The 82,744-nt window shown below is 67.7% G+C and carries 69 protein-coding genes (1 of these 69 cut by a window edge); 30 read left to right on the top strand and 39 right to left on the bottom strand.

Going from position 1 to position 82,744, the window contains the following annotated elements; translation table 11 throughout:
- Window positions 1–56: 56 nt before the first annotated feature.
- The 4 genes from Q8S30_RS19675 to Q8S30_RS19660 form a co-directional block, all read right to left on the bottom strand.
- Window positions 57–1,262 carry a M24 family metallopeptidase gene (locus tag Q8S30_RS19675; protein ID WP_305667727.1) on the bottom strand — a complete coding sequence of 402 codons (1,206 nt, stop codon included), beginning with the start codon at window positions 1,260–1,262 and terminating at the stop codon, window positions 57–59.
- 188 nt (window positions 1,263–1,450) lie between these two features.
- On the bottom strand, window positions 1,451–3,019 hold the full coding sequence (locus Q8S30_RS19670) for an ABC transporter ATP-binding protein (RefSeq protein WP_305667719.1): 1,569 nt from the start codon (window positions 3,017–3,019) through the stop codon (window positions 1,451–1,453).
- Window positions 3,016–3,831 carry an ABC transporter permease gene (locus Q8S30_RS19665; RefSeq protein ID WP_305667726.1) on the bottom strand — a complete coding sequence of 272 codons (816 nt, stop codon included), beginning with the start codon at window positions 3,829–3,831 and terminating at the stop codon, window positions 3,016–3,018. Before Q8S30_RS19665 ends, Q8S30_RS19670 begins: the two co-directional genes overlap by 4 nt.
- Window positions 3,832–3,833: 2 nt before the next feature.
- Window positions 3,834–4,781, bottom strand: a complete 948-nt coding sequence (locus Q8S30_RS19660; RefSeq protein ID WP_305667718.1) for an ABC transporter permease — start codon at window positions 4,779–4,781, stop codon at window positions 3,834–3,836.
- A 422-nt stretch (window positions 4,782–5,203) separates the two neighbouring features.
- Between Q8S30_RS19660 and Q8S30_RS19655 the strand changes: the two genes are divergently transcribed.
- On the top strand, window positions 5,204–6,196 hold the full coding sequence (locus tag Q8S30_RS19655; protein ID WP_305667717.1) for a P1 family peptidase: 993 nt from the start codon (window positions 5,204–5,206) through the stop codon (window positions 6,194–6,196).
- Between the two features lie 360 nt (window positions 6,197–6,556).
- Complete coding sequence (locus tag Q8S30_RS19650) at window positions 6,557–8,035, top strand: NAD-dependent succinate-semialdehyde dehydrogenase (RefSeq protein ID WP_305667716.1); 1,479 nt, start codon at window positions 6,557–6,559, stop codon at window positions 8,033–8,035.
- A gap of 58 nt (window positions 8,036–8,093) precedes the next feature.
- Here the strand turns inward: Q8S30_RS19650 and Q8S30_RS19645 are convergent, their stop codons facing one another.
- The 5 genes from Q8S30_RS19645 to Q8S30_RS19625 all read right to left on the bottom strand — a co-directional run bounded on the left by Q8S30_RS19645 (window position 8,094) and on the right by Q8S30_RS19625 (window position 13,771).
- On the bottom strand, window positions 8,094–8,570 hold the full coding sequence (locus Q8S30_RS19645; protein WP_305667715.1) for an Hsp20 family protein: 477 nt from the start codon (window positions 8,568–8,570) through the stop codon (window positions 8,094–8,096).
- Between the two features lie 128 nt (window positions 8,571–8,698).
- Window positions 8,699–9,529: a serine protease gene (locus Q8S30_RS19640; RefSeq protein ID WP_305667714.1), complete on the bottom strand. Its 831-nt coding sequence runs from the start codon at window positions 9,527–9,529 to the stop codon at window positions 8,699–8,701.
- A gap of 395 nt (window positions 9,530–9,924) precedes the next feature.
- On the bottom strand, window positions 9,925–11,223 hold the full coding sequence (gene glcF, locus Q8S30_RS19635) for a glycolate oxidase subunit GlcF (protein ID WP_305667713.1): 1,299 nt from the start codon (window positions 11,221–11,223) through the stop codon (window positions 9,925–9,927).
- Between the two features lie 10 nt (window positions 11,224–11,233).
- Complete coding sequence (locus Q8S30_RS19630; protein WP_305667712.1) at window positions 11,234–12,325, bottom strand: FAD-binding protein; 1,092 nt, start codon at window positions 12,323–12,325, stop codon at window positions 11,234–11,236.
- A 12-nt stretch (window positions 12,326–12,337) separates the two neighbouring features.
- On the bottom strand, window positions 12,338–13,771 hold the full coding sequence (locus Q8S30_RS19625) for an FAD-linked oxidase C-terminal domain-containing protein (RefSeq protein ID WP_305667711.1): 1,434 nt from the start codon (window positions 13,769–13,771) through the stop codon (window positions 12,338–12,340).
- A gap of 108 nt (window positions 13,772–13,879) precedes the next feature.
- On the opposite strand from Q8S30_RS19625, the gene Q8S30_RS19620 reads away from it, so the two are divergent.
- Window positions 13,880–14,587 carry a DUF599 domain-containing protein gene (locus tag Q8S30_RS19620; protein ID WP_305667725.1) on the top strand — a complete coding sequence of 236 codons (708 nt, stop codon included), beginning with the start codon at window positions 13,880–13,882 and terminating at the stop codon, window positions 14,585–14,587.
- Here the strand turns inward: Q8S30_RS19620 and Q8S30_RS19615 are convergent.
- From Q8S30_RS19615 to Q8S30_RS19600, 4 genes are read right to left on the bottom strand one after another with little or no spacing between them, the layout of a single operon-like run.
- On the bottom strand, window positions 14,584–16,674 hold the full coding sequence (locus Q8S30_RS19615; protein WP_305667710.1) for a hypothetical protein: 2,091 nt from the start codon (window positions 16,672–16,674) through the stop codon (window positions 14,584–14,586). The two genes, Q8S30_RS19620 and Q8S30_RS19615, sit on opposite strands and share 4 nt — an antisense overlap.
- The gene (locus tag Q8S30_RS19610; protein ID WP_305667709.1) at window positions 16,674–19,451 is read right to left on the bottom strand and encodes a DUF4159 domain-containing protein; all 2,778 of its coding nucleotides are present in this window, start codon (window positions 19,449–19,451) and stop codon (window positions 16,674–16,676) included. Before Q8S30_RS19610 ends, Q8S30_RS19615 begins: the two co-directional genes overlap by 1 nt.
- Window positions 19,451–20,287, bottom strand: a complete 837-nt coding sequence (locus Q8S30_RS19605) for a DUF58 domain-containing protein (RefSeq protein WP_305667724.1) — start codon at window positions 20,285–20,287, stop codon at window positions 19,451–19,453. Before Q8S30_RS19605 ends, Q8S30_RS19610 begins: the two co-directional genes overlap by 1 nt.
- A gap of 53 nt (window positions 20,288–20,340) precedes the next feature.
- Window positions 20,341–21,363, bottom strand: coding sequence for a MoxR family ATPase (locus Q8S30_RS19600; RefSeq protein WP_305667708.1), 1,023 nt, complete (start codon window positions 21,361–21,363; stop codon window positions 20,341–20,343).
- A 60-nt stretch (window positions 21,364–21,423) separates the two neighbouring features.
- Here Q8S30_RS19600 and Q8S30_RS19595 point away from each other — a divergent pair, with 60 nt between their 5' ends.
- A complete protein-coding gene (locus Q8S30_RS19595) occupies window positions 21,424–22,038 on the top strand; it encodes a DUF1285 domain-containing protein (RefSeq protein WP_305667707.1) in 615 nt (204 codons plus the stop codon).
- An 82-nt stretch (window positions 22,039–22,120) separates the two neighbouring features.
- Here Q8S30_RS19595 and Q8S30_RS19590 read toward each other — a convergent pair whose 3' ends face one another.
- The 3 genes from Q8S30_RS19590 to Q8S30_RS19580 form a co-directional block, all read right to left on the bottom strand.
- Window positions 22,121–23,056 carry a cation diffusion facilitator family transporter gene (locus Q8S30_RS19590; protein ID WP_305667706.1) on the bottom strand — a complete coding sequence of 312 codons (936 nt, stop codon included), beginning with the start codon at window positions 23,054–23,056 and terminating at the stop codon, window positions 22,121–22,123.
- Window positions 23,057–23,400: 344 nt separating this feature from the next.
- Window positions 23,401–26,238, bottom strand: coding sequence for a DNA polymerase I (gene polA / locus Q8S30_RS19585; protein WP_305667705.1), 2,838 nt, complete (start codon window positions 26,236–26,238; stop codon window positions 23,401–23,403).
- A 103-nt stretch (window positions 26,239–26,341) separates the two neighbouring features.
- Window positions 26,342–26,527 carry a zinc-finger domain-containing protein gene (locus Q8S30_RS19580; protein ID WP_305667704.1) on the bottom strand — a complete coding sequence of 62 codons (186 nt, stop codon included), beginning with the start codon at window positions 26,525–26,527 and terminating at the stop codon, window positions 26,342–26,344.
- Between the two features lie 436 nt (window positions 26,528–26,963).
- On the opposite strand from Q8S30_RS19580, the gene Q8S30_RS19575 reads away from it, so the two are divergent.
- Complete coding sequence (locus Q8S30_RS19575) at window positions 26,964–27,659, top strand: fumarylacetoacetate hydrolase family protein (protein WP_305667703.1); 696 nt, start codon at window positions 26,964–26,966, stop codon at window positions 27,657–27,659.
- 15 nt (window positions 27,660–27,674) lie between these two features.
- Window positions 27,675–28,379: a ribonuclease activity regulator RraA gene (locus Q8S30_RS19570; protein WP_305667702.1), complete on the top strand. Its 705-nt coding sequence runs from the start codon at window positions 27,675–27,677 to the stop codon at window positions 28,377–28,379.
- Between the two features lie 3 nt (window positions 28,380–28,382).
- On the opposite strand, the gene ligD is transcribed toward Q8S30_RS19570, so the two are convergent.
- The gene (ligD, locus tag Q8S30_RS19565; RefSeq protein WP_305667701.1) at window positions 28,383–30,815 is read right to left on the bottom strand and encodes a DNA ligase D; all 2,433 of its coding nucleotides are present in this window, start codon (window positions 30,813–30,815) and stop codon (window positions 28,383–28,385) included.
- Window positions 30,816–30,820: 5 nt separating this feature from the next.
- Window positions 30,821–31,702, bottom strand: coding sequence for a Ku protein (locus Q8S30_RS19560; RefSeq protein WP_305667700.1), 882 nt, complete (start codon window positions 31,700–31,702; stop codon window positions 30,821–30,823).
- A 245-nt stretch (window positions 31,703–31,947) separates the two neighbouring features.
- Here Q8S30_RS19560 and Q8S30_RS19555 point away from each other — a divergent pair, with 245 nt between their 5' ends.
- From Q8S30_RS19555 to Q8S30_RS19530, 6 genes are all read left to right on the top strand, one after another.
- A complete protein-coding gene (locus Q8S30_RS19555) occupies window positions 31,948–33,114 on the top strand; it encodes an efflux RND transporter periplasmic adaptor subunit (RefSeq protein WP_305667699.1) in 1,167 nt (388 codons plus the stop codon).
- 9 nt (window positions 33,115–33,123) lie between these two features.
- A complete protein-coding gene (locus Q8S30_RS19550) occupies window positions 33,124–36,387 on the top strand; it encodes an efflux RND transporter permease subunit (protein WP_305667698.1) in 3,264 nt (1,087 codons plus the stop codon).
- A 278-nt stretch (window positions 36,388–36,665) separates the two neighbouring features.
- Complete coding sequence (locus Q8S30_RS19545) at window positions 36,666–37,361, top strand: gluconate 2-dehydrogenase subunit 3 family protein (RefSeq protein ID WP_305667697.1); 696 nt, start codon at window positions 36,666–36,668, stop codon at window positions 37,359–37,361.
- 2 nt (window positions 37,362–37,363) lie between these two features.
- Window positions 37,364–39,133, top strand: a complete 1,770-nt coding sequence (locus Q8S30_RS19540) for a GMC family oxidoreductase (protein ID WP_305667696.1) — start codon at window positions 37,364–37,366, stop codon at window positions 39,131–39,133.
- 12 nt (window positions 39,134–39,145) lie between these two features.
- The gene (locus Q8S30_RS19535; protein WP_305667695.1) at window positions 39,146–40,501 is read left to right on the top strand and encodes a cytochrome c; all 1,356 of its coding nucleotides are present in this window, start codon (window positions 39,146–39,148) and stop codon (window positions 40,499–40,501) included.
- Between the two features lie 88 nt (window positions 40,502–40,589).
- A complete protein-coding gene (locus Q8S30_RS19530; RefSeq protein WP_305667694.1) occupies window positions 40,590–41,651 on the top strand; it encodes a YeeE/YedE family protein in 1,062 nt (353 codons plus the stop codon).
- 1 nt (window position 41,652) lies between these two features.
- Here the strand turns inward: Q8S30_RS19530 and Q8S30_RS19525 are convergent, their stop codons facing one another.
- The 13 genes from Q8S30_RS19525 to Q8S30_RS19465 form a co-directional block, all read right to left on the bottom strand.
- A complete protein-coding gene (locus Q8S30_RS19525) occupies window positions 41,653–42,594 on the bottom strand; it encodes an MBL fold metallo-hydrolase (protein WP_305667693.1) in 942 nt (313 codons plus the stop codon).
- Window positions 42,594–43,511, bottom strand: coding sequence for an MBL fold metallo-hydrolase (locus tag Q8S30_RS19520; protein ID WP_305667692.1), 918 nt, complete (start codon window positions 43,509–43,511; stop codon window positions 42,594–42,596). The genes Q8S30_RS19525 and Q8S30_RS19520 overlap by 1 nt, the downstream gene beginning before the upstream one ends.
- A gap of 49 nt (window positions 43,512–43,560) precedes the next feature.
- Window positions 43,561–44,820, bottom strand: coding sequence for an NAD(P)/FAD-dependent oxidoreductase (locus Q8S30_RS19515; RefSeq protein WP_305667691.1), 1,260 nt, complete (start codon window positions 44,818–44,820; stop codon window positions 43,561–43,563).
- Window positions 44,821–44,884: 64 nt separating this feature from the next.
- Entirely contained in the window at window positions 44,885–45,601 is a 717-nt protein-coding gene (locus Q8S30_RS19510; RefSeq protein WP_305667690.1) for a c-type cytochrome, read from the bottom strand.
- Between the two features lies 1 nt (window position 45,602).
- Window positions 45,603–46,709, bottom strand: a complete 1,107-nt coding sequence (locus tag Q8S30_RS19505) for a c-type cytochrome (protein WP_305667689.1) — start codon at window positions 46,707–46,709, stop codon at window positions 45,603–45,605.
- The gene (soxC, locus tag Q8S30_RS19500; protein ID WP_305667688.1) at window positions 46,693–47,982 is read right to left on the bottom strand and encodes a sulfite dehydrogenase; all 1,290 of its coding nucleotides are present in this window, start codon (window positions 47,980–47,982) and stop codon (window positions 46,693–46,695) included. The genes Q8S30_RS19505 and soxC overlap by 17 nt, the downstream gene beginning before the upstream one ends.
- Window positions 47,983–48,073: 91 nt before the next feature.
- Window positions 48,074–49,765 carry a thiosulfohydrolase SoxB gene (gene soxB, locus Q8S30_RS19495; protein WP_305667687.1) on the bottom strand — a complete coding sequence of 564 codons (1,692 nt, stop codon included), beginning with the start codon at window positions 49,763–49,765 and terminating at the stop codon, window positions 48,074–48,076.
- 155 nt (window positions 49,766–49,920) lie between these two features.
- A complete protein-coding gene (gene soxA / locus Q8S30_RS19490; RefSeq protein WP_305667686.1) occupies window positions 49,921–50,784 on the bottom strand; it encodes a sulfur oxidation c-type cytochrome SoxA in 864 nt (287 codons plus the stop codon).
- 106 nt (window positions 50,785–50,890) lie between these two features.
- Window positions 50,891–51,220: a thiosulfate oxidation carrier complex protein SoxZ gene (gene soxZ / locus Q8S30_RS19485; protein ID WP_305667685.1), complete on the bottom strand. Its 330-nt coding sequence runs from the start codon at window positions 51,218–51,220 to the stop codon at window positions 50,891–50,893.
- 22 nt (window positions 51,221–51,242) lie between these two features.
- A complete protein-coding gene (gene soxY, locus Q8S30_RS19480) occupies window positions 51,243–51,659 on the bottom strand; it encodes a thiosulfate oxidation carrier protein SoxY (RefSeq protein ID WP_305667684.1) in 417 nt (138 codons plus the stop codon).
- A 34-nt stretch (window positions 51,660–51,693) separates the two neighbouring features.
- Window positions 51,694–52,191 carry a sulfur oxidation c-type cytochrome SoxX gene (soxX, locus tag Q8S30_RS19475; protein WP_305667683.1) on the bottom strand — a complete coding sequence of 166 codons (498 nt, stop codon included), beginning with the start codon at window positions 52,189–52,191 and terminating at the stop codon, window positions 51,694–51,696.
- A 110-nt stretch (window positions 52,192–52,301) separates the two neighbouring features.
- Window positions 52,302–52,856 carry a thioredoxin family protein gene (locus Q8S30_RS19470; protein WP_305667682.1) on the bottom strand — a complete coding sequence of 185 codons (555 nt, stop codon included), beginning with the start codon at window positions 52,854–52,856 and terminating at the stop codon, window positions 52,302–52,304.
- A gap of 35 nt (window positions 52,857–52,891) precedes the next feature.
- On the bottom strand, window positions 52,892–53,635 hold the full coding sequence (locus Q8S30_RS19465) for a cytochrome c biogenesis CcdA family protein (RefSeq protein ID WP_305667681.1): 744 nt from the start codon (window positions 53,633–53,635) through the stop codon (window positions 52,892–52,894).
- A 97-nt stretch (window positions 53,636–53,732) separates the two neighbouring features.
- On the opposite strand from Q8S30_RS19465, the gene Q8S30_RS19460 reads away from it, so the two are divergent.
- The 16 genes from Q8S30_RS19460 (at window position 53,733) to Q8S30_RS19385 (ending at window position 70,951) form a co-directional block, all read left to right on the top strand.
- Window positions 53,733–54,134 (top strand): thioredoxin family protein, encoded by a 402-nt coding sequence (locus Q8S30_RS19460; protein ID WP_305667680.1) that lies wholly within the window; start codon window positions 53,733–53,735, stop codon window positions 54,132–54,134.
- Between the two features lie 77 nt (window positions 54,135–54,211).
- The gene (locus tag Q8S30_RS19455) at window positions 54,212–54,532 is read left to right on the top strand and encodes a helix-turn-helix transcriptional regulator (protein ID WP_305667723.1); all 321 of its coding nucleotides are present in this window, start codon (window positions 54,212–54,214) and stop codon (window positions 54,530–54,532) included.
- 33 nt (window positions 54,533–54,565) lie between these two features.
- Window positions 54,566–55,612: a YeeE/YedE family protein gene (locus tag Q8S30_RS19450; RefSeq protein ID WP_305667679.1), complete on the top strand. Its 1,047-nt coding sequence runs from the start codon at window positions 54,566–54,568 to the stop codon at window positions 55,610–55,612.
- A gap of 58 nt (window positions 55,613–55,670) precedes the next feature.
- Window positions 55,671–56,330, top strand: a complete 660-nt coding sequence (locus Q8S30_RS19445; protein ID WP_305667678.1) for a sulfite oxidase-like oxidoreductase — start codon at window positions 55,671–55,673, stop codon at window positions 56,328–56,330.
- Window positions 56,331–56,400: 70 nt separating this feature from the next.
- Window positions 56,401–58,194 carry an ATP-binding protein gene (locus tag Q8S30_RS19440; RefSeq protein WP_305667677.1) on the top strand — a complete coding sequence of 598 codons (1,794 nt, stop codon included), beginning with the start codon at window positions 56,401–56,403 and terminating at the stop codon, window positions 58,192–58,194.
- A complete protein-coding gene (locus Q8S30_RS19435; RefSeq protein WP_305667676.1) occupies window positions 58,191–59,516 on the top strand; it encodes a sigma-54 dependent transcriptional regulator in 1,326 nt (441 codons plus the stop codon). The genes Q8S30_RS19440 and Q8S30_RS19435 overlap by 4 nt, the downstream gene beginning before the upstream one ends.
- Before the next feature lie 210 nt (window positions 59,517–59,726).
- Entirely contained in the window at window positions 59,727–60,686 is a 960-nt protein-coding gene (locus Q8S30_RS19430; protein ID WP_305667722.1) for a TAXI family TRAP transporter solute-binding subunit, read from the top strand.
- 121 nt (window positions 60,687–60,807) lie between these two features.
- Entirely contained in the window at window positions 60,808–62,904 is a 2,097-nt protein-coding gene (locus Q8S30_RS19425; protein WP_305667675.1) for a TRAP transporter permease, read from the top strand.
- A complete protein-coding gene (locus tag Q8S30_RS19420; protein ID WP_305667674.1) occupies window positions 62,901–63,278 on the top strand; it encodes a DUF1850 domain-containing protein in 378 nt (125 codons plus the stop codon). The genes Q8S30_RS19425 and Q8S30_RS19420 overlap by 4 nt, the downstream gene beginning before the upstream one ends.
- Window positions 63,279–63,694: 416 nt before the next feature.
- On the top strand, window positions 63,695–64,957 hold the full coding sequence (locus Q8S30_RS19415; protein ID WP_305667673.1) for a PQQ-dependent sugar dehydrogenase: 1,263 nt from the start codon (window positions 63,695–63,697) through the stop codon (window positions 64,955–64,957).
- A gap of 85 nt (window positions 64,958–65,042) precedes the next feature.
- Entirely contained in the window at window positions 65,043–66,299 is a 1,257-nt protein-coding gene (locus tag Q8S30_RS19410; RefSeq protein WP_305667672.1) for a glycerate kinase, read from the top strand.
- A gap of 150 nt (window positions 66,300–66,449) precedes the next feature.
- Window positions 66,450–67,943, top strand: coding sequence for an alkaline phosphatase (locus tag Q8S30_RS19405; RefSeq protein WP_305667671.1), 1,494 nt, complete (start codon window positions 66,450–66,452; stop codon window positions 67,941–67,943).
- Window positions 67,944–68,045: 102 nt separating this feature from the next.
- The gene (locus Q8S30_RS19400; protein WP_305667670.1) at window positions 68,046–68,471 is read left to right on the top strand and encodes a hypothetical protein; all 426 of its coding nucleotides are present in this window, start codon (window positions 68,046–68,048) and stop codon (window positions 68,469–68,471) included.
- Window positions 68,472–68,474: 3 nt separating this feature from the next.
- Window positions 68,475–69,158: an ABC transporter ATP-binding protein gene (locus tag Q8S30_RS19395; RefSeq protein ID WP_305667669.1), complete on the top strand. Its 684-nt coding sequence runs from the start codon at window positions 68,475–68,477 to the stop codon at window positions 69,156–69,158.
- On the top strand, window positions 69,151–70,458 hold the full coding sequence (locus tag Q8S30_RS19390; RefSeq protein WP_305667668.1) for an FtsX-like permease family protein: 1,308 nt from the start codon (window positions 69,151–69,153) through the stop codon (window positions 70,456–70,458). The genes Q8S30_RS19395 and Q8S30_RS19390 overlap by 8 nt, the downstream gene beginning before the upstream one ends.
- A 13-nt stretch (window positions 70,459–70,471) precedes the next feature.
- Window positions 70,472–70,951, top strand: coding sequence for a hypothetical protein (locus Q8S30_RS19385; protein WP_305667667.1), 480 nt, complete (start codon window positions 70,472–70,474; stop codon window positions 70,949–70,951).
- 6 nt (window positions 70,952–70,957) lie between these two features.
- Here the strand turns inward: Q8S30_RS19385 and Q8S30_RS19380 are convergent, their stop codons facing one another.
- The 8 genes from Q8S30_RS19380 to Q8S30_RS19345 form a co-directional block, all read right to left on the bottom strand.
- Window positions 70,958–71,686, bottom strand: a complete 729-nt coding sequence (locus Q8S30_RS19380) for a FadR/GntR family transcriptional regulator (RefSeq protein WP_305667666.1) — start codon at window positions 71,684–71,686, stop codon at window positions 70,958–70,960.
- Window positions 71,687–71,702: 16 nt separating this feature from the next.
- A complete protein-coding gene (yjfF, locus tag Q8S30_RS19375) occupies window positions 71,703–72,659 on the bottom strand; it encodes a galactofuranose ABC transporter, permease protein YjfF (protein WP_305667665.1) in 957 nt (318 codons plus the stop codon).
- Complete coding sequence (locus Q8S30_RS19370) at window positions 72,656–73,678, bottom strand: ABC transporter permease (RefSeq protein ID WP_305667664.1); 1,023 nt, start codon at window positions 73,676–73,678, stop codon at window positions 72,656–72,658. The genes yjfF and Q8S30_RS19370 overlap by 4 nt, the downstream gene beginning before the upstream one ends.
- On the bottom strand, window positions 73,675–75,186 hold the full coding sequence (locus Q8S30_RS19365) for a sugar ABC transporter ATP-binding protein (RefSeq protein WP_305667663.1): 1,512 nt from the start codon (window positions 75,184–75,186) through the stop codon (window positions 73,675–73,677). Before Q8S30_RS19365 ends, Q8S30_RS19370 begins: the two co-directional genes overlap by 4 nt.
- A 94-nt stretch (window positions 75,187–75,280) precedes the next feature.
- Window positions 75,281–76,216, bottom strand: a complete 936-nt coding sequence (gene ytfQ, locus Q8S30_RS19360; protein ID WP_305667662.1) for a galactofuranose ABC transporter, galactofuranose-binding protein YtfQ — start codon at window positions 76,214–76,216, stop codon at window positions 75,281–75,283.
- Between the two features lie 275 nt (window positions 76,217–76,491).
- The gene (locus Q8S30_RS19355) at window positions 76,492–77,418 is read right to left on the bottom strand and encodes a glyoxylate/hydroxypyruvate reductase A (RefSeq protein WP_305667661.1); all 927 of its coding nucleotides are present in this window, start codon (window positions 77,416–77,418) and stop codon (window positions 76,492–76,494) included.
- A 25-nt stretch (window positions 77,419–77,443) separates the two neighbouring features.
- Window positions 77,444–78,751 (bottom strand): FAD-binding oxidoreductase, encoded by a 1,308-nt coding sequence (locus tag Q8S30_RS19350; protein ID WP_305667660.1) that lies wholly within the window; start codon window positions 78,749–78,751, stop codon window positions 77,444–77,446.
- Between the two features lie 22 nt (window positions 78,752–78,773).
- Window positions 78,774–79,397 carry a helix-turn-helix domain-containing protein gene (locus tag Q8S30_RS19345; protein ID WP_305667659.1) on the bottom strand — a complete coding sequence of 208 codons (624 nt, stop codon included), beginning with the start codon at window positions 79,395–79,397 and terminating at the stop codon, window positions 78,774–78,776.
- Window positions 79,398–79,736: 339 nt separating this feature from the next.
- Between Q8S30_RS19345 and Q8S30_RS19340 the strand changes: the two genes are divergently transcribed.
- Both Q8S30_RS19340 and Q8S30_RS19335 read left to right on the top strand, forming a co-directional pair.
- Entirely contained in the window at window positions 79,737–81,335 is a 1,599-nt protein-coding gene (locus Q8S30_RS19340) for an ABC transporter ATP-binding protein (protein WP_371135556.1), read from the top strand.
- Window positions 81,336–81,388: 53 nt separating this feature from the next.
- Window positions 81,389–82,744: the 5' portion of a peptide ABC transporter substrate-binding protein gene (locus Q8S30_RS19335; RefSeq protein WP_305667657.1), read on the top strand. Its footprint extends 312 nt past the window's final position; only the first 1,356 of its 1,668 coding nucleotides appear in the window; the start codon lies at window positions 81,389–81,391; the stop codon falls past the right edge of the window.

The raw sequence follows: 82,744 nt of genomic DNA, 5'->3' as shown, positions 1-82,744 counted from the left end.
GGGGGGGGGGGGGCGCCCCCCCCCCCCCCCCCCCCACCCTGCCAAGCGCCGCGCCCTCAGCCGACCACGTTGAACCCCGGCCCGTAAGGATAGCCAGTGATGTTCTCGTTGCCGTCCTCGGTGATGACCAGGATGTCATGCTCGCGGTAGCCGCCCGCGCCCGGCTGGCCCTCGGGCAGCGTCAGCATCGGCTCCATCGAGATCACCATCCCCGGCTCCAGCACCGTATCGATATCCTCGCGCAGCTCCAGCCCCGCTTCGCGGCCGTAGTAATGCGAGAGGATGCCGAAGGAATGGCCATAGCCGAAGGTGCGGTATTGCAGCAGGTCGCGCTCGGCCAGGAAGCTGTTGATCTTGGCCGTCACCTCGGCGCAGCTGGCGCCCGGTTGCAGCAGGCCCATGCCATATTCATGAGCGGCCACATTCGCCTCCCAGATCTTCAGGCTGGCGGGATCGACCTCGCCCACGAACATCGTGCGCTCCAGCGCGGTGTAATAGCCCGAAATCATCGGGAAGCAGTTCAGGCTGAGGATATCGCCCCGCCGCAGCTTGCGGTTCGTCACCGGGTTATGCGCGCCATCGGTGTTCAGCCCCGACTGGAACCAGACCCAGGTGTCGCGGTATTCGGCCTCCGGGAAGCGGCGGGCAATCTCTGCCTCCATCGCGTCGCGCCCGGCCATCGCAACCTCCAGCTCCGTCGCGCCGACCTTGACCGCGGCGCGGATCGCGTGGCCGCCGTGGTCGGCGACCGCCGTGCCCTGCCGGATCAGCGCGATTTCCGCGTCAGACTTGGTCATCCGCTGTGCCATCGTCGCGGGGGCGATGTCCATCCCGCGCTTCGGCTGCAAGAAGTGGTTCAGCTTCTCGGCCTGCACCATCGTCAGGTGATCGGCCTCGCAGCCCACCGCCTTGCCGGTGCCGGTCACCGAGGCAACGGCGCGCCAGAAGTTGTCGCGCTGCCAGTCGGTATAGGTGATGTTGTCGCCATGGCTGCGCCGCCAGGGCTGGCCCGCGTCGATCCCGGCGCTGATCGTGATGCACTCGGTGGCCGTCACCACACAGGCATAGGGTCGTCCGAACGAGCAGTAGAGAAAGCCCGAATAATAGGCGACATTGTGCATCGAGGTCAGCACGACGGCATCCAGCCCGTGCAGTTCCATGATGTCATGCAGCCCGGCAAGGCGGGCCTCGTATTCCTCGGGCGCGAAGGGCAGCGCAGCCTTCTCGCCATTGTGGAAGCGATAGCTGTCGGGACGGTTCAGCGTCATGGTCAGACCTCTGGGATGGGTCCGAAGCGGTGCCGGACCCCGAAAGATCCCGGCGTTCAGGACGGTGGCGGGTTTGCCGCAAGCAACGGGCTGGCCCGAAGGACCAAGCCCTGCGGCGACGCCATCGCCGCGGCTCGGGGCCATATTGGCGGAATGGCTGGCCCGCGCAAGCCGGAAAAGCGCTATCCCGGCAGGCGCGGCGCCGCCGCCAGCAGGCTGCTTGTATAGGCATGGGCGGGGGCGGACAGCACCTGTTCGGTCGGCCCCGCCTCGACGATCCGCCCCGCCTGCATCACCATCACCCGGTCGGTGATCGCCCGCACCACCGCAAGATCGTGGCTAACGAAAAGGTAGGACAGCCCATGGCTTTCCTGCAGCGCCGCCAGCAGGTCCAGCACCTGCGCGCGCACCCGCACATCGAGCGCGCTTACCGCCTCATCCAGCACGATCAGCGCCGGGCGGGTGATCAGCGCGCGGGCGATGGCGATGCGCTGGAGCTGGCCGCCGGAAAATTCGTGGATATGCCGGCGCGCATCCTCGGGGCGCAGGCCCACCTCCACCAGTGCCGCCGCGACCCGGTCCCGCCAGTCCGCCGGGCGCGCAGGCAGCAGGTGGAAGGGTTCGGCCACCAGCCGCTCCACCCGCCAGCGCGGATCGAAGCTGCCATAGGGGTCCTGGAACACGGCCTGCAAGCCCGCCCGCATCGCGCGGGGCATCGCCGGGGAGACCGCCGCGCCCCCCAGCTTGATGCTGCCGCCCTGCACCGCATCGAGGCCAAGGATCGCCCGCGTCAGCGTGGACTTCCCGCAGCCGGATTCACCCACCAGCCCAAGGCTCTCGCCGCGGGTCAGAGTGAAGCTGACCCCGTCCACCGCCCGCAGCACCGGATGCGGGGCAAGGGGCGAAGGCCGCGGCAGCAGATACTCGCGCCGAACGTCGCGCAGCTCCAGCAGCGGCTCAGTGCTGACCGAGGGCACCCGCTGCGGCACATGCGCCGAGGCGGCGAAGAGGGCGCGGGTGTAGTCCGCCTCGGGCGCGCGGAACAGCTGCCCGGTCGGCCCCGTCTCCACCACCCGCCCCGCCTGCATCACGGCAACCCGGGCGGTGCGGCCCGCCACCACCGCCAGATCATGGGTGATCAGCAGCAGCGCCATCCGCTCGTCTTCCACCAGATCCTGCAGCAGGTCGAGGATCTGGGCCTGCGTCGTCACATCCAGCGCCGTGGTCGGCTCATCGGCGATCAGCAGCGCCGGCCGCAGGGCGATGGCCAGCGCGATGCAGACCCGCTGCCGCTGCCCGCCCGACAGTTCATGCGGGTAAAGCCCCAGCCCGAAGCGCTCCGGCGGCAGGCCGACGCGGTCCAGCCGCTTGCGGGCGATGGCCAGCGCCTCGGACCTTGTAGCGGCGCCATGGGTCGTCAGCGTTTCGGCCACCTGGTCGCCGATGGTCTTCATCGGGTTCAGCGCCGTCATCGGCTCCTGAAAGATCATCCCGATCCGCGCGCCGCGAATGCGGCACAGGTCGCGCTCGCGCAGGGCCAGCAGGTCTTGCCCCTCGAACTCCGCCCGCCCCGTGGCCGTTGCCCCGGCAGGCAACAGCCCCATCAGCGCCAACGCGGTCATGGATTTGCCCGAGCCGCTTTCGCCCACCAGCCCCAGCGTCTCGCCCGGCTCCAGCGCCAGCGACACGTCCGACAGCACCGGCGCCGTGCCGATGCGGACCGAGAGGTTATCGAGCCGCAGCAACGTCATGCCTGCCGCCCCCGGCTGCGCGGGTCCAGCGCATCGCGCAGCCCGTCGCCCAGAAGGTTCAGCCCCAGCACGGTGAAGACGATCGCCAGCCCCGGGAACAGCGCCACATGGGGGGCAAGCGTCACCATCGTCTGCGCCTCGGCCAGCATCCGGCCCCAGCTGGCGGTGGGCGGCTGCGCGCCGAGACCGACATAGGACAGGCCCGCCTCGGCCAGGATGCCAAGGCTGAACTGGATGGTGCCCTGCACGATCAAGAGGTTGGCGATGTTGGGCAGGATATGCTCGGCCGAGATCCGCGCCGTGCCCTTGCCCGCCACCCGCGCCGCGCGGATATAGTCCAGCGTCCAGAGGCCAAGGGCGCCGCCGCGCGCGACGCGGGCAAAGACCGGGATGTTGAAGATGCCGATGGCAAGGATCGCGTTCAGTGCCGAGGGGCCGAAGACCGCGGTGATCAGGATGGCGATCACCAGCGAAGGGAAGGCGAAGATCAGGTCATTGCCGCGCATGATGACCTCATCCAGCCAGCCGCCAGCGCGGGCCGCGGCGATCAGGCCAAGCGGCACCCCGACCACCATGCCGATGCCGACGGCGACCACGGCCACGGCGATGGAGGTGCGCGCCCCTGCCATCAGCATCGAGCCGATGTCGCGCCCGAAATGGTCGGTGCCCAGCCAATGCGCGGCCGAAGGACCCTGAAGCTTGGCCGCGATGTTCAGCGCGCCGATGTCATAGGGCGTCCAGACCAGCGACAGCCCTGCCCCCAGCAGCGCGGCAAGGGTCAGCACGGCGCCGAGGATCAGTTGCGGGCGCAGCCTCATCCGCGGCGCCTCAGGCGGGGATCGACCAGCGCATAGGCGATGTCGGTGGCGAAGGTGACGAGGATCACCGCAAAGACGAGGATCATCACCACCGATTCCACCACGATCAGGTCGCGCTGCGTGATCGCCTGGAAGATCAGCCGGCCAAGCCCTGGAAGGTAAAACACATTTTCGATGATGATCGCGCCGGCCAGCAGGAAGGAGAACTGCATCCCGAGGATGGTCAGCACCGGCACCAGCGCGTTGCGCAGCGCGTGGTGGGTGAGGGCGCGGGAGCGGGTGAGGCCCTTGGCGCGGGCGGTGCGGATATAGTCCTGCTCCAGCGTCTCGATCAGCGCCGAGCGCAGGACGCGGGCGAGGATGGCCGCCTGCGGCAGGGCCAGCGCGATGGACGGGAGCAGCAAGGCCTTGAAAGCAGGAACAATTCCGGCATCCCAGCCGGGGAATCCGCCGGCGGGGAGCCAGCGGAGGTTGACGGCGAAGACCAGCACCAGAAGCATGGCGAACCAGAAGTTCGGGACCGCGATGCCAAGCTGGGTGAGGCCCATCACCGCGGTGTCGCTGGCGCGGCCGCGGCGGGCTGCGGCGTGGAGGCCGACGGGCAGCGCGATGGCGGTGGAGAGGGCCAGTGCCAGCAGCGCCAGCGGCAGGGACACCGCCATCCGGTCGGCGACGAGATCGGCCACGGGCACCTTGTAAGTATATGAAATCCCGAAATCTCCGGTCAGCATCCCGCCGAGCCATGAGAGGTAGCGGGCCGGCAGCGAGCCGGTCAGCCCCAGCGTTTGGCGCAGCGCCTCCACCGTCTCGGGGCTGGCGTTGAGGCCCAGCATGAAGGCGGCGGGATCGCCCGGGATCACCTCGATCACCGCAAAGACCACGAGGCTGGCCACGATCAGACTGAGCACGAGGGCAAGCAGACGGCGAGCGAGGAAGCGCAGCATCGGGACCTTTCGACCGCGTCTGGAAGGCATATGGAAACCGTATGGTTTTCATATGTATGATTTGCGGGAAGGCTAGAGGCTGCCGACGGGAGGGTCCAGTGCCTGTGATGCGGGAACGGTTCATGTTGAGCGGGCGCTCGGCCGGGCAAGGGTGGCATCGGCGTGCGCAGTCAGAGTGCAGCGCCCGTCCGCCGGGTGGGCGAGCAACGGTGGTTCTAGGCGCTTTATGGTGCAACTGCTTCCACCGAACTTCTACGCGGAACGGTTGAGAAGCGCCCGCCCGAAGGGGCGGACGGGCGCTGCCCGGCGGCGCTGCGCGCCTTGTTCCGGGCAAGGAAGGGACGTCGTATGGGAAACACACCCCCGGTGGCGCTTCCCCCCGAACCCGCTAGGATGCCCAAAAGCCAGCGGGAGGGGATGCGATGCGAGCGGGACCACGGAACCTGATTACCGATGTGGCGGGGCTGCGGGTCGGCAATGCGAGTGACGACCGCCTGCGCAGCGGCGCGACGGTGCTGGTCGGCGATATACCCTTCACGGCCGCCGTGCATGTGATGGGCGGCGCACCAGGCACGCGCGAGACCGATCTGCTCGCCCCCGACAAGCTGGTGCAGCAGGTGGATGCGCTGGTGCTGTCGGGCGGGTCAGCCTTTGGCCTCGATGCCGCCTCGGGCGTGGCAGACGGGTTGCGGGCGATGGGCCGCGGCTTTGTGGTTGGCAACCAGCGGGTGCCGATCGTGCCGGGCGCGATCCTGTTCGACCTGCTGAATGGCGGCGACAAGGGCTGGACCGAGAACCCCTACAAGCCGCTGGGGCGGGCTGCCCTGGAGGCGGTGGCGGAAGACTTCGCGCTTGGCACGGCAGGGGCGGGCACGGGGGCGACGTGTCACGGGCTGAAGGGCGGGCTTGGGTCTGCGTCCGTGGTGCTGGAGAGCGGGCTGACCGTGGGCGCGCTGGTGGCGGTGAATGCGCTCGGGTCTGTCACCGTCGGCGACAGCCCGCAGTTCTGGGCGGCGCCGTGGGAGCTGGACGGGGAGTTCGGCGGGCTCGGCCTGCCGGCGCAGTTCCTGGCGGCGGTGGAACCCGCGCTGGAAAAGCGGCCCGGCGCGGCGACGACCATCGCGATCATCGCCACCGATGCGGCGCTGACCCAGGCGCAGGCGCAGCGGCTTGCGGTAGCGGCGCATGACGGGATGGCACGCGCCATCGTGCCCAGCCACACGCCCTTCGATGGCGATCTGGTCTTTGCCGCAGCGACGGGCGCGCGCGAGCTGACGGACCCGATTGCCGACCCGTTCCAGCTGGGCCATGCCGCGGCCTGTTGCCTTGCCCGGGCGATTGCGCGGGCGGTGTATCTGGCGGCGCCGGAGGCGGGGGATACATTGCCGGCATGGGCGGTGCGGCATGGGCGGTAGGCTGGTGCGGGGGAAATCTGCCTCAGCCGCTCTCCTTGGCGAAGGCCATCGCCTTCGCCATGCGGTGCCTTTGCCCTCTGCACCGGAGGGGCCCCCAAAGGGCCCGGCCAGCGCCCGCTCCGCCCATGGCGGGCGCTGGCCTCATTCGGTCTCGCGCGGCCGGCGGCTCTGGGTGATCCGTCACAGTGCGGGCGGGGCGAGGCAGTGCCTCGCCTATTCCCGCCCAAACGAAGGGTTGCGAGGCTTGTAGCGAGAGGCCGGGCAGGTCTTGGCCGCCAAGTCGCACCTCCCCCGCCCCCGCTGGACAGTCGGCAACCGCCATGCTCTTGATCGGGCAACCCTGAACGACTGGAGGCCCCCATGCTCGATTCCGTCACCGATCTGCGCGCCCTGCTCAAGGATCCCTCGCTGCTGGCCACCAAGGCCTATGTCGCCGGCGCATGGATCGACGCCGATGATGGCAGCACCTTCGACGTGACCAACCCGGCCCGCGGCGATGTCATCTGCTCCGTCCCCGACCTCGGCCGCGCCGAGACTGCCCGCGCCATTGCCGCCGCCGAGGTGGCGCAGAAGGAGTGGGCCGCCCGCACCGGCAAGGAGCGCGCGCAGGTAATGCGCAAGTGGTTCGACCTGATGATGGCGAACCAGGACGATCTGGGCCGCATCCTGACCGCCGAGATGGGCAAGCCGCTGGCCGAGGCCAAGGGCGAGATCGCCTATGGCGCGGCCTTCATCGAATGGTTCGGCGAAGAGGCCAAGCGCATCTATGGCGAGACCATTCCCGGCCATATGCGCGACAAGCGGATCACGGTGATCAAGCAGCCCATCGGCGTGGTGGGCTCAATCACGCCGTGGAACTTCCCCAATGCGATGATCACCCGCAAATGCGGCCCGGCGCTGGCGGCGGGCTGCGGTTTCGTCGCGCGGCCCGCGGCGGAAACCCCGCTCTCGGCACTGGCGCTGGCAGTGCTGGGGGAGCGGGCGGGGCTGCCCGCGGGCATCTTCTCGGTCATCACCTCCAAGAAATCCTCCGACATCGGCAAGGAGTTCTGCGAGAACCATGCCGTGCGCAAGCTGACCTTCACCGGCAGCACCGAGGTCGGGCGCATCTTGCTGCGGCAGGCCGCCGATCAGGTGATGAAATGCTCGATGGAGCTGGGGGGCAACGCGCCCTTCATCGTGTTCGACGATGCCGATCTCGATGCCGCGGTGCAGGGCGCGATGGCGTCCAAGTTCCGCAACAACGGCCAGACCTGCGTCTGCGCCAACCGGATCTATGTGCAGGCCGGGGTCTATGACGCCTTCGCCGCCAAACTGTCGGCGGCGGTGGAGAAGCTGACGGTGGGCGACGGGCTGGTCGAGGGCACCGAAGCCGGGCCGCTGATCAACGCGGATGCGGTGGAGAAGGTGGAAGAGCATATCGCCGATGTGCTGAAGGGCGGCGGGCAGGTGGTGACGGGCGGCAAGCGGCACGCGCTGGGGGGCACGTTCTTTGAACCGACGGTGGTGACGGGGGTGACCGATGACATGAAGGTGTCGACCGAGGAAACCTTCGGCCCGCTGGCACCGCTGTTCCGCTTCGAGACCGAGGAAGAGGTAATCGCCAAGGCCAATGCCACGATCTTCGGCCTCGCCAGCTATTTCTACGCCCGCGACATCGGCCGCATCACCCGCGTGCAGGAGGCGCTGGAATACGGGATCGTCGGGGTCAACACCGGCATCATCTCGACCGAGGTTGCCCCCTTCGGCGGGGTCAAGCAATCGGGCCTCGGGCGCGAGGGCAGCCGCCACGGGATCGAGGATTACCTGGAGATGAAGTATATCTGCCTGTCGGTCTGATCCGGCAGCACAGCAAAAGGGGCGCGCCTTGTGGCGCGCCCCTTGTCGTGTCGGCGGATCAGTGCTGCGCGTTTTCCAGCGCTTTGGCTTCAACCGTCGTCTCGGCCGGGCTGGTGCGGGCGATCTCGATCCGGCGGGGCTTCAGCGCCTCGGGGATCTCGCGCACCAGGTCGATATGCAGCATCCCGTCGCCATGCGCGGCGCCGGTGACGCGGACATGATCGGCCAGCGCGAAGCGGCGCTCAAAGGCGCGGGTGGCGATGCCGCGGTGCAGGTAGCTGCGCCCGGTCTCCTCGGCGGCCTTCTTGGCGGCGACGATCAGCGCGCCGTCCTTGACCTCGACAGCCAGTTCATCGGCGGCAAAGCCGGCCACGGCGATCGAGATGCGATAGGCATTCTCGGCGGTCTTCTCGATATTGTAGGGGGGGTAGGTCGGCTGGGCGACATCGGCGGCCAGAACACGGTCCATCAGGTCGGCGATCCGGTCGAAACCCACGGTTGCGCGGTAAAGCGGCGCCATATCAACGTTACGCATAGTCATCCTCCATTGAGCGATGCTGGGCCCCACCACCTATTGCGGCAGGGACGGTTGCAGTGCCGGAACCCGATTGCGGCATCCCGACTTCGCAAAAATGGGATCGTGGGCAGGCGTGTTCAAGAGGCTCAGGGCCGCACGAATTTCGCGCCGCCCGACACCCCAGCCTCGCCCGCGCCGCGGCGGTAGACCTGGCCCGAGACCGGCAGCACCGCCCCCGCCATCACCGCGCGCAGCTGGGTCAGCGGGCCAGCCAGCGCAGTGCCAAGCGCCACGGGGCGGCCCTCGACCTCGGCCTTGGCCGAGACGACCGACACGATCCGCGCCACGCCGTCCTTGATGCTGAAGATCGGCGCGCCCGAGGCGCCGAAGTCGACCTCGCATCCCAGCACCAGCACCTCGCCCTGCCGGTCCAGCACTTCGCAATATTCCTGCAAGGAGGGCGCCTCGGCCCGGTCCATCGCGTAGGAGACGACGCCCACCTCATCCCCGCGGCGGGGTTGCAAGTCGGTGGCGAAGGGCTGGATCGAGGGCAGGCGGATCGGCTGTTCCAGCTCCAAAAGGGCAAGGTCATGGCCGACACGGGTAAGATCGGCGCTGGTCTGGTAGATGTAATCGGGATGGGCGACGGCGCGGCGGACCTTGCGATAGGCGGCGGCGCGGCCCTGCCGCCAGCCGGCGAGGAATTCCATATCCGCAGCCTCGAACCGCTGGCCGTTGGTCTTGTCATAAAGACAATGCGCCGCGGTCAGCACCAGATCGGGGGCGATCAGCGCGCCGGTGCAGAAGCCGCGCCCGCCAAGGTCGATGCGGCCGACCGCCTCCCAGCCGCGGGTATCGTCGCCGGTGGTCAACGCGCGCAGGGCGGAGTCCTTCGCGGCGGCCGGGCCAAGCAGCAGCAAGGCCAGCAGGGCGGCGCAGAGGGCAGGCAGGGACAGGCGGCGGGCGATCTGGGGCATGGGGAATCCGGGCTGGCTCGCCTTCGGGTTACCGGCGGCGTGAGGCAAGATTATGGCCGCGGGATGCGGTGTTTGCGAGCGCTGGTTTTGCCGCCCCGCGCCAGTGCCTTAGCGTTTCAGTCGGGCGCGGGTGTCGCATGTGCGCAGCCGGGCGCGCGGGGTATCAAGGTGCCAAGCACAGCCAGCCAGCCTCCGCCAGCCAGCCAGTGCCTTCTCCCAGAACATCCCTGCGATCCCGCCAGCAACCGACCCACGGGTCCGGCAGCCAGCAAGACCGCCAGGCAGGTCACCGCCGCAGCCAGCCCATCGCCAGCCCGCAGATCGCCACGCCAGCCCCCGCGCCAGCATCGCCAACCTGCCGCGAGCCCCCCAGCCAGCCTACGCAAGCAGCCAGCTTACGCCAGCGCCCGCGGCCGTGGTCCCCCTGTCGCCCAGTCCAGCAGCTCGACCGTATGCACGACCGGGATGCCGGTGGCCGAGCCGATCTGCATCATGCAGCCGATATTCCCCGCCGCGATCACGTTGGGGGCCTTCGCCTCCAGCGTCTGGACCTTGCGCTTTTGCAGTTCCGAGGAAATCTCGGGCTGCAGCAGGTTGTAGGTGCCCGCCGATCCGCAGCAGAGGTGGCTGTCCGCAGGCTCCACCACCTCGAACCCCGCCGCCTTCAGCAGATCCTTGGGCGCGGTCTTCACCTGTTGGCCGTGCTGCAGCGAGCAGGCGGCGTGATAGGCGACGCGCAGGCCCTTCGGCGCGTCCCCCTGAGGTTTCTTGGCCGGCAACCCGATCCGCACCAGCAGTTCCGAGATGTCGCAAGCCAGCTTCGAGACCTCGGCTGCCTGCCCCGCCAGCGGACCCGAGCGGAACATGTGGCCGTAATCCTTGACGGTGGTACCGCAGCCCGAAGTGTTGATGACGATGGCATCCAGCCCGCCCGCCGCCTTCTCGCCCATCCATGCATGGATATTGGCGGCTGCCTGATGGTGGCTGTCATCGACGCGGCCCATGTGATGCGTCAGCGCCCCGCAGCAGCCCATGCCGCGCGCCACCACCACCTCGCACCCCAGCCGCCGCAGCAGGCGGATGGTGGCGTCGTTGATATCGGTGTTCAGCGCCTTTTGCGCGCAGCCGGTCAGCAGCGCGACCCGCATCCGGCGCGGGCCGGTGGCGGGGAAGGTCTGCGGATCATCGTTGCGGCTGACCGGGGGCACCTGTTTCGGCGCCATCGACAGCATCGCCCGCAGCCTTGCATCGGGCAGGAGCCGCGCGAAGGGCCGCGCGATCTTGGCACCCAGCAGTGCAAGGCGGAAACGGCCGGGATAGGGGATGACGGCGGCCAGCACCCGGCGCAACATCCGGTCCATCAGCGGGCGCTTGTAGGTCGCCTCGATATGCGCGCGGGCATGGTCGACAAGGTGCATGTAATGCACGCCCGAGGGGCAGGTGGTCATGCAGGCGAGGCACGACAGGCAGCGGTCGACATGCTTGACGGTCTGCGCATCGGCGGGGCGGCCGGATTCGAGCATGTCCTTGATCAGGTAGATGCGGCCACGGGGGCTGTCGAGCTCATCCCCGAGCACCTGATAGGTGGGGCAGGTGGCGGTGCAGAAGCCACAATGCACACAGGCGCGCAGGATCTCATTGGCGCGGGCGATGCCGGGGTCTTGAAGCTGGTCGGGGGTGAAATTCGTCTGCATGGTCTCTCCCTCAGCCTCTGCCGGCGTTCAGAATGCCGCGCGGGTCGAACTGCGCGCGGAGGGCCGCGGTGAGGGCGGCCACCGGCGCGGGTTCGGGCGGGAAGGCGGGAATGTCGGGCGACGCGCCACGCACCCTGGTCGCATGGCCCGCGATCCCCGCCAGCTGCGCCCGCGCATCCATTCCCGCCGGATACAGCGCCCAGATCAGGCCGCCGCCCCAGTCCATCACTACCTCGCCGCCGAGCCTTGCCGCGACCTCTGGCCCGTCGGAGGGACGGACGGAGATGCGCCAGACATCGCCCTCGCGGCCTTGGAAGGGTGCGCCGTCGCGGACCGACTGCCATAGGGCGGCTGCGGCGGCGGGGTCACGTTCCACCACCGCCTGCCCGAAGGGGGCGAGCGCCACCAGCAGCCGGTCCACCCGGTAGGCGATGGAGGCGGCCAGCCCCTCCAGCCGGATCAGCGTGCCGGTGCCCGGCAGATGCGCGGCGCCGGTCACGTCGAAGGGAGAGCCAAGGGCGGCCGACATCGCCGCCACGGCGCGAGCCGGTGTCAGGTCCGGCAGGATCAGCGTCGCGGTGGCGGGAGGAATCGGTTGCAGCTTGAAGGCCACCTCTGTCAGCACGCCAAGGGTGCCGTGACTGCCGGCCAGCAGCTTGACGAGGTCATAGCCGGTGACGTTCTTCATCACCCGCCCGCCATTCTTCACCACCGTGCCGCGGCCATCGACGAAGCGCACGCCGATCAGGCTGTCGCGGCAGGCCCCCGCCTGCACCCGGCGCGGGCCGGAGGCGTTGGTGGCGACCACCCCGCCGATGGTGGAGGCGCCGGGGCGGGCCAGAAGGCCGCCCATCTCGCCCGGCTCGAACGGCAGGCGCTGGCCCTCGGCGGCCAATGCCGCCTGCACCTCGGCCAGCGGGGTTCCGGCGCGGACCACCAGTGTCAGCGCGGCGGGTTCGTAGAGCACGATGCCGGACAGGCCGCCGGTTTCCAGCAGATCGCCCTCGGCCAAGGGCCCGCGCGTGCCGCCGCCCTGCACGCGCAGCGGGCCGGGTGCGCTGCGCACAAGGGCAGCCAGATCGTCTTCGCTGGTGGGGCGCACGCCGGTCTCCTGTCAGTTTCCGCGCCGGCCGGCACTGGCGGCCAGCGGGAACACCTTGGCCGGATTGAGCAACCAGGCCGGGTCGAACACATCCTTGACGCGCATCTGCGCCTCCAGATCCGCGGGGGTGAACTGCACCGTCATCAGGTCGCGCTTCTCGATCCCCACGCCATGCTCGCCGGTCAGGCAGCCGCCGACCTCGACGCAGAGCGTCAGGATCTCGGCGCCCAGCTTCTCGCACAGCTCCAGCTGGCCCGGCGTGTTGGCATGGTAGAGGATCAGCGGATGCATGTTGCCATCGCCAGCATGGAAGACGTTGGCCACCTCCAGCCCGTATTCCGCCGACAGCTCGCCGATCCGGCGCAGCACCTGTGGCAGGGCTGACACGGGGATGGTGCCGTCAAGGCACATGTAATCGTTGATCTGCCCCATCGCGCCGAAGGCCGATTTGCGGCCCAGCCAGATGCGCTTGGACTCCTCCTCGGACCGGCTTTCGCGGAACTCGACCGGGGAGTGCCGCTCGGCAATCGTGCGGATCAGGCCCAGCTGCTCGTCGATCTCGGCCGGGGAGCCCTCAACCTCGATGATCAGCAGCGCCTCGCAATCGGGATAGCCGGCATGGGCGAAATCCTCGGTGGCGCGGATGCAGGGGCGGTCCATGAACTCGATGGCGACGGGCAGCACCCCGGCGCGGATGATGTCGGCGACGCAGGCGCCCGCCACTTCCGAGGAGTCGAACCCGATCAGCACCGGCCGGGCCCCTTCCGGCTTGGCAAGGATGCGCAGCGTGGCTTCGGTCACCACGCCCAGCTGGCCTTCCGATCCGCAGATCACCCCCAGCAGGTCCAGCCCCGGCGCATCCAGATGCGCGCCGCCGATCTCCAGCACCTCGCCCGCCATCGTCACCAGCGTGACGCCCAGAAGGTTGTTGGTCGTAACCCCGTATTTCAGGCAATGCGCCCCGCCGGAGTTCATGGCGATATTGCCGGCGATGGCGCAGGCCAGCTGGCTGGAGGGGTCGGGGGCGTAGAAGAAGCCGTCCGATTCAATGGCGCCGGTCACCGACAGGTTGGTGCGCCCCGCCTCGACCCGGATGATGCGGTCGGCATAATCCACTTCCAGCACCCGGGTCATCCGCGCGATGCCAAGGATCACGCTGTCCTCTGACGGCATGGCGCCCCCCGCAAGGCTGGTCCCTGCCCCGCGCGGCACCACCTTGACACCCTCGGCGTGGCAGACCTTCAGCGCGGCGGCGACCTCTGCGGTGCTGCGCGGCAGGATCGCGGCCAGCGGCGGGCAGCGATAGGCGGCCAGCGCGTCGCATTCATAGGCGCGCAGCTCTACCGGGTCGTCGATCACCGCATCGGCGGGCAGAACCTCGCGCAGCCGCGCGACGATGGCGGGCTTGCGGCCAAGGGTGCGGGCATCGGGGGCGGGCATCTGCACGGGGGCGACCTCCGGGTGGCTGGCATAGGGCGGGTTGGCGTATGCGGTAAGGTAATATGACCAATTTTGGCATTTGGCAAGCGATCCGTGGCCCGCTACGCTGCGCGGATGATCCTGAACCACCTTTTCCATTTCGGCCCCCTCGATGCCGTCGCCCTGCTCTGGCTCTTTGCGGGCTGGTGGGTGGTCGGGCGGGTGATCGAGCGTCCACCGGCGGGCAAACCGTCAGTGTCGGTGCTGATGCGCGACTTCCGCAAGGCGTGGATGGTGGAGTTCGTGACCCGCAGCCCCCGCATCTTCGATGGCAATATCATCGGCAGCCTGCGGCAGGGCACCACCTTCTTCGTGTCGGCGACGATGCTGTCGATCGGCGGCGGCATCGCCCTGATCGGCAATGCCGAGCAGCTGTCGGGGCTGGCCCGCGATCTGGCGCAGGCGGAGGCGCCGGCGGGGGTGTGGGAGATCAAGATCCTGGTGATCCTGCTGTTCGTGGTCGATGCCTTCCTGAAATTCGTCTGGGCGCATCGGCTGTTCGGCTATTGCGCGATCCTGATGGCGGCGGTGCCGAATGATCCCGCCCACCCCGCCGCCCAGTTCCGCGCCGAACAGGCGGCCGAGGTGAACATTCAGGCCGCCAAGAACTTCAACGCCGGGCTGCGGTCGGTTTATTTCTCGCTTGGCGCGCTGCCCTGGCTGCTGGGGTCTGTGCCACTGCTGATCTCTGCCACCGCCACGATCTATGTGCTGTGGCGGCGCGAGTTCGCCTCGCAGTCGCGGATGGTGATGATGCGGCACCTGCCGGGCACCAAAGCCTAGCGCCGCCCCTCGCGCAGCCAGGCGCCGAGGATCAGGCCGGAGGCAAGCAGCAGGAACACCCAAGCGGGCAGCAATGGCGCGACGCTGAGACCCACGGTCGCATGCGCCTCGCGCGGGGTTATGCCGATCCAGCCGCGGCCTGCAGCGGGGCGGCCCTCGCGCACGGTGCGGATGTCCGGCATCCCCTCCTCCAGCCGCACGGCGCCGCCATTGACCGGGGCCATCGCCGGGGTCAGGGGTTCGGCCGACGCGATGGTGGATTCGAACTCGCGCGGGGCAGAGGGGCCGACGGCGAAGACCCGTTCCTGATCGCCCTCCTGCATCCGGTAGAGGCCGATCTCGGGCGCGGCGAACTCTGCAATGTGGCGGCCGGGGGACAGCTCGCGCATTGGCAGCACCGTCTCGGTCCCGTCCGGGTGGATGATCGTCACCTCGCGCGGGCCGGTGCCGAGGGTGCGGCGGGTGATCGTCATGTCCTGCCCTTCGGCGGTGACGGTCAGCGCCTCTTCCTCCAGCTCGGGCTCCTTCATCATCCAATGCGCGAGCCGCCGCAGCAGCTCCAGTTGCGGCCCGCCGCCCTCATACCCTCGCGACCAGAGCCAGGCCTGGTCCGAGGCCAGCAGCGCGATCCGCCCCTCGCCGGCCCGGTCCAGCACCAGCAGCGGGCGGCCATCCGCGCCCTCCATCACCGTCTCGCCGGTCGTGTCCTCAAGATCCACCATGCGCATCCAGCGGCCCCAGGCGGGTTCGCCCTCGGCGCGCTCGGGCGCATCCGCGCCCTCGGGCGTGAAATCGTCCAGCCCCTCGGTCACCGGATGGCGCTGGCCAAGCTCCGACACGGTCGGCAGGAAGCCCCGCTCCAGCACCCGCGCCGTGGGGCGGGCCGGGAGGATTTCGGCCAGCGAGGAGTGATAGACGCTTTCGACGCTGGCAAATTCCGGGCCTGCGCTGACCAGCACCGCGCCGCCCTTGGTGACATAATCGCGGATGTTGTCGAAATAGGTCGGCGGCAGGATCCCGCGCTGGCTGTAGCGGTCGAAGATGATCAGGTCGAATTCGTCGATCTTCTCGACGAACAACTCCTGCGTCGGGAAGGCGATCAGCGACAGCTCACTGACCGGCACCCCGTCCTGCTTTTCCGGCGGGCGCAGGATGGTGAAGTGCACGAGGTCGACCGAGGCATCGGATTTCAGCAGGTTGCGCCAGGTGCGCTCGCCGGCATGGGGCTCGCCGGAGACGAGCAGCACCCGCAGCCGGTCACGCACGCCGTTGATCTGCACCACGGCGGCGTTGTTGCGGGTGGTCAGCTCGCCCTCGGACGCGGCCAGATCGAATTGCACGACGTTCTGCCCGCCATGTTCCAGCGTCAGCGCCAGTTCCAGATCGGTGTTGACGGGCACCTGGTAAGCCTCGGGCTCGCCGCCGTCGATGGCAAGGGTCACATCGACCGGGCGGCCCACTTCGCCCGCGGGCATCGCGCCCATTTCCTCGATGCGCACGACGACCGACAGCGGCTCGCCGATGATGCCGAAGGCCGGGGCAGTGCGGACGACCAGGCGGCGGTCCCAGTCCGCGGCGCGGCCGGTCAGCAGCAGGTTCAGCGGGGCGGGCATGTCCGGGGCGGCGGCAAGGTCATGCGCCTGTCCGTCGGAGATGAGGATGGCGCCAGCGACCCGGGCGCGTGGCTCCTCGGCCAGTGCAGCGGACAGCGCGGTCATCAGCAGGGTGCCGGCATCCTCTGCCCCGTCGCCGACGTCGATGCGGCGCAGCTCGGTGTTGGGCAGCGCGGCGATCTCCGCCTCGACCCGCGCGACGGCGGCGGCGGTCTGCCCGGCGCGGCCGGGCAGGGACTGGCTGGCGCTGCCATCCACCACCATCAGCACGATGTCGGACAGCGGCTGGCGATCCTCCGTCTCCAGCGCCGGACCTGCAAGCGCGGCCAGCAGCGCCACAGCGGCAAGCCCGCGCAGCCACCAGCCGGGCAGCCCGCGCCACAGCGCCAGCGCCACCATCAGCGCGGCCAGCACCGCCGCCGCCCAGATCAGCGGCCAGGGCAAAAGCGCGTCGAAAACGATCCGCTGCACCATTATTGCCCCAGCCTTTCCAGCAGCGCCGGCACATGCACCTGATCGGATTTGTAATTGCCGGTCAGCACATGCATCACCAGATTGACGCCGAAGCGATAGGCGATCTCGCGCTGCCGCTCACCGGCAAAGCCGCGCCCCACGGGGAACATCGGCAGCCCGCGGTCATCCACCGCCCAGGCCGCGGCCCAGTCATTGCCGCCGATCACCACCGGCGTGACGCCATCGTTGAGGTTGCGGAACGGCATCCCCTCGGCCTGTTCGGCGCCTGCGGCCGAGGCCTCGACCCAGATGCCGCGGCCCTGGTAGCGGCCGGGGAAATCCTGCAGCAGGTAGAAGGTGCGGGTCAGCACGTGATCCTCGGGGATCGGCTCCAGCGGGGGAATGTCCAGCGGCGCGGCCAGCGCCTGCAGCTTGCGGCCCGCGGGGCTGGCGGCGCCGAAGCCGGCGACATCGGCGTCGCGGGTGTCGAACAGGATCATGCCGCCGGTGCGCAGGAAGCGGTTGAGCTTGAGGTAGGTTTCGGGCGAGGGCGCGGGCTGGTCGGCGGTGACGGGCCAGTAGAGGAAAGAGAACACCGCCAGATCGTCGGCCTCCAGATTCACAGCCATCGGCGCGCCGGGCTCGACCGAGGTGCGCCGGTAGAGCACCTCGCCAAGGCCCTTCAGCCCCGCCGCGGCCACCCGGTCGATCTGCGCATCGCCGGTCATCACATGGCCAAGCACCACTTCGGAGGAGGCGCGGAGGGCCAGCGTATCCGCCGTCTCCTGCGCGCGCAGGCCTTGCGGCGCGATCAGCAGCAGCGCGAGGGCGACGACGGCCGTGCTTGCCCCGCGCCGCATCCGCGACAGGCGGCCTGCCAGCGCCAGCGAGGCGATCAGGTCGACCAGCAGCAGCGCCAGTGCCAGCGCCAGCAGCGGGCCTTGCAGCGGCAGTTCGGCCCGCGCGGCGCCGCCCTCGACAGCTATGCCCGAGGGCCAGGAGGCGGCCATGAGCTCACGGTCAGCCGCCAGTGCATTCACCGCCAGCCGCCGGTCGCCCGAGGCGTAAATGCCGGGCGGCAGATCCACAGCAGGCACCGGTTCGGCCATCCGAGCGCCCGGGATGCCGGCCAGATCGCCCGCCTCCTGCAGCCCGCCGAAAGCGTCCAGCGTGCGCTCGGCCACCCAGGTCGTACCCTCCAGCTCTGCCGCTTCGGGCGCGGCGGGGCGGGTGGCCAGCGCCAGACGCTCCATCATCTGCACGAAGAGGCCCGACAGCGGCAGGGACGACCACTCGGCATTCGCGGTGACGTGGAACAGGATCACCTGCCCCTGCCCGGATTGCCGCGCGGTGACCAGCGGCGTGCCATCCTCCAGCGCGGCGATGGTGTTCTCGGTCAGCTGCGGGTCGGGTTCGGCCATTACCTGCGCGCGCACGGTCACGTCGCCGGGCAGTTCCAGCCCGTGGAAGGGCGAGGCTTCGGGGAAGGGTTGCAGCGCCTTCGGCTCCCCCCAGCTCATCGCGCCGCCGACGCTGCGGCCCCCGGCACGCAGCCGCACCGGCAGCAGCGGGTCCATGATGTTGCGGCCCTCTTCGCTGGCGGCCAGCCGCGGCCCGGCAAAGCGGATCAGCAGGCCACCTTCGCTGATCCAGTCCAGCAGCGCATCGGATTCCGTTTCGGTCACCCGCGCCACATCGGCCATGATGATCGCATCGGGATCGGCTAGCAGGATATCGGCCAGCGTGCCGCCGATGAGGTCGGCCGAGGGTTCCAGCGCCTGTTGCAGGTAGTGGGTCGGGGCGAGCAGCTCCAGCCCCTCGCGCGCCGCGCCGCCGCCGTCGATCAGCGCAATCTCGCGCCGGCGCAGCGAGTCGCCGGCCAGCGAGACGGCGCCGGCGGTGGACTCGCCCACGATCTCGAAGCGGGTGATGCGGTTGCGCAGTTCCGGCGGCAGGTCGAAGACTGCCTCGGCCCGGGCTTCGCCGGCGGGCAGGGTCACGACCTCACGCGCCAGTTCACGCGGGATGCCAAGCGGGTCCAGCCCCATCGCGGCAACATCGGCCTGCGCCTCGGTGGCCGTTGCGACGCGCAGCACCGGCACCAGCAGCGCGCCATCGGCATAGGTGGCAGGGGCCAGCGCGCGGATGACCCGCGGGCTTTGCTGCACCGTCACGCTGCCGCGGTCTTGTAGGGCGTCCAGCAGAGCCTCGCGCCCCTCTCGGTCCAGCCCGTCCGACAGCCAGAGCGTGTCGAACGCGCCCTCGGGCAGTGCTGCGGCGAGGGCGGACATAGCTTCAGCCGAGGGCTCCCACGCGCGGGGGGAGAGGCTGGCGACCTGCGGGGCGGCATCGCCGGCGGATTGGAAGACCGGCACGCCGGCCTCGGGCATCGACAGATTGACGAGCGCGACGGGCCTGCCATCCGACGCGGCGGCATCCAGCGCGGCCTCGATCCGTGCCTCGGCGCGGGACCAGTCGCGGGCAGAGGCCCAGCTGGCATCGGCCACGATCAGCAACGGCCCGGTGCCGCCCGTGGGCGCGGCGGGGTTCAGCACCGGCCCGGCGAAGCCGAGGATCGCCGCCGCCACCGCCAGCATCCGCAGCAGCAGCAACCACCAGGGCGTGCGGTCGGTGACCTGCTCGGCATCGGTCAGCCCCAGCAGCAGCGCCACGCCCGGAAAGCGCCGGCGGATCGGCGCGGGCGGCACGGCGCGCAGCAAGATCCACAGCAGCGGCAGCGCAACCAGCCCCAGCAAAAGCCAGGGTGCAGCGAATCCGATGGGGCCAAGGATCAGCATCAGGCCAGCCGCTCCATCGCGTGAAACAGCCACAGCAGCGCGCCGGGGGCCGGATCGCCGGTGTGGTGGCACGAATACTGCCAGCCGGTGCGCGAGGCGAGGGTCGCCAGCCGGTCCTTGCGTTCGGCCAGACGCTCCAGATAGCGGTCGCGCAGGTCGCCAGCCTTGCGGGTTTCATGGGCCAGCATTCCGCCCATGCTCTCGAAGATCGTGCGGCCCTGATAGGGGAAGGCTTCCTCCACCGGGTCCAGCACCTGCAGCAGCGCTCCGGTAACGCCGCGGTCGGCGGCCTCGGTCAGCGCGGTTTCCACGGCAACCGGATCGCCCATGAAGTCGGAGATGAACACGGCCCGCGCATGGGGCTGCATCGCCCGCCCCTCTGGCGCGCCATAATCCGCCTCGCCCGCCGGGGCGGTCAGCCGCGCGGCGAGCCGCATCAGCTGCACCTCACCCGCGCGGGGCGGGGTCGCGGGATCGGCGAGGCCGACGCGTTCGCCCGAGCGGATCAGCAGCACCGCCAGCGCCAGCGCCAGCAGGCGGGCGCGGTCGGCCTTGACCGGGCGGCTGTCATCGCCGGTGAACTCCATAGACCGGGCGTCATCGACCCACAGATGCACCGATTGCGCCGCCTGCCATTCGCGTTCGCGCACGAAATGCGCATCGGCGCGGGCAGAGCGGCGCCAGTCGATGGCGCGGGCCTCATCGCCCTGATGCGCGGCGCGGTATTGCCAGAACTCATCGCCAAGCCCCGCCCGGCGGCGGCCATGCGCGCCAAGCTGCACCGTCGCCGCAAGCTGCCGCGCCGCGGCCAGCAGCGGCGGCAGGATATGCGACATCTCCTCGGCGCGGCGGCGGAGGCCGGCCGAGGCGTGCAGGGGCGCGGCTGGGATCACGCCGCCGCCTCGATCCGCGTCACGGTCTCGGTCACGCCGTCGATCAGCTTGCCCAGATCCTCGCCGCGGGCACGGGCGGCAAAGGACAGCGCCATGCGGTGGCTCATGACAGGGCGGGCGAGAGCCGCCACATCCTCGACGCCGGGCGCGAGCCGGCCGTTCAGCAGCGCGCGCGCCCGAACACCCAGCATCAGCGCCTGCGCCGCGCGCGGACCGGGGCCCCAGGCGACGGCAGCCTTGACCCGCTCGCCCGCCTCGGCCTCGCCCGGACGGCAGGCCCGCACCAGATCCAGGATCATCTCGACCACGCTTTCGCCCACGGGCATCCGCCGCACCGTCTGCTGCGCGGCGATCAGGCTGTCGGCGCTGAACACCTGATGGACCTCGGCAGTCTCGGTGCCGGTGGTTGCCAAAAGGATATCGCGCTCGGTGGCGCGGTCGGGGTAATCCACGTCGATCTGCACCAGGAAGCGGTCCAGCTGCGCCTCGGGCAGCGGATAGGTGCCCTCCTGCTCGATGGGGTTCTGGGTGGCGAGCACGTGGAAGGGGCGGCCAAGCGGGCGGTGGATGCCGGCCACGGTGACCTCTTTCTCCTGCATCGCCTGCAGCAGCGCCGACTGGGTCCGCGGGCTGGCGCGGTTGATCTCATCGGCCATCAGCAGCTGGCAGAACACCGGGCCTTCGATGAAGCGGAAGGCGCGGGTGCCATCGGCGGCGGTGTCGAGCACCTCGGAGCCAAGGATATCAGCCGGCATCAGGTCGGGAGTGAACTGGATGCGGCTGGAGTTGAGGCCCATCACCGTCGACAGCGTATCGACCAGCATGGTCTTGCCAAGGCCCGGCAGGCCCACCAGCAGCCCGTGGCCACCGCACAGCAGCGCGGTCAGCACCAGCTCCACCACCTTGTCTTGGCCGATGAAGCGGCGGTCCACCGAAGTGCGCGCCTCGGCCAGACGGTCCGCCAGCTGTTCGATCTCGGCGATCAGTGCAGCGCCCTCGGCATCGGAAAGCCCGGTCATGACATCGCCTCCTTGATGGGTCATAGTCCCACCTTAGCGTAAATGTCCCGACAGGCACCAATGGCAAAAAGAACTGACACAGAAGTGAACGCAGGTGCAGCATCTGGCCCCACCGCCGAGGGGCTGGCAGCCGCGGCACAAAGCGCGGGCAAGAAGGGCCCACCGCCGGTTCACCTGTGGAATCCGCCCTTCTGCGGCGATCTCGACATGGAAATCCGCCGCGACGGGACATGGTTCTACCTTGGCACGCCCATTGGTCGGCCGGCGCTGGTGAAGCTGTTCTCCTCGATCCTGCGGCGCGACGGGGATGCCTATTTTCTGGTCACCCCGGTGGAGAAGGTCGGGATAAGGGTCGAGGATGCGCCCTTCGTCGCCGTGGATGCTGAGGTTTCGGGCGAGGGCCGCGCGCAGGACCTGACCTTCACCACTCATGTCGGCGACACCGTCACCGCCGGGCCGGACCATCCGATCCGGGTAGAGAGGGATGCGGAAACCGGGGAACCCTCGCCCTATGTTCTGGTGCGCGCCAACCTCGACGCGCTGATCGACCGCAAGACCTTCTACCGGCTGGTCGAGCGCGGGGTGCATGAGGACCAGGGCGGCACAAGCTGGTTCGGCCTGTGGTCGGGCGGCGTGTTCTTCAAGGTCATCTCCTCGGCAGAGCTGGAGGGCTGATGTCCCGCTTTGCCGCGAACCTGACGTTCCTGTTTACCGAACTGCCGTTCATGGAGCGGTTCGGGGCCGCCGCCGCACGCGGTTAGGCCTGCTCAGCTGTGCAGCCACCCGCGCAGCCAGAGAGGCGGGTTTCAGCCTCCAGCGTCGCATGGGCCAGCCCGAAATCGGCCCGCAGCATGGCCTTCACGCGGCCCACCACCTCGGCAAAGTCGCGGCCCTCGGCGACCACCAGATGCGCTTCGACGGATGTGCGGCGTTCGTCGATCTGCCACAGATGCAGGTGATGCACCTCCTCCACCCCCTCCTCGGCGGCGATTGCGGCAGCAATCTCGGCCTGCAGCAGGCCGGGCGGCGCGCCCAGCATTAGGATCCGCATCACCGGGGCGATATCCGACAGCACATGCCACAGGATATAGGCCGAGATCCCCAGCGTTATGATCGGATCGACCAGCCACCAGTCATAAAGCAGGATCAGCGTGCCGCCGATCATCACGGCAACCGACGACCCGGCATCGGCAAGGTTGTGCAGGAAGGCGGCACGAATATTGACGCTGTCCTTCGACAGCCGCCAGGTCAGCGCCGCGGTGGCGATGTCGATCACCAGCGCCACGCCCGCAAGGATGACCACGATCCAGCCCAGAACCGGCTGCGGATCGAGCATCCGCATCACCGCCTCATAGGCCAGCCACAGCGAGATCATGATCAGTGTCGTATAGTTGATCAGCGCCGCCACCACCTCGATACGGGCATAGCCGAAGGTCATCGCATCGTCGGCGGGACGCCGGGCCACGCGGCGGGCGGCGAAGGCGATAATCAGCGACACGGCATCGGACAGGTTGTGGACCGCATCGGCAATTAGCGCGACCGAGCCCGAGACGACGCCCCCCGCGATCTGCGCCACCGTCAGCAGCAGGTTGACCGCGACGGCGGCAGCGACCCTGCGGTCGCCAGCGTCGGGTGACAGATGGCTATGGCCGTGGTCGTGGGAATGGCCGTGATGGGAATGGTCATGCGGCATGGGAGCGCTCCGGTCCTGCGGGGGCAGCCTCTGCCGGGCGCGCGGGAAGGTCAAGCGGTGCAAGGTCGCGGGGGGCCAATGCTCCTGCGCTTTACAGGCGTGCCCCCCGGCGCGATCAGGCGACTTGCCAGTGGCAAGTCACCCGCGACGGTTGCCCGGAGGCGCAAGCCGCAGGGCAAGGGGGGTGCGGCTTGGTCCCACGGTTCCAATTTTGATTGACCGCCCCGGTGGGCACGAATGTGCCCGCCCGTGGGGGGCGGGCACATCAGAATTTCGTCGACGGACGAAATTCTGGGCAGCGCGTCATTCAGACCTGCCGCGACTTCAAGACACTCTCGTGCCTCTCAATGCGCCTCGGCCCAGTTCATCCCGTGCCCGGCATCCACCACCAGCGGCACGTCGAGCCAGACGGCGGGATCGGCCGCCCCTTCCATCACCGCGCGGGCGCGGGTGATGAGCGTGTCCACCGCATCCTCGGCCACCTCGAACAGCAATTCGTCATGCACCTGCAGCAGCATCTTGGCCGGCAGGCCCTCGATGGCGGCGGGCATCCGGATCATCGCGCGGCGGATGATGTCGGCGGCAGCCCCCTGGATCGGGGCGTTGATCGCGGCACGGCGGGCAAAGCCGGCGGTCGGGCCGCGCGAGTTGATCTCGGGCGTGTGGATCTTGCGGCCGAAGAGGGTCTGCACGAACCCATGCTCCTTGGCATAGGCGACCGTCGCATCCATGTATTCGCGGATGCCGGGGAAGCGCGCGAAATAGGTGTCGATGAAGGCCTGCGCCTCGGCCCGCGGGATGCGCAGGTTGCGGGCCAGGCCAAAGCCGGAAATGCCGTAGATCACCCCGAAGTTGATCGCCTTGGCCTGCCGGCGCACCGATGGGTCCATCCCCTCCAGCGGCACGTTGAACATCTGGCTGGCGGTCATCGCGTGGATGTCGATCCCCTCGCGGAACGCCTCTTTCAGCGCCGGGATATCCGCCACATGCGCGAGGATGCGCAGCTCGATCTGGCTGTAATCGAGGCTGACCAGCCGGTTGCCGGGCGCGGCCACAAAGGCCTCGCGGATGCGGCGGCCTTCCTCGGTGCGCACCGGGATATTCTGCAGGTTCGGATCGGTCGAGGCGATGCGCCCGGTGTTGGCCCCGGTGATGGAATAGGAGGTGTGAACGCGGCCCGTCTCCGGGTGGATATGGGTCTGCAGCGCATCGGTATAGGTGGATTTCAGCTTGGACAGCTGCCGCCAGTCCAGCACCCGCGCGGGCAGCACGGCGCCCTCGGCCGCCAGATCCTCCAGCACATCGGCCCCCGTGGCATAGGCGCCGGTCTTGCCCTTGACCCCGCCGGGCAGTTCCAGCCGGTCGAACAGGATCTCGCCGAGCTGCTTGGGGCTGCCCACGTTGAAGGACCCGCCCGCAAGCTCGTGAATCTCCGCCTCCAGCCCCGCCATCTTCTGCGCGAAGGCGTTGGACATGCGGCTGAGCGTGTCACGGTCCACCAGCACGCCGGCCATTTCCATGCGCGCCAGCACAGCCACCAGCGGCCGTTCCAGCGTTTCATAGACGGTCGTCACCTGCACCTGATGCAGCTTGGGCTTGAACAGCTGCCACAGGCGCAGCGTCACATCCGCATCCTCGGCGGCATATTTCACCGCCTCGTCGATCGGCACCCGGTCGAAGGTGGTGGCGCCCTTGCCCGACCCCAGCAGCGACTTGATCGGGATCGGGGTGTGGCCAAGGTAGCGGTCCGCCAGCTCATCCATGCCGTGATTGTGCAGGCCCGAATGCATGGCATAGGACATCAGCATCGTGTCATCATAGGGAGCGACGGTGATGCCTTGGGCATAGCCCTCGCCGCGCTGGCGGGCGAAGATCTTGGCATCGTATTTCATGTTATGCCCGATCTTGAGGATCGAAGGATCCTCCAGCACCGGCTTCAGCATCATCAGCGCCTGATCGGCAGTCATCTGCCCGTCAGACAGCTTCTCGGACGCAAACAGATCGCCCCCGCCCTCGCGATGGCAGATCGGCAGATAGGCGGCCTTGCCCGGCTCCACGCACAGCGAAATGCCGACCAGATCGGCGCGCATCTCATCGAGCGCGGTCGTCTCGGTATCCACGGCGACATAGCCGCGGGCATAGATCGCGTCGATCCAGCGGGCGAGCGTCGCCGCATCGCGGATGCACTCATACCCGGCATGGTCGAAGGGCAGCCGCTCCGGCTCGGGCGGGGTGGTGGGCGCATCGTCGGGGTGCGGGGGCGTCGCCACAGGCTCCACCGGCACCGGCGGTGCGACGCCAAGGCTGTCGGCCACCCGCTTGGTCAGGGTGCGGAACTCCATCAGGTTGAGGAAGGTCATCAGCTTTTCGGGGTCCGAGGGTTGGATCTCCAGCTCTTCCAGCGTCTCGGTCAGCGGGGTGTCGCAATCCAGCTCCACGAGGCGCTTCGAGATGCGGATCTGCTCGGAATGGTCCAGCAGCACCTGCCGGCGCTTGGGCTGCGGGATCTCGCTGGCCCGGGCCAGCAGGGTTTCCAGATCGCCAAATTCGCTGATCAGCAGCGCCGCGGTCTTGATGCCGATGCCGGGCGCGCCCGGCACGTTGTCGACGCTGTCGCCGGCCAGCGCCTGCACATCCACCACGCGCTCGGGATAGACGCCGAACTTCTCGAACACCTCCTCGCGGCCGATGCGCTTGTTCTTCATCGGGTCGAGCATCTCGACCCCGTCGCCGACCAGCTGCATCAGGTCCTTGTCCGAGGAGATGATGGTGACCCGCCCCCCAGCCTCGCGCGCCCTGCAGGCATAGGAGGCGATGATGTCATCAGCCTCGTAGCCGTCCGTCTCGATGCAGGCGATGTTGAAGGCCCGCGTCGCCTCGCGCGTCAGCGGGAACTGCGGCTTGAGGTCTTCGGGCAGCTCGGGCCGGTTGGCCTTGTACTTGTCGTAGATCTCGTTGCGGAAGGTCTTCGACGAATAGTCGAAGATCACCGCCACATGCGTTGCTGCATCGGGGCCGGTATTGCTGGCGACATAGCGGAACAGCATGTTGCAGAAGCCCGCCACGGCGCCGACGGGGATGCCGTCGGACTTGCGGGTGAGCGGCGGCAGTGCATGATAGGCTCGGAAGATGAAGGCCGACCCGTCGATCAGGTGCAGGTGGCACCCTTTGCTGAACGTCATCGCGGTGCCTCCATTTGGTCTTCGAACCCGCGGCCGGGCAGGTGTCATCGCACGGGACCGGCCCGGCGTTCAACCGCTTGCAGCGAGCTAGTGGTCGTCGTGCCTAGTGGTCGTCATGGGCGTGGTCGCGGTCCACCACGAACTTCTTGTCGCAATAGCCGCATTCGACATAGCCGGTTTCGAAGGGAATCGTCAGCCAGACGCGCGGATGCCCAAGCGCGCCCTCGCCGCCGTCGCAGGCGACCTTCCAGGTGGTGACGATCTGTGTTTCCGGGGCGTCGATGGTCATCTGCCGGTCCGTTCCTTGGCTGGGCGCGTCGCGCGCGCGTAACTTGTGCTGCAGAATAGCGATTGGCGGGGCGCGGGCAAGACGGGAAGGGTGGAGACTGGCGCTTGACGTCCCTTCAGCGGAAGCGGCGGTTGTGTGCCCTCCCACGGACATCTCAGTGGCGAAGGCCATCGCCTTCGCGACGGCGTGACATCTCAGTTTGCACGGACGGGCCCCCAAAGGGCCCGGACAGCGCCCGCCCCGCCCCCGGCGGGCGCTGCCCTCATTCGGTCTCATGCGGCCGATGGCTCCGGGCGTCAGGTCTCGCACGGGCGGGGCGAGGCAGTGCCTCGCCTGTTCCCGCCCGCCCCAGCCGGTCCGTTTCCCATCCGGTTGACTTGCCCCCACCGATCCCGCCATCTGGCCCCCGACCGATTTGCCCCGGAGGAAACCCGACATGGCCGACACCCCCCGCTACCTCTTCGCCCCCGCGGCCCCAACAGCCCTGCCGGTCGCCGGCACTGACCTCCTCTTCCCCGTCCGTCGCGTCTACTGCGTCGGCCGCAACTACGCCGAGCACGCCCGCGAGATGGGCGGTGACCCGGATGCCGAGCCGCCGTTCTTCTTCCAGAAGAACCAGGACAACCTGTTGACCGACGGGCGCTTCCCCTACCCCACCCTCACAACCGACCTGCATTTCGAGGTGGAACTGGCCGTCGCCCTCCACACCGGTGGCGATGACATCCCCGCCGAATCCGCCCTCGACTGCGTCTTCGGCTATGCCGCCGCGCTCGACATGACCCGCCGCGACCTGCAGGCGCAGGCCAAGAAGGCCGGTCGGCCATGGGAGGCTGCGAAGGCCGCCGAGCACTCCGCCCCCATCGGCCCGCTAAGCCCCGTCGCCGCTGTCGGCCATCTGGACGGCGCCGCGATCACACTCGACGTGAACGGCACCCGGCGCCAGCAGGCGCCGCTGGCCGACATGATCTGGCCGGTCGCGGGCATCATCGCGCATCTCTCGCAGCTCTTCACCCTCGCGCCCGGCGACGTGATCCTGACCGGCACCCCCGCCGGCGTTGGTGCCGTGCAGCGCGGCGACGTGATGGAGGCGCGGGTGGATGGGCTCGCGCCCCTTCGCGTCGAAGTCGTATAAACCAAGGAGCCCCCGATGGCACTCGACCCCAAGACCGTGGAGATCCTCAAGGGCGTCTCCACCGCCACCCTCACCACCGTGCTGCTGAAGAAGGGCCTGCGCAACGTCTGGATGCGCGGCACCAAGCCGATCCGGCCGGGCCAGCCGCGGATGGTGGGCGAGGCCTTCACCCTGCGCTTCGTGCCGGCGCGCGAAGACCTCGCCACCCCCGCCAGCTGGGCCTCCCCTATCTCCACCCGCGCCGCCATCGAGGCGATGCCCGAGGGCTGCATCGCGGTGGCCGATGCGATGGGCGTGCTGGATGCCGGGATCTTCGGCGACATCCTCTGCGCGCGGATGGCCAAGCGGGGCGTGGCCGCGCTGGTGACGGACGGGGTGATGCGCGACGCGGTGGGCGTGCTGGGAACCGGCCTGCCGGTCTGGTGCGACGGCATCGCCGCGCCGCCCTCGGTCGCGGGCCTCACCTTCGTCGGCTGGCAGGAGCCCATCGCCTGCGGCGGCGTTGCGGTGTTCCCCGGGGACACGGTAGTGGTGGATGAGGATGGCGCGGTGCTGATTCCCGCAGCCTATCTGGATGCCGTTCTGGCCGAGGCGCCGGAACAGGAGCAGATGGAGGCCTGGATCATGACGGAAGTGGACCGCGGCATCCCCCTGCCCGGGCTCTACCCGATGAACGAGGACACCAAGGCCCGCTATCAGGCCTGGAAAGACGCACAGTAAGCCTCAGCCCTGCTTGCCCCGCAGCGCCTCGAGCCGGGCCAGTACCGGCTCCCCCAGCGTGGCATCGGCGGGCAGGGTCAGGTCGGACCAGCTGCGCTCCTGCGCCGCCTTCATGCCGAAGCCATCGGCGCGGCGCAGTTTTGCCAGTTCGTCCCAGCTGACCGGCACCGCCACAGGCGCGCCGGGGCGGGCGCGGACCGAGAAGGGCGCAATCGCCGTCGCCCCGCGTTCGTTGCGCAGCCAGTCGATGAAGATCCGCCCCTTGCGTGCTGCCTTCGCCATCGTCGCGGTGTAGCGGTCGGGCTGGGCGCTCGCCAGCAGCGTGGCAAACAGCTGCGCGAAAAGCTTGACCGTGTCCCAGCCCGCCGTGCGGCGCAGCGGCACGATCACATGCACGCCCTTGCCGCCCGACACCATCGGCCACGACCCAAGCCCCAGATCCTCCAGCTTGTCGCGCAGGTCGAACGCCCCGCGACGCACAGCGGCAAAGCCAAGCCCCTCATCGGGGTCGAGGTCGAAGACCAGCCGCTCCGGCCGGTCCAGCCGGTCCCGCCGCGCGCCCCAGGGGTGGAACTCCACCGTCCCCATCTGCGCTGCGCCGACCAGCCCCTCGGCATCGGACAGGTAGATATACTCCTCGGTCCCGCCATCCTTCTCCTCGATGGGCAGGCTGCGGATCGCGCTTGGAAAGCCCTTTCCGGCGTGTTTCTGGAAGAACCGCTCGCCCTCCAGCCCACTTGGCAGACGCAGCAGAGAGGCGGGGCGGTCAGCCAGCGTCGGCAATATCCGGTCCGCCATCGCGTCGTAGTAGCGGGCGAGGTCGAGCTTGGTGGTCTTGGGTTTGGGAAAGATCACGCGGTCCGGGCTGCTGATGCCGATACCGCGGACCAGCGGGCGATCTCCTGACGCGGTTTCGGTTTCCATCTGCACCTCCATCGCCGGCTTGTCCTCGCGCAGCGCCACAAAGCGCGCGTGGCGCAGGCGGCCCTCGGGGGTGACCTCGGCATAGACGACCTCTGCCACCAGCTTGGGGTCGACCCATTTGGCCCCCCGCGTCTCCGCCGGAGCCTTTTCCAGCGGCGATTTCGGCCGGGCCAGCGCTGTCAACTGTTCCGCAATGTCCTGCTGCGCGGCATCGTCGAAGCCAGTGCCGACCTTGCCGCGATAGACCAGCTGTCCGCCCTCACGCGTGGCCAGCAGCAGCGAGGCGAAGGGCCGCCCGCGCTTGTCGCTGGGCTGGTAGCCGCAGATCACGAACTCCGCCCGGCGGCTGCATTTCACTTTCAGCCAGGCGGTCGACCGCCCCCCGCGCCAGGGCGCATCGGCGAGCTTGGAGATGATCCCCTCTCCCCCCGCCGCGCAGATCGCCTCCAGCACTGGCGCGGCATCGCCCTCGATGGCGGGGGAGAGCTGCACGAGGCCCCGGGCCGGCACCTCCTCCAGCAACGTCTCCAGCGCCACGCGGCGCTCGATCTGCGGCAGGGGCGCAAGGTCGGTGCCGTTGAGGTACAGAAGGTCGAAGGCATAGAACACGAACGGCCCGCCCTCCTTGATCGCCGCCTGCAAGGCCGCAAAGCCCTGCAACCCCGCGCCCGCCACGATCTCGCCGTCGATCAGCGCGGTATCGGCGGTAAGCTCGGCGAGCGTGGGCAGCAGCGGCGCGAATTTGTCGGACCAGTCGAGCCCGCTGCGGGTGTAGATCTGCACGCCGCCGCGCCCGAGGGCGATTTGCGCGCGGTAGCCGTCATGCTTGACCTCATGCAGCCAGGCCTCGCCCTCGGGCAGGTCCTTCACCGCGGTGGCAAGCTGCGGCGCGCGGAAGCGCGGCGTCGCGCTCTTGCGCTTGGGGCCAAACGGGACAGAGGGGCCGCCCGCAGTGATCCCGGGCAGGTCGCGCCCGGTGGCAACGCTGGTCATGTGCCGGTCCACCCGCTGGCTCTCGATGGCCGCGGCATCCCGGTCCTTCACCATAAGCCAGTTCTCGCGGTCCTTGTCGCCCGCCCGCTTCCCCTTCATCCGCACCAGGGACCAGTTGCCGGTGTTCCGCCGGCCATGCAGCGCGAAATGCAGGTGGCCCTCGGCCAGACCGTCAGCCACATCGTGGAAGGGCTGCCAATGGCCGATGTCCCAGAGCATGACGGTGCCGGCGCCGTAATTGCCCTTGGGGATCACGCCCTCGAAGGTCAGATAGCTGAGCGGGTGGTCCTCGGTCCTGACCGCCAGCCGCTTGTCGGCAGGGTCGGCCGAGGGGCCGCGGGTCACCGCCCAACTCAGCAGCACGCCTTGCCATTCCAGCCGCAGATCCCAGTGCAGCCGCGTCGCGTCATGCTTCTGCATCGAATAGCGCAGGGCGGTGGCGCTGGATTGGCCGGGATCGGCAGGCTCGGGCGTCTGCCCGAAATCGCGCTTGCCGTGATAGCTGTCCAGCAGGCCCATCGCCGTCAGGCCGATTTGGGTTTGCGGGCGGGCTTGGCGGCAGGTTTCGCGGCGGGCTTGCGCGTGGCCTTCGGCTTCACGTCTGCCTCCTTGCCGCCGCTGGCCTTCAGGCTCTGCCGCAGCGCCTCCATCAGGTCGACCACATTCTCACCCTTCGGCCGCGCTGCATCCTCGCCAGCTGCCGAACGCGGGGTCTTCTTGTTCTTGCGCTTGGCCTCGATCAACTCGCGCAGGGCAATGTCATAGTGGTCCTTGAACGCCTTGGCGTCAAAAGGGGCGGTCTTGCGGTCGATCAGCTGGGTCGCGACGGCCAGCAGATCCGCATCCGCCGGCTCGTCCTCGATCTGCGAGAAGAGCGGCGCGGCGGAGCGGATTTCATCGGCATAATACAGCGTCTCCATCAGCAGCCCGTCGCCGCAGGGACGGATGGCGCAGAGAGCCTCTTTCCCGCGCATGGTCAGCTGGCCAAGGCCGACCTTGCCCGCCTTGCGCAAGGCATCGCGGACCACGCGGTAGGCATCCTCGGCCAGCTCATCGGTCGGCACGACGTAATAGGGCTTGTCGTAGTACAGCGGCGGGATCTCGTCCACGCCGACGAACTGCACCAGCTCGAAGGTCTTCTTCGTCTCCAGCTTGATCGCGTCGATCTCTTCGGGCTGCAGCAGCAGGTACTCATCCCCCGGCAGCTCATAGCCCTTCAGGATATCGGCGGTATCAATCGGCCCCATGCCCGGCACGGTCTTCTCATACTTCACCGCCTTGCCTGATGGCCCGTGGATCTGGCGGAAGCTGACCCGCGCGCCCGGCTGGGTCGCGCTGTGAATCTCGACCGCGATAGACACCAGCGACAGCCGCAACTGGCCCTTCCACACTGCGCGCGATGCCATGTCATCCTCCGGTTGCAAGATCGGCCCCAACGCTTCTGCCCGGCCCTTGGGTCCGGCGCGGACGCGATATTCCCGAACCTGACGCCAAGCTGACGCTACGTCGCCCCCCGCCTACAGCGCCAACCAGCACAAGAAAGCTTGCGCCACGCAACGCGGTGACAATCATTCCGGCTGACTATCGGCCCGCCTCCCCTATATTCCGTCTGTTGCTGTCGTTGCCCGCCCTCCGTTGCCCAGGACCCCCCATGCCGCGACTGTCCCTGCTTGTCCTTGCCCTTGTCCCGTTCGGGCTCGCGCTGCCGCATACGCTGATGGCGCAGCAGGCCGCGCCCGAGATTGCCCTGCCGGCGATCACCGTCACCACGGTGGGCAAGGCCGTGCTGCGTGACCGGGTCATCGCCTCGGGTCTCGTCACCCCGGTGGAGGTGGTTCAGGTGCAACCGCTGATCGAGGGCCAGCCGATCGAGGCGCTGCTGGTCGATGTGGGCGATACCGTGGAAAAGGGCCAGCCGCTGGCCCGGCTTTCGGATACTGCGCTGACCCTGAACAAGGGCCAGCTGGAGGCCAGCCGCGCCGCCGCGCTCGCGTCCATCGCGCAGGCCGAGGCACAGCGGGTTGAGGCGCAAAGCTCTGCCGATGAGGCGGTGCGCGTCCGCGACCGTGCCCAGCAACTGCGCACGCAGGGCTCTGGCACGCAGGCGCTGGCAGATCAGGCCGACGCGCAGGCGGCTTCTGCACTGGCGCGGGTGACGGCGGCTGAGCAGGGCGCAAGGGCGGCAGAGGCGCAGCGCGATCAGGTCACCGCCCAGATAGCCGATATCGACCTGCAGCTGCAGCGCACGCTGGTGATCGCGCCGGTTGCCGGCCTCGTCACCGCCCGCAACGCGCAGGTCGGCGCCATCGCCAGCGCTGCCGGGCAGCCGATGTTCACGCTGATCCGGGATGGCCTGCTGGAGCTGCATGCCGATGTCGCCGAACGCGACGTGCTGCGGCTGGCACCCGGGCAACCCGCCAGCCTGCGCGCCGCCGGGCTGGCTGAACCGCTGACCGGCAAGGTGCGGATGGTCGAACCCACCGTCGACACCGCCTCCCGCCTTGGCCGGGTGCGCATCGCCATCGATGCGCCAGAGCGTCTGCGCGCGGGCATGTTCGCCGAGGCAGAGGTTCTGGTGGCCGAGCGCGAGGCTCTGGCGGTCCCGGTCGCCGCCATGGGCGCCGCCGAGGTGCTGCGCGTCACCGCAGGCGGCACGGTAGAGCAGGCGCCCGTCACCACCGGCATCCGCGATGGCGGGCTGATCGAGATCACCTCGGGCCTGTTCGCGGGCGAGGTCATCGTGGCCCGCGCAGGGGCCTTCGTGCGGCCGGGCGACCGGATCAACCCGGTGCCTGTGGGCACCGATGCCACGCAATAGGGGCAAGCGATGAACTTCTCCGCCTGGTCCATCCGCAACCCCATCGCGCCGCTGCTGGCCTTCGTGCTGCTGATGGTCCTGGGCTGGCAATCCTTCAACGCGCTGCCCATCACCCGCTTCCCCAATATCGACGTACCGCTGGTCGCCGTCACCGTCACGCAGGCGGGGGCCGCCCCGGCGGAACTGGAAACCCAGATCACCAAGGAAATCGAGGATGCGGTAGCGGGCATCACCGGGGTGAAGAACATCCTGTCGACCGTGTCGGATGGCGTCTCCACCACTTCGGTCGAGTTCCGCATGGAAGTGCCGACCGACAAGGCCGTGCAGGACACCAAGGACGCCATCGACCAGATCCTTGGCGACCTGCCGGGTGACGTCGATGCCCCCATCGTCACAAGGATCGACGTGGAGGGGCAGGCGATCATGACCTTCGCCGTCGCCTCGCCGGGGATGACCATCGAGGAGCTGTCCTGGTTCGTCGATGACCGGGTGAAGCGCAGCCTGCAGGGGCAGGTCGGGGTGGGCCGCATCGACCGCTATGGCGGTGCCGACCGCGAGATAAGGCTGGAGCTGGACCCCGCGCGCCTGAACAGCCTCGGCATCACCGCGGCGACCGTCAGCCAGCAGCTGCGCGCCACCAATGCCGATCTGGGCGCCGGGCGCAGCGAGCTTGGCGGCGGCGAGCAGGCCATCCGCCTTCTGGGCGACGCGCAGGCCGCGGCGGCACTGGCTGAGACGACCATTGCCCTGCCCTCGGGCCGGTTCGTGAAGGTGTCAGACCTTGGCGAGGTGGTGGATACCTACGAGGAACTCCGCTCGTTCAGCCGGTACAATGGCGAGCAGGTGGTGACATTCGCCGTGTTCCGCGCCAAGGGCGCGTCAGAGGTCAGCGTGGCCGAGATCGTGGAGGAAAACCTCGCGAGCTTGCGCGCCGAGAACCCCGACATCCAGATCACCCCCGTCGATGACACCGTGCACTACACCTATGGCAACTACGAATCTGCCCTGCACACCCTGATCGAGGGCGCGATTCTGGCGGTGCTGGTGGTGCTGGCCTTCCTGCGCAACTGGCGCGCGACGCTGATCGCCGCGGTGGCGCTGCCGCTGTCGGCGGTGCCGACCTTCTGGGTGATGGACCTTCTGGGCTTCTCGCTGAACCTCGTCAGCTTCCTTGCCATCACGCTCGCCACCGGCATCCTCGTCGATGATGCCATCGTCGAGATCGAGAACATCGCCCGCCATATCCAGATGGGCAAGACGCCCTACCGCGCGTCGATTGACGCTGCAGATGAGATTGGCCTCGCGGTGATCGCGACCACGCTGACCATTGTCGCAGTCTTCGTGCCGGTGTCGTTCATGCCCGGCATTCCGGGGCAGTATTTCAGCCAGTTCGGGATGACGGTCGCCATTTCGGTGCTGTTCTCTCTGCTCGTGGCGCGGCTGATCACTCCGATGATGGCCGCCTATCTGATGCGCCCGTCCGATGCCCATCATGGCGATGACCGGGAAGGGCCGATCATGCGCGGCTACACCGCCGTCGTGAAGGGTACGATGCGGATGCGTTACCTGACGCTGGTCGCCGCGCTTGGCGTTCTGGCCGTGTCGGTGTTCTTCATGCAGCGGATTCCCGGCAGCTTCATGCCGCCCGAGGATGTCAGCCGGATTTCCATCAGCGTCGAGCTGCCGCCCGGATCCTCGCTGGAGGATACCGACCGCAGCACCGAGGCGATGCGCGCGGTGATTGCCGAGGTCGAAGGCGTGCGCGACGTGTTCGTGCTGGGGGGCTCGTCGCCCACGGGCGAGATGGACATCCGCCGTGCCGCCGTCAGCGTTCTGCTGGACCGGCTCGATCATTCGTTGCTGAACCGTCTGGCAGAGATCGGCCATGGCATTCCCGGCCTTGGCCGGATGATCCCGCCGGTGCAGTCGGACGGCCGCACCCGCGCGCAGGCCGAGATCGAGACCGAGATCTTCGCCAAGCTGGCCGCGATCCCCGACCTGCGCACCTATAAGCTGAATGACCGCGGCGAGCGCGACCTGACCTTCTCTGTTCTGGCCCAGAATGAGGCGGACCTGAACATCGCCGTGGCCCGGCTGGAAACCGCGCTGCGCGGCGATCCCTTGCTGGCCAATGTCGCCGCCACCGGCGCGCTGCCGCGGCCCGAGGTGCAGATCCGCCCCCGCAGCGACGAGGCGGCACGGCTTGGCATCTCGACCAGCGCCATGGCCGAAACGGTGCGGGTGGCGACGATTGGCGACTATGATGCGGCGCTGGCGAAGGTGGCGGTCGATGATCGGCTGATCCCGGTGCGGGTGCAGCTGACGGACCGCGTGAAGGACGATCTGGCCAGCATCGGCGCGCTGCGGGTGGCCACCGCCGCGGGCGGCAGCGTGCCGCTGAACGCGGTGGCCGACATCACCGTCTCGCAGGGGCCAAGCGCGATCAACCGCCTGAATCGCGAGCGGCGCGCGACAATCGGCGCCAACCTCCCAGAGGGCGTGGCGCTGGACACCGCCAGCGCCCGCTTCCGCGAGATCGCCGCGGGGGTGGAGCTTCCGGCCGGGGCGCGGATCGCAGAATCCGGCGATGCCGAGGTGCAGCAGGAGCTGGTTGCAAGCTTCGGCAACGCTATGATCCTGGGGTTGATGCTGGTGTTGACGGTGCTGATCTTGCTGTTCAAAAGCGTGATCCAGCCCTTCACTATCCTGTTCTCGCTGCCGCTGGCCATCGGCGGCGTCGCGGCGGCGCTGATCGTCACCGGCAGCCCGGTGTCGATGCCGGTGCTGATCGGCATCCTGATGCTGATGGGGATCGTCACCAAGAACGCCATCTTGCTGGTGGATTTCGCCATCGAGATGCGCGCGCAGGGCATGAACCGCTTCGACGCGATGGTCGAGGCCGGCCGTAAGCGGGCGCAACCCATCGTGATGACCTCGATCGCCATGTCGGCCGGGATGCTGCCCTCGGCACTTGGCGTGGGAGAGGGCGGCTCGTTCCGCGCGCCGATGGCGACGGCGGTGATCGGCGGCATCATCGTCTCCACCGTCCTCAGCCTTGTGATCGTGCCCTCGTTCTTCCTGATCATGGATGACCTCTCATGGCTTCTCGGCCGGATCTTCGGCGGCCTGGTCGGCAAGAAGGAAGAGGAACCAGAGGCCCCCGATCCGGCCCGCATGGATGCGGATCTGAAGGCGCAGGCGGCGCGGCTGGACAAGCTGGAAACCGGCGGCGCGCCCGGCAAGGGCGACGATCTGCGCCACGCCGCTGAATAGGCGGGACAAAGTTCCTCACGCTTCCGTCACTTTTCCCGGAACGATCCTGCCCCTGCCCGGTTGACCCCCTGAACAAGGCGGGAGTCCGCAGGATGCGACACGCGACAGCACGGCCCGCAACCATGGCTTGCGGTGCGCCGCAATCCCGGCGCCCGTGTTGCCTGCCCCTCCCCTTCCCCGCCCTGCCCTTCCTCGATCCGGGATAAGCCGCGCCGCCGCAGCAGCGCCCGGGAACACCCGTTCCCCAGACAGCCACGGACAAGATCGAGGACAGACCCATGCCATTGCCAGACTGGAAGACAACCCGCCGCGGATTCCTGGGAGGGGGCGCCGGTGCCGCCGCGCTGACGGCGATGGCCGTGCCGCTCAACGCGCAATCGCCCGAGCCGGAGCCGCTGGAGAATTACGCGCCCGAATACTTCACCGCCGAGGAATGGCAATTCGTGATGGCCGCCACCGCGCTGCTGATCCCCTCGGGCCCGACGCCCGGCGCCATCGAGACGCGGGTGCCGGTGTTCATCGACCTGCAACTCGCCAGCGAATTTGGCACCGCCGATGACTGGTACATGGCAGGCCCGCACGACGCGGGTGCCGACCCCCTGCTGGGCTGGCAATCGCCCCTGACCCCGGCCGAGATCTACCGCGAGGGCATCGCCGCGCTGAACGCCTGGTGCGAGCAGACGCACGAGGCCCCCTTCGCCGAACTGCTGCCGCAAACTCAGCAAGAGGTGCTGATCGCGCTGGACGAGGATGAAGTGCCCTTGCCGCCCGAGCTGCGCGGCCTGTTCGAGCTGCTGCTGCAGAACACCAAGGAAGGCTTCTTCGCCGACCCGAAATACGGCGGCAACCACCGCATGGCGGGCTGGACCCATATCGGCTTCCCGGGCGCGCGGGCCAGCTATCTGGAATGGGTGGACAAGCACAACGTGCCCTACCCGCTGGGGCCGGTGGCAATTTCGGGCGAGAGGGGCTGATCATGGCAAGAACCGAAGCGAAGAAAGATGTCGTCATCGTCGGCCTCGGCTGGACCGGCGCCATCATGGGCATCGAGCTGGCGCAGGAAGGGCTGGAGGTTCTGGCACTGGAACGCGGCCCCGACCGCTACACCGTGCCCGATTTCCGTTATCCCGACGTGATTGATGAGCTGAAATACGGCGTGCGCATGGGCTTCATGCAAAAGCCCCGCAACTCCACCGTCACCATTCGCCGCACCTTGCAGGAAACCGCGCTGCCCTATCGCAAGCTCGGCTCTTTCCTGCCCGGTGACGGGGTCGGCGGCGCCGGCATCCACTGGAACGGCCAGAATTGGCGCGCGATGGAGAATGAGTTCACCCTGCGCAGCTATGTCGAGGACAATTTCGGCGCCGAGATCATCCCCGAGGATATGACGATCCAGGACTGGGGCGTGACCTATGCCGAGCTGGAGCCCTATTTCGACCGTTTCGAATATGTCCTCGGCATCTCGGGCCAGGCCGGCAATGTGAACGGCCAGATCATCGAGGGCGGCAACCCGTTCGAGGCGCCGCGCAGCCGCGACTTCCCGCTGCCGCCGCTGCCCAATACCTATGACTCCGTGCTTTTTGCCGATGCGGCCCGCGCGATGGGCTATCACCCGTTTCCACGCCCCGCCGCCAATGCCTCGGCGGCCTATACCAACGAATACGGAATGCAGCTTGGCCCCTGCAACTTCTGCGGCTTTTGCGAGCGCTACGGCTGCCTGAACTACTCCAAGGCCTCACCGCAGACCTGCATTCTGGATGCGCTGCGCCGGATGCCGAACTTCAGCTACCGCACCAATTCCGAGGTGCTGCGCGTCGATCTGGCCGAAGACGGACAGACGGCGACCGGCGTCACCTATTGGGACGAGGACGCGCAGGAAGAGGTGTTCCAGCCCGCCGATATCGTGCTGCTTTGTGCCTATCAGCTGCACAACGTGCATCTGATGCTGCTGTCGGGCATCGGCGAGCCGTACAACCCCGTCACGGGCGAAGGCGTCACCGGCAAGAACTATGCCTATCAGATGAACGGCGGCACCACGCTGTTCTTCAAGGACAAGACCTTCAATCCTTTCATCGGCTCTGGCGCCAACGGCCTGTCGATGGACGATTTCGCCATCAACCAGATCGACTTCGCGGCCGAAGGGTTCATCGGCGGCAGCTACATCACCGCCGGTGTCGCCAACGGCCAGCCGATCCGCGGCATCGGCCTGCCGAAGGGCACCCCAAGCTGGGGCGAAGAGTGGAAGACGGCGATTGGCGAGTGGTACGGGCATTCGATGTCCATCGGCTCGCACGGGTCGAACATGGCCTATCGCGATTGCTACCTCGACCTCGATCCCACCTATACCGACCGGCATGGCCGACCGCTGATGCGGATGACCTTCAACTGGAAGCCGAACGACATCCGCATGACCCAGTTCATGCGCAGCAAGATCGAGCCCATTGCCGAGTCGATGAACCCCGACACCTGGCAATCCTCGTACAAGGCCGAGGGCGCGCAATATGACGTGCGGCCCTACCAGACCACGCACAATGTGGGCGGGGCGATCATGGGCGACGATCCGAACACCTCGGCCGTGAACCGCTATCTGCAGGCCTGGGGCCAGCACAACGTGTTCTCGATCGGCGCCAGCGCCTTTCCGCAGAACATTCAATACAACCCGACCGGGGTGGTAGGGGCGCTGGCCTATTGGGTGGCCGACGCGATCCGCAAGGATTACCTGCCCAACCCCCGGCCCCTGGTCTGAGGAGGCACAATCATGATCACCTTCCTGCGCATCCTCACCGGCCTCGTGCTTCTGGGCCTCATCGTTCTGGCTGCCATCATCTTCATGCCCGTCCGCAGTACGCCTGCGCTGGCCGCCCTGCCGGACGACTACACCCCGCCCGAAGGGTCGGGCGAATATGTGATGCGGCTGGCCGATTGCTCGGCCTGCCATACCGCCGAGGGCGGCGTGCCCTTCGCCGGGGGCCGCAAGATCGAAAGCCCGCTTGGCACGATCTACTCCACCAACATCACCCCTGACGAGGAGACCGGCATCGGCAGCTACAGCCTCGATGAGTTCCGCGCCGCGCTTTATGACGGGGTCCGCCAGGACGGCGCGCATCTCTATCCGGCGATGCCCTATGCGAATTATCGCAAGCTGTCGGAAGAAGACGTCCGCGCGCTCTATGCCTTTTTCATGGAGGAGGTGGAGCCGGTCAGCAATGCCGGGCCGGAGACCGCCCTGCCCTTCCCCTTCAACCAACGCTGGGGCATCCGCACCTGGAAATGGGCGGCACTTGGCAAGGCGGGCGAGGTTTCGACCACCGGCGATGCCCTCTATGACCGAGGCGCCTATCTGGTCGAGGCGCCGGGCCATTGCAGCGCCTGCCACACCCCGCGAAATCTGGTGATGGGTGAGGCTGGCTATACCGCGATGGACGGCGATTTCCTCATGGGCGGCGAGATCGACGGCTGGACCGCCCCCGCCCTGCGCGGCCCCGACAGCGCGATCCGAAACTGGTCAGCCGAGGATCTGAAGCTCTACTTCGCCTCGGGCCGCAACAACCATGCGGGTGTGAACGGAGAGATGCAGCTGGTGGTGCGCGACTCGCTGCAGTTCTACAGCGATGAGGATCTGGACGCCGTGGTCGCCTACCTGCGCGCCCTGGGTGACCCGACGGATGGCGACAACGCCCCGCCGGTCGATCCGCCGCGCACCATAGACCGGCTGGACACTGCAGCAGGCGGAACCGAGGCCGTTCTGACGGCTGCCGAACCGGGCATGGCGCTTGGCCCGCGGCTCTATCTCGACAACTGCAACGCCTGCCACTTCGTCGATGGCCGCGGCGCCGATCAGGTGTTCCCGGAACTGGACGGCAACCCCCTCGTCACCGCCGCGTCTGCCACCGGGCTGATCGACACGATCCTGAACGGCGCCGAGGTTCCCTCGACCACCGTGCGCCCCTACTCGCTGCGGATGCCAGGCTTCGACCACCGCCTGTCGGATGAGGAAGTAGCGGAACTGGCAACCTTCCTGCGCAGCGCCTGGTCCAACAGTGCCCCGGCCGTCACCATCGCCGACGTCACCGCGCGGCGCGAGGTGGCGGAAGAGCGGGCGGCGGCTGAATAAGGCGGGCTGCCGCACTCGGCCGCTCACCTGACCCAGATCAAGGAGAATTGCGCCTCCCTGCGGTATCTTTGCCCGCAGGGAGGCGCGCATGGACATCATACCCCTTATCGACCGGCTCGGCGAAGGTCCGACCGCGGCCCTGTTCGGGCTGCTGACCGGCGCCGTCTTCGGCATTGCCGCGCAACGATCCTCCTTCTGCCTGCGCGCCGCGGCGGTGGAGTTCGCCCGCGGCAGCCTTGGCCCCAAGGTCACCGTCTGGTTCCTCACCTTCTCGACCGCGATGGCATGGGTGCAGGGCGCCCAGCTTCTGGGCCTGTTCCGGGCGGAAGATGCCCGGATGATGGCCGTCGCCGGCTCCTGGTCCGGCGCCATCATTGGGGGCCTCATGTTCGGCGTGGGCATGGTGATGGCCCGCGGCTGTTCCGGCCGCCTGCTGGTGCTGGCCGCCACCGGCAACCTGCGCTCCGTCGTCTCGGGCCTGATCTTCGCCGTGGTCGCACAGATGAGCCTGCATGGCTGGCTGGCCCCCCTGCGCGAATACCTGGCGGGGCTGGCCGTCACGCCGGGCGGGCGCAATGTCGATCTGCTGGCCGTCCTCGGGCTTCCGGGCGGGGCGGGCTTCGCGCTTGGCCTGCTGCTCTCGGTTTTCGCGCTAGCGCTGTCCTGGCGCAACAAGGTCGGTGTCCGCCAGATGATCTTCGCCTCGGGCGTCGGCTTTGCAGTGGCGCTTGGCTGGGTGCTGACCTGGACGCTGGCGCAATCAAGCTTCGAGCCGATGGCGGTCACCTCGGTCACCTTCACCGGCCCCTCGGCCAACACGCTGATGTTCTTCCTGATCCCCGCCCCGGTGCTGGAATTCGATGTCGGCCTTGTCCCCGGCGTCTTCCTCGGCGCCTTCCTCTCGGCGGCACTGAAGGGCGAGCTGCGCCTTCAGGGCTTCGACGATGCCGCCACCATGCGCCGGTCAATGGCCGGCGCGGTGCTGATGGGCTTTGGGGGGATGCTGGCCGGCGGCTGCACCATCGGCGCGGGCGTCACCGGCGGGTCGATCTTCGTCGCCACCGCCTGGCTGGCGCTGCTGTGCATGTGGATCGGCGGGATGGCGGCCGACCTTGTGCTGAACCAGCGCGGCGCCGAACTTCCCGCTTGATCTACTCGAACTCCATCTCGGCAAAGACCACGCCGGCATTCTTGGTCGCCAGTTCTTCGAACGTGTCCAGATAGGCCCATTGCGACTGGTCGACGTAATAGGCCCCGGCCAGATCGCCCCCCGCCTCCAGATGCGCGCCGATCTTCGCGCGCAGGTCCGCAAGATAGTCGCGCGTCTCATGCGTGACCGTCGCAAGGTCGGTCGGATGCCCATGCCCCGGGATCACCAGCGCCGGGGCCAGCGGCATGAAGGCCGTCTCCCATGTCTCGATCCAGCAGGACGTGCAGGTGCCCTCGAAGATCGGCGGCATCCGTTCGTGAAAGGCGATGTCACCGGCGATCATCAGCCCCTGATCGGGCAGCCAGACCTGCGTATCGCCGGGGCTGTGCGCGGGGCCAAGGTGCAGCACCTCGATGCTGAGCTCCCCCATCACGATCTCGCGCCGATCCTCGAAGACCTCGGTCGGCGCTGTCGGCACCGTGCCTTCCGCATTCTCGCGCGCGTAGGATTTCAGCGAGGCCAGATCCTGCCCGTTGCCATCGGCGAACTCTTCGGCGGCGTCGACATGGGCCAGCACCGGCACGCCCTGCGCGGCCCAATAGCCATTGCCCAGCATCGCATGGCCCTGCCCGTTCTCCACGATGACCAGCCGCACCGGCTGATCGGTCACGGCGCGGATCTCCTCGTGCAGCGCCTTGGCCAGCAGGAAGGACGCGCCAGAATTGATGACCACCACCCCGTCCCCGGTCACGATGAAGCTGAGGTTGTTGTTATGCCCGGCATTCTCATAGGTCGGCGGCGCGGTGGCACCGATGGCCGAGAAGACCCCCGGCGCCACCTCCACCGGCTTGGCGTAGAGCACCGAGCCGGGATATTGGTCGGGGATATCCTCGGAACCGAAGGCGGGGCCGGCCATCAGGGCGATCAGGGCAAGACGGCGCATCATGCTTCCTCCACGAAGCGGAACCCATCGCCCTGCCGTTCGGCATGGCCGATGCCGCCGCCGGGCAGGTGAAAGCCGATCAGCCGCATCTGCGCCGCCGCGATCTGGTCCAGCAGCTGGCCGCGCGTGGCGGCGGCCGTCTCTGCGTCCTGATCGGAGCCAGATGGCCAGCCCGGCTGCTCGAAGGCAACGTGGTGGTTGCCAAGCGCGTCGCCCACCACCATTACCGAGTCACTTCCGCCGCGCAGCTCGAAGGCCATATGCCCCGGGGTATGGCCGGGGGTCAGCCGGGCGGCGATGCCGGGCAGGATCTCCTCGCCATCCTTGAACAGCGTGATGCTGTCCGCCATCACCTCCAGCCGCCGCGCCGCGCCCACGGCAAAGGCCGTGCGCGCTGTGCCGATGCTGTCCACGGTGGCGGGGTCGGTCCAATAATCGAACTCCGCCTGCCCCATCAGATAGGTGGCATTGGCAAAGACCGGCTCGTCGAACTCATCGAGCAGGCCCCAAAGGTGATCGGGATGGCCGTGGGTGAAGGCGACATGTGTCACCTCATCGGCAGTCAGGCCAAGCGCCTCCATCGCCTCGGCCAGCTTGCCGGCGGTGGGCATGAAATCGGGGCCGGCGCCGACGTCGAACAGCACGGTATGGGTGCCGTCGCGCAGCAACGTCACGTTGCAGGGCGGCTCCAGCCGGTCGGTCGGCAGGGCATAGCGGGTCAGGATGTCCTGCATCTCGGCCTGCGGCATCCCGCCAAGGATGAAGTCGCCGGGCAGCACCAGATGCCCATCCGACAGGGTGTCGATCTGCATCTGGCCAAGGGTAAGTGTCGCGCTGGCCCAGGTGCGGCGGGGCAGCATCGGCAGCAGGCCGGCGGCGGTGGCCGAGGTCAGCAGGGTGCGGCGGGTGATGGTCATGTCTTCCTCCGTCAGGGAAAGGCCGGGGCGCAGGGCCCCGGCCACGCAGTCAGCCGAAGATGTCGGCGGTGATGCCTTCGTACCAGCCGAGGCTCTCCTCATAGGTCGCCTTGCGCAGCGCCGCATCCTCGCCGGTCTGGCTGATGAAGCTTTCGACGCTGGCGATCTTCTCGGGCGTCGGCTCGTAGGAGGCGCCGACCTTCACCCCATCCTCGGGCGCGATCAGCGACCAGCAGGTGTTGGAGTATTTGGCCGGGAACAGCTTCGATCCGGTCAGCTCTGCCCGGATCGCCATCGCTGCGACCTTGGCCTGGCTGTTGGCCGAGAAAGCCGATTTGGGCATGTCGCCCTGCGCGCTGGCATCGCCCAGAACATAGATATTGGCATCGGCCCGCGCCTGCATCGTCGCGGGATCGACCGGGGCCCAGCCGGTGGCATCGGTGACACCCGCCGCGGCGGCAATGGCCCCCGCCATCTGGCCGGGGATGACGTTGCAGACATCGACCTTCTGCACCTCGCCGTCGATCAGCACCTCCATGCTGCCGGGGCGGACCTCGACCACATTGCCGCCCATGTCGGGGCCGATCCATTCGACCATGCCGGAATAGTGCTTCTGCCAGCCTTCCTCGAAGAGGGCCTGCTTGGAGTATTTTTCCTTGGGGTCCAGCACGAGGATCTTGGCCGTCGGGTTCATCTGCGTCAGCATATGCGCGACCATCGACACCCGCTCATACGGCCCGGGCGGGCAACGATAGGGGTTCGGCGGCGCGACCATGCAGAAGAGGCCGCCTTCCGGCATCGCCTCGATCTGCGCCTTCAGCAGTTGCGTCTGCGGGCCGGCCTTGTAGGCATGGGGCATGACCTCCGCATCGGCCAGGGTCCAGCCCGGAACGCTGCCCTCGACAAAGTCGATCCCGGGCGAGATGACCAGCCGGTCATAGGGCAGCACCCCGCCGCCCGCGAGTGTCACGGTGCGGGCCGCGGGATCGACGCCCGCCGCCATATCCTGCACCAAGGTGACGCCTGCGGCGGCGATGGCGTCATAGCCATGGGCGAGGCTTTCGAACTCCCGGAACCCGCCGAGATAGAGGTTCGAGAAGAAGCAGGTATAATAGGTGGCGTTCGGCTCGATCAGCGTCACGTCCAGCGCGCCCGCCGCATCCTTGGCAAGGTAGCGGGCAACCGTCGCGCCCCCTGCGCCGCCGCCGATCACCACCACGCGCGGTTTGGTCTGGCCCAGAACCCGGGGCGCCGACAGGGCCGCGGTGGCGGCGACGGCAGAGTGGATGAAGATCCGTCTGTTAAGCATTGTCTTTCCTCCCTTTTTTGTCGTTCTGCGGCGCGTCTTGCGGCACCGCTTCGGCCTTGCCCCGCTACTCCTCCAGCGTGGCGAAATACGCGGCGAGCGCCGCGATCTCTTCGTTCGACAGGCGGCCGGCCATCATCTGCATCACAGGATGCGGCCTGAGCTTCTCCTTGTAAGCATGCATGGCGATTACGAAATCCTCGGCCGGCCACTCTGTGATCGACGGGATCCCCCGGTCGGTGCCGTCGCGCTGGTGGCAGGTGGAGCATTCGCTGGAGAGGTAGGCGCCATATTCGGCATCGCCCTCGATCGCCAGGATCTCGGGCGCGAGGTCGGGCAGGGTCTTGCGCGCGGTCGGCTCTGCCTCGGGGATGTCGCGGGGGCGGTCGGAATAGTCGCGCAGGAAGGCCAGAAGGTCGGCGCGCGGGCCGTCATCCTTGAGGCCCTTGTAGGCCATGCGGGTGCCCGACACGAGCGCCTTGGGGTTTTCGACATAGGCGTCGAGGGTTTCCAGCGTCCAGGTCAGCCCGTCGCTGCCCATCCGCGCCATGCTCTTGGAATAGGGGAACTCCGGCACCGCCCCGGCACGGCGCCCGTATAGGCCGTTCAACTGCGGGCCGACGCGGTTGACGGCATCGGGCCCGATCCGGTGGCAGGCAGAGCATTGGCGCTGGAACAGCGTGGCGCCGCGATCCGCGTCACCGATCAGGTTCGCCGCCGCGGGGGTGCAGACCGCGGCGGCGAGAAGGGCGAAGGGCGCAAGGAGCCGTCCTGCGCCGCCCATGTCATTGACCGAAGGTCGAGAGGTACGCGATCACCGCCTGAAGGTCGCTGTCCTTCTTGAGGCCCGCGAAGGACATCTTGTTCTTCGGCATATAGCCCTTGGGATCGGCGAGATAGGCGCTCAGCTCGTCATGGGTCCAGACAAGACCCCCGGCCCCAGCATCCAGCATCGGCTTGGAATACTTGAAGCCCTCGACCGTTCCGGCCGCGCGGCCGACGATGCCGTTCAGCACCGGACCCACGGCGTTCTTGGCGCCGTCACCGACCTTGTGGCAGGCGGCGCATTTCTTGAACACCTTCTCGCCCGCCGCGACCAGTTCGGGATCGGCTGCGGCGGTGTCGGCGGGTGTCTCGGCCGCCGGCTCGGCAGCAGCTTCCGGCGCGGGCTCGGCCACGGCAGCTTCCGGCACGGGCTCTTCGGCCGTCGCAACGACAACCTCGGCCACGGGGCCGTCATCGGTGGTGTCGTTCGGCGTCACGTCCAGCACAGTGGCATGGGCGGTGATCTCCACGCTGTCCTTGCACTCCGTCATGCAGGGCTCGCGGATGAAGGCCGGCAGTTCGGTGGTGTCGCGGTCGTCGAGGATGAAGCCGCCGGCATTGGGCATCTCGACCTCGGTAAAGGTCTCTTTCGACAATACGAAGTCATCGTCCACAAGATCGTTGGAGTAGAGGATATAGGCGACGATGGCATAGACGTCGTCATTGCTCAGCGACTGCGCATTGCCGAAGGGCATCGAGCGATGGACGTAATCCCAGGTGGTCGACAGATAGGGCCAGTAGGAGCCCACGGTCTTCAAGGGATCGTCGCGGTCCAGCGTGCCCATGCCGCCAGCCAGCTTGGGCCAGTTGTCCACGCCTTCGGCAAACTCGCCATGGCAGACGGCACAGGATTCCGAGAACAGCTCCTCCCCGGTCAGCACGTCGCCCGACCCTTCGGGCAGGCCGAGCCCGTCAGGGCGCACGTCATGGTCCCAGGCAGCGACCTCTTCGGGAAGGGCCGCGCGGCCGAGGCCGATCTTTTGGGCCAGCGCTGGGGTCGCCAACAGGCCGGAGGCGAGGCTCGAAGCGAGGAGGGTGCCGATCACCCGTTTACGAAACTTCGACATTCTCCGCCTCCCCGTTCGCCTTCACCCACCAGGTCTGGATGCAGTTGTTGTGATAGATCGAGTTCAGGCCGCGGAAGTCCCGCAGCTCTGTCTTGGTCGGCTGCACATAGCCGGTGGAATCGATGGCCCGCGATTGCACCAGCATTTCCGATCCGTCCCAGACATGGTCGAGGTAGAAGCGGCTGACCGCCATGTCCTGCCCCGGCGCAGCAAGGCGGGCGGGCATCCAGGTCTTGCCGCCATCGACGGTGACATCGACGCGGGTGATCGCGCCGCGGCCCGACCAGGCGAGGCCGGTGATGACCAGCGGGCCGGGGCCGTGCTTGATCGGCATCTGCGGGCTGGGGCTGGTGACGATGGATTTGGCATCCATGACCCAAGTGAACTTGCGCGAGGTGCCATCGGCCAGCGTGTCGGTGTATTTCGAGGTTTCCTCGCGCTGCTCCCACGGCTGGTCGCCAACTTCGATGCGGCGCAGCCATTTGATCCACATGTTGCCCTCCCAGCCCGGCACGCAGAGCCGGACGGGATAGCCATGTTCCTTGCGCAGCGCCTCGCCATTGGCCTTGAAGGCGACGAGGCAATCGTCCATCGCCTTTTCCAGCGGGATTGAGCGGCCGTTCGAGGAGGCATCGGCGCCCTCGACCAGCACCCACTTGCCCTCGGGCTTGACCCCGGCCTCTTCCAGCAGCAGCCGCAGCGGCACGCCGGTATAATCCATGTTGTGGATCATGCCATGGGTGAACTGCGCGCCGTTCAGCTGGCTGCCGGCCCATTCCATCCCGGTATTGGCGGCGCATTCCAGGAAGTAGGTGCGCGTCTCGCGCGGGAAACGCTCCAGATCCGCATAGGTGAAGATCAGCGGGGTATCGACCAGCCCGTTGATCATCAGGCGGTAATCCTCCTTCGCCAGCTCAATGGCGCCGGAATGGTGCCGCTCGAAGGCGCAGCCCTGCGGGGTGATGGTGCCGTCAAGCGCGTGGATCGGGGTGAAGTTGATCGAAGAAATGGTGTCGGCGGTCAGCCATTCGACATTGCGGCGCACCACGTCGCCCTCAAAGCGGATCGGCAGGCCGTAGGGGCTGGCATCGACGCCGTCGCCAAGGCCCTGCGCCCAAGGTTGCACCTCGGTGATCAGCGGGTCTGGCCCCGCGGCGCGGGCAGCGCCGGCCCCAAGCAGGGCCCCACCGGCCGCGACGCCGGCGCCGAGGAAGCCCCGGCGCGTGGTGGCGATCTGCGGCGCGGCCTTTGTGGTTTCGGGTTCGTCAGTCATGACAAACTCTCCTTACTGTCTCCGGTCCTTGGTGCGGGCCGGGTTGCGGAACACGCCGGCCGCCCTTGGGCAGCAGCGCAAAGCTGATGCCTCAGGTGCCGGTGACGACGACCGAGGTGTTGGGGGTCAGTTTCACGGTGCCGATCTTGCGCAGATGCGCCTCGACCACGTCCCAGATCTGCGGGCCTTCGGTGCCTTCGTTGACGCTGGCCCAGCCGGCGACGGTGTAGGATTTCGACGCCTCGACCGCCTCGCCGGTATCCACCAGCGTCATGTTCGAGATGCGGCTGCCGATGGGTTTGGAGATGTCGATATGGTAGCCAAGCCCGCCGACGCGGACCATGTCGCCGCCCTGCTGGTAATAGGGATCGGTATTGAAGATGTTGTCGGCCACATCCTCGAGGATGGTCAGGATCGTCTCGCCGGTCATCTCGGTCCGGTAGCATTCGCCATAGGTCATCGAGGTGGCGTTGTGGATATCCTCGCGGGTGATCGGATCGCCCGGCAGCAGCGAGGGGCCCCAGCGGACGCCCGGCGACATGGCGATCTGGCTGTCGCGTTCCGAGCGGATCGCGTCGCAGATCAGGTCATCCCAGGTGCCGTTGAAATTGCCGCGGCGGTAGAGGAGGCTTTCGGTCTGGCCGACCACCTCTTCCAGCTGGTCCTTGAAGGGCGCGCGGCCGGTGTCGATCAGCGCGGCCATGTCGGGATCGGGGGTGATCACGTCCGAGAAGATTGGGATCAGCTTGTGGCGGAAACCCATCATGCGGCCGTCGCGCACGTCGAGATCGACGCGGCTGACAAACTTGCCGTTGGAGCCCGAGGCGATGAGGATCGTCTCGCCTACCAGCACGGGTTCGGGGATGGCGTCATGGGTGTGGCCGGTCAGGATCACGTCGATGCCCTTGACCCGGCCGGCCATCTTGCGGTCGACGTCGAAGCCGTTATGCGAGAGGCAGACGACCAGATCGACGCCCATGCCGCGGACCTCGTCCACCACCTCTTGCATCCGCTCCTCGCGGATGCCGAAGGAGTAGTCGGGGAACATCCATTTGGGGTTGGCGATGGGCATGTAGGGGAAGGCCTGGCCGATGACGGCGATCTGCAGGCCTGCCTTTTCGAAGATGTGGTAGGGCTCGAAGGCGGGCTCGTCCCATTCCGCGTCGAAGATGTTGGCGCCGAGGAAGGGGAAGGGCAGCGTTTCGACGATTTCCTTCACCCGGTCCTGGCCAAGGGTCCATTCCCAATGCGAGGTCATCGCCTCGGTGCCGAGCGCGTTCATCACATCGACCATGTCCTGGCCCTTGGTGGCCAGCGAGGTCATCGAGCCGTGCCAGGTATCGCCGCCGTCGAGCAGGATCGAGTCGGGGCGGGCGGCGCGGATCGCCTTTACCACGGTTGCCACCCGGTCCATGCCGCCCATCCGGCCATAGCTGCGGGCCAGCGCGGTGAAATCGTCATGGGTCAGCGCATAGGCATCGGGCGAGCCGGGGGGCAGGCCGAACATCTTGAGGAAGTCCTTGCCGGTCACATGCGGCGGCTTGCCCGTCGCCTCGCCCACGCCGATGTTGATCTCGGGCTCGCGGAACCAGATCGGCTTCAGCTGGGCGTGGATGTCGGTGATGTGGATCAGCGTCAGGTTGCCGAAATCGTCGAACTGCAGCAGCTGATCCTGGGTCAGCACCTGCTGCGCCGCCAGTTTCGACCAGTTGCCAAAGCCTGACGCGCCCCAGAGGGCCGAGGCGGCCATGCTGGCCTGAAGGAACTCGCGGCGGGAAATCATCTCAATGTCGCTCCATCATCATCGGCAAGCCGGGGCCGGCCGCGCAAAGAGCGCGCCGGGCGGGTCGCCCAAGGTCTTAGGCTGGCTTGGCGGCGCTGCTGCGCGCCGCCGATTGTCAGAAGGGCCCGGCGCCTTTGCGCCGGGCACCGTGGGGATTACGGACGGACCGAGACGCCCTCGATCGAAAGCCCTTCGCCGCGCGAAGCGACGTAAAGCTCCAGCGCGCGGAACTCTTCCGAGCCGGCGGCGAAGGTTTCGGCGCGGGTATCGCGCACGCAGCCGACGAAGCGCTGGTGGATCGATACGACGCCCGCGTCTTTCAGGCGGTAGGTCGGGAAGCCGTTGATCTGGCCCTGGCTGAGATGGTCAGCCCGGATCATGTTGCCGGCATTGACCTCGTGGCAGTTGGCGCAGGCGAGTTCGAGCTGGCCGTAGCGGGTGTAGTAGATTTCCTTCCCCCGCTCCCACCAATCCGCCGCGGCACCTTCGACGGACACTTTCATCGGCTCTCCGCGCGATTGCAGCGAGATGGCCGAGGTCATGTTCTTCATGTCGTTGCTGTTCCACTTCCAGGCTTCGGCACCCATCCGGTTGGTGCGGCAATCGTTGATGAAGTTCTCCATCGACCAAAGATCCGTCGCGGCGCCGTTCATCTTCGGCATCGAGGTGCGAACACCCTTCATGCTTTCGATGCCCTCGTGGCAGGAGGCGCAGCTCTTGCCCTCGGTCCCGTCGACCGTATCCCACATGTCGAGGCCCTGATCGGCAAAGACCATCGCGGGGTTGTCGAAGTCGTCCATCTGCATCGCGCGGGTCTCGGTCTCGCGGTAGAGCCAACCCGAATAGACCTCGGTCAGCACACCCTCCACGGCAGGACCGGGCGCGACGCGCGTCACCAGTTCAATGTCTTCGTTCACGACCAGTTCCGCATCCGGGCTCGGGTCGGCCAGCACGGCACCGGCGGCCAGAACGGCCAGCACGGAGGCGGCGGCAAGTTTGCTGCGGTAAGGCAGTCGCATCTTTCTCATCCTCCCTGGGTGGGACCGCCCGCGCGCCTGGCGCGGATGGTCTGTCCTTGGTCGCGCGCTCCCATTCGCGCCCGCCGTCTTGATCCCGCCGCCCTGATCAGGCGATCTCAATCGGCTTCGCATCCTCGTAGACAGAGCCGTCATCGTCATACCAGGTGAACTTGAACTCGCCGGCCGCATCGACCTTCGCGTCAAATTCGAAGTAGGGGTTGGTCGAAACCGCCGGGTCGATAGCGATGTCAATCACGTTCACACCGTTGAAATCACAGGTGAAGCGGTTGATGATCGACCGCGGGATCAGCGTGCCATCGGCGTTCTTGCGCTGGCCGGATTCCATCGGGTGGCTGATCAGGGTCTTGAGCGTCACCACCTCGCCGGCGGCCGCCGATTTCGGCACCTTGACGCGGGGTTTTACATCGTTTGCCATTGTTTCTCTCCAATAACCGGGATCAGCCGCCGCAGCCGCCGATGGTGACCTTCACGGTGGATTGCGCCTGCACGAAGCTGCCATCGGGCATCTTGGCGATGGCGATCACATCCTGCGTCTTGGCCAGGCGGATCCGGGTCGAGGCCATCTGCGAGCCTGCGGCGGGGCCGAAGGTGAAGGTCGCCACTTCCGGCTCGGGGTTGCCGGCCGCCAGCACGATGATCGACACGGCGCCGGGGGCATCGACGGCCACCGGCACGGTGTTGCCGTTCTCGGCGATCTCGGGTGCGGTCAGGGTGATGCCGCCGGTGCCGGGTGCGGCCCCGCCGGTAAAGGCCGCGACCGCATCCTCGACAGCGGCGCGGGCCGGCAGCGGCAGCGCCGCGACGGCAAGGCCGCCAAGGCCGAGCGCGAGGGCGTTGCGTCTGGTAATGTTCATCATGTCCTCCTCGAACTGGTTCGGCCCGCCCCTGTCACTCTTTGAGCGTCAGGAGATAGGCCACGACATCCTCGACCTGCTGTGCGGTCAGGACGGGTGGAAGCTCGGCCGTGGGGGCCTTGCCGGTGTAGCCGTCGCCGGGACGGATGAAGCCGTCGGTCTTGTAGAAGGCCGGCATCATCGTTCCCTCGAAGGTCAGCTTGGCATTGACGACCAGGCCGCGCAGTTCGGCCTCGGTCCAGCGGTCGGCAGCGCCGTCGAGCGCCGGGCCGATATTCCCCTGGAACTGCACCTCGGGCATCGCCGCCAGCTCGTGGCAGGCGACGCAGTTTCCCAAGGCATTGGTGGTCATGACCGTGGCTCCGGCGGTCGCATCGCCCGGCGCGCCGGTCAGCGAGGCCGCAACCGCGCCCCCGTCGAAGGCGACACCTCCCGGAGCCGTCTCGGCGGCCGCGGGCAGGGCTGCGAGCGCGGCTGCGAGCGCGGCTGCGAGCGCGGGGGCCATGGCCCAGTGCGCAACGTGGCTCTTCATGTGATCCTCCCTGAATTCTCCCGACTCGGACTGTAGGCGAGAGACGATATGTCGCGCAATCGTTATATTGCGATTATTGCATGTCTCGCAGGTGCAGCATTTGCCGCGGGTCAGTTCTGCTCGGCCAGATGGCGGGCCAGATATTTCTGAAAATGCTCGCCGCTGTCATATCCGTGGTCCGAGACCCAGGTCAGCAGCGCCTCGGTCGTGCCGGTGCCAAAGGCGCCCGGCATCATCACCACGGCGGCCTTGGCGGCGGTCGTGTCCTCGGGCACCTCTTCGGGCAGGAAGATCAGCGTCGGCGTGAACACCACGCCCCAGCGCACCGCCATCTCTTTTTCCGGCAGCACCGTGCCGTCGAAATCGGTCACCTCGACATCGCCGAAGAGGTTCATCTGCACCACGAAGTACTTCTCGCGGATCAGCGCGTCGATCCTGGGGTCGGGGAACACCTTCTCATGCATCTCGGCGCAATAGATGCAGCCGCGCTGTTCGAAGGTGATCAGCAGGCGCTTGCCCTCGGCATTGGCCTCGGCAAGGTCTTCGCGCATGTCCTTGAAGGTATCGCGGAGCCAGTCGGGCTTGTGCAGCCCGTCATCGCCGATCGGGGCGGCGGCGGCAGGCAGGGCGAGGGCAATGATGAGGGCAGTCAGCAGATGGCGCATGGTCTCTCCTTCCGGCGGTCACTTCGGGCCGGCGGTCACTTGAGGGTGCCGCTCCAGTCGAAATTGCGGATCATGAAATCGGCGATGTAGTTGACGGAGTTGGTGGCGATCAGGACGGCGAAGACGATCAGCATCACCCCCATCGCCTTTTCGACGAAGCCCAGATAGCGGCGGTTGCGGGCGACCCATCCAAGGAAGGGCCGCGCGAACAGGGCTGCGACCACGAAGGGCATGGTCATCGACAGGCCGTAGACCAGCAGCAGAAGGCCGCCACGCAGCAGGTCACCGCTGCCCGAGGCGACGAACAGGATCGCCGCCAGCGCCGGGCCGACGCAGGGGGTCCAGCCAAAGCCGAAGGCGAGGCCCATGACATAGGCGCCGACAAGGGTGGTGGGTTCGGTTTTCGATTCGATCCGCGCCTCGCGGTAGAGGAAGGGCACCCGGATCACGCCGAGGAAGTGCAAGCCGAAGACCAGCAGCACGGCGGCCGCGACATAGGACAGCGGCTGCTTCCACTGGATGAAGGCCTGGCCAAGCGCGGTGGCCCCCAGCCCCAGCAGCACGAAGATGGTGGTGACGCCAAACGCGAAGGCGATGGCCGAGATCACCAGCCGCCGCTGCGCGCCGGGGCGCAGCCCGCCGGTTCCGTCGCCGCGCAGTTCCTGCATCGAGATGCCGGCCATGTAGCACAGGTAGAACGGCACCATCGGCAAGATGCAAGGTGACAGGAAGGACAGCAGTCCGGCCAGCGCCGCCCCGCCATAGGTGATGTCCAGCATAGGGTCCTCCGGGGGCGCCCCTCCCCGGGCGCCGAACGTCCTTGCACGCCGGCAAGAACACTTTACGATATTTCGATATATCAAGGTGTCCGTCAACATGCTTCGCATCCCGCCCCGAACCTTCCGGCCCTTGCGCGCCGCCCTCGCCGCGGTGGCGCTTCTGGCATGGGCCGGACCGGCGCTGGCGGATCTGCAGCTTTACATGTTCGAGCGCCCGGGCTGCCCCTATTGCCTGCAATGGGAGCGCGAGGTTGGCCCCGCCTATCCCAACACTGCAGAGGGCCAGGCTGCACCCTTGGTCCATCTTGACATTCGGGACCCCTTGCCGCCCGATCTGACCGTGGTCTCGCAGCCGCAATTCACGCCGACCTTCGTTCTGGCCAAGAACGGGCAGGAAGTGTCGCGACTCGAGGGCTATCCCGGCGAGGCCTTCTTCTGGGGGCTGCTGGAACAGATGATCGCCGAAGCAACGGCGGTGGAGGAAGGAGCAACCGAGTGACCACGGCATCTGTCTGGATCGGCGCCGGCCAGCGGGCGGGCGAGAGTGCCGCAGCCCCCGAAGACCTGCCGCTGGACATGTGCGACGGCCGGCCCGCACCGATCGAGGGTGTGCGCGCCGATGATGCCGCCGGGTTCCTCAAGGCGTTGGCTCATGAAGGCCGCCTGATGATCCTGTGCCATCTGGCGGGTGGGCCGCGCAGTGTGACGGAACTGGAAAAGCTGCTATCCACACGGCAGGCGATGGTCAGCCAGCATCTGGCGCGGCTGCGGCACGAGGGGCTGGTCACCTACCGCCGCGAGGGGCAGGCGATCTTTTATGCCATCGCGGATCCAAAGGTGCTGCGGACCGTGGCGCTGGTCGCCGAGATGTTCCGCGACCCGCCAGAGGCACCCTGACCGGGACGCTGCGCGGACGAGGGGGGAGACGACATGGATGATCTGAATTTCGGGGCGATTGCCGCCCTTGTCGGGCTGGTTGGCGGCATCGCGCTTGGCCTTGCCGCGCGGCTGGGGAATTTCTGCACGCTCGGCGCCATCGAAAGTGCGGTTTACGGCGAGGATCAGCGGCGGCTGCGGCTGTGGGGCATCGTGCTGGGAACGGCGATCCTGGGCACGCAGCTCGGCGCGGCGGCGGGGGCCATCGATCTCGCGGGAAGCTACTACCATCAGATCGCCTGGAACCCCTGGGCCAGCATCATTGGCGGGCTGGTCTTTGGCTATGGCATGGCGCTGGCGGGCAATTGCGGCTTTGGCGCGCTGGTGCGGTTCGGCGGCGGTGACCTGCGGTCGATGGTGGTGGTCGTGGTCATGGGCATCGCCGGCTTTATCGCGCTGTCGGGGCCGCTGGCACCGCTGCGGATCTGGCTGTTCCCGCAGGACATGTCCTCGGGCCCACAGGGCATAGGTGCAAGCTTCACCGCGCTGACCGGGCTGCCGGCAACGCTGGCCGCCGCGGCCATCGCCGCCGGGCTCGTGGTCTGGTCGCTGGCGCATGACCCGCTGCGCCGCTCGCCGCGGATGCTGGCCTGGGGGGTGATCGCCGGGCTGGCCGTGGTCTGGACGCTGGCGGGCACCACATGGGTCAATCAGCAAAGCTTTGGCGCGGTGCAGGTCGAGGGGCCGTCCTTCACCGCCCCCATCGGCCGCACGCTGATCTTCCTGATGACCTCCACCGCCGGGGGGATCACCTTTTCCGTGGGTTCGGTCGCGGGGGTGCTTCTGGGCTCGCTGGCCGGGTCCACGATCCGCGGGCTGTTCCGCTGGGAGGCTTGCGATGACCCGCGCGAGCTTGGCCGGCAGGTCAGCGGCGCGGCGCTGATGGGCGTGGGCGGGGTGATCGCCGTCGGCTGCTCGGTCGGGCAGGGCGTGACCGCCTTTGCCACGCTGGCCTGGTCGGGGCCGGTGACGCTGGCTGCCATCGTCGCCGGCGCGCTGCTGGGGCTGCGGCAGCTGATGCTGGGGTTTCAGCCGGATTGACGCCTTGACGCCGACGCCCGTCCTGCCACCTTGCAGGGGCAGCGCGAAGGATCCCCCCATGCAAGACGACCTGCCCGAAGACAGCAAGCTGACCCGCACCAAACGGGCCTGGGCCGCGGCGGGCAAGTTCCTGACCGGGCGCGAAGCGCGGCCCGAGGCGGACCGGCTGCCACCCGGCCAGCATCTGGTCACCGACTGGCCGGTGCTGGATCTGGGGGTGGAGCCGGAGGTGCCGCTGGCCACCTGGCAACTGCGCGTCACCGGCTTTGCCGCGAACCCGCTGACGCTGACATGGGAGCAATTCAACGCCCTGCCCCAGCACACAAGCCGCAGCGATATCCACTGCGTCACCACCTGGTCGCGCTATGACAATGACTGGCAGGGCGTGCCGGTGCGGGCGCTGCTGGACCTTGTGCAGCCGCTGCCGATGGCGGAGTTCGTCATGCTCACCTCGCATGACGGCTACACGACCAACCTGCCGCTGGAGGATTTCGCCTCCGAGGAGGCCATCCTTGCCACCCATTGGCAGGGGCAGCCGCTGACCCGCGCGCATGGCGGGCCGATGCGGCTCGTCGTGCCGCATCTCTACTTCTGGAAAAGCGCCAAGTGGCTGAAGTCGATCGAGCTGATCGGCGCCGACCGCGCGGGGTTCTGGGAGAAGAACGGCTATCACATGTATGGCGACCCGTGGCGCGAGCAGCGCTATACGGACGACTGACCCCAACCTCTCCGGGCTTGCAGTCCGCCCCTCCGGTTTGCGATGGTGGCGCACCTTGACCGGAGCCACCATGCCGCGCCCCCTGCCCCTTGCGAGCCTTCCCCGCCCGGCCCTGCTGATCGCGGGGCTGCTGGCGATGACGGCGCTGCTGTCGGCAGCGGCCTTCGCGCTGGCGCAATACACCGCCAGCGCCCGGCTGGAGGCAGACCTGCGCGACCGGCTGACCGTGACTCGCCACAGCGTCGTGACCGAGATCGAGCGATTTCGCTACCTGCCCGCCGTGGTGGGGCAGGACGCCCGCATCCGCGCCCTGCTGGCCGATCCGGGCAGCGCCGCGGCGGCGGATGCGGCGAACGCCTACCTGCAGACGGTGCGCGATCTGTCGGGGGTGGACGAGCTGTATGTGACCGACGCCGAGGGGCTGACGGTGGCCGCCAGCAACTGGAACCAGCCCGGCAGCTTCCTTGGCCATTCCTACGCCTTCCGCCCCTACTTCCAAGGTGCAATGCTGGAGGGTGCCGCGCGCTACTACGCCGTCGGGGTCACCACCGGCAAACCCGGCTATTTCCTGTCGGCGCGGCTTGGCCCCGCCATCGCGCCCACCGGCGTGGCCGTGGTCAAGGTCGACATGGCGACGCTGGAGGGGACATGGGTCCGCGCCAACGAACATGTGGCGCTGGCCGATCCCGATGGGGTGATCTTCCTGTCGGGCCCGCGGAACTGGAAATACCGGCCGCTGGAGCCGCTGGCTGCCCCGGCGCTGGAGCGTATTCTGGCAGAGCGGCGCTATGACGGGCTGGACATCGCCGCCGCATCGCCGCTGGACGGCGCCATCACCGCGGACAGCCGCGAGCCCTTGCGCATTGCGCAGGCGGCGCTGGAGCCCGATGGCTGGCAGATCGTCGTCGGCCTGCCCTCGGCGCCCGTGCTGCGCAGCGCCTGGCAGGTGGCGGGGCTGGCAGCGCTGGCGGGGCTGCTCGCCTCGGTCGGGGCGCTGATCTTCTGGCAGCGGCGGCAGCTGATCCGCCTGAAGCTGAACCAGAACGCGGTGCTGGAGCGGCGTGTGGCAGAGCGCACGGTAGAGCTGGCGCATGAGATCGAAGAGCGGCGCCGGGCCGAGGACGAGCTGCGCCAGACCCATGAAAGCCTTGTCCATGCCGCCAAGCTGGCGGTGCTGGGGCGGATGTCGGCGGCCATCGTGCATGAGGTCAGCCAGCCGCTGTCGGCGCTGGACAACACGCTTGCGGCGGCGGAACTGCACCTGAGCCGCGGGGATACGGACCGCACCGCCAATAGCCTCGGCTCCGCCCGCGGATTGCTGCGCCGGATGCAGACGATGGTGCGGCACCTGAAGACCTTCGGCGCCAAGCAGAAGCTGACCCCGCCCGAGCCGGTGGACATGGCCGCCGTGCTGGCCGCCTCGGCCGAGATCCTGGAGCCGCGGCTGCGCGAACTGGGGGTGGGGCTGGCGCTGCCCGCGCCGGCCAGCCTGCCCCCGGTCAGCGGCAACCCGGTGCGACTGGAGCAGGTGGCGACCAACCTGCTGCTGAACGCCGCCGAAGCGAGCGCCGGCGCGGCTCCCGTCACCATCACCGCCGCGCTGGACCTTCACGGCACCGGCCTGCGCCTGACCATCGCCGACCGCGGCCCCGGCATCCCCGAGGATATGCGCGAGCGGATCCTGGAGCCGTTCTTCACCACCCGCGTCACCGGCGAGGGGCTGGGGCTTGGCCTGTCGATCGTGCGCACCATCCTGGAACAGACCGGCGGCACCCTGACCTTCGCGCCCCGCCCTGGCGGTGGCACCCTGACGCTGGTGGACCTGCCGCTGCATCAGGCCAACGCCAGCAAGGCCGCCCGATGAGCCGCGGCACCATCGCCTTCATCGACGATGAACCGCGGCTGTGCGAGGCGGCGGCCGACTGGCTGGGCGCCTCGGGCTTCCGTGTCACCACCTTCACCGACCCGGCGCGGGCGCTGGCCGAGATCGACCCCGGCCGCTGCGATTGCGTGGTCACCGATCTGCGGATGCCGGGGGTAACCGGGCAGCAGGTGCTGGCGCAGCTGCGTGCGGGCGATGCCGATCTGCCGGTGATCCTGCTGTCGGGCCACGGGGATGTGCCGGTCGCGGTGGAGGCGATGCGCGAGGGCGCCTATGACTTCATCGAGAAGCCTTACGGCGCCGAGCATCTGGTGGCCGTGCTCGACCGAGCGGTGGAGCTGCGGCGGATGCGGCGAGAGCTGCGCAGCACCCGCTGGTCCGATATCGCCTCGGCCCGGCTGGAGGCGCGGCTGGCCGGCACCGCCCCCGCCATCGCCGCGCTGCGCGATGCGGTGCGGCAGCTGGCCGATATCAACGTCGACCTGCTGCTGCGCGGCGAGACCGGCACCGGCAAGGAGGAACTGGCCCGCGCCTTCCACGATTTCGGGCGACGGGCGCGGCGGCCCTTCGTGGCAATCAACTGCGCCGGTATCCCCGAGCCGGTGTTCGAGGCGGAGCTGTTCGGGCATGAGCGCGGGTTTCTGGCGGGCACCGCCGCGGCGCGGATCGGCAAGCTGGAACATGCCAATGGCGGCACGGTGTTCTTCAATGAGGTGGAGAGCCTGCCGCTGGCGCTGCAATCCAAGCTGCTGCGGGTGATGCAGGACCGCAGCCTGGAGCGGATCGGGTCCAATGCGGCACGGCCGGTGGATCTGCGGATCATCGCGGGCACGCGGCTGGACCTGCGGGCCGAGGTTGGCGCGGGGCGGTTCCGGGCCGACCTGTTCTACCGGCTGGCGACGGTGGAACTGGCCCTGCCGCCCTTGCGCGCCCGGCGCGAGGATATCCCGCTGCTGTTCACCCGCTTTGCCGAGGACGCGGCAGAGCGTTTTGGCCGGGCGGTGCCGGACCTGTTGGAAAGCGAGCTGCGGCTGTTGCAGGGGCAGGACTGGCCGGGGAATGTCGGCGAGCTGAAGGCGGCGGCAGAGCGGCATGTGCTGGGGCTGCGGCGCGGGGCCGGGGCGGATCCGGAGGCGGCGGGCGGCACCCTGCCCGAGCGCATGGCCCGGTTCGAGGCCGAAACGATTGCCGAGGCGCTGCGGCAGGCGGGCGGATCATCGGCGGCGGCAGCCGACCTGCTGGGGGTGCCGCGGCGGACGCTGAACGAAAAGATCGCGCGCCACGGGCTGCGGGGTGACGAATAGCGGGCGGAAATCCGCCTGTATTTCGCGCACCGCGGCAATATCTCGCCAGACACAATCCGCCAGATGCCGCCTTCTTCCGCGTAACGCCCATGTGATAAACGAAAATTTCACACTCCCGAAATGCGCGCCCTTCCGCCGGAAGTGCTTTGCCCACGCGCCGCCCCGGTGCAGGCTTTTGCGATCATCGACCATGCTACGGGAGGAAACTGCATGTTCAACTTCACCGGAAAATTCGTACCTGCTGCCGTCCTTGGGGCGACGCTTGGCTTTGCGCCGCAAGCCTCGCTGGCGCAGGAGTTCATCAACGTCCTCACGGGCGGCACCTCGGGCGTCTATTACCCGCTCGGCGTTGGCCTGTCGGAGATCTATGCCGAGAATATCGAGGGCGCGCGCACCCAGGTGCAGGCCACCAAGGCCTCGGTCGAGAACCTGAACCTCTTGGCGCAGGGCAAGGGCGAGCTGGCCTTCGCGCTTGGCGATTCCGTGAAATTCGCCTGGGAAGGCAACGCGGAAGCGGGCTTCCCCAACGCGCTGACCAACCTGCGCGCCATCGCCGCGATCTATCCGAACTACATCCAGATCGTCGCCGAAGCCTCGGCCGGCGCGACCACGCTGGAAGACCTGCGCGGCAAGACCCTGTCGGTCGGCGCGCCGGCCTCGGGCACCGAGCTGAACGCGCGGGCGATCTTCGCTGCCGCCGGCATGACCTATGACGACCTCGGCAAGGTCGAGTACCTGCCCTATGCGGAATCTGCCGAGCTGATCAAGAACCGCCAGCTGCAGGCCACGCTGCAATCCTCGGGCCTTGGCGTTGCATTCATCAAGGATCTGTCGGCCACGCATGAGATCACGCTTGTCGGCATCCCGGCCGAGGTCGTGGAGTCCATCGGTGCGCCCTATGTGCCCGCCGTCATCCCCGCCGGCACCTATACCGGGCAGGATGCCGACGTGCCGACCGCTGCCGTCGGCAACATCCTTGTGACGCATGAAGACGTGTCGGAAGAGACCGCCTACCAGATGACCAAGCTGATGTTCGACAACCTCGACCGTCTGAAGGCCTCTCACTCCGCTGCCGGCAACATCAATCCGGAAACCGCGCTGGAAGGCCTGTCGATCCCGCTGCATCCGGGCGCCGAGCGCTACTATCGCGAGATCGGCCTGATCAAGTAATTAGCCGAGGTGCTGTCCGGGCGGCGTGATGCCGCCCGGACCTGCTTGCCCCCTATATTGCCGCCCCGGTCAGCGCCCCCGGCGCAGGGCGCGTCGTTTCATTTCCCCCGGAGTTTCCCCTATGTCCGCCACGCTCCACGCCACACCGGAACCCGTGACCGAAGAGGCCGTCGAGGGCCTGCCCCCGGGCTTTGGCACCGGCATCATGGGATCCATCGCCTTCTGGATCGCCGTCGTCTTCGCGCTGTTCCAGCTTTGGGTCGCCGCCTATGGCACCCTGCCCAGCCAGGTGGTGCGGGCGATGCATGTGGGCTTCTTGCTGCTGCTGGGGATGGGGCTGGTCGGCAACCTGATCGCCAAGAACCGCATCGGGCAGATTTACTTCTGGACGCTTGGCGTTCTGGGCTTTGCCACAGGCGTCTACAACTGGGTGTTCTACGAAGACATCATCCAGCGCACCGGCTTCCTGACCACGGCCGATTTCGTGGTGGGCACCGCGCTGATCGTGCTGGTGTTCATCGGCGCGCGGCGGCTGATGGGCTGGCCGCTGGCGATCATCGCCGGGATCTTCCTGGCCTATTGCTTCCTGGGCCAGCACCTGCCGGCGCCGTTCATCCACCGCGGCTATGACTTCGCGCAGATCATCGAGCATTTCTCGTTCGGGACCGAGGGCATCTATGGCACGCCGGTCTATGTCAGCAGCGCCTATATCTTCATTTTCGTGGTGTTCGCGGCCTTCCTGGAACGCGCCGGGATGCTCAACCTCTTCAACGATTTCGCGCTTGGCCTTGTCGGCGGCGTGCGCGGCGGGCCGGCGCAGGTGGCGATCCTGTCCTCGGCGCTGATGGGCACAATCTCTGGCTCTGGCGTCGCCAATGTCGTCGCCTCGGGCCAGTTCACCATCCCGCTGATGAAGCGCTTCGGCTTCCGGTCCTCCTTTGCCGGCGGGGTAGAGGCGACGGCCTCGATGGGTGGGCAGATCATGCCGCCGGTGATGGGGGCGGTGGCCTTCATCATGGCCGAGACGCTGAACGTGCCCTATGCCGCCGTGGTGCAGGCCGCGATCCTGCCCGCGGTGCTGTATTTCGGCGTGGTGTTCTGGATGGTGTATCTGGAGGCGGGCCGCGCCGGGCTGAAGGGCCTGGCCAAGGCCGAGCTGCCGAACCCGTGGCAGGCGGTGCGCGAGCAATGGCCGCTGATCCTGCCGCTGGCGGCACTGGTCTACCTGCTGTTCGCGGGCTACACGCCGATCTTTGCAGGCACCATGGGCCTCGCGCTGGTGACGGTGCTGATCCTTGGCACGCCGCTGGCGGCGATGATCGGGCCGATTGCCTTCCGCGTGGTGTTCTGGGTGGCGCTCGGCCTTGCCTCGGCCGCGTTCCTTGAGCTGGGGGTGAACTTCCTGGCGCTGGTGATCGGTGTGCTGGTGCTGGCCTGCGCCGTCTTCAAGGGCACCCGCCCCACGCTTGGCATCATCCGCGATGCGCTGGCCCAGGGCGCGCGCAACGCGCTGCCGGTCGGCATCGCCTGCGCCATCGTCGGCATCGTCATCGGCACGCTGACGCTGACCGGCATCGCCTCTACCTTCATCGGCGCGATCATTGCCATTGGCGAGAACAACCTGTTCCTGTCGCTGGTGCTGACCATGCTGACCTGCCTCGTGCTGGGGATGGGGATCCCGACGATCCCGAACTATATCATCACCTCGTCGCTGGCCGGCCCGGCACTGATGGAGCTGGGTGTGCCGCTGCTGGTCAGCCACATGTTCGTCTTCTACTTCGGCATCATGGCCGACCTGACGCCGCCGGTGGCGCTGGCCTGTTTCGCGGCGGCGCCGATTGCCAAGTCGTCGGGGCTCAAGATCTCGCTTCAGGCGATCCGGCTGGCGGCGGCGGGCTTCGTCATCCCGTTCATGGCGGTCTATACCCCGGCGCTGATGCTGCAAGATGGCGGCCCGATCGCGGATGCCTATGGCTACCCGGTCGAGGTGATCTTCATCTTCGCCAAGGCCTGCCTCGGCATCGGGCTGTGGGGCGTGGCCGTCGTCGGCTACTTCCTGCGCCCGGCGCAGATGTGGGAGCGGCTGCTGGCCTTCGCCGCAGGCGTCTCGCTGATCGTGGCGCTGCCGATGACGGACGAGATCGGCTTCGCCCTTGCCGCCCTCTTCGTGCTGCAGCACTGGCTGCGGGCGCGCCGCGCGACACCGCGCACGGCATGAGCCTGTGCATCGCTGCCGGCGGCAAGGTCATCGCCCTTGTCGCCAGCAGCTTCACCCTCAGCTGGTCACATTCCGTCGCCCATACCGAATGGTGGGAGCGGTGGGAGGTGACAGCCGAGGGCTTGCGCCCGGTCGAGGCGCGCATCTCAGGCTCTGGCGCCGGGATGGAGCCGCCGCCCGACGCGGTGCTGCGCGCTGATGGCTGGCACTACTGGCCAGACCTGCCGCCGCAGCACGAGGTGTTCCTGGCGGCTTCCGGTGCGACGGGGGGCGGCTGGCGGCTCTGCGCCCGGAACGAATGCCTCATGCTGGGCACGGCGGCAGGTGAACCCCTGCGGCTGTGGCAGGCGCGAGAGTGCAGCGCGGGCGGCTGAGCCCATTGCCGAAATCCTGACCGACCCCCAATCGGGCGCAGAATCTGCTTTGACGTGCAATGCCTCTGCGGCTATTCAACTCATGCGCGAAATATACTGCCAAAGTTGCCATATTTGGCCCGACAAAGTGGCAAATCTCTTATTTTTGTTTCTTTTTTGTCATCCATTTATATATGGTATAACGAATAAGACGCGTAATGAGTGCTGCCCGCGGTATCATCTGCCGCGGGCGTTTTTGTGTGTGGCGCGCTGCAGTCCCCCCCTAGGGGCTGTCACGGCCGTCGATAACTTCATCTTGATCCCTCCCGACGTAACCCACGGCGCTGCCAGGGGTTATCTCTGCAAAGGGGCGATGGTGCTCCTTGCTTCGGCGGGCCCCGTGGCCTGTCGGGGTGTAATTCCAGAGGGAGTTCCAGATGACCCGACTGCCGCGCCTGATGACCAGCGCCCTGATCACCACCAGCCTCACCGCCGGCCTTGTCGCCTTCCCGCACCTCGCGCTGGCGACCGCTGAAGACGGCGCCCCTGCCGGCCTGCCCGTGGAAACCGCCGAGCCGAATGCGCCGAGCCAGGAGCCTGCCTTCATCGGCCAGACCCGCGCGCCGCAACCGGGCGAGATGCCGGGTGTGGTGCAAGAGGTGGTCGCCGAGGGGCTGCCGCAGCTTTGGGCGCTGGAATTCCTGCCCGACGGCCGGATGCTGGTGACCGCCAAGGAAGGCGCGCTGCATATCGTGAGTGCCGAGGGCGAGGCCGGCCCTGCGATCGAGGGCGTGCCCGGGGTCGTGTCCAGCGGCCAAGGTGGCCTGCTGGACGTGGCGCTTGCCCCGGACTTTGAGCAGAGCAGCCGCATCTACTTCTCCTATGCCGAGCCGCGCGAAGGCGGCAACGGCACCTCGGTCGCCGCAGCGACGTTGGTGCCGGATGAGGCGGGGGGCGGCACGCTCGAGGATGTCCAGGTGATCTTCCAGCAGCAGCCGACCTACGACAACACCAAGCATTTCGGCTCGCGTCTGGTGTTCAGCCCCGAGGGCGACCTCTATGTGACCGTGGGCGAGCGGTCGGACGCGGAACCCCGCGCGCAGGCGCAGGAGCTGGCCAGCGGCCTTGGCAAGATCTTCCGCATCACGCCCGAGGGCGAGGCGGTGGAGGGCAACCCGTTCATCGGCACCGAAGGCGCGCTGCCCGAAATCTGGAGCCTTGGCCACCGCAACCTGCAATCCGCCGCGCTGGATGGCGAGGGGCGGCTGTGGACGGTGGAGCACGGCCCCCGCGGCGGCGACGAGCTGAACATGCCGGAAGCCGGGCTGAACTATGGCTGGCCCGAGGTGACCTATGGCGTCGAATACAGCGGCAAGGTCGTGGGAGACGGTGTCACCGCGATGGAGGGCACGCAGCAGCCGGTCTATTACTGGGACCCGGTGATCGCGCCCTCGGGCATGGCCTACTATGAGGGCGAGGAGTTCCCCGAATGGCAGGGGGCGTTCCTGATCGGCGGGCTGGTGTCGCAAGGCGTTGTGGTCGCGCACTTGGACGGCGACCGCGTATCCTATGAGGAGCGGGTGCCACTGAACGCGCGCGTCCGTGACGTGAAGGTCGCCCCCGATGGCGCGGTCTATGCGGTGACCGAGGATCGCCAGTCCGGCAGTTCGCAAATCATCCGGCTAACGCGCGAGGATTGATCCGCTCGCCGTGACGTTGGCGATGGGATAGCTTGGGGCCGGCATCTTCGGGTGCCGGCTTTTTCATGTTCTTCACAGGCCGCCGATGCCCCTTGAGCCTCAAAACTTACTGACCTCGCTCTTCGACCGTGCGGTCGAGGTGGCAGACCCGATGCGCTCTCTGGCGGCCTTCCTGCCGCCCAAACCGGCGGGCCGTGTGGTCGTGGTAGGGGCCGGCAAGGCCAGCGCCCGGATGGCCGAGGCGGTGGAGGCGGAGTGGGGGCCCTGCGAGGGGTTGGTCATCACCCGCTATGGCTATGCCCGCCCCTGCCGGGGGATCGAGATCGTGGAGGCGGCGCATCCGGTGCCCGATACTGCGGGGGCTGAGGCGACGGTGCGGATGCTGGACCTGCTGGTGGGGCTGGGGCACGGGGATTTCGTGCTGGCGCTGATCTCGGGCGGCGCCTCGGCACTACTCTGTGCGCCGGTGGAGGGCGTGACGCTGGCCGAGAAGCAGGCGTTCAACGCGGCGCTGCTGGCCTCGGGCGCGCCCATTGGGCAGATGAACATCGTGCGCAAGCATCTGAGCGGGGTGAAGGGCGGGCAACTGGCGGCGGCGGCCTATCCCGCGCGGATGCTGGCGCTGATGATCTCGGACGTGCCGGGCGATGATCCGGCCTTCATCGGCTCTGGCCCCACCGTTGGCGATGGGTCCACCCCCGCGGACGCGCTGGCCGTGCTGGAGCGGTGGCGCGTGACGGTACCCGCCAGCGTGACCGCCGTCTTGACCCGCGGCAGCCGCGTCATCCCGCCCGGCGATCCGCGGCTGTCGCGCGTCACCAACACCATCTGCGCCGCCCCCGCCCAATCGCTGCAGGCGGCGGCGGAACTGGCCCGGGCGGCGGGGTGCGAGGTGCGGATCCTTGGCGACGCCATCGAGGGCGAGGCGCGCGAGGTGGCCCGCGCGCAGGCGGCCCTTGCGCTGCGACTGCAGGCGGGCCGCGCCCCGGGGGCGCCGCCGCTGGTGCTGTTGTCGGGCGGCGAGGTCACCGTCACCCGGTGCGGGGATGGCATCGGCGGGCCGAATGCCGAGTTCTGCCTCGCCCTCGCCCTCGCGCTGGACGGCGCCGGGGGCATCCACGCCCTCGCCTGCGACACCGACGGCGTGGATGGCGCGGCAGAGGTGGCGGGCGCGAGGATTGGCCCCGATACGCTGAAAGCCGCCCACAGCGCCGGATGGGACGCCGCGGCGGCGCTGGCGCGCAACGACGCCCACAGCTTCTTTGCCGCGATTGGCGGGCAGGTCGTCACCGGGCCGACGCTGACGAACGTCAATGATTTCCGCGCGCTGCTGATCCTGTAGCCGCGGCACATCGCGTGTGCAGCCTGCCGCCACCGCCCATTCACAATGTTATATCATAACCTTTTGATGTCACACATAAATTCACTCCTGATCACATCCGTGTCATGTGGCGCTCCTAGGGTCCGCGGAGTTTCTCAGGGGAGCACCACCATGAAACAGATTCTTCTCTCGACCGCGGCCATCCTCGGCCTGACGACCGGCGCCTTCGCGCAGGACCTGCCGCAGGCGACCTCCGATTGGTTCAAGGCCGGTCAGGCGACCATCGAAGAGCGCCTCGCCCTTCAGCCGAACACCAACAAGGCCAAGAACGTGATCCTGTTCACGGCTGACGGCAACGGCGTCGGCACCAACTACGCCATCCGCCTGTTCTCGGGTCAAGAAGCCGGCGGCCTCGGCGATGACTACATCCAGCCGCAAGAGACCTTCCCGAACGTCGCGCTGGTCAAGACCTACTCGTCTAACGGCCAGACCCCGGACTCCGCCCCCACCGCCATGGCGATGAACACCGGCGTCAAGGGCAAGAACGGCATGATCAACGTGCTCGACAGCGTCGCTGTTGAGGACTGCGCCGCCGGCCTCGAAGCTGGCGTCACCACCTTCGCCGAAATGGTCACCGAAATGGGCAAGTCGGTCGGCGTCATCTCGACCGCGCGCATCACCCACGCCACCCCGGCCGCTGTCTATTCGCGCACCGTCAGCCGTGACTGGGAAGACAACACCGGTATCCCCGAGGGCTGCGCCCAGAAGGACATCGCCAGCCAGCTGATCGACCAGATGAAGGCCGGCGTGATCGACATCGCCATGGGCGGTGGCCGTGCCCACTTCCTGCCGACCGAAGTCACCGATGCCGAAGGAAAGCCCGGCAAGCGCACCGACGGGCGCAACCTGGTGGACGAAGCCACCGCTGCCGGCGCGCAGGTCGTGTTCGCCGACGAAGACTTCGCCGCGCTGACCATGGGCAACAACGCCCCGGTTCTGGGCCTGTTCGAAGCCAGCCACATGAAGTACGAGCAGGACCGCACCGGCGAGCCCTCGCTGGCCGAGATGGTCGAAGCCTCGATCAAGGGCCTCGAAGGCAACGAGAACGGCTTCTACCTGGCCGTCGAAGCTGGCCGCGTTGACCATGCCAACCACGATGGCAACCTGCACCGCGTGCTGGTGGACGGCAAGGCCTTCGCCGATGCCATCGCCAAGGCGATGGAACTGACCAACGCCGAAGAAACGCTGATCATCGTCACCGCCGACCATGAACATGCGATCGCCTTCAACGGCTATTGCGGCCGCGGCTCGAACATCCTCGGGCTGTGCATGGAAGAGAACGAAGCCGGCATCGAGCATAACGGCACGCCGAACCTCGGCGCCGACGGCAAGCCCTACACCGTTGCCGGCTACCTCAACGGCGTGGGTTCGGTTCTGGTCGAGCAGGAAGACAAGACCTTCTCGGGCTCGCGTCCTGACCTGACCGAAGAAGAGGCCACCGACCCGGACTACATCCAGCAGGCGCTGATCCCGATGTCGTCGGAAACCCACTCGGGTGAAGACGTCGCGGTGTTCGCCCGCGGTCCCTGGTCGCACCTCTTCGGCGGCGTGATCGAGCAGAACGTGATCTTCCACGTGATGAACCACGCTGTCACCGCAGAGTAATCGGCGGCCAAAATGACGCGGGCCCCGGGAAACCGGGGTCCGCTTTTTTCATGCGGGCGTTGCACCGCACTGGCACTCAGGTGCCAGAACGGGAGACCAGACATGATTCGTCGTACATTGCTTGCCGCCCTGCCCGCCCTTGTGCTGTCGCCGCGCCTGAGCTTCGCCGCAGAAGAGCCGGTGAAGCTTCGCGATCTTTACAACAAGGATCTGAGCTTTTCCGATCTGGCGCTGGCCGCCGAAGGTGGCCGCCTTACCGTGGCCGGGTTCATGGCGCCGCCGCTGAAGGCAGACTCGGTGTTCTTCGTGCTGACCAAGACGCCGATGGCGGTCTGTCCCTTCTGCGAGCCGGGGATGCCCTGGCCCGATGACATCCTGGCCGTCTATGCCAAGCGGGTCGTCGACGTGATCCCCTTCAACGTACCGATCACCGTGACCGGGGTGCTGGAGCTGGGGGACGCGGTGGACCCGGAGCTGGGGTTCTACTCCAAGGTCCGCCTGACTGATGCCACCTTCGCGCGGGCCTGAGGAATGACGGCCCCTGCCCTGCATGTTGAGAACCTGCGCGTGACCAGCCGCGAGGGGCGGGTGCTGCTGGACGTGCCGCTGCTGACGCTGGACGCGGGTCAAAGCCTTGCGCTGCGCGGTGCCTCGGGCGCGGGGAAATCGACGCTGCTGCATGTGCTGTCGGGGCTGGTGCGCCCCAGCGCAGGCCGGGTGATCTGGGGCGCGCAGGACATCGCCGCGCTGACCGAGGATGCCCGCGCCCGCTTCCGGCGCGAGACGCTGGGGCTGATCTTTCAGGACTGCCATCTGTTCGAGGAGCTTTCGGCGCTTGGCAATGCCGGGCTGGCCAGCGCTTTTGCCCCCAAGGCCGACCGCGCGCCAATCCGCTCCGCTGCCGCGCAATGGCTGGCGGCGCTCGGGCTGGGTCAGGCGGGGTCGCGGGCGGTGGACAGCTTTTCGGGCGGCGAGCGGCAGCGCATCGCCGTGGCCCGCGCGCTGGCCGGCAGCCCACCGGTGATCCTCGCCGATGAGCCGACCGCCGCGCTCGACCGCGCCAATGCCGATGCGCTTGGTGCCGATCTGGTGCGGCTGGCGGCGGAAGGCGGACGCACGCTGATCACCGTCACGCATGACGCGGGGCTGGCGGCGCGGATGGGGCGGCAGATCACCATCGCCGATGGGAAGATTGTCGAGGATAGCGATGGCTGAGTTCTGGGCCTCCCTCCCTCCCGCCTTGCAAGACGTGCTCTTTGCGCTGGCTTTGATCGCGCCGGGGCTGCTGGCCGGGGCTCTGGTGCTGCGCGGCCTGCGCCCGCTGCCGCTGGTCGGCGCGATGCTGCGGCGCTTCGTTTGGGTCAACACGCTGTTCGTGGCGCTGATCGCGGTGTCGGTCGGCCTTGGGGTCGGGCTTCTGGCGCAGGAGCGGGGGCTGCGGCAAGGCTCGGCCCGCGCGGCCGAGAAGTTCGACTTGATCGTGGCGGCGCCGGGCAGCGAGGTCACGGTCATGCTCGCCTCGGTCTATCTGCAACCCTCCGACATGGCGCTGGTCACCGGCGCCCAATATGCCGAGATTGCGGGGGCCGAGGGCGTAGCCTTCGCCGCCCCCATCGCCTTTGGCGACAGCTATCAAGGCGCCCCCGTGGTGGGCACGACGGTGGATTTCGTCAGCCATCTGGCCGGGCCGCTCGCCGAGGGGCGTGTGTTCGCCACGGCCGAAGAGGCGGTGGCGGGCGCCTATGCCCCGGTGGATGTCGGGGGCAGTTTCACCCCGGCGCATGGCCACGGGCCGGGGGCAGAGGGCGGTGCGCATGAGGGCTTCGCCTATGCCGTCACCGGCCGCATGGCCCCGACCGGCAGCCCCTGGGACCGCGCGCTGCTGGTGCCGGTGGAAGGGGTCTGGGCCGTGCATGGCCTTGCCAATGGCCACGCGCCGGACGATTCGCGCATCGGCCCGCCCTTTGTGCCCGAGATGATGCCGGGCACCCCCGCCGTGCTGGTCCATGCGACGGAACTGTGGGGCAATTACGCGCTGAAATCGCGCTTCACCCGCAACGACCTGATGGCGTTCTTCCCGGGCACGGTGCTGGCTCAGCTGCACGGGCTGATGCGGGATGTGCGGTCCGCGATGTCACTGATGGCGGTACTGACGCAGGTACTGGTGACGCTGTCGGTGCTGATCGGGCTGATGATCATGGTACGGCTGATCGCGCGCAGCCTTGCCCTGCTGCGGGCCATCGGCGCACCGCTGCGCTTTGTCTTCGCGGTGGTCTGGGCCTATTCCGCCGCGCTGATACTGTCGGGCGCGGCCCTCGGCCTCGCGCTTGGCTGGGTCGCGGCGCGGGGCATCTCGGCCGTCGTCACCGCCCGCACCGATGTGCTGGTGACCGCCAACCTTGGCTGGCCCGAGGCGCATCTGGTCGCTGGCTTCATCAGCCTGACCCTGTTCATGGCGCTGCTGCCCGCCTGGCTGGCCGTCCGCCGCCCGCTTCTGACCGACCTTCGCACCTGAAAAGGGGTTCCCCATGCGTGCTTGCCTGCTCTCCCTCCTGCTGATCGCCGCCGCCCCGGCCTTTGCCGAGACACACGACCATGACGACCACGTCGCCGAGGCAGAGGGTCTGCGCGTCCTCCACGCCTGGACACCCGCCACCGCGAAGGGCGCCGACGCGCTGGTCTACATGGAGGTCGAGAACACCTCTGCCGCCGAGGCCCTGCTGACCGGGGGCGAGGCAGACGGGCAAGAGCTGGAGCTGGTGGGCTTCAGCTACGGTGCCGCGGGCGAGGCCTGGACGGTGCTGCCGGGTCTGCCGATCCCGGCAGGGGCGGATGTGGATCTGGAGCCGAAGGTGCTGGCGCTTCGCTGGTCCTCGGTCCCGATGGATCTGGCCCCGGGCGCAGAGCTGGAGATCGAGGTCGAAGTCGGCGGCCAGCATCTGCCCGCCCATGTCGAGATCGGCGAGGCTGGGGCCACCGCCCACAGCCACGCCGGCCACAACCACTGAAGCCCCTCAGCTCACCACATCGGAAATCCGGCGCTGGCCGAACAAGATGACATTGCGCATCGCCTGTTCGGCCGCCGCCGGATCGCGCCGGGCGATGGCCTCGACAATCCGCAGATGCGCCGCCGACACATCCTGCTGGATCGCGGGTTCCGATGAGGGCGAGCTGAGCCGGAAGGCCGTCAGCAAGGCCGCCTCGATCAACGTGCCCACCGAATGCATGAACACATTGCCCGAGGCTTTGATGATCCCGCGATGCAGGGCAAGGTCAGCAAGGGCAAAGGCCTTGTTGCTCTCGGCGGTCCGCATCGCCTCGACATGAGTGTAAAGCGTCTCGATATCGCCCGCCCCGGCCCGGTGGGCGGCCATCGCCGCCGCCGCAGGTTCCATCGTCAGGCGCATCTCGTAGAGCTGGTCGAGGAATTCCATCCCGGCTTGGGTATCAAGATGCCAGATCAGCAGTTCTGCATCGAAGAGGTTCCAGTCCTGCCGGGGGCGCACCTTGGTGCCCACACGGGTGCGGGCGATGATCATGCCCTTGGCGGTCAGCGTTTTCATCGCCTCGCGCAACACGGTGCGCGACACGCCGAACTGGCTCGCCAGTTCTTCATCGCGCGGCAAGACTGTGTCCGGCGGATAGGTGCCGCTGACGATGGCGCGCCCGATGCCTTCGACCACCTGCCCGTGGCTGTTGCGCACCCGCGCCTCGTTCAACCCGTCAAGAAGCAGACCGGACATAGCACACCCTTACCCGTTAATGGCTTATACGCAGCCGCAGCAGCCCCTTCTGAAGCAGGATGAACATCAGAAGCAATGCCCCGATCACGATTTTCGTCCACCAGCTCGACAGCGTGCCATCGAAGACGATGTAGGTCTGGATCAGGCCCATGGTCAGCACGCCGATCAGCGTACCGAACATGTAGCCGCTGCCCCCGGTCAGAAGCGTCCCGCCGATGACCACGGCGGCGATGGCGTTGAGCTCCACCCCCACGGTCGCCAGCGGATAGCCGGCGGAGGTGTAGACCGAGAACACAATCCCCGCGAGGCCGGCCATGAAGCCCGAGAAGGCATAGATCAGCACCGTGGTGCGCCCCACCGCCACGCCCATCAGCCGCGCCGTCGCCTCGCCGCCGCCGATTGCATAGACATTTGTGCCGAACTTGGTGCGGTGCAGCAGGATCATGCCAAGGATGACCGAGGCGAGCATCGTCACCCCCAGCAGCGTCAGCCGCCCCTTGCCGGGCATCAGGTAATAGGCGCGCTGCATCGTCTCGTAGAACGCATGGTCGATGGGCACGGAATCGATGGTCAGCATGTAGCCGGCGCCGCGGGCCAGGAACATTCCCGCCAGCGTCACGATGAAGGGCGGCATCGCCAGCAGGTGAATCATCCCACCCATGGCCGCGCCGAAGAGCGTGGTGATCGCCAGCAGCAGCGCGAAGGCGGCCAGCGGGTGCATCCCGGTCTCGCGCAGCAGCACGGCGATGAACACGCCCGAGAAGGCGATGACCGACCCCACCGACAGGTCAATCCCGCCCGAGATGATGACGACAGTCATCCCCACCGCGACGATGCCCAGATAGGCATTGTCGGTCAGCAGGTTGCCGATGACGCGGGTCGACAGCATCGCCGGGAACTGCATGTAGCAGATGAGGTAGGCCAGCAGGAAGATGGCAATCGTTGCATAAAGCGGCAGCGCACGGATGTTCATTCCCCTGCCTCCAGCCTTGTCACAGAGGACCGTTTGAAGCGGGATGCCAGCAGCTCCAGATACGGCATGAACCGCGGCGATTGGAGGACAAGGATCACGATCACCAGCACCGCCTTGATCACCAGGTTAAACTCTGACGGGAAGCCCGCAAGCAGGATGCCGGTGTTGATCGTCTGGATGATCATCGCCCCCAGCAGCGAGGCGAGGATCGAGAAGCGCCCGCCCAGAAGCGAGTTGCCGCCGATCACCACTGCAAGGATCGCGTCCAGCTCCAGCCACAGGCCCGCATTGTTGGCATCGGCGCCGCGGATATCAGCGGTGGCGATGACCCCGGCCAGCGCGGCGCAGAAGCCCGAGCCCATGTAGACGGCAATCAGCAGCACGCGGCTGTTGATGCCGGCCAGCGTGCTGGCCCGCAGGTTCACGCCGATGGATTCCACCAGCAGCCCCAGCGCGGTACGCCGCACCAGCAGGCCAAACCCGATCCCGGTCAGGATCCAGATCACCGTCGGCACCGGCACGCCGATCATGGTGCCCGAGCCAAGGAAGGCGAAGGTGTCGCTGTCGAAGGTCAGGATGGTGCCGCCGGTGATCAGCTGCGCGACGCCGCGCCCCGCCACCATCAGGATCAGCGTGGCGACAATCGGCTGGATGCCGAAGAAGGCAACCAGCACCCCGTTCCACAGCCCACAGACCAGCCCCGCCGCCCCGGCGATGCCAAGCGCGGCACCGATCCCGTAGCCTTGGTCGATGGACCATGCGGCGCTCGCCCCGCAGATCGCCATCACCGCGCCGACCGACAGGTCGATGCCGCGGGTGGCGATGACCAGCGTCATGCCGATGGCGAGCAGCGCCACGGGCGCGCCGCGCTTGATGACGTCGATGGGGATGCCGACCAGCCGGTCGTTGACATAGACGATCTGATAGAAGGCCGGGTAATAGATGCTGACCAGCACGATCACCGCGGCCAGCGTCAGCAGCTGCGGGGCGATCCGGCGAAGAAGGGTGGATCCGGTCATGCCATCGCCTCCAGCGTGGTATGGGGCGCGGCGATGGCGCGCAGGATGGTGTCGGGGCTGACATCGGCGCCGGTCAGTTCCGACACATGACGCCGGTCGCGCACCACGATGACCCGGTGCGACACGGCCACCAGTTCCTCCAGCTCCGACGAGATGACAAGGATCGACATGCCCTGCGCCACCACATCCTCGATCAGCCGCAGGATCTCGGCATGGGCGCCGACATCGATGCCGCGGGTGGGCTCATCAAGGATCAGGAAGCGCGGGTTGGTCGCCAGCCAACGCGCCAAGATCACCTTCTGCTGGTTGCCGCCCGACAGCAGGCCCACGGGCTTTTCGGCATCGGGCGTGCGGATGTCGAGCCGGGCGATATAGTCGTCCGCCATGCGCTGCTGCTCGGCCTGCGGGATCGGGCGGGCCCAGCCTTGGCGGGCCTGCAGCGCAAGGATGATGTTCTCGCGCACGCTGAGTTCGGCGATGATCCCGTCGGTCTTGCGATCTTCCGGCGCGAAGGCGAAGCCGGCGGCGATGGCGCTGCGCGGGTTGCGCAGGTCGACGGCGCCGTTCGCATCCTCCACAGTGCCGCTGTCACTCGGCACCGCGCCGAACAGCACCTCGGCGCTTTCGGTGCGGCCAGAGCCAAGCAGGCCCGCCATGCCGATCACCTCGCCCTTGCGCACCGTCAGGTCAAAGGGCGCGATGCGGCCGCGGCGGCCGACGCCCGTGAAGCGGATGGCATCGGCGCTTGTCCCGGTCACTTCGGGGCGGTAGCGGACCGAGGTTTCCTCTTCCAGCTCGCGCCCCAGCATCAGGGTGATCAGCTGCATCCGGTCCACATCGGCAGCGGGATGGGTGGCGATATGGCGGCCGTTGCGCAAAATCGTCAAGCTGTCGGAAATCTCGAACACCTGGTCGAGGAAATGCGAGATGAAGATGATCCCCAGTCCGCGCCCCCGCAGGTCGCGCACCACGTCGAACAGCATCTGCACTTCGCGCGCATCGAGGCTGGCGGTCGGCTCGTCGAGGATCAGCACCCGGCCCGACAGATGCACCGCGCGGGCTATGGCGACGATCTGCTGCACGGCGACGGAGTAGCTTTCCAGCGGCCGGCGCACGTCGATATCGAGGCCGTAGCCCGCCAGCATCTCCTGCGCCAGCGCCTGCATCGCGCGGGGGCGGATCATGCCAAACCTGGTCGGCTGATGGCCAAGGGTCAGGTTTTCCGCCACCGTCAGGTTCGGCAGCAGGTTCACCTCCTGGTACACCGTGCCGATCCCGATGGCCTGCGCCTCGAGCGTGCTTTGCGGGAAGATCGGCTTGCCCTCGAACAGGATATCGCCCGAGTCGCGGCGATAGGCGCCTGTGAGGCATTTGATCAAGGTGGATTTCCCCGCCCCGTTCTCTCCCAGCAGCGCATGAACCTCGCCCGCCTTCAGGCCGAAATTGACGCGGTCGAGGGCGATGGTGCCCGGGAAAGACTTGGTCAGGTCGCGTGTCGATAACAGCATCGGATGTCTCACCCAGCAAGGGGGGCAGGCGGAACGCCTTGCACGAACAACGCCCGGGGCAAGGGAGTGCCCCGGGCGTTGTGCCGATCAAAGATCAGTAACCCAGATCCTTGCGGGCCTCATACTCGCCAGCCGGATCATCGGCCTGCGTGTAGAGCTTCGATTCGGTCTGGATGAACTTCTCGGGCATCGTGCCATCGGCGAAGTAGGCTTCCAGCGCATCGAAGGCCGGGCCAGCCATGTTCGGCGTCAGCTCGACCGTGGCATTTGCCTCGCCCGCCGCCAGCGCCTGGAAGATGTCCGGCACGGCGTCGATCGACACGACAAGGATGTCCTCGCCCGGCTTCAGCCCGGCTTCCTTGATCGCCTGGATCGCGCCCACGGCCATGTCGTCGTTATGGGCGTAGAGCGCGCAGATATCCGCGCCACCGTTTTCTGCCTGCAGGAAGCTTTCCATCACTTCCTTGCCGCGGGTGCGGGTGAAGTCGCCGGTCTGGCTGCGGACGATCTCGATATTGTCAGCGCCAGCGATGCCTTCCTCGAAGCCCTTCTTGCGGTCGATGGCAGGGGATGACCCGGTGGTGCCCTGAAGCTCGACCACCCGGCATTCCTCGCCATTCGCGGCGCTGACCAGCCATTCGCCGGCAACGCGACCTTCATGGACAAGGTCGGAGCCGACGGCCGTCAGGTAGAGGTCGGGCGAGCTGTCGACCATGCGGTCCAGCAGCACGACCGGGATCTCGGCCTCGGCGGCTTCTTCCAGCACCGAATCCCAGCCGGTTGCCACAACCGGAGCAACCAGAATGGCGTCGACGCCCTGCGCGATGAACGAGCGCAGCGCGGCAATCTGGTTTTCCTGGCGCTGCTGCGCGTCGGAAAAGCGCAGGTCGATGCCCCGCTCCTTGGCTTGGTTCATCGTCACGGTGGTTTCAGCGGCGCGCCAGCCGGATTCCGATCCGATCTGCGAAAAGCCGATGGTCTGGGCGCCGGCCACGCCAGCCCCCAGCGAAAAGACGGCAACGCTGGCCATCAGAATTCTTTCAAGCATAGGTCATCCTCCCGAGATCCCTGAGGGCCCTCCCAGGCCCAGGACAAATAAATACTATAATATACATTGCATCAATAATTTTCTTGCCGCCGGGCACCAAGGATTTTCCCCGGGGCGCGCATGGCTTCAGGCCGCGCCTCTCGCATCACGCGGGGAGGCTGCGCACCTTGGGCCGGACCGGCCGTGGCGGCCCGGCACTATATGGCGAGGGTGTCTCTCATCCGAATCCGGGCCCCCGGGGCCCCCGGGGGCGCGGCCTAATAGCCTCGCGCCCGGTCCACCAGCCCCGTCACGCCCTGCCCTTGCAGATGTCGGCGGATATTGGCAACCGTCGCCGCGGCGGCGCTTTCGGGGCGGCTGTGCCCGGCGATATGCGGGGTAAGCACCACCTTGGGATGCGACCAGAGCGCGTGCCCCTCGGGCAACGGTTCCGGCGTGGTCACGTCGATCATGGCAGCGGAGAGTTGGCCCGAATCAAGCGCCGCCAGCAGAGCGTCCTGATCCAGATGATCGCCGCGCCCGGCCTGCACCAGCCTTGCCCCCTGCGGCAGTTGTGCAAACAGATCCGCGTTCAGGATGCCGCGCGTTTCCTCGGTCAGCGGCAGCAGGCAGACAAGGATATCGGTTTCGGCCAGAATCTGGCGCAGCCCCTCCGGCCCGTGATGGCAGGTGACGCCGTCGATCTGGCGCGGGCTGCGCGACCAGCCTGCCAGCGGAAAGCCGAAGGGGCGCAGCGACTCGGCGGTGGCGCGGCCAAGCTCCCCAAGCCCCAGGATCCCCACCCGGCGCTGATCGGCCCAGACAAAGTCGCGCGTCTTCCAGACCTGCTGGCGCTGCTGGCCCAGATAGGCCGGCAGATCGCGGTGCAGCGCCAGAACAGCCATCACCACATAGTCGCGGACCATGGCCGTCAGCCCCTCTTCCACCATGCGCACCAGTTGCGCACGCGGCGGCAGATCGAGGCCCACCACCTGATCGATCCCCGCGCCGGTGGAAAAGATCAGCTCCAGATTGCCAAAGCGCGTGGCCAGATCCTCGGGGAAGGTCCAGGCCATCAGATAGCGCACCTCGGCGGGGTCAACCTCGGCCATGTCACTGGCAAAGCTCACCTCGGGCAGGTCGCGGGCAAAGATGCGGCGGAAGGTTTCGACCCGCTCGGGGTAGGACAGGATGAGGAAGGTCACGGGGGGAAGCCTTTCTGGAAGGGGGTCAGCGGGTGGCGCGGCTCATCGCGATGCGGTCCTGCATCCGGTAGCCCTGGATGAAGGCCGGCATGAACCAGGGCTTGCCGTTATAGAGCGGGATGGCGGGCGGCGGGCGCATGTCAAAGGCGGACCGGCCCTGCGCATCGCCCATCAGCTTGTGCGCGGCGCGGCTGCCGATCCACGGCGCCCAGACCACGCCCGACCCGCAGAACCCCGTGGCATAGGTCAGGCCCTTATGCTCGAAGATCCGCGGGATCATGTCGCGGTGCATGGCGACATTGCCGAACCAGCTGTGGCTGAGGCGGACATCCTGCAGCTCGGGGAACAGCCCGATCAGCCCCTTGCGCAGCATCAGCGTCGGTTGCTCCGGGTCGCCCGATTGCGAGGCATCGCGGCCGCCCAGCAAGATCCGCTTCCCGTCCGGCGAGGGGCGGTAGTAGAACCCCAGAACCTTGCCTTCCGAGGCCATCATCCGCTTGGGCATCAGCCGGTCCATCAGCTCCACCGGCAGCTCCTCGGTGGCGATGATGCGGCTGCGCACGGGAACAAGGCGGCGGCGCAGGAAGGGGGCCGCACCATCGGTGTAGCCATTGGTGCAGATCAGCACCTGCCGCGCCTGGATCTTGCCCGCTGGGGTGGTGACGACAAAGCCCGCGCCCGTCGCCGCAATGCTGGTCACCGGGCAGCCCGAATGCACGGCCGCGCCCGCGGCCAGCGTCACCCGCAGGATCTCGGCATGGTACTTCGCCGGCTGCAGCCCGCCGATATCCATCCGCACGGTGCCGCCGCGGTAATAGTCAGTGCCCATATAGGCGCGCTGTTCCGCCTGCGGCACCGCAAAGCTGTCGATCCCCAGCTTCCTGTGCAGCGCCTCGGCACTGCGCGCCGCGCTTTCATACTGCTCTGCCCCGATGGCGCCATAGAACCGGCCGGTCAGCTGGAAATCGCAGTCCAGCCCCTCGCTGCGGATGAAATCATAGGTGAAGGCGCGCGCGGCCTTGCCCTCGGCCTCGATGGCCAGCGCGCTGGCCTCGCCATAGCGGCGCTTGAGCTGGTCGAAGGTCATGCGGATATTGCCGCTGGTGATCCCGCCATTGCGGGATGAGGCACCCTCGCCGGGGTTCATCGTGTCCAGCACCGTCACCGCCCGGCCGGCCCGCGCCAGCGTCAGCGCCGCCACAAGCCCCGCATAACCCGCGCCGACGACAACCACATCGGCCTTTGCGGCCAGCGGCATTTCGGGCAGCGGGCGGACCGGGGCGTCCTCCCACCAATAGGGGGTGCGTTTGTCCGCTACGCTGGTCTGCTGCATGGTCGGCCTTCCGGGGGTTGCGCTAGAGGTGGCGATCGAATTGCACGGCGCCGATGATCCACAGCACCTCGACCGGCTCATCGCCGGTGTTGCACAGGCTGTGGGGCAGGGCGCTGTCGAAACAGAAGCTGTCGCCGGTGTTCAACTCGACCCGCTGGTCATTGACGGTCAGCGTCAGGCGGCCCGACATCACGAAGCCGCCCTTTTCCGCGGGATAGCTCAGCGCCCGCCCGCCGGATTCGCCGCCCGGCTCGATCCGCAGGATCATCAGCTGCAGGTTCTGCCGGTCGGGCGGGGTCATCAGCTCCTTGCGGATCGAGCCGAGGTTGATCACGGGGCGGTTTTCGCGGCGGCGCACGAAGGGCGGATCGCTGTCGGGCGTCCCGGCCGCCGGGGCATCGCCGAACAGATCCTGCATCGACACATTCAGCGCCCGGCGCAGCGCCGTCAGCAGCCGCACGGACGGATTGGCAAGGCCGCGCTCCACCTGGCTGATCATGCCCACCGACACGCCCGAAGCCGCCGCCAGCGCCTGCAAGGACATGCCGCTTTGCTTGCGCAGGCGCCGCAGGGTGAAGCCGACATGGGGCTCCGGGGCCTGCCCCTCGGGGGGCCGCTCCGCCGGGGTCTCTGCCCGCTGATCCATCGCCTTGTCCTCCGGCTTGGCAGTGCCTGCATCTCTACACAATATTGAAAGAGGTCGCATCAAAATTCAATATCTATGTTTGACCCGCCCGATGAAAGTTTCGCGTAAATAATAATCGTTACACATATATATAAGCATTAACAGTATGTTGCGATGCGATCCTCATGCGAATGCGGTCAGAGAAGTGCCATGACCCCCGACAACCCCCTTGCCGCAATATTCACTATATGCTTGTTTTTACAAAACTGAACGATCAACCGGAAGTCAGCGACCATGTCGGACTCAGGCGCTCACCCCCTCCAGACCGCAGATCCTGCCGCGCCGCAGCCGGTGCTTTCGATGCGCGATCTGACCGTGAGCCTGCCGGACGGCATGGAACGCGCCCATGCGGTGAAGGGCATCTCGTTCGACCTGCTTCCGGGGCAGATCCTGTGCATCATCGGCGAATCCGGCTCTGGCAAGTCGGTGACGGCCCATGCGGTGATGGGCCTGCTGCCGCCCAGCATCAAGGTCACCCAAGGCGCGATCCAGATGGGCGGGACCGACATCCTCGCCGCGGGGGCCGAAACGCTGCGCGATCTGCGCGGCCGCAAGATCGCGATGATCTTTCAGGATCCGCTCTCGGCGCTGAACCCGCTGATGACCGTGGGCGCGCAGATCGCCGAGGTGATGATGGCGCATGGGGTGGGCACGCCGGACAGCCGCCGCGCCCGGGCGCTGGAACTGCTGGACGAGGTCGGCCTGCCCGATCCGCCGCTGATGTATCGCCAGTATCCCTTCCGCCTGTCGGGCGGGCAGCGCCAGCGGGTGATGATCGCCATGGCACTGGCGCTGGAAACCTCGATCCTGATCGCGGATGAGCCGACGACCGCGCTCGACGTCACCACGCAGGCGCAGATCCTGAAGCTGATCCGCGACATCCAGGCCCGCAAGGGGATGAGCGTGATGTTCATCACCCATGACTTCGGCGTCGTGGCCGAGATCGCGGACAGCGTCGTCGTCATGGAAAAGGGTCATATCGTCGAGCAGGGCAGCGCCGATGCGGTACTGCGCACCCCCTCGCATCCCTATACCAAGCGCCTGATCGCCGCCGTGCCGCACCTGACCGGCACCGACCGCGCCCATCCTGTCGCGGCCCCTGCCAAAGCCGAACCGCTTCTGCGCGTGGAGGGTCTGGTCAAGACCTATCGCAGCGGCAGCAAACTGTTCGGCACCGAACGGGTGGTGAAGGCGGTGGACGGCGTGTCCTTCGACCTCTGGCCCGGGCGGACCTTGGGCGTTGTCGGCGAAAGCGGATCGGGCAAATCCTCGCTTGGCCGGCTGCTGGTCAAGCTGATGGACAGCGACAGCGGCAGCATCCTGTTCGAGGGCAGCGACATCGCCGCGCTGAAGGAAGACCGCTTCCGCGCGCTGCGCCCCAAGATCCAGATGATCTTTCAGGACCCCTTCGCCTCGCTCAACCCGCGCTCGACCATCGGCCATATCCTGACGGTGGGACCGGTCGCGCATGGCGTGCCCTATGCCAAGGCCCGCGCCTCGGCGCAGGATCTGTTGACGATGGTCGGCCTCGATGCCGGCGCCTTCGGCCGCTATCCGCACGAATTTTCCGGCGGTCAGCGCCAGCGCGTGGGCATCGCCCGGGCGCTGATGTTCGAGCCAAAGCTGCTGGTGGCCGATGAAGCGGTCTCGGCGCTGGACGTGTCGATCCAGGCGCAGATCCTTGAACTTCTGGACAAGATCCAGCGCGACACCGGCGTCGGGATGATCTTCATCACCCATGACCTGCGCGTCGCCTCGCAGATCTGCGACGAGATCGCGGTGATGCAACGCGGCAAGATCGTCGAGAGCGGACCGCCCTCGCAGATCTTCCTCAATCCGCAATCCGCCTACACCCGCGAACTGGTGGCGGCGATTCCAGGGGAACAGCCGGGCAGCTAAGACCCGGGCCCCCTTTCCGACCTTGGCAAAAAGCCACTTCAGGGAGACGATCAATGGCTCACCACAAGACCCCCACCACGATGTCGCGCCGCGGCGCGCTCATGCTGATGGGCGCGGCCGGCACGGCTGGCCTGCTGGCCCCGAACCTGCTGGGCAAACCGGCCTTCGCCGCCACGCCCCCCGAAACGCCCACCGGGCGGATCATCGTCGGCCTGTCGCAGGAACCCACCAATTTCAACCCGCTGATGGTCAAGATCGAGGTGGATGACGGCGTCCATTTCTCGATGTTCGACGCGCTGTTCCGGGTGATGCCCGATGGCGAGATCGTGCCGAACCTTGCGGCCGAAGTGCCAAGCCAGGCCAATGGCGGCATTTCCGAGGATGGCCTCGAATGGCGCGTGATGCTGCGCGATGACGTGACCTGGCATGACGGCGCGCCCTTCACCGCCGAAGACGTCAAGTACACGCTCGAGCTGATCGTGAACCCCGACTTCCGCAGCTGGCGCACCGCCGGCCACTCGCTGGTGCGCGATGTGACCGTGGTGTCCCCGACCGAGATCACCTGGCGGATGGAAAAGCCCTTCTCGCCCTACCTGTCGTTCCTGACCGAAACCTTCATCGTGCCCAAGCACATCCTTGGGGCCGAGGCCGATCCGAACACCGCCGCCTTCAACCAGGCACCTGTCGGCACCGGCGCGTTCAAGTGGGACAACCGCATCGCAGGCGACCATATCAGCCTGGTGGCCAACCCGGACTACTTCGGCGAGGGCCCCTATATCGAACAGCTGATCTTCAAGTACATCCCCGACGTGACCGTGCTCTACACCCAGTTCAAAAGCGGCGATGTCGATCTGCTGGGCCGCATGTACATCACCCCCGACAACTACGCCGAGGCGCAGACGCTGGCCGGCAAGGTGATCAAGCTGGAACCGGCCACCTCGGTCGAGACCATCTACCTGAACATGGAACGCCCGGTCTTCAAGGAGCTGGCGGTGCGCGAGGCGGTCTATGCCGCCATCGACAAGGCCTCGATCATCGAAGCGCTGTATTATGGGCTGCCCGATTCGGTCGAAACCTTCATGCCCCGCACCTCGGCCTATCTGCACCCCGACCTGCCCAAGCACGAATTCAGCCTCGAGCGTGCCAACCAGCTGCTGGACGAGGCCGGCTGGGTTCCGGGCTCGGACGGCATCCGCGAGAAAGACGGGGTGCGGCTCTCGTTCGTGAACTCCACCACCTCGGGCAACCACCTGCGCGAGCAGCTGCAGCAGTTCGTGCAGCAGACCCTGCGCGAGGCGGGCATCGAGATGACCATCGAGAACTACCCCGCCGCCGTGATCTGGGGCGAGTTCTGGACGCAGTCGCAGTTCGACTCGGTCGTCGTCGGCATCACCTATCTGATCGGCTCC

The organism is Frigidibacter sp. (assembly GCF_030695035.1).
In the GTDB taxonomy this organism is placed as follows: domain Bacteria; phylum Pseudomonadota; class Alphaproteobacteria; order Rhodobacterales; family Rhodobacteraceae; genus Frigidibacter.
The sequence above is the reverse complement of the archived record's forward strand: the minus strand, read 5'-3'. Positions and strand labels throughout refer to the sequence as shown.

Bases quoted from the DNA above. Each gene is read 5' to 3' on its own strand.
- soxX (WP_305667683.1), bottom strand. From the start codon at position 52,191: ATGAAGAGCCACGTTGCGCACTGGGCCATGGCCCCCGCGCTCGCAGCC.
- Q8S30_RS19420 (WP_305667674.1), top strand. From the start codon at position 62,901: ATGAGCCTGTGCATCGCTGCCGGCGGCAAGGTCATCGCCCTTGTCGCC.
- soxA (WP_305667686.1), bottom strand. From the start codon at position 50,784: ATGCGACTGCCTTACCGCAGCAAACTTGCCGCCGCCTCCGTGCTGGCC.
- Q8S30_RS19385 (WP_305667667.1), top strand. From the start codon at position 70,472: ATGCGTGCTTGCCTGCTCTCCCTCCTGCTGATCGCCGCCGCCCCGGCC.
- Q8S30_RS19460 (WP_305667680.1), top strand. From the start codon at position 53,733: ATGCTTCGCATCCCGCCCCGAACCTTCCGGCCCTTGCGCGCCGCCCTC.
- Q8S30_RS19470 (WP_305667682.1), bottom strand. From the start codon at position 52,856: ATGCGCCATCTGCTGACTGCCCTCATCATTGCCCTCGCCCTGCCTGCC.
- Q8S30_RS19505 (WP_305667689.1), bottom strand. From the start codon at position 46,709: ATGTCGAAGTTTCGTAAACGGGTGATCGGCACCCTCCTCGCTTCGAGC.
- soxB (WP_305667687.1), bottom strand. From the start codon at position 49,765: ATGATTTCCCGCCGCGAGTTCCTTCAGGCCAGCATGGCCGCCTCGGCC.
- Q8S30_RS19380 (WP_305667666.1), bottom strand. From the start codon at position 71,686: ATGTCCGGTCTGCTTCTTGACGGGTTGAACGAGGCGCGGGTGCGCAAC.
- Q8S30_RS19515 (WP_305667691.1), bottom strand. From the start codon at position 44,820: ATGCTTAACAGACGGATCTTCATCCACTCTGCCGTCGCCGCCACCGCG.
- Q8S30_RS19655 (WP_305667717.1), top strand. From the start codon at position 5,204: ATGCGAGCGGGACCACGGAACCTGATTACCGATGTGGCGGGGCTGCGG.
- Q8S30_RS19415 (WP_305667673.1), top strand. From the start codon at position 63,695: ATGACCCGACTGCCGCGCCTGATGACCAGCGCCCTGATCACCACCAGC.
- polA (WP_305667705.1), bottom strand. From the start codon at position 26,238: ATGACGTTCAGCAAAGGGTGCCACCTGCACCTGATCGACGGGTCGGCC.
- ytfQ (WP_305667662.1), bottom strand. From the start codon at position 76,216: ATGGCCAGCGTTGCCGTCTTTTCGCTGGGGGCTGGCGTGGCCGGCGCC.
- Q8S30_RS19430 (WP_305667722.1), top strand. From the start codon at position 59,727: ATGTTCAACTTCACCGGAAAATTCGTACCTGCTGCCGTCCTTGGGGCG.
- Q8S30_RS19525 (WP_305667693.1), bottom strand. From the start codon at position 42,594: ATGCGCCGTCTTGCCCTGATCGCCCTGATGGCCGGCCCCGCCTTCGGT.
- Q8S30_RS19560 (WP_305667700.1), bottom strand. From the start codon at position 31,702: ATGGCATCGCGCGCAGTGTGGAAGGGCCAGTTGCGGCTGTCGCTGGTG.
- Q8S30_RS19545 (WP_305667697.1), top strand. From the start codon at position 36,666: ATGCCATTGCCAGACTGGAAGACAACCCGCCGCGGATTCCTGGGAGGG.
- Q8S30_RS19435 (WP_305667676.1), top strand. From the start codon at position 58,191: ATGAGCCGCGGCACCATCGCCTTCATCGACGATGAACCGCGGCTGTGC.
- Q8S30_RS19555 (WP_305667699.1), top strand. From the start codon at position 31,948: ATGCCGCGACTGTCCCTGCTTGTCCTTGCCCTTGTCCCGTTCGGGCTC.
- Q8S30_RS19590 (WP_305667706.1), bottom strand. From the start codon at position 23,056: ATGCCGCATGACCATTCCCATCACGGCCATTCCCACGACCACGGCCAT.
- Q8S30_RS19575 (WP_305667703.1), top strand. From the start codon at position 26,964: ATGGCCGACACCCCCCGCTACCTCTTCGCCCCCGCGGCCCCAACAGCC.
- Q8S30_RS19445 (WP_305667678.1), top strand. From the start codon at position 55,671: ATGCAAGACGACCTGCCCGAAGACAGCAAGCTGACCCGCACCAAACGG.
- Q8S30_RS19620 (WP_305667725.1), top strand. From the start codon at position 13,880: ATGATCCTGAACCACCTTTTCCATTTCGGCCCCCTCGATGCCGTCGCC.
- Q8S30_RS19600 (WP_305667708.1), bottom strand. From the start codon at position 21,363: ATGACCGGGCTTTCCGATGCCGAGGGCGCTGCACTGATCGCCGAGATC.
- soxZ (WP_305667685.1), bottom strand. From the start codon at position 51,220: ATGGCAAACGATGTAAAACCCCGCGTCAAGGTGCCGAAATCGGCGGCC.
- Q8S30_RS19390 (WP_305667668.1), top strand. From the start codon at position 69,151: ATGGCTGAGTTCTGGGCCTCCCTCCCTCCCGCCTTGCAAGACGTGCTC.
- Q8S30_RS19605 (WP_305667724.1), bottom strand. From the start codon at position 20,287: ATGTCGCATATCCTGCCGCCGCTGCTGGCCGCGGCGCGGCAGCTTGCG.
- Q8S30_RS19450 (WP_305667679.1), top strand. From the start codon at position 54,566: ATGGATGATCTGAATTTCGGGGCGATTGCCGCCCTTGTCGGGCTGGTT.
- Q8S30_RS19405 (WP_305667671.1), top strand. From the start codon at position 66,450: ATGAAACAGATTCTTCTCTCGACCGCGGCCATCCTCGGCCTGACGACC.
- Q8S30_RS19520 (WP_305667692.1), bottom strand. From the start codon at position 43,511: ATGACCATCACCCGCCGCACCCTGCTGACCTCGGCCACCGCCGCCGGC.
- Q8S30_RS19350 (WP_305667660.1), bottom strand. From the start codon at position 78,751: ATGCAGCAGACCAGCGTAGCGGACAAACGCACCCCCTATTGGTGGGAG.
- Q8S30_RS19535 (WP_305667695.1), top strand. From the start codon at position 39,146: ATGATCACCTTCCTGCGCATCCTCACCGGCCTCGTGCTTCTGGGCCTC.
- yjfF (WP_305667665.1), bottom strand. From the start codon at position 72,659: ATGAACATCCGTGCGCTGCCGCTTTATGCAACGATTGCCATCTTCCTG.
- Q8S30_RS19365 (WP_305667663.1), bottom strand. From the start codon at position 75,186: ATGCTGTTATCGACACGCGACCTGACCAAGTCTTTCCCGGGCACCATC.
- Q8S30_RS19530 (WP_305667694.1), top strand. From the start codon at position 40,590: ATGGACATCATACCCCTTATCGACCGGCTCGGCGAAGGTCCGACCGCG.
- glcF (WP_305667713.1), bottom strand. From the start codon at position 11,223: ATGCAGACGAATTTCACCCCCGACCAGCTTCAAGACCCCGGCATCGCC.
- Q8S30_RS19370 (WP_305667664.1), bottom strand. From the start codon at position 73,678: ATGACCGGATCCACCCTTCTTCGCCGGATCGCCCCGCAGCTGCTGACG.
- soxY (WP_305667684.1), bottom strand. From the start codon at position 51,659: ATGAACATTACCAGACGCAACGCCCTCGCGCTCGGCCTTGGCGGCCTT.
- Q8S30_RS19540 (WP_305667696.1), top strand. From the start codon at position 37,364: ATGGCAAGAACCGAAGCGAAGAAAGATGTCGTCATCGTCGGCCTCGGC.
- Q8S30_RS19425 (WP_305667675.1), top strand. From the start codon at position 60,808: ATGTCCGCCACGCTCCACGCCACACCGGAACCCGTGACCGAAGAGGCC.
- Q8S30_RS19650 (WP_305667716.1), top strand. From the start codon at position 6,557: ATGCTCGATTCCGTCACCGATCTGCGCGCCCTGCTCAAGGATCCCTCG.
- Q8S30_RS19660 (WP_305667718.1), bottom strand. From the start codon at position 4,781: ATGCTGCGCTTCCTCGCTCGCCGTCTGCTTGCCCTCGTGCTCAGTCTG.
- Q8S30_RS19570 (WP_305667702.1), top strand. From the start codon at position 27,675: ATGGCACTCGACCCCAAGACCGTGGAGATCCTCAAGGGCGTCTCCACC.
- Q8S30_RS19340 (WP_371135556.1), top strand. From the start codon at position 79,737: ATGCGCGATCTGACCGTGAGCCTGCCGGACGGCATGGAACGCGCCCAT.
- Q8S30_RS19455 (WP_305667723.1), top strand. From the start codon at position 54,212: ATGTGCGACGGCCGGCCCGCACCGATCGAGGGTGTGCGCGCCGATGAT.
- Q8S30_RS19465 (WP_305667681.1), bottom strand. From the start codon at position 53,635: ATGCTGGACATCACCTATGGCGGGGCGGCGCTGGCCGGACTGCTGTCC.
- Q8S30_RS19580 (WP_305667704.1), bottom strand. From the start codon at position 26,527: ATGACCATCGACGCCCCGGAAACACAGATCGTCACCACCTGGAAGGTC.
- Q8S30_RS19345 (WP_305667659.1), bottom strand. From the start codon at position 79,397: ATGGATCAGCGGGCAGAGACCCCGGCGGAGCGGCCCCCCGAGGGGCAG.
- Q8S30_RS19595 (WP_305667707.1), top strand. From the start codon at position 21,424: ATGGCAAAAAGAACTGACACAGAAGTGAACGCAGGTGCAGCATCTGGC.
- Q8S30_RS19610 (WP_305667709.1), bottom strand. From the start codon at position 19,451: ATGCTGATCCTTGGCCCCATCGGATTCGCTGCACCCTGGCTTTTGCTG.
- Q8S30_RS19440 (WP_305667677.1), top strand. From the start codon at position 56,401: ATGCCGCGCCCCCTGCCCCTTGCGAGCCTTCCCCGCCCGGCCCTGCTG.
- ligD (WP_305667701.1), bottom strand. From the start codon at position 30,815: ATGGGCCTGCTGGACAGCTATCACGGCAAGCGCGATTTCGGGCAGACG.
- Q8S30_RS19410 (WP_305667672.1), top strand. From the start codon at position 65,043: ATGCCCCTTGAGCCTCAAAACTTACTGACCTCGCTCTTCGACCGTGCG.
- Q8S30_RS19670 (WP_305667719.1), bottom strand. From the start codon at position 3,019: ATGACGTTGCTGCGGCTCGATAACCTCTCGGTCCGCATCGGCACGGCG.
- Q8S30_RS19510 (WP_305667690.1), bottom strand. From the start codon at position 45,601: ATGGGCGGCGCAGGACGGCTCCTTGCGCCCTTCGCCCTTCTCGCCGCC.
- Q8S30_RS19645 (WP_305667715.1), bottom strand. From the start codon at position 8,570: ATGCGTAACGTTGATATGGCGCCGCTTTACCGCGCAACCGTGGGTTTC.
- Q8S30_RS19615 (WP_305667710.1), bottom strand. From the start codon at position 16,674: ATGGTGCAGCGGATCGTTTTCGACGCGCTTTTGCCCTGGCCGCTGATC.
- Q8S30_RS19400 (WP_305667670.1), top strand. From the start codon at position 68,046: ATGATTCGTCGTACATTGCTTGCCGCCCTGCCCGCCCTTGTGCTGTCG.
- soxC (WP_305667688.1), bottom strand. From the start codon at position 47,982: ATGACTGACGAACCCGAAACCACAAAGGCCGCGCCGCAGATCGCCACC.
- Q8S30_RS19550 (WP_305667698.1), top strand. From the start codon at position 33,124: ATGAACTTCTCCGCCTGGTCCATCCGCAACCCCATCGCGCCGCTGCTG.
- Q8S30_RS19640 (WP_305667714.1), bottom strand. From the start codon at position 9,529: ATGCCCCAGATCGCCCGCCGCCTGTCCCTGCCTGCCCTCTGCGCCGCC.
- Q8S30_RS19395 (WP_305667669.1), top strand. From the start codon at position 68,475: ATGACGGCCCCTGCCCTGCATGTTGAGAACCTGCGCGTGACCAGCCGC.